113 protein-coding genes and 3 tRNA genes (2 of these 116 running past the window's edge) are annotated in these 113,713 nt (G+C 57.8%); 31 read left to right on the top strand and 85 right to left on the bottom strand.

The genetic code is table 11. The annotated features are described in order from the left end of the window. Window positions 1-1,476, top strand: partial view of a TonB-dependent receptor domain-containing protein gene (locus tag AC0KVQ_RS02270; protein WP_473419482.1) — the 3' portion only. The gene continues 573 nt to the left of window position 1, outside the view; the window shows 1,476 of its 2,049 coding nt (coding positions 574-2,049); the start codon falls outside the window, past its left edge; its stop codon occupies window positions 1,474-1,476. A gap of 369 nt (window positions 1,477-1,845) precedes the next feature. On the opposite strand, the gene AC0KVQ_RS02265 is transcribed toward AC0KVQ_RS02270, so the two are convergent. Next, window positions 1,846-3,048, bottom strand: a complete 1,203-nt coding sequence (locus AC0KVQ_RS02265; RefSeq protein ID WP_473419481.1) for a CmpA/NrtA family ABC transporter substrate-binding protein — start codon at window positions 3,046-3,048, stop codon at window positions 1,846-1,848. 175 nt (window positions 3,049-3,223) lie between these two features. Here AC0KVQ_RS02265 and ercA point away from each other — a divergent pair, with 175 nt between their 5' ends. Both ercA and AC0KVQ_RS02255 read left to right on the top strand, forming a co-directional pair. Further along, window positions 3,224-4,381 (top strand): alcohol dehydrogenase-like regulatory protein ErcA, encoded by a 1,158-nt coding sequence (ercA, locus tag AC0KVQ_RS02260; RefSeq protein ID WP_473419480.1) that lies wholly within the window; start codon window positions 3,224-3,226, stop codon window positions 4,379-4,381. Then, a complete protein-coding gene (locus AC0KVQ_RS02255) occupies window positions 4,365-6,545 on the top strand; it encodes a sensor domain-containing protein (RefSeq protein WP_473419479.1) in 2,181 nt (726 codons plus the stop codon). The genes ercA and AC0KVQ_RS02255 overlap by 17 nt, the downstream gene beginning before the upstream one ends. 131 nt (window positions 6,546-6,676) lie before the next feature. Here AC0KVQ_RS02255 and AC0KVQ_RS02250 read toward each other — a convergent pair whose 3' ends face one another. The 11 genes from AC0KVQ_RS02250 to AC0KVQ_RS02200 all read right to left on the bottom strand — a co-directional run bounded on the left by AC0KVQ_RS02250 (window position 6,677) and on the right by AC0KVQ_RS02200 (window position 15,544). Then, window positions 6,677-7,498: an ABC transporter ATP-binding protein gene (locus tag AC0KVQ_RS02250; RefSeq protein ID WP_473419478.1), complete on the bottom strand. Its 822-nt coding sequence runs from the start codon at window positions 7,496-7,498 to the stop codon at window positions 6,677-6,679. A gap of 10 nt (window positions 7,499-7,508) precedes the next feature. Continuing rightward, complete coding sequence (gene ntrB, locus AC0KVQ_RS02245) at window positions 7,509-8,357, bottom strand: nitrate ABC transporter permease (protein ID WP_473419477.1); 849 nt, start codon at window positions 8,355-8,357, stop codon at window positions 7,509-7,511. 13 nt (window positions 8,358-8,370) lie between these two features. After that, a complete protein-coding gene (locus AC0KVQ_RS02240) occupies window positions 8,371-9,648 on the bottom strand; it encodes a CmpA/NrtA family ABC transporter substrate-binding protein (protein ID WP_473419476.1) in 1,278 nt (425 codons plus the stop codon). Between the two features lie 74 nt (window positions 9,649-9,722). Next, window positions 9,723-9,866 carry a hypothetical protein gene (locus AC0KVQ_RS02235; RefSeq protein ID WP_473419475.1) on the bottom strand — a complete coding sequence of 48 codons (144 nt, stop codon included), beginning with the start codon at window positions 9,864-9,866 and terminating at the stop codon, window positions 9,723-9,725. Window positions 9,867-9,922: 56 nt separating this feature from the next. Further along, on the bottom strand, window positions 9,923-10,504 hold the full coding sequence (locus AC0KVQ_RS02230) for an ANTAR domain-containing response regulator (RefSeq protein WP_473419473.1): 582 nt from the start codon (window positions 10,502-10,504) through the stop codon (window positions 9,923-9,925). 103 nt (window positions 10,505-10,607) lie between these two features. Continuing rightward, the gene (locus AC0KVQ_RS02225; protein WP_473419472.1) at window positions 10,608-11,186 is read right to left on the bottom strand and encodes a 50S ribosomal protein L25/general stress protein Ctc; all 579 of its coding nucleotides are present in this window, start codon (window positions 11,184-11,186) and stop codon (window positions 10,608-10,610) included. A 103-nt stretch (window positions 11,187-11,289) separates the two neighbouring features. Next, on the bottom strand, window positions 11,290-12,240 hold the full coding sequence (locus AC0KVQ_RS02220) for a ribose-phosphate pyrophosphokinase (RefSeq protein WP_473419471.1): 951 nt from the start codon (window positions 12,238-12,240) through the stop codon (window positions 11,290-11,292). 60 nt (window positions 12,241-12,300) lie between these two features. Beyond that, a tRNA-Gln gene (locus tag AC0KVQ_RS02215) sits at window positions 12,301-12,377 on the bottom strand. A 20-nt stretch (window positions 12,378-12,397) separates the two neighbouring features. After that, complete coding sequence (gene ispE, locus AC0KVQ_RS02210; RefSeq protein ID WP_473419470.1) at window positions 12,398-13,264, bottom strand: 4-(cytidine 5'-diphospho)-2-C-methyl-D-erythritol kinase; 867 nt, start codon at window positions 13,262-13,264, stop codon at window positions 12,398-12,400. Next, complete coding sequence (lolB, locus tag AC0KVQ_RS02205) at window positions 13,240-13,803, bottom strand: lipoprotein insertase outer membrane protein LolB (RefSeq protein WP_473419469.1); 564 nt, start codon at window positions 13,801-13,803, stop codon at window positions 13,240-13,242. Before lolB ends, ispE begins: the two co-directional genes overlap by 25 nt. Window position 13,804: 1 nt before the next feature. Further along, window positions 13,805-15,544 carry a tetratricopeptide repeat protein gene (locus tag AC0KVQ_RS02200; protein ID WP_473419468.1) on the bottom strand — a complete coding sequence of 580 codons (1,740 nt, stop codon included), beginning with the start codon at window positions 15,542-15,544 and terminating at the stop codon, window positions 13,805-13,807. Window positions 15,545-15,627: 83 nt separating this feature from the next. Between AC0KVQ_RS02200 and mutM the strand changes: the two genes are divergently transcribed. Then, a complete protein-coding gene (gene mutM / locus AC0KVQ_RS02195; RefSeq protein ID WP_473419467.1) occupies window positions 15,628-16,443 on the top strand; it encodes a bifunctional DNA-formamidopyrimidine glycosylase/DNA-(apurinic or apyrimidinic site) lyase in 816 nt (271 codons plus the stop codon). Window positions 16,444-16,601: 158 nt separating this feature from the next. Beyond that, window positions 16,602-18,602, top strand: a complete 2,001-nt coding sequence (locus AC0KVQ_RS02190) for a dynamin family protein (protein WP_473419466.1) — start codon at window positions 16,602-16,604, stop codon at window positions 18,600-18,602. 6 nt (window positions 18,603-18,608) lie between these two features. On the opposite strand, the gene AC0KVQ_RS02185 is transcribed toward AC0KVQ_RS02190, so the two are convergent. After that, window positions 18,609-19,184: a thioredoxin family protein gene (locus AC0KVQ_RS02185; protein ID WP_473419465.1), complete on the bottom strand. Its 576-nt coding sequence runs from the start codon at window positions 19,182-19,184 to the stop codon at window positions 18,609-18,611. Window positions 19,185-19,271: 87 nt separating this feature from the next. Here AC0KVQ_RS02185 and hemB point away from each other — a divergent pair, with 87 nt between their 5' ends. The 5 genes from hemB to AC0KVQ_RS02160 all read left to right on the top strand — a co-directional run bounded on the left by hemB (window position 19,272) and on the right by AC0KVQ_RS02160 (window position 23,889). Next, window positions 19,272-20,273 (top strand): porphobilinogen synthase, encoded by a 1,002-nt coding sequence (gene hemB, locus AC0KVQ_RS02180; RefSeq protein WP_473419552.1) that lies wholly within the window; start codon window positions 19,272-19,274, stop codon window positions 20,271-20,273. 3 nt (window positions 20,274-20,276) lie between these two features. Beyond that, window positions 20,277-20,741, top strand: coding sequence for a GNAT family N-acetyltransferase (locus AC0KVQ_RS02175; RefSeq protein WP_473419464.1), 465 nt, complete (start codon window positions 20,277-20,279; stop codon window positions 20,739-20,741). 72 nt (window positions 20,742-20,813) lie between these two features. Further along, window positions 20,814-21,299: a 5-(carboxyamino)imidazole ribonucleotide mutase gene (gene purE / locus AC0KVQ_RS02170; protein WP_473419463.1), complete on the top strand. Its 486-nt coding sequence runs from the start codon at window positions 20,814-20,816 to the stop codon at window positions 21,297-21,299. A gap of 296 nt (window positions 21,300-21,595) precedes the next feature. After that, window positions 21,596-22,762, top strand: a complete 1,167-nt coding sequence (locus AC0KVQ_RS02165) for a 5-(carboxyamino)imidazole ribonucleotide synthase (RefSeq protein ID WP_473419551.1) — start codon at window positions 21,596-21,598, stop codon at window positions 22,760-22,762. Window positions 22,763-22,869: 107 nt separating this feature from the next. Further along, complete coding sequence (locus tag AC0KVQ_RS02160) at window positions 22,870-23,889, top strand: sodium:calcium antiporter (protein ID WP_473419462.1); 1,020 nt, start codon at window positions 22,870-22,872, stop codon at window positions 23,887-23,889. A gap of 29 nt (window positions 23,890-23,918) precedes the next feature. Here AC0KVQ_RS02160 and AC0KVQ_RS02155 read toward each other — a convergent pair whose 3' ends face one another. Further along, window positions 23,919-26,654, bottom strand: a complete 2,736-nt coding sequence (locus tag AC0KVQ_RS02155; protein WP_473419461.1) for a cation-transporting P-type ATPase — start codon at window positions 26,652-26,654, stop codon at window positions 23,919-23,921. 121 nt (window positions 26,655-26,775) lie between these two features. Here AC0KVQ_RS02155 and AC0KVQ_RS02150 point away from each other — a divergent pair, with 121 nt between their 5' ends. Continuing rightward, window positions 26,776-27,654 (top strand): phosphoribosylaminoimidazolesuccinocarboxamide synthase, encoded by an 879-nt coding sequence (locus tag AC0KVQ_RS02150; protein WP_473419460.1) that lies wholly within the window; start codon window positions 26,776-26,778, stop codon window positions 27,652-27,654. Between the two features lie 72 nt (window positions 27,655-27,726). Here the strand turns inward: AC0KVQ_RS02150 and AC0KVQ_RS02145 are convergent, their stop codons facing one another. The 19 genes from AC0KVQ_RS02145 to gpmI form a co-directional block, all read right to left on the bottom strand. Next, window positions 27,727-28,089, bottom strand: a complete 363-nt coding sequence (locus tag AC0KVQ_RS02145) for a rhodanese-like domain-containing protein (protein WP_473419459.1) — start codon at window positions 28,087-28,089, stop codon at window positions 27,727-27,729. An 11-nt stretch (window positions 28,090-28,100) separates the two neighbouring features. Continuing rightward, entirely contained in the window at window positions 28,101-28,898 is a 798-nt protein-coding gene (locus AC0KVQ_RS02140; RefSeq protein WP_473419458.1) for a sulfite exporter TauE/SafE family protein, read from the bottom strand. A gap of 40 nt (window positions 28,899-28,938) precedes the next feature. Further along, window positions 28,939-29,703, bottom strand: coding sequence for a sulfite exporter TauE/SafE family protein (locus AC0KVQ_RS02135; protein ID WP_473419457.1), 765 nt, complete (start codon window positions 29,701-29,703; stop codon window positions 28,939-28,941). Next, the gene (hisG, locus tag AC0KVQ_RS02130; RefSeq protein WP_473419456.1) at window positions 29,703-30,350 is read right to left on the bottom strand and encodes an ATP phosphoribosyltransferase; all 648 of its coding nucleotides are present in this window, start codon (window positions 30,348-30,350) and stop codon (window positions 29,703-29,705) included. Before hisG ends, AC0KVQ_RS02135 begins: the two co-directional genes overlap by 1 nt. 11 nt (window positions 30,351-30,361) lie before the next feature. Next, complete coding sequence (gene murA, locus AC0KVQ_RS02125; protein ID WP_473419455.1) at window positions 30,362-31,612, bottom strand: UDP-N-acetylglucosamine 1-carboxyvinyltransferase; 1,251 nt, start codon at window positions 31,610-31,612, stop codon at window positions 30,362-30,364. A 9-nt stretch (window positions 31,613-31,621) separates the two neighbouring features. Further along, window positions 31,622-31,801 carry a hypothetical protein gene (locus AC0KVQ_RS02120; protein ID WP_473419454.1) on the bottom strand — a complete coding sequence of 60 codons (180 nt, stop codon included), beginning with the start codon at window positions 31,799-31,801 and terminating at the stop codon, window positions 31,622-31,624. After that, the gene (locus tag AC0KVQ_RS02115; RefSeq protein WP_473419453.1) at window positions 31,798-32,031 is read right to left on the bottom strand and encodes a BolA family protein; all 234 of its coding nucleotides are present in this window, start codon (window positions 32,029-32,031) and stop codon (window positions 31,798-31,800) included. The genes AC0KVQ_RS02120 and AC0KVQ_RS02115 overlap by 4 nt, the downstream gene beginning before the upstream one ends. An 8-nt stretch (window positions 32,032-32,039) precedes the next feature. Beyond that, window positions 32,040-32,795, bottom strand: a complete 756-nt coding sequence (locus tag AC0KVQ_RS02110) for an ABC transporter permease (RefSeq protein WP_473419451.1) — start codon at window positions 32,793-32,795, stop codon at window positions 32,040-32,042. Between the two features lie 85 nt (window positions 32,796-32,880). Beyond that, complete coding sequence (locus AC0KVQ_RS02105) at window positions 32,881-33,777, bottom strand: ABC transporter ATP-binding protein (RefSeq protein WP_473419450.1); 897 nt, start codon at window positions 33,775-33,777, stop codon at window positions 32,881-32,883. Beyond that, window positions 33,774-34,571: an MlaA family lipoprotein gene (locus tag AC0KVQ_RS02100; RefSeq protein ID WP_473419449.1), complete on the bottom strand. Its 798-nt coding sequence runs from the start codon at window positions 34,569-34,571 to the stop codon at window positions 33,774-33,776. Before AC0KVQ_RS02100 ends, AC0KVQ_RS02105 begins: the two co-directional genes overlap by 4 nt. A 38-nt stretch (window positions 34,572-34,609) precedes the next feature. Further along, window positions 34,610-34,882, bottom strand: a complete 273-nt coding sequence (locus AC0KVQ_RS02095) for an STAS domain-containing protein (protein WP_473419448.1) — start codon at window positions 34,880-34,882, stop codon at window positions 34,610-34,612. Further along, window positions 34,879-35,499 (bottom strand): MlaC/ttg2D family ABC transporter substrate-binding protein, encoded by a 621-nt coding sequence (locus tag AC0KVQ_RS02090; RefSeq protein WP_473419447.1) that lies wholly within the window; start codon window positions 35,497-35,499, stop codon window positions 34,879-34,881. The genes AC0KVQ_RS02095 and AC0KVQ_RS02090 overlap by 4 nt, the downstream gene beginning before the upstream one ends. A 4-nt stretch (window positions 35,500-35,503) precedes the next feature. Beyond that, a complete protein-coding gene (gene mlaD / locus AC0KVQ_RS02085; RefSeq protein ID WP_473419550.1) occupies window positions 35,504-35,992 on the bottom strand; it encodes an outer membrane lipid asymmetry maintenance protein MlaD in 489 nt (162 codons plus the stop codon). Between the two features lie 39 nt (window positions 35,993-36,031). Beyond that, complete coding sequence (mlaE, locus tag AC0KVQ_RS02080; protein ID WP_473419549.1) at window positions 36,032-36,817, bottom strand: lipid asymmetry maintenance ABC transporter permease subunit MlaE; 786 nt, start codon at window positions 36,815-36,817, stop codon at window positions 36,032-36,034. Between the two features lies 1 nt (window position 36,818). Beyond that, window positions 36,819-37,634, bottom strand: coding sequence for an ABC transporter ATP-binding protein (locus AC0KVQ_RS02075; protein WP_473419548.1), 816 nt, complete (start codon window positions 37,632-37,634; stop codon window positions 36,819-36,821). Window positions 37,635-37,827: 193 nt separating this feature from the next. After that, window positions 37,828-38,211, bottom strand: a complete 384-nt coding sequence (locus AC0KVQ_RS02070; RefSeq protein ID WP_473419446.1) for a hypothetical protein — start codon at window positions 38,209-38,211, stop codon at window positions 37,828-37,830. Between the two features lie 218 nt (window positions 38,212-38,429). Next, a complete protein-coding gene (locus AC0KVQ_RS02065; protein ID WP_473419445.1) occupies window positions 38,430-39,857 on the bottom strand; it encodes a S41 family peptidase in 1,428 nt (475 codons plus the stop codon). A gap of 22 nt (window positions 39,858-39,879) precedes the next feature. Next, complete coding sequence (locus AC0KVQ_RS02060) at window positions 39,880-41,166, bottom strand: murein hydrolase activator EnvC family protein (protein WP_473419444.1); 1,287 nt, start codon at window positions 41,164-41,166, stop codon at window positions 39,880-39,882. Between the two features lie 2 nt (window positions 41,167-41,168). Next, window positions 41,169-42,704 carry a 2,3-bisphosphoglycerate-independent phosphoglycerate mutase gene (gpmI, locus tag AC0KVQ_RS02055; protein ID WP_473419443.1) on the bottom strand — a complete coding sequence of 512 codons (1,536 nt, stop codon included), beginning with the start codon at window positions 42,702-42,704 and terminating at the stop codon, window positions 41,169-41,171. A gap of 169 nt (window positions 42,705-42,873) precedes the next feature. Between gpmI and AC0KVQ_RS02050 the strand changes: the two genes are divergently transcribed. Next, window positions 42,874-43,158 carry an ArsR/SmtB family transcription factor gene (locus AC0KVQ_RS02050; protein WP_473419442.1) on the top strand — a complete coding sequence of 95 codons (285 nt, stop codon included), beginning with the start codon at window positions 42,874-42,876 and terminating at the stop codon, window positions 43,156-43,158. 211 nt (window positions 43,159-43,369) lie between these two features. On the opposite strand, the gene dsbD is transcribed toward AC0KVQ_RS02050, so the two are convergent. Further along, the gene (gene dsbD / locus AC0KVQ_RS02045) at window positions 43,370-44,911 is read right to left on the bottom strand and encodes a protein-disulfide reductase DsbD (RefSeq protein WP_473419441.1); all 1,542 of its coding nucleotides are present in this window, start codon (window positions 44,909-44,911) and stop codon (window positions 43,370-43,372) included. Further along, a complete protein-coding gene (cutA, locus tag AC0KVQ_RS02040) occupies window positions 44,908-45,237 on the bottom strand; it encodes a divalent-cation tolerance protein CutA (RefSeq protein WP_473419440.1) in 330 nt (109 codons plus the stop codon). The genes dsbD and cutA overlap by 4 nt, the downstream gene beginning before the upstream one ends. Between cutA and AC0KVQ_RS02035 the strand changes: the two genes are divergently transcribed. Further along, entirely contained in the window at window positions 45,236-45,643 is a 408-nt protein-coding gene (locus AC0KVQ_RS02035; RefSeq protein ID WP_473419439.1) for an FxsA family protein, read from the top strand. The two genes, cutA and AC0KVQ_RS02035, sit on opposite strands and share 2 nt — an antisense overlap. Here the strand turns inward: AC0KVQ_RS02035 and AC0KVQ_RS02030 are convergent. The 4 genes from AC0KVQ_RS02030 to AC0KVQ_RS02015 are packed head-to-tail and all read right to left on the bottom strand — an operon-like array spanning window position 45,633 to window position 48,072. Next, window positions 45,633-45,917 (bottom strand): DUF167 domain-containing protein, encoded by a 285-nt coding sequence (locus AC0KVQ_RS02030; RefSeq protein ID WP_473419438.1) that lies wholly within the window; start codon window positions 45,915-45,917, stop codon window positions 45,633-45,635. The genes AC0KVQ_RS02035 and AC0KVQ_RS02030 overlap by 11 nt on opposite strands. A 28-nt stretch (window positions 45,918-45,945) precedes the next feature. Then, on the bottom strand, window positions 45,946-46,533 hold the full coding sequence (locus tag AC0KVQ_RS02025; RefSeq protein WP_473419437.1) for a YggT family protein: 588 nt from the start codon (window positions 46,531-46,533) through the stop codon (window positions 45,946-45,948). 13 nt (window positions 46,534-46,546) lie between these two features. Further along, window positions 46,547-47,365 carry a pyrroline-5-carboxylate reductase gene (proC, locus tag AC0KVQ_RS02020; protein WP_473419436.1) on the bottom strand — a complete coding sequence of 273 codons (819 nt, stop codon included), beginning with the start codon at window positions 47,363-47,365 and terminating at the stop codon, window positions 46,547-46,549. Then, window positions 47,362-48,072, bottom strand: coding sequence for a YggS family pyridoxal phosphate-dependent enzyme (locus AC0KVQ_RS02015; protein ID WP_473419435.1), 711 nt, complete (start codon window positions 48,070-48,072; stop codon window positions 47,362-47,364). Before AC0KVQ_RS02015 ends, proC begins: the two co-directional genes overlap by 4 nt. 48 nt (window positions 48,073-48,120) lie before the next feature. On the opposite strand from AC0KVQ_RS02015, the gene AC0KVQ_RS02010 reads away from it, so the two are divergent. The 3 genes from AC0KVQ_RS02010 to AC0KVQ_RS02000 are packed head-to-tail and all read left to right on the top strand — an operon-like array spanning window position 48,121 to window position 52,191. Continuing rightward, window positions 48,121-49,164 (top strand): type IV pilus twitching motility protein PilT, encoded by a 1,044-nt coding sequence (locus AC0KVQ_RS02010; protein WP_473419434.1) that lies wholly within the window; start codon window positions 48,121-48,123, stop codon window positions 49,162-49,164. Between the two features lie 3 nt (window positions 49,165-49,167). Then, window positions 49,168-50,304 carry a PilT/PilU family type 4a pilus ATPase gene (locus AC0KVQ_RS02005; RefSeq protein ID WP_473419433.1) on the top strand — a complete coding sequence of 379 codons (1,137 nt, stop codon included), beginning with the start codon at window positions 49,168-49,170 and terminating at the stop codon, window positions 50,302-50,304. A gap of 12 nt (window positions 50,305-50,316) precedes the next feature. Further along, a complete protein-coding gene (locus tag AC0KVQ_RS02000; protein ID WP_473419431.1) occupies window positions 50,317-52,191 on the top strand; it encodes a type IV pilus assembly protein FimV in 1,875 nt (624 codons plus the stop codon). Between the two features lie 151 nt (window positions 52,192-52,342). On the opposite strand, the gene cysK is transcribed toward AC0KVQ_RS02000, so the two are convergent. After that, window positions 52,343-53,275 carry a cysteine synthase A gene (gene cysK / locus AC0KVQ_RS01995; RefSeq protein ID WP_473419430.1) on the bottom strand — a complete coding sequence of 311 codons (933 nt, stop codon included), beginning with the start codon at window positions 53,273-53,275 and terminating at the stop codon, window positions 52,343-52,345. An 89-nt stretch (window positions 53,276-53,364) separates the two neighbouring features. Between cysK and AC0KVQ_RS01990 the strand changes: the two genes are divergently transcribed. Next, the gene (locus AC0KVQ_RS01990; protein ID WP_473419429.1) at window positions 53,365-54,585 is read left to right on the top strand and encodes a multifunctional CCA addition/repair protein; all 1,221 of its coding nucleotides are present in this window, start codon (window positions 53,365-53,367) and stop codon (window positions 54,583-54,585) included. A gap of 70 nt (window positions 54,586-54,655) precedes the next feature. Here AC0KVQ_RS01990 and rpoH read toward each other — a convergent pair whose 3' ends face one another. The 5 genes from rpoH to ftsY form a co-directional block, all read right to left on the bottom strand. Then, window positions 54,656-55,516: an RNA polymerase sigma factor RpoH gene (gene rpoH / locus AC0KVQ_RS01985; protein ID WP_473419428.1), complete on the bottom strand. Its 861-nt coding sequence runs from the start codon at window positions 55,514-55,516 to the stop codon at window positions 54,656-54,658. A 185-nt stretch (window positions 55,517-55,701) separates the two neighbouring features. Then, window positions 55,702-56,604: a permease-like cell division protein FtsX gene (gene ftsX, locus AC0KVQ_RS01980; protein ID WP_473419427.1), complete on the bottom strand. Its 903-nt coding sequence runs from the start codon at window positions 56,602-56,604 to the stop codon at window positions 55,702-55,704. 10 nt (window positions 56,605-56,614) lie between these two features. After that, the gene (gene ftsE / locus AC0KVQ_RS01975) at window positions 56,615-57,268 is read right to left on the bottom strand and encodes a cell division ATP-binding protein FtsE (protein WP_473419426.1); all 654 of its coding nucleotides are present in this window, start codon (window positions 57,266-57,268) and stop codon (window positions 56,615-56,617) included. 13 nt (window positions 57,269-57,281) lie between these two features. Then, window positions 57,282-57,842: a GNAT family N-acetyltransferase gene (locus AC0KVQ_RS01970; protein ID WP_473419425.1), complete on the bottom strand. Its 561-nt coding sequence runs from the start codon at window positions 57,840-57,842 to the stop codon at window positions 57,282-57,284. After that, window positions 57,839-58,846 carry a signal recognition particle-docking protein FtsY gene (ftsY, locus tag AC0KVQ_RS01965; RefSeq protein ID WP_473419424.1) on the bottom strand — a complete coding sequence of 336 codons (1,008 nt, stop codon included), beginning with the start codon at window positions 58,844-58,846 and terminating at the stop codon, window positions 57,839-57,841. The genes AC0KVQ_RS01970 and ftsY overlap by 4 nt, the downstream gene beginning before the upstream one ends. Before the next feature lie 66 nt (window positions 58,847-58,912). Between ftsY and rsmD the strand changes: the two genes are divergently transcribed. Next, window positions 58,913-59,470 carry a 16S rRNA (guanine(966)-N(2))-methyltransferase RsmD gene (gene rsmD, locus AC0KVQ_RS01960; RefSeq protein ID WP_473419423.1) on the top strand — a complete coding sequence of 186 codons (558 nt, stop codon included), beginning with the start codon at window positions 58,913-58,915 and terminating at the stop codon, window positions 59,468-59,470. Window positions 59,471-59,561: 91 nt separating this feature from the next. Beyond that, on the top strand, window positions 59,562-59,813 hold the full coding sequence (locus AC0KVQ_RS01955) for a YfhL family 4Fe-4S dicluster ferredoxin (RefSeq protein WP_473419422.1): 252 nt from the start codon (window positions 59,562-59,564) through the stop codon (window positions 59,811-59,813). A 60-nt stretch (window positions 59,814-59,873) separates the two neighbouring features. Here AC0KVQ_RS01955 and metW read toward each other — a convergent pair whose 3' ends face one another. After that, window positions 59,874-60,461 carry a methionine biosynthesis protein MetW gene (gene metW / locus AC0KVQ_RS01950; RefSeq protein ID WP_473419421.1) on the bottom strand — a complete coding sequence of 196 codons (588 nt, stop codon included), beginning with the start codon at window positions 60,459-60,461 and terminating at the stop codon, window positions 59,874-59,876. Beyond that, window positions 60,458-61,597 carry a homoserine O-succinyltransferase MetX gene (gene metX, locus AC0KVQ_RS01945; RefSeq protein ID WP_473419547.1) on the bottom strand — a complete coding sequence of 380 codons (1,140 nt, stop codon included), beginning with the start codon at window positions 61,595-61,597 and terminating at the stop codon, window positions 60,458-60,460. Before metX ends, metW begins: the two co-directional genes overlap by 4 nt. A gap of 201 nt (window positions 61,598-61,798) precedes the next feature. On the opposite strand from metX, the gene rfaQ reads away from it, so the two are divergent. Both rfaQ and AC0KVQ_RS01935 read left to right on the top strand, forming a co-directional pair. Then, a complete protein-coding gene (gene rfaQ, locus AC0KVQ_RS01940; protein ID WP_473419420.1) occupies window positions 61,799-62,860 on the top strand; it encodes a putative lipopolysaccharide heptosyltransferase III in 1,062 nt (353 codons plus the stop codon). Between the two features lie 87 nt (window positions 62,861-62,947). Then, window positions 62,948-63,949: a glycosyltransferase family 2 protein gene (locus AC0KVQ_RS01935; protein ID WP_473419419.1), complete on the top strand. Its 1,002-nt coding sequence runs from the start codon at window positions 62,948-62,950 to the stop codon at window positions 63,947-63,949. 234 nt (window positions 63,950-64,183) lie between these two features. On the opposite strand, the gene AC0KVQ_RS01930 is transcribed toward AC0KVQ_RS01935, so the two are convergent. The 30 genes from AC0KVQ_RS01930 to gloA all read right to left on the bottom strand — a co-directional run bounded on the left by AC0KVQ_RS01930 (window position 64,184) and on the right by gloA (window position 95,459). After that, complete coding sequence (locus AC0KVQ_RS01930) at window positions 64,184-65,131, bottom strand: glycosyltransferase family 2 protein (RefSeq protein WP_473419418.1); 948 nt, start codon at window positions 65,129-65,131, stop codon at window positions 64,184-64,186. A 39-nt stretch (window positions 65,132-65,170) separates the two neighbouring features. After that, a complete protein-coding gene (locus tag AC0KVQ_RS01925) occupies window positions 65,171-65,998 on the bottom strand; it encodes a glycosyltransferase family 2 protein (RefSeq protein ID WP_473419417.1) in 828 nt (275 codons plus the stop codon). A gap of 59 nt (window positions 65,999-66,057) precedes the next feature. Further along, on the bottom strand, window positions 66,058-66,822 hold the full coding sequence (locus AC0KVQ_RS01920; RefSeq protein WP_473419416.1) for a glycosyltransferase family 2 protein: 765 nt from the start codon (window positions 66,820-66,822) through the stop codon (window positions 66,058-66,060). Further along, on the bottom strand, window positions 66,815-68,560 hold the full coding sequence (gene msbA, locus AC0KVQ_RS01915; protein ID WP_473419415.1) for a lipid A export permease/ATP-binding protein MsbA: 1,746 nt from the start codon (window positions 68,558-68,560) through the stop codon (window positions 66,815-66,817). Before msbA ends, AC0KVQ_RS01920 begins: the two co-directional genes overlap by 8 nt. Before the next feature lie 140 nt (window positions 68,561-68,700). Beyond that, entirely contained in the window at window positions 68,701-69,423 is a 723-nt protein-coding gene (locus AC0KVQ_RS01910) for a 16S rRNA (uracil(1498)-N(3))-methyltransferase (protein WP_473419414.1), read from the bottom strand. A 1-nt stretch (window position 69,424) separates the two neighbouring features. Continuing rightward, a complete protein-coding gene (locus AC0KVQ_RS01905) occupies window positions 69,425-69,610 on the bottom strand; it encodes a hypothetical protein (protein ID WP_473419413.1) in 186 nt (61 codons plus the stop codon). 10 nt (window positions 69,611-69,620) lie between these two features. Beyond that, window positions 69,621-70,535 (bottom strand): UDP-3-O-acyl-N-acetylglucosamine deacetylase, encoded by a 915-nt coding sequence (gene lpxC / locus AC0KVQ_RS01900; protein ID WP_473419412.1) that lies wholly within the window; start codon window positions 70,533-70,535, stop codon window positions 69,621-69,623. Between the two features lie 135 nt (window positions 70,536-70,670). Continuing rightward, window positions 70,671-71,846, bottom strand: coding sequence for a cell division protein FtsZ (gene ftsZ, locus AC0KVQ_RS01895; RefSeq protein ID WP_473419411.1), 1,176 nt, complete (start codon window positions 71,844-71,846; stop codon window positions 70,671-70,673). An 80-nt stretch (window positions 71,847-71,926) separates the two neighbouring features. Further along, window positions 71,927-73,159 carry a cell division protein FtsA gene (ftsA, locus tag AC0KVQ_RS01890; protein ID WP_473419410.1) on the bottom strand — a complete coding sequence of 411 codons (1,233 nt, stop codon included), beginning with the start codon at window positions 73,157-73,159 and terminating at the stop codon, window positions 71,927-71,929. Window positions 73,160-73,206: 47 nt separating this feature from the next. Further along, the gene (locus tag AC0KVQ_RS01885) at window positions 73,207-73,971 is read right to left on the bottom strand and encodes a cell division protein FtsQ/DivIB (protein ID WP_473419409.1); all 765 of its coding nucleotides are present in this window, start codon (window positions 73,969-73,971) and stop codon (window positions 73,207-73,209) included. A gap of 156 nt (window positions 73,972-74,127) precedes the next feature. Then, complete coding sequence (locus tag AC0KVQ_RS01880; protein ID WP_473419408.1) at window positions 74,128-75,048, bottom strand: D-alanine--D-alanine ligase; 921 nt, start codon at window positions 75,046-75,048, stop codon at window positions 74,128-74,130. Beyond that, complete coding sequence (murC, locus tag AC0KVQ_RS01875; RefSeq protein ID WP_473419407.1) at window positions 75,045-76,433, bottom strand: UDP-N-acetylmuramate--L-alanine ligase; 1,389 nt, start codon at window positions 76,431-76,433, stop codon at window positions 75,045-75,047. Before murC ends, AC0KVQ_RS01880 begins: the two co-directional genes overlap by 4 nt. A gap of 82 nt (window positions 76,434-76,515) precedes the next feature. Continuing rightward, window positions 76,516-77,583, bottom strand: a complete 1,068-nt coding sequence (murG, locus tag AC0KVQ_RS01870; protein ID WP_473419406.1) for an undecaprenyldiphospho-muramoylpentapeptide beta-N-acetylglucosaminyltransferase — start codon at window positions 77,581-77,583, stop codon at window positions 76,516-76,518. After that, window positions 77,580-78,767 (bottom strand): putative lipid II flippase FtsW, encoded by a 1,188-nt coding sequence (gene ftsW / locus AC0KVQ_RS01865; RefSeq protein WP_473419405.1) that lies wholly within the window; start codon window positions 78,765-78,767, stop codon window positions 77,580-77,582. Before ftsW ends, murG begins: the two co-directional genes overlap by 4 nt. Further along, window positions 78,764-80,170, bottom strand: a complete 1,407-nt coding sequence (gene murD, locus AC0KVQ_RS01860) for a UDP-N-acetylmuramoyl-L-alanine--D-glutamate ligase (RefSeq protein ID WP_473419404.1) — start codon at window positions 80,168-80,170, stop codon at window positions 78,764-78,766. Before murD ends, ftsW begins: the two co-directional genes overlap by 4 nt. A 7-nt stretch (window positions 80,171-80,177) precedes the next feature. After that, a complete protein-coding gene (gene mraY, locus AC0KVQ_RS01855; RefSeq protein ID WP_473419403.1) occupies window positions 80,178-81,266 on the bottom strand; it encodes a phospho-N-acetylmuramoyl-pentapeptide-transferase in 1,089 nt (362 codons plus the stop codon). Between the two features lies 1 nt (window position 81,267). Next, on the bottom strand, window positions 81,268-82,614 hold the full coding sequence (locus AC0KVQ_RS01850; protein WP_473419402.1) for a UDP-N-acetylmuramoyl-tripeptide--D-alanyl-D-alanine ligase: 1,347 nt from the start codon (window positions 82,612-82,614) through the stop codon (window positions 81,268-81,270). Beyond that, window positions 82,611-84,092, bottom strand: coding sequence for a UDP-N-acetylmuramoyl-L-alanyl-D-glutamate--2,6-diaminopimelate ligase (locus AC0KVQ_RS01845; RefSeq protein WP_473419401.1), 1,482 nt, complete (start codon window positions 84,090-84,092; stop codon window positions 82,611-82,613). The genes AC0KVQ_RS01850 and AC0KVQ_RS01845 overlap by 4 nt, the downstream gene beginning before the upstream one ends. Beyond that, a complete protein-coding gene (locus tag AC0KVQ_RS01840) occupies window positions 84,089-85,936 on the bottom strand; it encodes a peptidoglycan D,D-transpeptidase FtsI family protein (RefSeq protein ID WP_473419400.1) in 1,848 nt (615 codons plus the stop codon). Before AC0KVQ_RS01840 ends, AC0KVQ_RS01845 begins: the two co-directional genes overlap by 4 nt. Then, the gene (ftsL, locus tag AC0KVQ_RS01835; RefSeq protein ID WP_473419399.1) at window positions 85,936-86,238 is read right to left on the bottom strand and encodes a cell division protein FtsL; all 303 of its coding nucleotides are present in this window, start codon (window positions 86,236-86,238) and stop codon (window positions 85,936-85,938) included. The genes AC0KVQ_RS01840 and ftsL overlap by 1 nt, the downstream gene beginning before the upstream one ends. After that, complete coding sequence (rsmH, locus tag AC0KVQ_RS01830; RefSeq protein ID WP_473419398.1) at window positions 86,235-87,167, bottom strand: 16S rRNA (cytosine(1402)-N(4))-methyltransferase RsmH; 933 nt, start codon at window positions 87,165-87,167, stop codon at window positions 86,235-86,237. The genes ftsL and rsmH overlap by 4 nt, the downstream gene beginning before the upstream one ends. Then, a complete protein-coding gene (gene mraZ / locus AC0KVQ_RS01825; protein WP_473419397.1) occupies window positions 87,164-87,601 on the bottom strand; it encodes a division/cell wall cluster transcriptional repressor MraZ in 438 nt (145 codons plus the stop codon). Before mraZ ends, rsmH begins: the two co-directional genes overlap by 4 nt. A 240-nt stretch (window positions 87,602-87,841) precedes the next feature. Next, the gene (locus tag AC0KVQ_RS01820) at window positions 87,842-88,645 is read right to left on the bottom strand and encodes an inositol monophosphatase family protein (RefSeq protein WP_473419546.1); all 804 of its coding nucleotides are present in this window, start codon (window positions 88,643-88,645) and stop codon (window positions 87,842-87,844) included. Between the two features lie 473 nt (window positions 88,646-89,118). Then, window positions 89,119-89,469: a Na+/H+ antiporter subunit G gene (locus AC0KVQ_RS01815; RefSeq protein WP_473419396.1), complete on the bottom strand. Its 351-nt coding sequence runs from the start codon at window positions 89,467-89,469 to the stop codon at window positions 89,119-89,121. After that, entirely contained in the window at window positions 89,466-89,735 is a 270-nt protein-coding gene (locus tag AC0KVQ_RS01810) for a K+/H+ antiporter subunit F (RefSeq protein ID WP_473419395.1), read from the bottom strand. The genes AC0KVQ_RS01815 and AC0KVQ_RS01810 overlap by 4 nt, the downstream gene beginning before the upstream one ends. After that, on the bottom strand, window positions 89,729-90,217 hold the full coding sequence (locus AC0KVQ_RS01805) for a Na+/H+ antiporter subunit E (RefSeq protein ID WP_473419394.1): 489 nt from the start codon (window positions 90,215-90,217) through the stop codon (window positions 89,729-89,731). Before AC0KVQ_RS01805 ends, AC0KVQ_RS01810 begins: the two co-directional genes overlap by 7 nt. After that, a complete protein-coding gene (locus tag AC0KVQ_RS01800) occupies window positions 90,214-91,740 on the bottom strand; it encodes a monovalent cation/H+ antiporter subunit D (RefSeq protein ID WP_473419393.1) in 1,527 nt (508 codons plus the stop codon). Before AC0KVQ_RS01800 ends, AC0KVQ_RS01805 begins: the two co-directional genes overlap by 4 nt. Further along, a complete protein-coding gene (locus tag AC0KVQ_RS01795) occupies window positions 91,737-92,066 on the bottom strand; it encodes a Na+/H+ antiporter subunit C (protein WP_473419392.1) in 330 nt (109 codons plus the stop codon). Before AC0KVQ_RS01795 ends, AC0KVQ_RS01800 begins: the two co-directional genes overlap by 4 nt. Further along, a complete protein-coding gene (locus tag AC0KVQ_RS01790; RefSeq protein WP_473419391.1) occupies window positions 92,066-94,873 on the bottom strand; it encodes a monovalent cation/H+ antiporter subunit A in 2,808 nt (935 codons plus the stop codon). The genes AC0KVQ_RS01795 and AC0KVQ_RS01790 overlap by 1 nt, the downstream gene beginning before the upstream one ends. A gap of 196 nt (window positions 94,874-95,069) precedes the next feature. Then, window positions 95,070-95,459, bottom strand: coding sequence for a lactoylglutathione lyase (gloA, locus tag AC0KVQ_RS01785; RefSeq protein WP_473419390.1), 390 nt, complete (start codon window positions 95,457-95,459; stop codon window positions 95,070-95,072). 208 nt (window positions 95,460-95,667) lie between these two features. Here gloA and AC0KVQ_RS01780 point away from each other — a divergent pair. Then, window positions 95,668-95,743, top strand: a tRNA-Lys gene (locus tag AC0KVQ_RS01780). Window positions 95,744-95,787: 44 nt separating this feature from the next. Then, window positions 95,788-95,863: transfer RNA gene (locus tag AC0KVQ_RS01775), tRNA-Lys, on the top strand. A 26-nt stretch (window positions 95,864-95,889) separates the two neighbouring features. Here the strand turns inward: AC0KVQ_RS01775 and AC0KVQ_RS01770 are convergent. The 6 genes from AC0KVQ_RS01770 to AC0KVQ_RS01745 all read right to left on the bottom strand — a co-directional run bounded on the left by AC0KVQ_RS01770 (window position 95,890) and on the right by AC0KVQ_RS01745 (window position 101,330). Beyond that, window positions 95,890-96,747 carry a tyrosine-type recombinase/integrase gene (locus AC0KVQ_RS01770; protein WP_473419389.1) on the bottom strand — a complete coding sequence of 286 codons (858 nt, stop codon included), beginning with the start codon at window positions 96,745-96,747 and terminating at the stop codon, window positions 95,890-95,892. Between the two features lie 71 nt (window positions 96,748-96,818). Next, window positions 96,819-97,154: a hypothetical protein gene (locus AC0KVQ_RS01765; protein WP_473419388.1), complete on the bottom strand. Its 336-nt coding sequence runs from the start codon at window positions 97,152-97,154 to the stop codon at window positions 96,819-96,821. Between the two features lie 3 nt (window positions 97,155-97,157). Beyond that, window positions 97,158-98,498: a hypothetical protein gene (locus tag AC0KVQ_RS01760; protein ID WP_473419387.1), complete on the bottom strand. Its 1,341-nt coding sequence runs from the start codon at window positions 98,496-98,498 to the stop codon at window positions 97,158-97,160. A 90-nt stretch (window positions 98,499-98,588) separates the two neighbouring features. After that, window positions 98,589-99,386 carry a hypothetical protein gene (locus tag AC0KVQ_RS01755; RefSeq protein WP_473419386.1) on the bottom strand — a complete coding sequence of 266 codons (798 nt, stop codon included), beginning with the start codon at window positions 99,384-99,386 and terminating at the stop codon, window positions 98,589-98,591. A 65-nt stretch (window positions 99,387-99,451) separates the two neighbouring features. Next, the gene (locus AC0KVQ_RS01750) at window positions 99,452-100,192 is read right to left on the bottom strand and encodes a retron Ec48 family effector membrane protein (RefSeq protein ID WP_473419385.1); all 741 of its coding nucleotides are present in this window, start codon (window positions 100,190-100,192) and stop codon (window positions 99,452-99,454) included. Then, window positions 100,137-101,330 (bottom strand): reverse transcriptase family protein, encoded by a 1,194-nt coding sequence (locus tag AC0KVQ_RS01745; protein WP_473419384.1) that lies wholly within the window; start codon window positions 101,328-101,330, stop codon window positions 100,137-100,139. The genes AC0KVQ_RS01750 and AC0KVQ_RS01745 overlap by 56 nt, the downstream gene beginning before the upstream one ends. Window positions 101,331-102,596: 1,266 nt before the next feature. Between AC0KVQ_RS01745 and AC0KVQ_RS01740 the strand changes: the two genes are divergently transcribed. Next, on the top strand, window positions 102,597-102,779 hold the full coding sequence (locus AC0KVQ_RS01740) for a hypothetical protein (protein ID WP_473419383.1): 183 nt from the start codon (window positions 102,597-102,599) through the stop codon (window positions 102,777-102,779). 6 nt (window positions 102,780-102,785) lie between these two features. On the opposite strand, the gene AC0KVQ_RS01735 is transcribed toward AC0KVQ_RS01740, so the two are convergent. Further along, entirely contained in the window at window positions 102,786-103,760 is a 975-nt protein-coding gene (locus tag AC0KVQ_RS01735; RefSeq protein ID WP_473419382.1) for a helix-turn-helix domain-containing protein, read from the bottom strand. Window positions 103,761-103,942: 182 nt separating this feature from the next. Between AC0KVQ_RS01735 and eat the strand changes: the two genes are divergently transcribed. The 4 genes from eat (at window position 103,943) to AC0KVQ_RS01715 (ending at window position 109,562) form a co-directional block, all read left to right on the top strand. Then, window positions 103,943-105,316, top strand: a complete 1,374-nt coding sequence (gene eat / locus AC0KVQ_RS01730) for an ethanolamine permease (RefSeq protein ID WP_473419381.1) — start codon at window positions 103,943-103,945, stop codon at window positions 105,314-105,316. Between the two features lie 11 nt (window positions 105,317-105,327). Continuing rightward, complete coding sequence (locus tag AC0KVQ_RS01725) at window positions 105,328-106,734, top strand: ethanolamine ammonia-lyase subunit EutB (RefSeq protein WP_473419380.1); 1,407 nt, start codon at window positions 105,328-105,330, stop codon at window positions 106,732-106,734. After that, entirely contained in the window at window positions 106,731-107,546 is an 816-nt protein-coding gene (gene eutC, locus AC0KVQ_RS01720) for an ethanolamine ammonia-lyase subunit EutC (RefSeq protein ID WP_473419379.1), read from the top strand. Before AC0KVQ_RS01725 ends, eutC begins: the two co-directional genes overlap by 4 nt. Before the next feature lie 390 nt (window positions 107,547-107,936). Further along, window positions 107,937-109,562, top strand: coding sequence for a methyl-accepting chemotaxis protein (locus tag AC0KVQ_RS01715; protein ID WP_473419378.1), 1,626 nt, complete (start codon window positions 107,937-107,939; stop codon window positions 109,560-109,562). Between the two features lie 30 nt (window positions 109,563-109,592). On the opposite strand, the gene AC0KVQ_RS01710 is transcribed toward AC0KVQ_RS01715, so the two are convergent. Then, a complete protein-coding gene (locus AC0KVQ_RS01710; protein WP_473419377.1) occupies window positions 109,593-110,327 on the bottom strand; it encodes a pteridine reductase in 735 nt (244 codons plus the stop codon). A gap of 212 nt (window positions 110,328-110,539) precedes the next feature. Between AC0KVQ_RS01710 and AC0KVQ_RS01705 the strand changes: the two genes are divergently transcribed. The 3 genes in view from AC0KVQ_RS01705 to AC0KVQ_RS01695 are tightly spaced (each overlapping or abutting the next) and all read left to right on the top strand, a layout consistent with a single transcriptional unit that may run on beyond the window. Then, window positions 110,540-111,883, top strand: a complete 1,344-nt coding sequence (locus AC0KVQ_RS01705; protein WP_473419376.1) for an NAD(P)/FAD-dependent oxidoreductase — start codon at window positions 110,540-110,542, stop codon at window positions 111,881-111,883. Then, entirely contained in the window at window positions 111,822-112,604 is a 783-nt protein-coding gene (locus AC0KVQ_RS01700; protein ID WP_473419375.1) for a DUF1365 domain-containing protein, read from the top strand. The genes AC0KVQ_RS01705 and AC0KVQ_RS01700 overlap by 62 nt, the downstream gene beginning before the upstream one ends. Then, window positions 112,601-113,713: the 5' portion of a class I SAM-dependent methyltransferase gene (locus AC0KVQ_RS01695; protein ID WP_473419374.1), read on the top strand. 102 nt of this gene lie beyond the right edge of the window; only the first 1,113 of its 1,215 coding nucleotides appear in the window; the start codon lies at window positions 112,601-112,603; its stop codon lies beyond the right edge, outside the window. Before AC0KVQ_RS01700 ends, AC0KVQ_RS01695 begins: the two co-directional genes overlap by 4 nt.

Raw genomic sequence — 113,713 nt, 5'->3', positions numbered from 1 at the left:
TCCAGCAACAAGGGCTGGAAAGCCGGTGCCACCGCCTATGCCAAGCCGATGGAAGCCTTCGATTTCCTGGTTTCCGGCAGCCGGCAGGAAAAAGAGAACTACAAGGACGGCAGCGGCCATGAATACACCAACACCGCCAGCACGCAGGATAGCCTGCTGGCCAAGCTGAACTGGCGGTTGCTGGAAGGCCATACGCTCTCGCTGGGTTACAACACCTTGCAGGATGAAGGGGCCCGCTTCCTGCGCAACAACATGACCATTTTTGCCCGCAGCCTGGCACCGATGGAGCAGGAGCTGGGCCAGGACAACTTCACTGCCACCTACCGCTACGATGGCAGCGCCGGCGGCCCCGCGGCCGAAGTGGTCGGCTATCGCAACCAGACCACCAACTGGCGCACCAACAACGGCGCCTTTGCCATGACCGGTTCGCCCGATGGCTGGCGCTGGGGTGAAGAGGTCGAGGGACGCGGAGTGAACGCCAAACTCACCTCAAAAATTGGCGATGCGGAAATCCGCTACGGTCTGAACTACCTGAACCAGGAAGCCCGCACGCTCAACGCCTATAACCTGACCAGCGCCAGCGGCCGGGAAGAATCCGACGTGAAGGGTGTATTCGTCGAGGGCACCGTGCCGCTATGGCAACGTCTGGCCCTGACCGCAGGCACGCGCTTTGATCAATACAGCTACGACGACAGCATGGGCCAAAGCTTCAGCAGCAGCGGCTTCAGCCCGAGCGCCAGGCTGAACTGGCAGGCTACCGATGCGCTCGGTTTCTACACCGGCACATCGCGCACCGTGCGCGGCGTCGGCCTGGTGGAATCGTTCATGCTGCATCTGGGCTCGGCACGCCCCAACGCCAGCGATCTGAAGGAAGAAACCGCACGCAATATCGAGCTGGGCTTCAACTATGCCAGCGGGCCGTTCAGCCTCAAGGGCTCGGTGTTCCACCTGACCATCGATGATTACATCGATATCAATTCATCGAGCGTGCGCGACAATCTGGGCAAGGTCGTCTCCAAGGGCTACGAGTTGAGCGGCGGCTGGCAAAGCGGGCCGTTCCGCATCAGTGCCGGCGTGGCGCACAGCAAGCCCAAGCTCAACGGCCGGGCGTTGTCGGACGGCGACATGAACTTGGGCGTAGCTACCGGGCGTACCTGGAGCGCCGGGCTGTCCTACTCGCCCACGGCGCAGATCGAGCTGGGCTGGAACAGCCGCTTTGTCGAGTCGGTGGCGTACACGGTGGCCAACAGCAACAATGTGCAGGGCACCAAGGCCGGCTATGGCATCCACGACCTGTATGCCAACTGGGATCCGCAAGGCAAGAAAGGCCCGCGCCTGACCCTGAGCATCCGCAATCTGTTCGACAAGTATTACTACGACCAGAGCTCGTTCTACGCCAGCGGCACCACCAGCACGGTGCTGGGTTACGCCGAACCGGGACGGGAACTGCGCCTGCAGGCGAGCTGGAAGTTTTAAGAACCTATTCAACGTTTGTCGCGAGAAGCGTTCAGCGGCGTAATGGCTTCTCGCTACAGATCGTGAAGCTCTAAGCGTTACACATGCTCAAGCCGAGCACCATAAACAGCGAACAAGGCATTGCACGCCGGGATTGGCCGGGAGTTCACCCCGGCAGGTGAGTGACTTTCTTTGTTTCTGCAAAGAAAGTCACCAAAGAAAGCAGCCCCCGGGCGGCCGGCGCTCTGCGCTTTCCTGCGTCGGTCGCGAGCCTGGGTCTCGCTTCCTCCTCGGCGGCCTTGAAGGGGTTAGGGGTGTACCTGCAAACATTCGCCAAGGCTCTGGGCTACCGTCGGATGGACAACATCGCTGCAAGCCAATGGCAGATTCTCAAGCACAGATGGCAAAGCTGGCCGCATAGTCGGCCGGCTGCGTGCCATCCCACACCTTGCCATCGATCAGAACACTCTTGCGCATCGGTTGTTCCGGTACGGCAATTCCGAGTGCGCTGGCTGCCTCGGCATACAGCGCCGTCCGGTTCACCTGCTGCGCCAGTGCCAGATAATCCGGCTCCTGCCGGAGCAGGCCCCAACGGCGCAATTGCGTCAGAAACCACATCGCATCCGAGAGATACGGAAAGTTGACCCTGCCCTCATCATGGAAGCGCATGCGGTGCGGGTCCTGCCAGGCCAGACCCAGACCATTGGTATAGCGCCCGAGAAAACGATCCTCGATTTCAGCGACATCGGCATCCACATACGCCGAGCTCGCGATCAGGTTAGCCACCCGTGAACGATTGGCCAGGGTATCGATATAGCGGCAGGCCTCCAGCAAGACCATGATCAGCGCGCGTGCGGTATTGGGATATCGATCGACAAAGGCTTGCGTCGTGCCGATGACCTTTTCCGGGTGATCCGGCCAGATCTGCTGGCTGGTGGCTGCAGTGAACCCCACTTTTTGCGTGATCGCCCGTGCATTCCACGGCTCACCGGCACAATAGCCCACCATGTGGCCAGCCTGCATGGCCGAGACCATCTGCGGCGGCGGCACCACGATCGATTCAATGTCCTGCAGGGGGTGCACGCCAAAGCTGGCCAGCCAGTAATACAGCCACATGGCATGCGTGCCGGTCGGGAAAGTCTGGGCAAACACCGGGCGCACGGATTGGCGCTTGATATGCGCGGCCAGACTTTCGCCATCGCGCACACCCTGCTGTCGCAGCGCATTGGCCAGCGTGATGCCCTGGCCATTGCGGCTGAGCGTCATCAGCACGGCCATATCCTGCTGCGGCCCGCCTACGCCCAGCTGCAGGCCGTAGACCATACCATACAGCATGTGCGCGGCATCTAGCTCGCCGCTGCCGAGTTTATCGCGGATGCTGGCCCAGGAAGGCTCGCGAGACAGCGTGAAATTCAGCCCGTATTTGCGATCCAGCCCCATCGCCGTGGCAACCACCAGCGGGGCGCAATCGGTCAGCGGGATAAAACCAAGTTTCAGATCGGCTTTTTCCGGCGCATCGCTGCCGGCCGCCCAAGTGACGGGCCGTTCCTGGTCGGGCAACAAGCCCAGCAATTCACGCGTATCCACTGCCATGTCGGTCAACCCCAATCAAACTTTTTGCGCTGCTCACAAGAAACTGCCCGCCATAACTGTCATCGCGGCAACTTTCGGGATTATGCCATCACTACTTCTACCCCTGCCGGCCTGCTACCATGGAAAAGGAAGCCTTCGAAAAAAACATAGGCCGGACACACGGGGGACAATGCAAATGTCACTGTATGAAATGCGCAAATTCGTCGCACCGGAATTCATCTTTGGTGTGGGTTCACGCCATCGCGTCGGTTTTTATGCACAACGTTTTGGCGCGCGCCGCGTCCTGATCGTGACTGACCCCGGCGTGATTGCGGCCGGCTGGCTCACGGATGTCCAGAATGACCTGGCCGAATGCGGCATCAGCTCGGCCGTGTTCAGCGACATCACGCCCAACCCCAAGCGGCAGGAAGTGATGGCGGGCGCTGCGGTGTATGAACGCGAGCGCTGCGATGTCATTGTCGCGCTCGGTGGCGGCAGCCCGATGGACTGCGCCAAGGCGATTGGCATCGTGCATACCAATGGTTGCGACGTAAGCGACTTCGAGGGCGTGGATTGCGTCGAAGTGCCGGGCCCGCCACTGATCTGCATCCCGACCACGGCCGGCACTGCCGCCGATATTTCGCAGTTCTGCATCATCACCAATGAAACCGAGCGCTACAAGATGGCCATCATCAGCAAGACCATGGTGCCCGATGTCGCGCTGGTCGACCCGGAAACCACGCTGACCATGCCGCCCTACCTGACGGCCTGCACCGGGCTGGATGCGCTCACGCACGCGGTGGAAGCCTATGTCTCCACCGCCAGCTCGCCGGTGGTCGATGTGCATGCACTGGCGGCAATCCGCCTGGTCTGGCAAAACCTGGAACAGGCCGTGGCCGACCCGCACTACCTGCCGGCACGCGAAAACATGCTGCTTGCCAGCCTGCAGGCGGGGCTGGCTTTTTCCAACGCCAGCCTGGGTGCCGTGCATGCCATGGCCCACTCGCTGGGCGGCTATCTCAATCTGCCGCATGGCGAATGCAATGCCCTGCTGCTCGAGCATGTGATCCGCTTCAACATGCATGCGGCCATCGATCGCTATCGCCAGATCGGCGATGCCATGGGCCTCTACATGCATGGCATGAATGAGGCGGCCTGCGCCAGGCTCATCACGGAAAAACTGGCCAGTCTGCGTCGCAATATCGGCATTGCCGACAATCTCGGCCGGCGCGGCGTACGCACGGCCGATATTCCGGATCTGGCAGGTCATGCCTATCATGATGCCTGCCTTGTCACCAACCCGCGTCGTACCCGGCGCGAAGATATCGAAATACTTTATGCCGAAGCACTCTGATCCGCATGACGACTGGGATGCACGCAAGGCCAGCATCATCGGCCTGGGCGAGCATTCGCTGCACAAGAGCTATTACCCGCAGCTGCGCCAGAACATGGAGCGGCTGGAGCGTTTCCGCCTGCTGCTGGATCAAACCCCGGATTGCGTGATTCTGGTCGAGCGACCGCATAACCGGATTGCGGACGCCAACGCAGCACTGGGCCGGCTGCTGAACAAACCCGTCGAATCGCTGATCGGGCAACCGTATGCCGTGCTGGGGCTGGGTGATATCGCCCCCGTGTATGAAGAAATGTGTGGATCATCCGGCAACCACAGCGCCTGCGGCACCCGACCCGCACAAGCGCAAATCGTCGAACTGCATTCTGACCAGGCCGACAGCATCTGGCTGGAGCTTTCCTACAGCTGCGCCCTGGTAGGTGAATGCTGCTATGGCGTGATCGTCGGTCGCGATATCTCCGAGCGCAAGCGCAACCACGAAATGCTGGCCAGCCTGCTGGAAGAAAAGGAAGCCTTGCTCGACAACAGCATCGTCGGCATCGCCATGATCCGCCAGCGCCAGATCGTTTCCTGCAACCGCCGCTTTGAAGAAATGCTCGGCTACGCGCCAGGTAGCCTGATCGGCGCATCGACCCGCCAGACGTATTCCTCCGAAGATGCGTTCAATGCCTTTGGCGAGGAAGGCTATCACGCCTTGAGCCAGGGCCGGAATTTCACCGGTAGTGTCTTGCTTGCGCGTGCCGACGGTAGCGATTTCTGGGCCGAGATCACCGGACGCGCTTTCGATCCGCAGCATCCGCACGATGGCAGCATCTGGATCTTTACCGACATTACCGAGCGCCGGCAAGCCGAGGAGCGTGCCAGGTTCCTGGCCTACCACGATGCGCTGACCGGATTGCCCAACCTGCAACTGATGCAGGACAGGCTGGAACGCGCCATTCAGCAGGCCGGCCACAGCGAGGGAAAGATGGCGCTGATGGTGGTGGATCTGGATCGATTCAAGGCCGTCAACGATTCACTCGGGCACGGCCTGGGTGACCAGTTGCTGATCGCTGTCGGCCAGCGTTTGCGGCAATCGGTTGCCGATACCGATACGGTCTGCCGCCAGGGCGGTGATGAATTTCTGATCCTGCTGCCAACGCAGACCGATATGGAAACCTGCATCGGCTTGCTCGGCCAGTTGATGCTCGGATTATCCGCACCCTTCCGGATCGATGGGATCGAGCTGACACTGACCGCCTCGATCGGCATCGCGCTTTGCCCCGACGATGGCATGGATCTGGAAAGCCTGCTCAAGAAAGCAGAAATGGCGATGTACCAGGCCAAGGAGGCCGGGCGCAATACCTATCGCTTTTTCGACGAGGCCATGAACAGCGAAGCCAGTGACCAGCTCAGCCTGCACTTTGGTCTGCGCCAGGCACTCGAACAAAAACAGTTTTTCCTGTGCTTCCAGCCACAAATCGAAATTGCCAGTGGCCAACTGATCGGAGCCGAAGCGCTGCTGCGCTGGCAGCATCCGCAAATGGGGCTGATTTCCCCGGCCCGTTTCATTCCGGTGGCAGAAGAAAGCGGCCTGATCGTGCCCATCGGCGAATGGGTCTTGCAGCAGGCATGCATCGAAGCGGCCAGATGGCAGGCAGCAGGCCACACGCTCGCGGTCGCAGTCAATCTTTCTGTGCTGCAATTCAAGCGCGGCGATATCGAACAATCGGTAATACGCGCACTGGCCGACTCCGGGCTGGAACCCGGCCTGCTGGAGCTCGAAATCACCGAATCGCTGCTGCTGCAGGACACCGAAAAAGTGCTGGCTACCGTGATCCGGCTCAAGCACCTGGGCGTGAAGCTTTCTATCGACGATTTCGGTACCGGTTACTCCAGCCTTGCCTATCTCAAACGGTTCAAGGTAGACAAACTCAAGATCGATCAATCCTTCATTCGTGATCTGGCCAACGATCCGGATGATGCGGCCATCGTGCGCGCGGTGATCCAGATGGCACGCAGCCTGGGCTTGCGTACCATCGCCGAAGGTGTGGAAGATCAGCAGACGCTGGATCATCTGCGCCTGTATCACTGCGACGAGGCACAGGGTTATCACTATGCGCGGCCCATGCCGGCCAGCGACTTTCTCAACTACCTCAGCCCGGAAAAAAGCCGTTGCCCGAAATAGCGGCAACGGCAGGGGGAATCACCAGTTTCTGGCATAACTTGTCCACGATCTGTCGCGAGAAGCCGTCAGCGGGTTGAAGAGCAGCGCATGAGCCACGATCACGGCTTCGCAGCAAGATCGGGGGCAGGTTCTCAGGCAGCCTCAGGCCGCGCGTGCCGCTGGTACAGAAAATCCAACACCGCCTTGCGCGCGGCCAGATAGTCCGGATCTTCGGCGAGCTCCAGCCGGTTGCGCGGGCGCGCAATCGGCACGGACAGGATATCTCCCACGGTAGCGGCCGGGCCGTTGGTCATCATCACGATGCGATCGGACAGCAGCACGGCCTCGTCGACATCGTGCGTAACCATGACCACGGTCGAACCTGTCCGGGCCACGATGCGAATCAGCTCATCCTGCAGGTGCGCACGGGTCAGCGCATCGAGCGCACCGAAGGGCTCATCCATCAGCAGCACCTTCGGTTCCATCGCCAGCGCCCGGGCAATGCCGACCCGCTGCTTCATCCCGCCGGAAATCTCGTTCGGACGTTTTTCAGCAGCATGCGCGAGACCAACCAGTTCCAGCGCAGCCGCAGCGCGTGCCTTGAGCTCGGACTTGCCTTCCCTCTTGCCGAACACCTGTTCGACTGCGAGCAGGATATTGTCGTGGCAGGTTAGCCATGGCAGCAGGCTGTGGTTCTGGAACACCACCGCGCGCTCCGGCCCGGGGCCGGCGATCTCGCGACCATTGCAGATCAGTACGCCGGAACTCGCTTCCAGCAGGCCGGCGATCAGATTGAGCACCGTCGACTTGCCGCAACCGGAGTGGCCGATGATCGAGATGAATTCACCCTTGCGGATGGTCAGGTTCACATCCTGCAGCGCCAGGAATACCCCTTTGCGGGTGGCAAACGCCTTGTTGACGCCGGAAAGCTCGACAAAGCGGGCGTCGTGCAGATCGGTAACGGCTGCGTTCATGATGTGCTCCTCAGTTGTAGCTGAAGCAGTTGGCGAGCTTGATCAGCGCCTGCTCCAGCAAAAGTCCGACAATACCGACCACAAAGATGGCGACGATGATGTGGGCCACGTTGAGGTTGTTCCACTCATCCCATACCCAGAAACCCAGCCCCACTCCACCGGTAAGCATTTCCGCCGCCACGATCACCAGCCAGGCGGTGCCGATCGAGAGGCGGATGCCGGTCAGCAGATGCGGCAACACCGAGGGCAGCAGAATCCGGGTGATGATCTTGCCTTCCGACAAATTCAGCACACGCGCCACGTTCAGGTAATCCTGCGGCACCTGCGCCACGCCGGCGGCGGTATTGAGGATGATCGGCCAGATACTGGAGATGAAAATCACCCAGATCGAAGCCGGATTGGCCGACTTGAACACCAGCAGGCCAATCGGCAGCCAGGCCAGTGGCGAGACCGGGCGCAGCAGGCTGATGATCGGCGAGAGCATCGCGGCGATAAACCGGAAACGCCCGATGATGAAACCGGCCGGGATTCCCACCAGCGCTGCCAGGCCAAAGCCGATGCCCACACGCTGCAGCGAGCTCAGGATATTCCAGCCAATGCCCTGATCATTCGGGCCGTTCTGGTAGAACGGGCTCGAAAACAGCTCGGCGGCAGAATGCCAGGTTTCCAGCGGGCCGGGGATGGTCTTGGTCTGCAGGGTCACGGCCTGCCAGATCGCGCAGAACACGATCAACCCGAGCAGCGGTGGCAGGATCGCCATCACCCACTCGCGCACCCTGACCATGTGTGCTTCACGCAGCAATTCGGCGGGCACGGCACGTACCGCACCGGCCACGTGTTTTTCAGCAATGGGATTCATGCTCATCTCCTTCTCAGGCCTTGATCTTGAAACCGGCGGCATACTTGGCCGGATCCTTGCCATCCCACACCACGCCGTCGATCAGGGTGCTCTTGCGCATCGGATCTTTCGGTACGGCAATCTTGAGCGCGGTCGCTGCCTGGGTGTAGAGATCGATCTTGTTCACCTGCTTGGCAACAGCCAGATAATCCGGATCGGATTTCAGGAGGCCCCAGCGCTTGTGCTGCGTCAGAAACCACATGCCATCCGACAGATACGGGAAGGTGACCTTGCCATCGTTGAAGAACTTCATGTAATTCGGGTCCTGCCACTTCTTGCCCAGACCGTTTTCATAGTGGCCAAGGAAACGGCCGACGATCACTTCTTCCGGCGCGTTCACGTAGGATTTCTGCGCGATCAGTTTGGCCACGTTTTCGCGATTGGCGGTCACATCGATAAAACGACAGGCTTCCAGAACAGCCATGATCAGTGCGCGGCAGGTATTCGGATATTTCTTGGTGAATTCATCGGTGACACCGAGCACCTTTTCCGGATGGTCGACCCAGATGTCCTGCGAGGTGGCGACGGAGAAACCGATCTGGTCTGCAATCGCCCGGGCATTCCATGGCTCGCCCACGCAGTAGCCATCCATATTGTCGATCTTCATGTTGGCCACCATTTGCGGCGGCGGCACCACGATGGTCTTCACATCCTTGAACGGATCAATGCCGTAGGTAGCCAGCCAGTAATACAGCCACATCGCATGCGTGCCGGTCGGGAAAGTCTGCGCAAAGGTATATTCCTTGGGCTCGGCCTTGATCAACTTGGCCAATCCCGGCCCATCGGTGACTTTTTTCTGCTCCTTGAGCTGGTTGGAAAGCGTGATGCCCTGGCCATTGTTGTTCAGCGTCATCAGCACCCCCATGTCTTTCTTGGGCCCGCCCACCCCCATCTGCACGCCATAGATCAGGCCATAGAGCACGTGCGCCGCATCGAGCTCGCCGTTGACCAGTTTGTCGCGCACACCCGCCCAGGAGGCCTCCTTGGAAAGCGTGATATTGAGCCCGTATTTCTTGTCGAAACCCATGGCCACGGCCACCACCAGCGGCGCGCAGTCGGTCAGCGGAATAAAACCAAGCTTGAGATCCTTCTTCTCCGGTGCATCCGTTCCGGCCGCCCAGGCATTGGAACTGGCGCCATCGGGCATGCCCCACAGGAATGAGCCAGCACCGGCCATCAATAATGAGTTGCGCAGGAAATTGCGACGGGCTGGGTCGGTCACGAGGGAAGAACTGTCGGGCAAGTTGTTCATGCTGGATTCTCCTTGGGCAAAATAAAAAGGCGTCCGGGCTTGCATTGCTGCAAACCGGGACGCCTTTGTCCTGATCAGGCTACCGCCATTGGCAGCCCGAATCTTTGATCGATGCCGCCATTGGCATCGTCTTGCCCGATATTGAGCAAGTAGCGTGCCAGTAAGAGAATCCGGGGGAAAACAAGAAAAATAACGAGAATCGCTCCCAATGCCAGCATTTCATGCACCGGCTCAGGGCAAAACAGGGTAATCAGGCACAACCGCAGCGCAAGAATCAACCCAGCAGCTTGCTCGCGTCGATCAGATTGCGCGCAACCTCACCGATGCGCTGGCCGCGCTCCATCGCTGTTGTGCGCAACAATTGATAGGCAGCTTCTTCGGTCATGCCGCGCTTGTCGATCAGGATGCCCTTGGCCTTCTCCACCAATTTGCGTTCAGCCAGCTGCCGCTCCGTGCTTTCCAGCTTGCTGCGCAACTGCTGCTCTTCCTGAAAACGCGCCACCGCCACATCGAGCAAGGGCTGCAGGCGGCTGGGCGAAAGGCCATCGACCACGTATGCCGTCACACCCGCCTGCACCGCAGCGCGGATCATGGCCTGCTCGCGTGCCTCGGTGAACATCACGATAGGGCGCGGTGCACAAGCATTGGTGGCCGCGATCTGCTCCAGCGTATCGCGCGAAGGAGATTCGGCATCGACAATGACCACATCCGGGCGAAATGCCGCAACGGCCTGTGGCAGCTCGATTGCGGAATGCACTTCAGCCACCACCTCAAAACCTTGGGCAGCCAGGGCATCACGCAGCTTGCCGACATGAACCGGCGTGTCATTGACAAGAAGAATGCGGGTCTTGGTCATTGCGCAATCTTACGCATTTTCGCAACAACGATAAATGCAACGGGCAAACAAAAACCCGCGGGCTCGCGCCGGCGGGTTTTGCATGACGACTGCAGCTGATCGATCAGGCCTTGGCGCCATTGAGCATGGCGACGGCCAGGTCGGCACCGCGCAGCAGGGAAACAACTTCCACGCCTTCGGGCAGCTTGAGGTCGGACAAGTGCACGGAAGTATTGCCAGCGTCCAGGCTGCCCAGATCCACTTCGATGAATTCCGGCAGCTTGGTGGCCACGCAACGTACTTGCACTTCGTTCAGCACGTGGCTGATCGCGCCGCCCTGCAGCTTCACACCCAGGCAGTTTTCGCCGTTGGTGAAGTGCAGCGGCACCTTCAGTTCAACGGTGGTGCTGTCATTCACGCGCTGGAAATCCAGATGCAGGATTTGTTGCTTGAACGAGTGGTACTGCACGGCACGCAACAGCACTTGTTCCGCAGCAGCACCATCGATGCTCAGCTTGACCAGCGCGGTGTGGAAAGTCTCATCCTGCAGCGTGTAGTACATGCTGTTGTGATCCAGACAGATGGCTTGCGGTGCCTTGTCGCCACCGTAAACGATAGCCGGCAACAGGCCGCTCTTGCGCAGGCGGCGGCTCGCTCCGGTGCCCTGTGCTGGACGGCTTTGTGCTTGAAGTTCAAAAGTCATTTCAATTGCTCCAGATTGCGCGCATCAGGCGCGCAGTAAAAAAGCATTGCCCGCGACCAGGCAATGCACCTTGGCCCACCACCAGTGGCGACGGGCCGAAAACTCAGTCTACGAACAGGCTGGATACCGATTCTTCGTTGTTGATGCGGCGCATGGTTTCGGCCAGCAGACCGGCAATCGTCACGGCACGGATGCGGCCGCAGTTCTGGGCCGCTTCCGACAGCGGAATCGTATCGGTCACGACGACTTCATCCAGATCGGATTGCATGATCCGCTCGACCGCAGCACCCGAAAGCACCGGGTGCGTGGCATAGGCCAGCACGCGCTTGGCGCCGAATTTCTTGAGCGCTTCAGCCGCCTTGCACAGCGTGTTGGCGGTATCGATCATGTCATCGACGATCAGGCAGGTACGATCCTTCACATCACCGATGATATGCATCACTTCGGAAACGTTGGCCTTGGGACGGCGCTTGTCGATAATGGCCATGTCCACGCCCAGTTGCTTGGCCATGGCGCGCGCGCGCAGCACGCCGCCAACGTCGGGCGAAACAACCATCAGGTCTTCGTACTGTTTGGATTTCAGATCGGCCAGCAGCACCGGGGTTGCGTAGATGTTGTCCACCGGGATATCGAAAAAACCCTGGATCTGATCGGCATGCACATCCACCGTCAGCACGCGGTCAACACCGGCCACCTGCAGCATGTTGGCGACCACCTTGGCCGAAATCGGCACTCGGGCGGAACGCGGGCGGCGATCCTGGCGGGCATAGCCGAAATAGGGAATGGCTGCAGTAATGCGGCTGGCCGAAGCGCGCTTGAGCGCATCGACCATCAGCATGATTTCCATCAGATTGTCGTTGGTCGGTGCGCAAGTGGATTGCAGCACGAATACATCACGACCGCGAACATTTTCCAGCAACTCAACCGTTACCTCGCCATCGGAAAAACGGCCCACCGCAGCGCGGCCCAAGGAGATATCGAGGTGTTTGACCACACTTTCTGCAAGCCGGGGGTTGGCATTGCCAGTGACGATCATTAGGTTGTCGTAAGCCATTTCCCAATCCTGAAAAAACGAAAAGCGTGTAATCGCCATTACACGCTTTTCTTTTGAATTTGGCAGGGGAGGAAGGATTCGAACCTTCGCATGTCGGAATCAAAATCCGATGCCTTAACCAACTTGGCGACTCCCCTATCGAACTTGCTGACCAGTCTTAATCAGCAAACCCATGCAACGGGTGTTGACTCATGGCACACACCGAGAAACCGTGCCAGAAATCAGGAAGCCGGGATATTACACGAGTCGTTTCATCTTGTGAAGCAAAACGTGCAAAAACACAACTTCCGGAACCGGTCATCCTTGCTGGTGCATATTGATTCAACCAATCGATATGCTGTGCAATCAGCGGATGTTGCCGGATCGCCACTGCTTCCAGGTCATTGTGCGTGGTTGCAGCTGCGAGGTCGCGCACTTTAATGGCAGGCGTATTCCGTGTCAAGTCCGGATCGCGGAAAATATCCGGCGTCGGCACATGCACGGCCGGGTGCAGCACCACATACCAGGCATCTTCCGACGGCACCGGCGTCATGATTTCGCCAATGCCTTCAACAAACGCATTGCATCCGAACAGGAAGAAAGGCACATCGGCCCCCAGCCTCAAACCGATCGCCATCAGCTCCTTGCGTGACAGATTCAGGCCCCACAAGCGGTTAAGCGCCAGCAATACGGTTGCGGCATCGGAGCTGCCCCCCCCCATGCCACCGCCCATGGGCAGTAGCTTGTCCAGATCCAGCGTCACACCCATGCTGCAGCCGGTATGCGATTGCAACAGCCTGGCGGCACGCCAGATCAGGTCGGTTTCCGGCGGCACACCGGCCAGCGGATTGCGGCGCACGATATTCCCACTCTCGTCGGGCTTGATCCAGACCGTATCGCACCGATCGACCAGCTGGAACACCGATTGCAGCAGATGATAGCCATCAGCACGCCGGCCAATCACATGCAGGAACAAATTGAGTTTGGCCGGAGCCGGGAAGCCCAGAAAACCGGCATCATTCAGGGCTGGGGAGAAGTCTGCCATTGCCATTCCGAAATCACGATACGCACGGTGACATCATCGCGCGTCAATACAATCTTGCGCGGGCCACGCGGCGCCGGGCTGGTTTCCGAATAATCGCTGGCCAATACCTGCCAGCCATCCTGCTCGATCAAGGTACCTTCAGCCGTGGTGCGCTGACTGGCAGCCCCCGGCGCCGGCAAGCCCTGCAGCCACCAGCGCAAACCGGCAACCGGCAGGCGCATGCCGGTCGACTCGTACAGAAGAGACTCGGGTTCGCCGCTTCGTGCCCGGCCATCACTATCGCGCAGGATGGCATAGTCTGGCAGGCCACGCTGATAGTGGATTTCCAGCTCGGCCAGGGTCTGCCCGAGCGGATTGCCGAACGACAGTCGGTCGGCCTCGCGTTCGGCCTGCCAGCCGAAATTGGCATAATGCGAATCGCTGCCGGCACGGATGCTGACCCGGCCGCTGGCGGAAAAACCGTTCAAAGGCACCGGCGGCGTCTTGAGCCCGGCGCAGCCGGCCAGCAACAGCAGCAAGACCAACAATAATCTGCGCACGTTACCACCCCAGGCGCTTGCGCACTTCCAGCAGAATTTCTTCTTCCGGACTGCCGGCCAAGGCAGCATCAAGCACTCGCTTCGCTTCCTGCTGCTTGCCACTCACCCACAGCACCTCGGCGTAATGCGCGGCAATTTCCGGATCCGGCAGCAGACGATAGGCGCGTTCAAGCCATTCCAGCGCCTCAGACAGGCGCCCCTGCTTGAAGCGCAGCCAGCCGACACTGTCGATGATCACCGGATTATCCGGCTCGACGGCAATGGCCTGCTCCAGCAAAACCTGCGCCTCTTCCAGCTTGTTGGCGCGATTGGTCAGCAGGTAGCCCAGTGCGTTGAGCGCATTCACGTTATCAGGATCCCGCTCCAGCATATAGCGCAGATCGGCTTCGCCCTCGGCATAGCGCTGCAAGAGATCGGCCATGAGCGAACGGTCGTAATACAGATCCAGTGCATCCGGGTATTGGGCAATCCCGCGCGTCAGCACTTCATGCCCCTTGGCCGGCTGTTTCAATTCGCGCCAGACTTGGCCTTCGATCTGGATGTTTTCGATTTTTTCCTGATCCGATTCGGCCGAGAGCGTACTCAGCGCCGCCTGCGCTTGTGCTTCATTTCCCTGCTTTGCCCAGAGACGCGGGATACGCATCTGCGCATGGCGCTGCTCATCCCCCGCCACCTGCCGATACCACTCCAGCGCCTGTCGATACTGATGGCGTTCTTCATCGATCTGCCCGAGGTAGTAGCGCAGCAAATCGGCATTGGAAGCACCACGGCTCAAGGCTGCCGACAGCATGTCATGTGCCACATCGAAATCCCGCGCCTGCAGCGCCAGCAACCCGACACCGACCAGCGCTTCGATCTGGTCGGGCTGGCGTGCCAGGATCGTCTCATACACGGCACGTGCCTCAGCCGTGCGCTGCAGTTCATTGAGCAAGCGCGCCTGCGCCAGCGGATAGGCCTGCTGCATCGGATTCTTGTTGCCTGCCTCACGCAGCAGCGTCAGTGCCGCATCGACATCATTGCGCTGACGCAACAGCTGCACCTTGTACATCACTGCCGGCTCCCACCAGGGCCGCAGCTTCAGGGCAACGTCGAGCTCACCCAGCGCCACATCCAGCCGCGTGCGCGAGGCATGCATGACAGCCAGCGCAAAATGCGCCTCGGGCATGGCATCCTTGCCCGCTGTCAGCAGACCGGTAAGACGTGCCACCTGCGCCTGGTCGGCCTTGCGCTCCCACAGCTGATGCAACTGCATGTAGAAATCCGCGAGTTCACGCTCTGGCAATGCCAGGAACGCCGGCACCTGTTCTTCGAGCACATCCAGCCGATTGGCACGTATCAGCAGCGATACGTACAACTGGCGCGCCAGCACCGATTGCGGCGAACGCTCGACCCAGATCTGGGCGGCATCCAGCGCTGCCGTCAGCTGCCCGGAGCCCAACGCCAGCTCAACCGCCCGCCGGGCAATGCGCGGATCCCGGGTACGCTGGGCCAGATCCAGCCAGCTTTTGGCCGCAAAGGCCGTCTGCCCGCGTTGCGCGGCAATGTCGCCCGCCAGAAAACGCAAGAGAAGATCGGCAGACAACTCGACACCAGGCAGATCTTCCGGCTTCCAGCCCTCATCGCGCGTTTCAGTACCCGGCGATTCCTGTACCGGCTGCGCAGCCATAGGAACCGGCTGCTGCGGCGTCAGGGCGCAGCCAGTCAGGATCAGGAACAGCAAGGGGCAGGAGCGGAGCAACATCGATGTCGTCTACCGGTGAAACAATAAAGGAACCATCTTAGGTAAACTCGGCTATCTTGTCCAAGCCATGCGCGAGAAGCCCCATGCCAGAATTGCCGGAAGTTGAAACCACGCGTCGCGGCATCAGTCCACGCCTGAGCGGCAATCGTGTCACCGAAGTGATCGTGCGCAATGCACGCCTGCGCTGGCCGGTGCCACCCGACCTGCCCCAATTGCTGGCCGGGCAGCGACTGCTGGAAATCCAGCGTCGCGCCAAATATCTGCTGTTCCGGTTCGAACGCGGTACGCTGATCGTGCATCTGGGCATGTCCGGCAGCCTGCGCGTACTGACCGAAGCCTTTCCCGCCGAAAAACACGAGCATATCGACCTGTTGTTCGAGCAGGGCCTGCGCCTGCGCTACCGCGACCCGCGCCGCTTCGGTGCGTTTGTGTGGACGGAAGATCCGCCGGAACAGCATCCGCTGATCAGCAAGCTCGGTCCGGAACCTCTGTCGGACAGATTCACACCCGACTATCTGGCGCACGCACTGGCTGGCCGACAAGCGGCCATCAAGCTCGCCATCATGGATCAGCATCTTGTGGTCGGCGTCGGCAATATCTACGCATGCGAAGCCCTGTTCCAGGCCGGCATTGCACCACAGCGCGCAGCCAGCAGCCTCACACACGGCGAAACCACCCGGCTGGTCGACAGCATCCGCACAGTGCTGGAAGCATCGATCCGGGCCGGAGGCAGCACCCTGCGCGACTATGTCGACAGCGATGGCAAAGCCGGTTATTTCACGCTTGATTGCGCGGCCTACGGGCGCGGCAGCCAGCCATGCCGTCTCTGTGGCAACCCGATCCAGGTTGCCCGACTGGGTCAACGCTCGACATTCTGGTGCATGCAATGCCAGCACTGAGCGACGAGTTCCATCGCCCACCAGCGGCCTGCATGCCGCATTCCGCAACACTCGCACCTGCGTGACACAATCCTTTCGCATTCCTTGACGAAAACTGGTCTAAAATCGAAAACATTTCGCCCATGTCAGTTGCCATCCTGATATTCAAAGGAAAACGCATGATCGCCGACTATCTGCACAACGATGCCATTGCCGCCAACGATCACCTGGCCGCCGAATTCCAGGCCTACAGCAACTGGCGCAGCAATCTCGCCCAATCGATCAGTCGGCTGTCTCGCTGGATCGGTGAACAGGATCTGGAAAACGCCCAGACCACGATGCGTATCCAGAGCCTGCTCGACAAGCTGCGCGAAGACAAACTCAACATCGCCTTCGTGGCCGAGTTCTCGCGTGGCAAATCCGAGCTGATCAATGCGATTTTCTTTGCCCACTTTGGCCAGCGCATCCTGCCCTCCAGTGCGGGCCGCACCACCATGTGTCCGACGGAGTTGCTCTACGACGCGAACCAGCCACCTTCGCTCAAGCTGCTGCCGATCGAAACCCGTGCCAACGACGCCTCGACCCAGGAGTACCGCCGCTTTCAGGATGAATGGCGAGTATTTCCGCTGGACCTGAATAACCCGGAAGCCATCCAGGCCACCTTTCTGGAAATCGGCAAGACGCGCAAGGTTGCCATCGAACTGGCGCGCCAGTACGGATTGTTCGACGAGAACGACCCGGATCAGGCTGCCGCCGCCACATCGGGTGAAATCGAAATTCCGTGCTGGCGCCATGCCGTGATCAATTTTCCCCACCCCTTGCTCGAACAAGGGCTGGTGATCCTGGATACCCCGGGGCTGAATGCCATCGGTACCGAACCCGAACTGACGCTGAACCTGCTGCCCAATGCGCATGCGATCCTGTTCATCCTCGCCGCCGACACCGGCGTCACCAAATCGGATATTGAAGTCTGGCGCAACCATATCGCGCGTGGACAAACCGGTCGACGCGGCCGCCTCGTGGTACTGAACAAGATCGACAGCATGTGGGACGACCTGAAGAGCCCGGCCCAGATCGAGAGCGAAATCCAGAAGCAGATCCGCACCACCGCCGAATTGCTCAATGTACCCACCGAGCATGTCTACCCGGTTTCCGCCCAGAAAGCGCTGGTCGCCAAGGTGCAGCAGGATGATGCCCTGCTCGGGAAATCGCGCCTGAGCGTACTGGAGCGGGCGCTGTCGGAAGAATTGCTGCCCGGCAAGCAGGATATCGTGCGAGATGCCGCGCATGACGAGATCGAAGACATCGTCATGTCGATTCGCAGCATTCTGGCAGCGCGGCGCAAGAATGTGGATGAGCAGCTGAGCGAACTGATGGGATTGCGCGGCAAGAATCAGGATGTCGTGGCGCAGATGATGCAAAAGGTGCAGACCGACAAGCAGCGCTTTGAACAAGGGTTGGTGCGCTTCCAGGCGCTGCGTAGCGTGTTCAGCCAGCAGACCAACAAGCTGTATTCATTGCTCGGACGCGAAGCCCTGAATGAGGAAATCGTGCGCATCCGCAGCGAGATGGATAAAACCCTGTTCTCGTTCGGCGAAAAGGGCTTGCGTGCCATCATGGATCGCTTTTTCCAGGATTCCAGCCAATCCATCAACAAGGCGGCGGAACAGGTTGCAGAAATCCAGGCCATGATGTCGGCGATGTACCAGAAGTTCAGCGAGGAGCATGGATTGGGACGTGTCACCCCGCCCCCCTTCTCCACGCTCAAATACCACAAGGAACTCACCCGGCTGGAAAAGACCTTCCGCGAGCATTTCAACACGGTCGGCAACCTGCTCACCACCAGCCAGGGGCGCCTAACGCGCAAATTCTTTGAAATCGTTGCCAGCCGCGTGGTGTATGTGTTCGATATTGCCAACCGCGATGTGGAAAACTGGCTCAAGGCGGTGATGGCGCCGATGGAAACCCAGGTACGCGAGCACCAGATGCAGCTGCGCCGCCGGCTGGAAAGCATCAAGCGCATCCACAAGGCAACCGATACGCTGGAAGACCGCATCCACGAGCTGGAAGAAATGGAGCGCCAGATGGCCGCGCAAACCACCGAGCTGGATCAGCACCTGCGCGGCATCTACACCACGCTGAATACCGACTTTGAAAAATTCGGCCAGCAGGCGGCCTGATTTTTCTTAGGCTTCAGTACATGAGTTTCCCGGCAACCACTTGATGCTGCAGCCATTGCTGGGCACCTGCTCTGCCAGCGGTGGCCGCCCTGCCAACATATTGGCCACGGCATGCTTGAGATCGTTGCCAGTTGCGATCTGGCCCTGGTTGGGGCGCGTGGCATCCAGCCGGCCCCGATACACCAATTTCAGCTCCGCATCGAACAGATACGGGTCCGGCGTACAGGCAGCACGAAACGCCCTGGCCACTGCTTGATCGGCGTCATACAGATACGGAAAGGTATAACCGTAATCCAGCGCGAACTCGGCCATGCGCGCCGGGGCATCTTCCGGATAGGCCTTGGCATCATTACTGGAAATCGCCACCATGCCGATCCCTTGCTCGGCCAACTCCCGCCCCAAAGCCGCCAGCAAGGGATTGACGTGCAGCACATACGGGCAGTGATTGCAGATGAAAATCACAAAGAGCCCCTTCTGTCCGGCAAGGTTCGACAGGGTATATGCCCGACCCTCGCCATCCTGCAGCGTGAAATCCGGCAGCGTTGTGCCCAACGGCAGCATGCTTGAATAAGCCAGCGTCATGATTCATCCCTCTGGGGAATATTCTCGCTTCAGGTTAGCGCACGCAGCGCTAAAATGGCAGTCATCCGCATCCACATTGATACCGCCATGATCTTCTCGCGTCAGTTTCCCGCCACCCGCCTGCGTCGCATGCGCCGCGATGATTTTTCACGCCGCCTGATGCGTGAAAACATGCTCACCGCCAATGATCTGATCCTGCCGGTTTTCGTTCTGGAAGGCCGTGACCGCTGCGAGGCGGTCGCCTCGATGCCGGGCGTGGTACGCCAGACCCTCGATCACCTCTATGCCACGGCGGAACAGGCCGTCGAACTCGGCATTCCGGCGCTGGCACTGTTTCCTGTCATTGAAACCGCGCTGAAAACCCCTGGCGCCGAAGAAGCCTGGAACCGCATGGGCCTGATTCCGCGCGTGGTACGTGCCTTGAAGGAACGCTTTCCGCAACTGGGCATCATCACCGATGTTGCGCTTGATCCCTACACCAGCCACGGCCAGGATGGTCTGATCGACGAGCATGGCTATGTCATGAACGACGAAACCGTCACGGCCCTGATCCGCCAGGCGCTCAGCCATGCCGAGGCCGGCGCCGATGTCGTGGCGCCCTCGGACATGATGGATGGCCGCATCGGCGCCATCCGCACGGCACTGGATCGCGACAACCACATTCACACCCGCATCCTGGCCTATTCGGCCAAATACGCATCGGCATTCTACGGCCCGTTCCGTGATGCAGTCGGCTCGGCCGCCAATCTGGGCAAGAGCAGCAAGGAAACCTACCAGATGGACCCGGCCAATTCGGACGAGGCCCTGCACGAAGTGGCGCTGGATCTGGAAGAAGGCGCGGACATGGTCATGGTCAAACCAGGACTGCCCTATCTCGACATCGTGCGCCGCGTGAAGGATGAATTCTCCGTGCCGACACTGGTCTACCAGGTCTCCGGCGAATACGCGATGCTTAAGGCCGCCGCGCAAAACGGCTGGCTGGACGAAAAAAAGGTGGTCCTGGAAAGCTTGCTTAGCATCAAGCGTGCCGGCGCCGATGCCATCCTCACCTATTACGCGATCGACGCCGCACGCTGGTTGCAGGAGTAAACGATGTACCGTGTTCTGTGCGCCGATCTCAATCATCCCGATCATGCCCGGGGCATCATTGAGTGCCTGGACGCCTATGCGCGTGATCCGATGGGTGGCGGCACCGGCTTGAGCGATAGCGTGCGTGCACAGGTGATCGATGGGCTCAAGGCGCACCCGGCCAGTGTCACGTTCATTGCCATGGCCGCCGATGAAGTGGTCGGTGTCGCCGTCTGCTTCATGGGCTATTCGACATTCCGTGCCAGACCGCGACTGAATCTGCATGACCTCGTCGTCTTGCCGAGCCACCGTGGCCAGGGCTTGGGCCGCCGGCTGCTGGAAGCCGTGGTTGAGCACGCGCGTTGCCAGAATTGCTGCGCGGTCTCGCTTGAAGTCCGGCAGGACAATCCCGTTGCGCAGGCGCTGTACCGCACACTGGGATTTGGTGCACTGGATGACCCGATGGAATTCTGGATCAAGCCTGTTTGATCCAGGTGACAGGAAACCTGTGCCGAACCAAGGTTTTTCGTTAAAATTCAAACTTTTTGCGAGGGGCGTGCCATGGTTCAGGTTGGCGTGGTAATGGGAAGCAGCAGCGACTGGGAAGTGATGCAGCACGCTGCCCGTCAGCTCAAGGATTTTGGCGTCGAATTCGAGTGCAAGGTGGTTTCCGCGCACCGCACGCCTGATCTCCTGTTTGAATATGCGGAAACCGCGCACGAGCGGGGTTTGCGCTGCATCATCGCCGGCGCAGGCGGTGCTGCCCATCTGCCGGGCATGCTGGCTGCCAAGACCACGGTACCGGTACTGGGGGTGCCTGTGCCCTCCAAATATCTGCGGGGCGAAGACTCGCTACTCTCGATTGTCCAGATGCCCAAGGGCATTCCGGTTGCCACCTTTGCCATCGGTGAAGCCGGTGCGGCCAATGCCGGCCTGTTCGCAGTCGCCATGCTCGCGCATGAATATCCGGAAATCGCTGCCAAACTGGTGGAATTCCGCCAGAAGCAAAAAGATACCGTGCTGGCGATGGAGTTGCCCGAAGTCTGATGCTGCAACCGGCAGAATCCCGCCACCAGCAGGCGATCCGCGCGCGTGGGTGCTGGCACAGCATCCTGCTAGTAGGCGCACTGGGCTGGGGCAGTGCCTTCAGCCTCTTGTTTGCCGGCCTGCAACACGTAACCGGGGAAGTAGCCACCTACTGGCCTGCGGTACTCGATGCCCTGCCGCTGGGCATCCTGGCAGGCGCCGTCTATGGCTGGTCGCGCTGGGGCTATGCCCTCCTGGCCCGTGTACGCGAACGCCACTATGTTGATCCTGATGAAGAAGAACCGAAGAGAAACAAAATGACAGTGAAAACCCAAGCCGGCGCACGTCCGGGTTCTGCCATCCTGCCACCCGCGATGCTGGGCATTCTCGGTGGCGGCCAGTTGGGCCGCATGTTCACCACGGCAGCGAAAACCATGGGCTATCGCGTAACGGTGCTTGATCCGGATCCACAAGCGCCTGCCGCGGACTTTGCCGACGTTCATCTGTGCAAACCCTATACCGACCCGGAAGCGCTGGCCGAACTGGCCCGCACCTGCGCGGCAGTGACCACCGAATTCGAAAACGTCAGCGCCGACTCCATGCGCTGGCTGGCCCGCCAGGGCGTGCCGGTCAGCCCGTCCGGTGATTGCGTTGCGATTGCGCAGGATCGCATCGCGGAAAAGACCTTTATCCGCAATGCAGGCCTCGCTACCGCCCCGTTTCTGGCCGTGAACACGGCTGCCAATCTGACCGATGATCTCGCCCCCTATCTGCCAGGCATCCTGAAAACCGCGCGGCTGGGTTATGACGGCAAAGGCCAGATCCGGGTCAGGACGGTCGAGGATGTGCATCTGGCACTGAGCGAACTCAAGCACCAGCCCTGCGTGCTGGAAAAGATGCTGCCGCTGAAATGCGAGGTTTCCGCGATCGTGACCCGTACCGCAGCCGGTGAAATCGCCAGCTTCCCGGTTGCGGAAAACGAACACCCGACCGGCATTCTCGATGTATCGATCGTGCCGGCGCGCGTGCATGCCGATATCGCCGAGAAAGCCCAGGCAATGGCACAACAGCTGGCTGCCGCCCTCGGTTATGTCGGCGTGCTGGCTGTCGAATTCTTCGTGCTCGATGACGATAGTCTCGTCATCAACGAAATTGCCCCGCGTCCGCACAACTCCGGCCACTACACGCTTGATGCCACGCTCACCAGCCAGTTCGAGCAGCAGGTGCGCGCCATGTGCAACCTCTATCCGGGCAAGCCCGATCTGGTCTGCCCGGTCGTGATGGTCAACCTGCTGGGCGATGTCTGGGGCGAGGATGGCAGCGAACCGAACTGGGAAGTACTCATGACCGCCCCGAACGCCAAACTGCATCTGTACGGCAAGAAAGAGGCCCGACCCGGGCGCAAGATGGGCCACTTTAACGTGCTGGCAGAGACCGCCGACAAGGCACTGCAGCAGGCAAGGGCCATTCAGGAAACGCTCTGATCTGATCGGAAACGCCCGATCAAGCAAACAAGCGGCCGTACTCCATACGGCCGTTTGTTTTTGCACTGCCTATACTGCGGGTAACAGGATTGATCCGGACCCGTGCCATGTCTTCCCTCTTCATGATCTGGCTGCTGTTCGCCCTGTGCGCGGCGACAATCGGCGTGGCCGGTGCAAAACTATCGCGCTATGGCGACATCATTGCCGACAAGACTGGATTATCCGGCAGCTGGATCGGCCTGATCCTGCTGGCCACCGTCACATCCTTACCGGAGCTTTTTTCAGGAATCAGCGCAGTTACGCTCGCCCACGTTCCCAACATTGCCGTGGGCGACGTCATGGGCAGCTGCATATTCAATCTGATGATACTGACGGTACTGGATTTCTGCTCATCCGGTGAATCCGTTTACCGGCGCGCTAGCCAAGGCCATCTGTTGTCAGCCGGGTTCGGCATTGTGCTGATCGGTTTTTCCGGCCTCAACATTTTGCTCGCCGGGCAATCCGTCAGCTTGGCTATCGGGCATATCGGCCTGTACTCGCCGGCAATCGTATTGCTGTATTTCGTGGCCATCCGTGCAGTGTTTTTTTACGAAAAACAGCAAATGCAACTTGCCATGGAACAGGTATCCGACCGCTATCCGCAGATTTCGCTGCGACAAGCTGCACTGGGCTATGCCACTTGTGCGCTTTTCGTGGTCATCGCCGGCATCGCCCTGCCCTTCATCGGCTCAGCCCTGGCCGATGCCATGGGCTGGCACAAAACCTTTGTCGGAACACTCTTCATCGCGGCTGCCACCTCGCTGCCGGAGCTGGCGGTGACTTTCGGCGCCCTGCGCATCGGCGCGCTGGATATGGCAATTGCCAACCTGCTGGGTAGCAATCTTTTCAACATCTTCATTCTGGCCATTGATGACGCGTTCTATCTGACAGGGCCGCTGCTCGCCCATGTTTCGGCCAGCCACGCACTGTCGGCCCTGTCGGCCATCATGATGACAGGCGTGGTCATCGTCGGATTGGTTTACCGCCCCAACAAGCGCCTGTTCCGGGCACTGGAATGGATCAGCCTGGGGCTGTTCTCGCTGTATGCCCTGAATACCACCGTGCTCTATCTGTACGGGGGCGAATAGGCCTACGCCAGGACACGAAAACACAAGCGCTAGCTCATCGCCCGGATCCGGGCGGCCTCACCGCTGACCAGGTGGCGCATCAGCAGTTTTTCCAGTTCGATCAGCAACAGCATGACCAATCCGGCAAGAAAAATATTGCGCCAAGCGATGGCTGAAATCGCCGTGGTGCCAAACAATTGCTGCATCGGCCCCCAGCAGGTAAATGCCAGCTGGAACGGAATGATCAGGCCGATCGAAATCCAGGCAGGCCGGTTGCCCAGCAGCGCCTTCGGAGTAAGGATACTGCGATAGAGATAACGGCTGTTAAGCAGATAAACGATCTCGCCCATCACGATCATGTTGACCGCCCCGGTACGCGCAGCCGCCAGCTCGCCACCGCGCTCCAACTCGCCCCAGAACACCCAGAGCGCCGCCACCACCATCAACACTGAGACCAGCACCACCCGCCAGACCAGGAAGCCGGACAACAGCGGTTCGTGCGGATCACGCGGCGGCTTGGCCATACCCGCATCATCACCGGGCAAAAACGCCAGCGACAGGGATAATGTCACGGCGGTGATCATGTTGATCCACAAGATCTGCACCGGTGTCACAGGCAGCTGAATGCCGAGCAATATCGCAATCAGGATGATGCCTCCCTCGCCACAGCTGGTCGGCAACACATACGCAATGGCCTTCTTGATGTTGTCGTAAACGGTACGCCCTTCCTCGACAGCATGGCTGATCGAGGCAAAGTTGTCGTCGGCCAGCACCATTTCCGCCGCTTCGCGCGCGGCCTCGGTTCCCTTGAGCCCCATTGCCACCCCGACATCGGCGCGCTTGAGCGCCGGCGCATCGTTGACACCATCCCCGGTCATCGCCACCACGGCGCCCTGCGCCTGCAACGCAGTCACGATACGCAATTTGTGCTCCGGGCTGGCACGCGCGAAGACATCGGCCGTCATCACCGCCTGCTGCAGCCGGGTATCATCCATGGCTTCGATCTGAGCTCCAGTCAGCACCAGTCCCAGTTCATCGCCCAATCCGAGTTGACCGGCAATGGCACGGGCTGTGACTGCATGATCACCTGTAATCATCTTCACGCGAATACCGGCCTGCTTGCACAGGGCAACCGCACGAATGGCTTCCTCACGCGGCGGATCAATGATGCCGGCCAGACCCAGCAGCACAAACCCTTGCGCTGCATCATCAAAAAGCAGTTCCAGCTTGTCGACCGGCACTTCTTTCACCGCTATCGCCAATACACGCAAGCCATCACTGGCCATGGCTTCGCTGCGGGCATGCCAGAATCCAGCATCCAGCGCGTTTGTTTCACCCTCCGCATTACGCTGCCGTTCACAACGGACCAACACCGCTTCCGGCGCCCCTTTGAGAAACACCCAGGCATGGCCGGCATGATCATGATGCAAGGTTGCCATGAAGCGGTGTTCGGATTCGAACGGAATCACATCGGTGCGCGACAGGCTATCGCGCTCGAAAGCCGGGTCGAGTCCGGCCTTCAGTGCCAGCGTCACCAACGCTCCCTCGGTCGGATCACCCTGCATCACCCAGCCATCAGCATGCAGCCTGACCTCTGCATCGTTGCACAGCATGGCCGCCCGGTACAGTTCCAGCAAGGCAGGGCATTGCTCGGCTTCAATTTCGCGATCCTCGCAAGCGATGGTGCCATGCGGCGCATAACCAGCCCCCGTTACGGAAAATGACCGGTCTGCCATCACCAGCTGCTGAACCGTCATCTCGTTACGGGTCAGCGTACCGGTCTTGTCGGTACAGATCACGGTGACCGAACCCAGCGTTTCCACCGCCGGCAGGCGGCGGATGATGGCATTGCGCCTAGCCATGCGCTGCACGCCGATCGCCAGAGTAATCGTCACGATGGCTGGCAAGCCCTCCGGAATCGCTGCCACAGCCAATCCGACCGCTGCCAGAAACATCTCGTCGAGCGTGAAATCACGCCAAAGCACGCCCAGAAAAAAGGCCACCCCGGTCAGAATGCCGATTGTAATAGTCAGCCGATTGGCGAATTCCGCCATTTTCCGCAGCAGTGGGGTCTCCAGCGTCCGCACCTCAGCCAGCATTGCGCTGATACGGCCGATCTCGGTGCCGCCGCCGGTGGCAACCACGACACCGCGCCCTTGGCCATAGACAACCAGCGTGCCGGAAAAAGCCAGGCAAAACCTGTCGCCAATCTCTGCTTCGCGCGCTACGGCTTCAATGGCTTTCTCTACTGCAACCGCTTCGCCGGTAAGGATGGATTCTTCAATGCGCAGGTTCTTGGTTTCAAGCAGGCGCAGGTCTGCCGGCACCTTGTCTCCGGCCGTCAGCAGAACAATGTCTCCAGGTACCAGCGCCTCGGTCGGAATCTCGTGCCGTTCGCCATGTCGGATTACTACCGCTACGGAAGTCAGCATGTTGCGGATGGCATCAAGCGCACGCTCAGCCTTGCCTTCCTGGATAAAGCCGATCAAGGCATTCAGGATAACCACGCCGAGTATCACGCCGGCATCCACGTAATGGCCCAGCAGGGTCGTCACACCGGCCGAACCGAGCAAGACATAGATCAGTACATTATGAAACTGCAGGGCAAAACGCATCAGCGTACTGCGCCGCGCCGGAGCCGGCAGTACATTGGGGCCATGCTCGGCCAGACGTCGCTCAACTTCGGCAGCCGACAATCCCTCTAACCGGCTCTGACTCCGGGCCAGCGCTTCATCCGGTTTCAGGGCATGCCAATCGTTCACTTGGGGCGCAGGACCGGAAGCCATCCTGATACTCCTTTTCGATCTGGTAGTTGATTCAGTATAGGCAGCCCCCCATGCTTGGCCATGCAGGTCGCTGCCGAATCAGGCAAAATAGCGGTTTTCCCGAATCACCACGGAAAGTGCCATGAACGGTCTGACTTCGACCAACCTGAAAAGCCTGAAAAAAATCTACGCGGGCAAAGTGCGCGAGCTGTACGAAATCGATGACAAGCGCATGCTGATGATCGCCACTGATCGCTTGTCTGCTTTCGATGTGATCCTGGCAGAACCGATTCCGGACAAGGGCAAAATCCTCACGGCCATTTCAAACTTCTGGTTTGATCGCTTCAAGGATCTGATTCCCAGCCACTTTACCGGCCAGCAAGCGCAGGATGTGGTCAGCGCCGAGGATCTGCCACAGGTGGAAGGTCGCGCCGTGGTGGTCAAGCGCCTCAAGCCGTTGCCGGTCGAGGCCATCGTACGTGGCTATATCGTTGGTTCCGGCTGGAAGGAGTACCAGAAGAACGGCACCATCTGCGGCATTCCATTACCTGGCGGTCTGGTTGAGGCAGACAAGCTGCCCGAACCGATTTTCACCCCGTCCACCAAGGCGGCCATCGGCGATCACGACGAAAACATCTCGTTCGAGCGCTGCAGCGAAATTCTTGGCGCAGAGATGGCCAACAAGGTCCGCGATGCCGCCATCATGCTGTACAAGGCCGCTGCCGAATATGCTGCCACCCGCGGCATCATCATCGCGGATACCAAGTTTGAGTTCGGCCTGGATGAAGACGGTACGCTCTGCCTGATGGACGAAGCCCTGACCCCGGATTCCAGCCGTTTCTGGCCGGCAGACAGTTATGCTCCGGGCAAGAACCCACCTTCGTACGACAAGCAGTTCGTGCGCGACTGGCTTGAATCCACCGGATGGAACAAGACTCCGCCGGCACCCGCGCTGCCGTTGGAAGTCGCGGAAAAAACAGCAGCGAAATATCGCGAAGCGCTCGAGCGCCTGACGCGCTGATCCTACGTTCGCTGCTCATGCAAAAGCTGGCTTTCATGCCGGCTTTTTTTCACGCGCTGGCCCAGCAGTCCATCAACAGATTTGCGGTGTGCAGGTGTTCAGTGTGCGGGCCACATCTCCGATCGCACCACCGTCGAATACTTGCTTGTAGCCTTGCTGTAGCAGCGTATCCTTGGCAATTTCCGAACGGCGGCCCGTACGGCAATACACCAGCACCGGTTGATCCTTGCCCAAGCCCTTGACCGACTTGATACCTTCTCCAATCTGATCAAACGGAATATTGATCGCACCGGCAATATGGCCCGCAGCAAACTCCTGCGGCGTTCGCACATCGATGATGACTGCCGGTTTTACACCCTTGTAGGTCAATTCCTGCGCCATGGAAGTGATACTGACCACAGCCAGAAAAAAAGCCATCCAGAATTTTTTACTCATCACGGCTCTCCTCAGAGCAAGCCTACCAACAGGCGGCTGGCCAGCACGATCAATAACGCGGCAAAAATTTTCTTCAGCACCGGCACCGGCAAGCGATGTGCAGCCGCAGCTCCAACCCTTGCCATCGGGAAGCTGGCCAGCACGATGCCGGCCAGCGCGGGCAGATACACAAAGCCCAATGCACCTGCCGGCAACTCGCGCCCCCAGCCACTGGCTACAAAACCGGTGGCACCAGCCACGGCCAGCGGAAATCCGATCGCTGCCGACGTACCGATCGCCTCACGCACCGGCACATTGCAAAAAGTCATGAACGGCACCGACAGCGATCCGCCACCTATCCCGACCCAGCTCGATATCATGCCGATCACACCACCCGCCAGACCGGTACCCAGCGGACCCGGCACTTCGCGACTGGCTTTGGGTTTCAGATCCAGTAGCATCTGTGCCGCCACAAAATAGGCAAACGCAACAAAAAACCATTTCAAGGCAGTGGATGAGACATAGCCGGCCAGCTGCGCCCCGGCAAAGGTGCCAACGACAATGCCCGGGGCTATTGTTTTGACCAATTGCCAGCGCACCGCACCCATAGAGTGATGCGCACGCAGGCTGGAAATCGCCGTAAAACAAATCACCGCCATCGACGTACCAAGCGCCATATGCTGATGGAATTCAGGCGGCAAAGCCAGTACATGGAAGATATACAGCAGCGCCGGTACGATCACCATGCCACCACCTACGCCAAGCAAACCCGCGAGAAAGCCGGAAACCACCCCGACTATCAGATAGGCCAGCAAGGATCCCAGCAACATTTCACACTCCCTTGATTGGATGCAATCGCCCGCGACAGGTTCAACCGCGCAATAAATCCCATACCAGCTTGCTCAGCAGTATCAGCGCGAGCAACAGGAAAAGGCGGCGCACCCATAGATTGCCGCCCTTGAGCGCCAGCCGCGTGCCAACCTGCGCCCCGGCGATATTGGCCAGCCCCATGGGAATGGCAATGCCGTACAGCACCAGACCGGCCGGCAGAAAAAAGGCCAGCGCAGCCAGATTGGTCGCCAGATTCACGACCTTGGCACAAGCTGAAGCCCGCAGAAAATCGAAATGGAAGAAACGCACAAACAGGAAGATCAGGAAACTGCCGGTACCGGGTCCGAAGAACCCGTCATAGAAGCCGATGCTGGCACCAATCGCCAGACCAGCCCACAGATCCTTGCGGGTCAATGGTCGACCCGCATCAACCTGTCCGAACTGAGGTTTGAACCAGGTATAAACCAGCATGACTGCCAGCAGGATGACGACCAGCGGGCGGATCACATGAACCGGCAGGTAATGCACGGCACGCGCACCGAGGTAGGAACCGCAAAAGGCCGCTGCTGCCGCAAACAGCACCAGACGCCACGGTAGTTCGATGCGCCGTGCATAACGCCAGGTGGCCGAGGCCGTTCCCATGATTGAGGCCAGCTTGTTGGAGCCGAACAAAGCTGCCGGCATTTCGCGCGGCAATACGGCCAGCAAGCCGGGCAACTGGATCAACCCGCCACCACCCACTGCCGCATCGATCAGGCCGGCAGTAAAGGCGATGGGCAACAACAGCCAGAGTTCATGCGACATCAGGCGTGTCTGGCCTCGACTGTGGCGGCAAAGGTATCGATGATGGGTTGCAGGCGTTCATGCTTGAGCTTGAGGGCGGCCTGATTCACCACCAGGCGCGAACTGATCTCGCAGATATGCTCGACAGCAGTCAGATTGTTGGCCTTGAGTGTGCCACCGGTGGAAACCAGATCGACGATGGCATCGGCCAGCCCTACCAAGGGCGCCAGCTCCATCGAACCATACAGCTTGATCAGATCGACGTGCACACCCTTGGAGGCAAAGTGATCGCGCGCGCATTGCGTGTATTTGGTTGCCACGCGCAGGCGAGCGCCCTGCTTCACGGCACCGGCATAATCAAAGCCATTGGGTACGGCCACCATCAGGCGGCACTTGGCAATTTCCAGATCCAGCGGCTGGTAGAGTCCATTGCCGCCGTGCTCCAGCAAGACATCCTTGCCGGCCACCCCCAGATCAGCCGCACCGTATTGCACATAGGTCGGCACATCGGAAGCGCGCACGATAATCAGCCGGACATCCTCGCAATTGGTGCCGATGATCAGCTTGCGTGAAGATTCGGGGTCTTCATTCGGGGTAATCCCGGCCGCCGCCAGCAAGGGCAAGGTTTCTTCAAAAATACGGCCTTTGGAAAGGGCAATGGTAATCATGTCTGTGTGTCTCAGTTGATTCTTTCGATTTGTGCACCGATACCGGCCAGCTTGGTCTCGATATGCTCATAGCCACGGTCGAGATGGTAGATACGGTCGACAATGGTTTCGCCTTCAGCCACCAGCCCGGCAATCACCAGCGAAGCGGATGCGCGCAAATCGGTGGCCATCACTGTGGCACCGGAAAGTTTTTCCACCCCGGTCACCAGTGCACTGTTGCCCTCGACACTGATTTTCGCGCCCATGCGAATCAGCTCCGGCGCATGCATGAAGCGGTTTTCGAAAATGGTTTCAGTGACCAGGCCAGAACCTTCGGCCACGCAGTTCAGCATCATGAACTGAGCCTGCATATCGGTCGGGAAAGCCGGATGCGGCGCCGTACGCACGTTGACCGCCTTGGGGCGACGCGGCATATCGAGCGCAATCCAGTCATCACCGGCCTCGATGATGGCGCCGGTTTCCTGCAGCTTGTCGAGCACGGCATCGAGCAGGCCGGCGCGGGTACGGCGCAGCACGATCTTGCCGCGTGCCGCCGCTGCCGCCACCAGAAAGGTTCCGGTCTCGATCCGGTCGGGCATCACGGCATGCTCGGCGCCATGCAGTTGTGCCACCCCCTCGATGGTGATGGTATCGGTGCCATGGCCGCGAATTTTGGCGCCCATCTTGTTCAGGCATTCAGCCAGATCGATTACTTCCGGTTCGCGTGCCGCGTTTTCGATCGTGGTCACGCCATCGGCCAAAGTGGCCGCCATCATCAAGTTTTCAGTGCCGGTTACCGTGACCATGTCCGTCACGATGCGCGCGCCCTTGAGTTTGCCGCGTGCCTTGACATAACCATGCTCGATCACGATCTCGGCCCCCATCGCCTGCAGGCCCTTGATGTGCTGTTCTACCGGGCGCGCACCAATGGCACAACCGCCGGGCAGGGAAACAGTCGCCTCGCCAAAGCGCGCCAGCGTCGGCCCCAGCACCAGAATCGAGGCGCGCATGGTTTTCACCAGATCATACGGCGCCACCAGATTGTCGACTCCGGCCCCGGTCAGCTCGAACTCGTGCACATTGTCGGTCATCACGCGCATGCCCATGCCTTGCAGCAATTTTTGCGTGGTCAGCACATCCCGCAGTTGCGGCACATTGGTCAAGCGCAGGGTATCTGCCGTCAGCAGGCTCGCGCATAGAATCGGCAGCGCGGCATTTTTGGCGCCGGAAATGGTGATCTCGCCATTCAGTGGCAAACCGCCGGTAATTTTCAGTTTTTCCATGGGGATTGTTTATCCTTTCAACCACCAGATTATGAATGCGACAGCCAGCAGCAGCCAGGGAAGATTGACCAAGGCCTGCCCCAGACGCGAAAAGCTGTCCTGCGGGAGTGGCACCGGTTTTTTGGCTTCTTCCACGATTTGTCGTTGCCGCTCGATCTCGGACAGATCGAAACGTCGCTCCCGTTTCACTGCGCCTCTTCCGGCGTCTGGGTTTTGGTCAGCGAAAGCGCATGCAACTCGCCGGAATCGAGTGCAGCCTTGAGCTTTTCCTTCACCAGGCGGTGGCGCTCAAGCAGCTTCAGACCGGCAAAGGCCGGCGAGACGATACTGGCATAAAAGTGGTGGCCATCGCCCTCCACCTCGACACGCTGGCACGGCAGCGCGGCTTCAATCAGGGATTTGACTTGATCTGGGGTCATGGGGATGCCTAATGTCTTAATTTGTAGCCGGATTTTAGCAAGTGCAGGGTGGCAGCGGCCAGCAGCACGAAGGTTATCCCAACCACCGCCAGGCTTTGCCACGGGCTGACATCACCCACGCCAAAGAATCCATAGCGGAATCCGTCAATCATGTAGAACACGGGGTTGAAACGGGAAAGCATCTGCCAAAAATCCGGCAGGCTGTGGATCGAATAGAAAACGCCGGAAAGAAAAGTCAGCGGCATGATGATGAAGTTCTGGAAACCGGCCAGCTGGTCGAATTTCTCGGCCCAGATGCCGGCGATGATGCCCAGTGCGCCCATCACGCCGCAGCCGAGGAACATGAACACCAGCAGCCACAGCGGGTGCGAAAACGGTGGGATTGCAAAAAACAGGGTCACCACGGTCACGCCCAGCCCTACCACCAGTCCGCGCGCCATCGATGCCAGCAGGTACGCGGCAAAGAATTCCAGATGCGAGAGCGGCGGCAGCAGCAAAAACACGATATTGCCGGTGATTTTCGATTGGATCAGGCTGGATGAGGCATTGGCAAAGCTGTTTTGCAGCATCGACATCATCGCCAGACCAGGGATCAGGAAAGCAGCGTAGCTGACATCCGGATATGGCTGCACATGCTGGCCGATGGCCTGCGCGAAAATCAGCTGGTACAGCAACGCGGTCAACACCGGCGCGGCCACGGTCTGGAACGAAACTTTCCAGAAACGCAGGATTTCTTTCTTGAATAGGGTATAGAAACCGGTCATGGCGGAGTAAACATGTGAAGAAGTGAACAAGTGAACAAGCGCGGGGTCGCACTCGTTCACTTGTTCACGCATTCACCGGGGTTCTTCACTGTTGGTTCATCATATCGACGAAAATTTCTTCGAGATCCGGCTTGGAAATCTCGATATCCTTGATCCCAACCCCTGCGGTACGCAATTCGGCCAGGATGGATTCCAGCTGGTCGCAATCCGAAAGCTTGAGTTCGAATCCGCCGTCACGCTGGCTGGTCACCAGCGGCAACAAGGCAGCCGGCAATTGCCCGCCAGTGCTACGCAGCAACAGCCGGCGCGCACTGCCATGCCCCATCAGGGCATCCTTGTCTTCCAGCGCGATCAGCCGGCCCTGCTTGAGCATGGCGATACGGTTGCACAGCGTTTCGGCTTCTTCGAGATAGTGCGTGGTCAGCACAATGGTATGGCCATCGGCATTCAAGCGGCGGATAAATGCCCACAGCGACTGGCGCAATTCAACATCCACCCCGGCCGTCGGCTCATCGAGCACGATCACCGGCGGACGGTGCACCAGGGCCTGCGCCACCATCACCCGGCGCTTCATGCCACCGGAGAGTTTGCGCATATTGGTATCGGCTTTTTCGGTCAGCCCGATATGGGCCAGGATTTCGTCGATCCAATCGTCATTGTGCTTGATGCCGAAATAACCGGATTGAAAGCGCAGGGTTTCGCGCACGGTAAAAAAAGGATCGAACACCAGTTCCTGCGGGACAATGCCGATCGCGGCACGTGCGGCACGATAATCGTTGACCACGTCATGCCCCATCACGCGTGCACTACCCGAACTGGCCCGGGTAATGCCGCCGAGGATGGATATCAGTGTGGTCTTGCCGGCGCCGTTGGGTCCGAGCAGGGCGAAGAAATCGCCCTGCTCCACGCTGAAACTGACACCATCAAGCGCGGTGAAACTGCCGAAGTGTTTGCAAACGGCATCAAAAACGATTGCGCTCACGGTTGCGGTTCTGCCTGAACCAGTGCCATTTTTTCTTCCTGCACTGATGGTGATGTCACCGCCTCGGCCGCGTCCTGTTTCTGGACATCGGCAGCCATCAGCAACGCATGCGGCGGATTGCCATCATGCACCTTGAACCAACGGCGCTGCAGGTAGGCATCGCGGATATAGGCATATTTGTCGTACTGCTCGGCCAGGGTTTCATCCAACGGCAGCAGTTGTACCCGTGCGTCCACAGCCCGGGTACCGGTGTAGGCAATCGCACCATCCTGGCTAAGCTGGCTGGTCGGCCCGGCTACAACCTGCACGGCCGGGTCAATAATATCCCGAGTCGTATACGGCCCCAGGAAGGGCAACATCAGGTAAGGGCCGGAAGGCACGCCCCAGTACCCAAGCACCTGACCGAAGTCTTCTTCACTCTTCGGAATATCAAAATCGCTCGCCACGTCGATCAGCCCACCAACGCCAGCGGTGGAATTCAGCAATACGCGCTTGAAACTGTTGGTGGCATCGCCACCCTTGCCTTGTAACAGCGCAGCCGGGATAGCGAACAGATCGGCGATATTCCCGAAGAAATTGTGCACACCCCACACCAGAGGCGGCGGAACGATCGTGTTCCAGGTCTTGGCCACCGGGCGCAGCACCACCTTGTCCACGCCATCGTTGAAGGCGTAGATCGGGCGATTGATCGGCTCAAGCGGATCATAGTTGTTATGTGGCGTGGCACAGCCAACAAGCGAGCCCAGTACCAACAAGGACAGTATCAGTCGTTTCATGGCAGGCAGCGATTTCATGAAGGAATCCCGAAAAATAAACGGCTTGCGCCGCAGTTTCATTCACCCAGGGGCAACAATTCCGCCACACCGTATACTGCGATCAGGCTGCGCAAACCATCCGGCACACCCTGTATACGCAGGGGTTGCTGTCTGCTTTGGGCAATACGGCACCATGCCAGCAACAACGCCACCGCACTGGAATCCGCCTCGGTCACCCCGGACAGATCGACCGTGATGGCGGATGCAGACCGCATCGCATCCAGTGCACCGGCATGCGCATTCGCGGTTTCCATGGTCAGCGGACCTTGCGGCCGGATCACTTCGGTCATTTGGCGCTGGCAGCCACGCTGGCACGCGAACCGGCATTGCGCTCGGCCAGTCTACGAATCAGTCCATCGATGCCTTCTTTCTGGATGATGGCATTGAACTGGTTGCGATGATTATTGATAAAGCTGATACCGTCCACAGCGATATCATAGACTTTCCAGCCGTTGTCGCTTTTCTCGAAGCTGAAATCCAGTGCAATCGGCTTTTGGCCCGGCAGGCTGACTTCGCTACGCACATCCATCTCATCGCTGGAATTGCCGGGGCGAGTGCCTTTCACTTCGACACCGGCATTCTTGTAGACAGTGAGCGCTGTAAGATAGGTTCTGACCAGCATGGTACGAAACTCGCGTGCCAGCGCCTGTTGCTGCTCGGGCGTGGCAGAGCGCCAGTGCCGGCCGGCAGCCAGCATGGTCATGCGCTGATAATCGGCCAATGGCGCTACGCGCGCATCCACCAGATCGCGCACCTTGGCCGTATCCTTGTCGTTCTTGCGGATGATTTCAAGGACATCCCGGCTCACGTTGCGCACGATCTGCTCAGGTGATTCACCGCCATTCGCCAGGGTGACACCCGCCACACACGCCAGCATCAGTGCCAGCAACCATTTGATCATCTTCATCGCCTTACTTTCCACTTTCCGTCACGGTATTTTCATCGCCACCTTCAGCCTTGCTGAACAGGAAGCGGCTTATCAACTGCTCCAGCACGATCGCTGAAGACGTGATCTTGAAGGTATCTCCAGCACTGAGCATCTTGCTGTCGGCACCGGGAGTGATGCCGATGTACTGCTCGCCGAGCAGGCCCGAAGTCAGGATCTCGGCCGAACTGTCGCGACTGAACTGGTAACTCGTGCCAATCGCCATGCGGACTTTTGCGACATAACGCTGCGTATCCAGTTCAATGGCCACTACCCGCCCGACCACCACGCCAGCACTCTTGATGGGGGCCCTTACTTTGAGCCCGCCGATATTCTCGAAGTTCGCAATGACTTCGTAACTATGATTTTCCGGCACGGTCGTCTGGCTGCTGACCTTCAGCGCCAGAAACAGCAAAGCCACCGCACCAGCGGCAGCAAACACCCCAACCCAAAAATCGATCATCCCGCGTTTCATCTGTTCATTGTTCCCGTTTGGATGCTCCGGCGATGCCAATCAGGCCCCGCGGAACATGAAAGCCGTCAACACAAAATCCAGCGCCAGCACCACCAGCGCAGAGGTCACCACCGTACGCGTCGTCGCCCCGGAGACACCTTCGGCCGTCGGCGGCGCATCATAGCCTTCGAATACGGCTATCAACGATATCGCCACGCCAAAGAAAATGCTTTTGATCACGCCATTGAGCACATCAAGACGAAAGTCCACCGCATCCTGCATCTGCGACCAGAAACTGCCATCATCCAGCCCGAGCAACTGCACACCAATCAGATAACCACCCAAAATGCCCATTGCGCTGAACATGGCTGCCAGCAAGGGCATGGAAATCACCCCCCCCCAGAAACGGGGCGCCACCACACGGGCAATCGGATTCACCGCCATCAGCTCCATGGCGGCCAGTTGTTCGGTTGCCTTCATCAGGCCGATTTCGGCCGTGATGGCCGAACCTGCCCGGCTGGCAAACAGCAACGCGCCCACCACCGGGCCAAGTTCGCGTACCAGCGACAACGCCACCAACACGCCCAGCGATGACGACGCACCGAAACGCACCAACGTTTCATAACCCTGCAAAGCCAGCACCATGCCGACGAACAGGCCGGATACCACGATGATCAGCACCGACAATACGCCGGCAAACCAGATCTCGCGCATCGTAAGGCTGAAGCGCAAAAACGAAGTGGGCGAATGGCGCAGCAATGCAAGGAAAAAACGGCAGGCAAAGCCCAGCTTGATCAGCCCCTTGCTGAAGGGTGCCCCCAGTCGGGAAAAGAAGCGGAACAAGATCTCAGCCACCTGTCATCTCCAGACCCAGATCCCGCGCATAGGGCGGCGCCGGCTTATGGAAAGGCAGGGGGCCATCGGGCTCGGCATTGATGAATTGGCGTACAAACGGGTGAGTGGATGCACGCACTTCTGCCGGCGTGCCCTGCGCCACGATCACACCTTCCGAGAGGAAATAGATGTAATCGACAATCGCCAGCGATTCCGCCACATCGTGAGTTACCACGATTGATGCGGTATTCAATGCATCATTGAGTTCGCGGATCAGCTTGCCCGTGGTAGCCAGGGAAATCGGATCCAATCCGGTAAAGGGCTCGTCATACAGCATCACGCGCGGATCGAGCGCAATTGCACGCGCCAGTGCAACGCGCCGCGCCATGCCTCCGGACAATTCGGAAGGCATCAGATTGATCACGCCACGCAAACCGACGACCTGCAGCTTCATCAGCACCAGATCGCGGATCATGCTCTCAGACAGGTTGGTTCGCTCACGCAGTGGGAATGCCACATTGTCATACACCGACAAATCGGTAAAGAGCGCGCCGAATTGAAAGAGCATGCCCAGCTTGCGCCGCATGGCGTACAACCGGTCGTCCGAGAGGGTGGCGATATCCTCGCCATCCACCAAAACTGCGCCAGCCCTGGCGCGCACCTGGCCGCCGATCAGTTTGAGCAAGGTCGTCTTGCCCGAACCTGATCCGCCCATGATGGCAACAACTTGGCCGCGTGCAACCGTCAGCGACACGTCCGACAGGACGGGCTGATCTTCGTCATAGGCAAAGCTGACATTGCGAAACTCAACCAAAGGCGCAGGCATCAGGCTACTGGAAAAAATCAGGGAACTGGGCATTTTACAAGCACAGACAGACTGGCAGCCAGTTAATTTGTGGCATTTTGTACGATAAAGATGTGTGCAGAACCACGCTCGACTACAAAAAACGGGCCCCAAAAAGACATGCGACCGCAGATACGGTCACACGGAATAGCCATTTTCAGCAGCAATTTGCGTCACGCTAGATTGGCTGACTGCACGCAATAGTTTCATCACAGTACGGGCAATATACCTGGGCAAAAACACCGGCAAACCGGCAAGTTCTCGCCTCCATCCCCATGTCATCACGCTCGATGGTCTCGTCGCGCTGGATTTCGGCACGCATGGCACAGGCGCACTCCGCACACGACAAGGGCACACCTTGGGACTGCAAGGTTTGCTCCAGCCCGGAATAGGTGTACTCATCAACCCAGTAATCTACGACAACATTGTGGCAATCAGGCGCCATGCTTGCCGCAACACCCGGCAGCGACTTGAGCACATGCACGGCCTGATTCATCTGCTCAATCGAGCTCCCGTCAAGGAAAATGGTACGGTGCTTGAGTTGCTGGATTGAACGTGGCATGGCGAAGATCTCCACAAACGGGTTCTCTCAAAATAGCCATGGGCCATCTGGATTGCCGCTGTTGCATGCCCAAAAAACCGATAACCGGCAAAATAAAATAGCCCGACCGCGCGAGCGGTCAGGCTAGTGATAAATGGGTCTGCGAATGTTTTAAAATCCGGCCAAACCAGCCCCGCCTACTGAAAATATTGCCAGGCAAGACTTCCCTTATTGAGGCCTTATTTTGAGCCGGATGGCGCAGTCCGGCTCATCAGCAACTGCTGCACCTTGAGAATACTGAGCGCCTGCTGCAACTGATAATCCGAACGTGATGCCAGTTCGCGCGGCGCAACCTCGTCAACGCTGCTGCCATTCTGCTTGGTCGGCTTCGACCCGGCAGCAGGCTTGGCATCCGTGCGGCTGGCATCCACCTTACCATTCGGGTTTTCCAGATGCCGCTCCAGATCCGCCTCGCGCAGACGCAGGCCAAAATCCTCGCGACCATTCAGCACGGCTTCTTCAACCTCGACATCCGGCGTAATGCCCTTGGCCTGGATCGAGCGGCCATTCGGTGTGAAATAGCGTGCCGTCGTCAGCTTGACCGCAGTCTTGCTGTCGATTGGCAGCACCGTCTGCACCGAGCCCTTGCCAAAGGTCTGCGTGCCGACCACCAGTGCGCGCTTGTGATCCTGCAAGGCGCCTGCCACGATTTCGGATGCAGAAGCCGAGCCACCATTCACCAGCACCACCAGCGGCACGTTCTTGATTTCCTTCGGAGCGTTCTTGAAATAATCATCGCGATTATCGCGCTGGTAATACTCGCGCGAGGCCGTCAGGCGGATCTTGGCGTCCGGAGTGCGGCCCTCGGTATACACCACCAGGGCACCCTTGGGCAGGAAGGCCGCTGAAACGCCCACCGCGCCATTGAGCAGACCACCCGGATCGTTACGCAGATCCAGCACAATCCCCTTCAGCAGCGATTTATTGTCGCGGTAAAGCGTTTCGATCGCATGGGCCAGGTCTTCCGTCGTGCGTTCCTGGAATTGCGTGATGCGGATATAGCCATAATCCGGCTCTGCCAGCTTGAACTTGACACTCTGCACCTTGATGATGGCTCGCTTGAGCGTGACCACCAGCGGCTTCGACTCGCCCTTGCGGAAAACCGTCAGCACGACATTCGAACCCACTTTGCCGCGCATGCGCGAAACGGCTTCGTTCAGGGTCAGCCCCTGCACCTGGGTTTCATCGATCTTGACGATGAAATCACCGGGCTTGAGGCCGGCACGGTAAGCCGGGGTATCTTCGATGGGCGAGATCACCTTGACAAGGCCATCTTCCATATTGACTTCTATGCCCAGACCGCCAAATTCACCCTGGGTATTGGTTTGCAAATCCTTGAAGTCTTCAGCATCCAGATAGCTTGAATGGGGATCCAGGCCGGACACCATGCCTTTGATCGCTTCGGTAATCAGCTTCTTGTCGTCAACCGGTTCGACATAGGTTTGCTTGATCAAGCCGAATACCGTGGAAAAAGCGCGCAGCTCATCCACCGGCAACGGGGCGTTCGCACCGTCTTTTTCTGCGAAAACATTGTAAGAAATACTGATTGCCACGCCCAGACCGGCGCCAACGCACAGCAGACCAATTTTCTGAAACTTGCTAGCCATGAAGATGCTCGTATCGTGATGCTCAACCGCCGACCCAGCTCATCGGATCAAGCGGCTTGCCGTTTTGTCTGAGCTCAAAGTATACGCCGGATTCCGCCATGCCACCGCTATTGCCGCTGGTAGCAATATTCTCACCCGCCTTGACTGCTTCGCCCGCCTGCTTGAGCAGGCTTTCGTTGGCGCCATAAATACTCAAATAGCCACCGCCATGATCGACAATCATGAGATTGCCAAAACCGCGCAGCCAATCGGCGAAGACCACGCGTCCGCCGGCCACCGCCTTCACCGGCTGCCCCAGCGGGCTGCGGATGAAAACTCCTTTCCAGGTCGCGCCTTCTGCACGCGATGCACCATACCGCCCAACCACTTCCCCGCGTACCGGCAAACGCAATTTGCCTTTCAGGGAATTGAACGGCACCCCGGCATAGGATTCGTCCGGCACAGCGTCATTGACCCGAGGAGCCGTACCAACTGCGGGAGACGCCGGTTTGCCAGAACGCGTAGCCTGCTGTCGCGCCAGCTTTTCCTGCTCGGCTTTCTTGCGCGCCTGCTCCTTCGCCCGCTCAAGCGCCTGCTGGCGAATCAAGGCGTTCAGCCGCTCGACCAGTCCCGTCATGCGTTTTTCATCATCGGCCAGCTTTTGCAGCTGATTACGCTGCGCGCTGATCTGGCTGGAAAGCTTGGCCAGTATTTTTGACTTTTCCTGCCGGTCTTCCAGCAGTTGATTCTTCAGCCGTTGTTTTTCACTCGCAATCCGCTGCAGGATCTCGTTTTTCTGGCGAATCTCGTCCGCAAGCCGATTCAGCTCAAGCAACTGATTTTCCAGTGTATGCGCCAACTCCAGCTGTGCGCGCGAAAGATAACGGTAATAGCTCAGCTCACGACTGAGCTGGTTCGGGTCCTGCTGGTTGAGCAGCAGGCGCCAGGCTTCGATTTGCCCGGCCTTGTAACGATTGCGCAGCAAGCTCGCCAATTGCTCCTGGCTGCGACGAATCTCGGTGCGTGATTTGGCGATATCCTTTTCCAGCGCGGCCAACTCGGTGGCAGTCAGCTGACGCTCCTCGGACAAGCCGGCCAACACCCGGTTCGCCTCGGAAATCGCACGTTCGGAATCTTTTAGGGCATCGGCCGCCTCGGCCTTCTGGCTTTCGTTGGCGGCCAGCCTTTTCTTGAGCTGATCCAGCTGGCTGCGCAGCACTTTCAGTTCTGCCTGCCTGGCTTGGCTTTCCTCGGGCGAAGCCGAAGGAGCGGCTTGTGCACCAAGAGCACAAGCCGCTACCAGCCCTGCAAGCGTTCTGCGCAGTACCACGCTTACTCGAAAGCAATCAGGGAATGGCCAGTCATCTCTGCCGGCTGCGGCAAACCCATCAGGGCCAGCACCGAAGGCGCGATATCCTTCAACGCACCCTCGCCTTGCGCAGCAAGCTTGACCTTGCGCGCACCGACGTAGACGAACGGTACCTGATCAGTCGTATGCTGAGTGTGCGGCTGGTTCGAGTTATGGTCAAACATCAGCTCGCAGTTGCCATGGTCAGCAGTGATCAACACTTCGCCGCCGGCAGCCAGCATGGCCGACACGCACTTGGCCACACATTCGTCGAGCGTTTCCACCGCCTTGACCGCAGCATCGAAGATGCCGGTATGACCCACCATGTCGCCATTGGCAAAATTGCAGAAGATCGCATCGTATTTTTTCGATTCGATTGCTTCGACCACCTTGCTGGCAACTTCCGGTGCAGACATCTCCGGCTGCAGATCGTAGGTCGCCACCTTCGGCGAGGACACGAGAATTCGATCTTCGCCCGGCGCTGGCGTTTCTTCGCCGCCCGAGAAGAAGAAGGTGACGTGCGGATACTTTTCGGTCTCGGCAATACGCAATTGCTTCAGCCCCAGGGAGCCGAGGTATTCACCGATACCGTTCTTGACCTTTTCCTTGGTATAGGCAACCGGGCAGGGATACTGGTCACCATAGCTGGTAGCCGTACAGAAATAGGCCAGCTTGGGCTGACGTGCCTTGAAGCCTTCAAAGGTCGGATCGATCAAAGCGGTAGTGAACTGGCGGCCACGGTCGGCACGGAAATTCATGAATACCACGGCATCGCCATCTTCCATCTTGATCGGCGCGCCAATTACGGTTGCCTTGACGAATTCGTCGTTCTCGTCACGCGCGTAAGCGGCTTTCAGTCCTTCGAGGGCTGTTTCGGCCGAATACAGGCCAACACCGTCCACGACGGCCTGATAGGCTGGCTCCAGACGTTCCCAGCGCTTGTCGCGATCCATAGACCAGTAGCGGCCGGACATGCTGGCAATTTTCGCACCGGTCTTGTCGCATACCGCCTGCAAGCGGGAAAGGTAGATCTCGGCGCTGCGCGGCGGGGTATCGCGACCATCCAGGAAGGCGTGTACAGCAATCTGCTTGGCACCCGCTGCTGCTGCGGCTTCGATCAGTGCGTGGATGTGATTTTCATGGCTGTGCACACCACCATCGGACAGCAAGCCCATGATGTGCAAGGTCTTGTTACCGGCAATGGCAGTATCGATGGCCTGCTTGAGAACGGCATTCTGCCCGATGGTGCCTTCAGCCACATCGACATCAATACGGCTGATATCCTGCAGCACGACACGACCGGCACCGATATTCAGATGGCCCACTTCGGAGTTACCGAACTGGCCTTTAGGCAAGCCGACAAACTTGTCGGATGCATTGATGAGCGTCCACGGATTTTCAGCAAAAATGCGATCCAGATTAGGCTTCTTGGCCGCGGCAATCGCGTTGTCCTTTACTTCGGCACGATAGCCATAGCCATCAAGAATGAGCAGCATAACTGGTTTGACAGGTGTATTCATCGACACTCCCGGTATATCGAGTTGAATGACGCAACACTCGGCTCTATTGACGTTGCGGTCAGAAATTATTCACGGTTACTATTCTATCGCATTAGCGGTGCGGCCTCAGCGCCACACCTGCGATTTCAATCAAACTTCAGGGCAAAACATGCCGGCACACGATGCGGTCTTGGATGACGAACAAATTTCCGATGTCTCAAGAGCCATGAAGGCCATGTCGCACCCCTTGCGCCTGAAAATCCTGTGCGTGCTGGACGAACACGAGGTCAGCGTACAGGACATCGTCGACAAGGTGGGTACCACCCAATCCAATATCTCCCAGCATCTGGCCCTGATGCGCGAAAAAGGCGTATTGCGCACCCGGCGCGATGCCAATCGTGTCTACTATCGCCTGGCCGATATTCGCATGCTGCAGGTCTTGGCCCATGTTCGCGACCTGTTCTCCGGCTTCTGACGCTCTTTTCCGAGCGTATATCGGCCACATATCGATTCCTCAGAACCTGTTCACGACCTGTAGCGAGAAGCCCGTCAGCAGGGTGAAGCGCAGCGCAAAACCGGAATGTACAGGGAGTACATGAGGACGCCCCGAAGGAAGCACCATTTGGGTGTTTTGAGCAGCACATGAGCCCTGATCACGGCTTCGCAGCAAGATCGTGAGCGGGTTCTCAGCGAACACGTTCCAGCAAGGCCACGAAAGTCTCGCGATCTGTTTCCCCCACCATACGCTCAGGCCGCAAAGTACCGTTCTGGTCAAAAAACAGCAGCGCAGGCGGCCCATACAAGCCATAGCGCTTGAGCAGTTCACGCTGGGCTGTTGTGTTTTCGGTGATATCCGCGCGGATCAGGGCGAACCCCGCCAGCTGTTGCTGCACACCCGAATCAGCCAGCACCTTGCGTTCAAACTCGATGCAGCTCACGCACCAATCCGCATAAACATCCAGGAATACCGGCCTGCCACGCGCTGCCAGCAAGGCTTTGTCCAGTTGCACCGCCGTGGATACGGGCTGAAAATCCAGACCCGGCACAGGGGTGCGTGCCAGCCAGAAGGGTCTCGCAACCCAGATTGCCATGCCGAGCAATGCCACGCCAAAGGCAATTCGCACGCTCTGCAGAATCCAGCCTGACAAGCGCGGCAGTGCGGAGGCGCCCGCATAACCGACCAGCAGCAACGGCGCCCCCAGCCCATTGGCCAGTGCATACAATGCCGCACCACCCAGCAACAAATCACCAGTCTGCCCCAGATAAGCCAATGCAGCCACCAGCGGAGGCGCCACGCAGGGGCCGATGATCAGTGCAGAAATCGCCCCCATGACAAACACCGGCAACAGGCGCCCGCCCGGGAAGCGACCAGCCCAGTCATTCAACCGGCTTTGCAGCGCGCCAGGCAATTGCAGGCTGAATACGCCAAACATGGCCAAGGCCATGACGACGAAAAACAGGGAAAATCCGGCGATCACCCAAGGCTGCTGCAAGGTCACCGCCAGATAGGCGCCGCTGGCTGCCGCCAACAAGCCCGCCAGCGTGTACATCAGCGCCATGCCCTGAACATAGGAAAAAGTCAGCACCGCAGCACGCCCACCGGTACATGCACCATGCAACACGATGCCGGACACGATCGGCAGCAGCGGATACATGCATGCCGTAAATGCCAGCCCGATGCCCGCCAGGAAAAACAAACCAAGCGTCGTCATGAAACTGCCGGAAAACAGACGGGGGCGCACCTGAGTCAGTAGTGGCTCATCCGCGGGCATGGCAGCCGGCCCAAACAGCGCCGCCAGGGAAGACGTCTCGACTGCAACGGATTCACCCGGTCGTAGCTTGGCAGTCTGCGGGGGATAGCAGACACCAGAATCGGCGCACCCCTGAAATTTCAGAGTCACGGCCGTATTTTCTGTCAGCGCACGGTCGGCATTCAGCCGAATTGCCACCGTGTGCGAATAGGTCTCCACCCGACCAAAAACCGGATCCTGCTTGATCTGCCCAGGCGGGTATTGCACGTGCAAGGGCAACTCTGGCGCAGCAAAGGCAAAACGGTCGCGGTACAGATAGTAGCCGGGTGCAATGGCGAAACGCGCTTCCAGCGTGCGCTCGTCGATCTGGACCAGGCTGGGACGGAATGCCTGCTCCGGCGCCAGCAGCTCAGGCTGCGCCCACGTCGGCAACACCAAGACGCACCACAGCAGCAAGCAGCGCAGTACCCCTTTCATACCTCGCCCACTTCCTGTGCGATCCAAGCCAGATATGCCGGCAATCCTGCCGCCAGCGGCAGAGCAATGATCTCGGGGATATCGTAGGGATGCTCCGCCTGCAGCCAGGCCTGTACTGCCTCATAACGGCTGGCGGTAGTCTTGATCAGCAAGGGAACTTCTGTCGCAATTTCCATTCTTTCATTCCAGCGATACACCGACTGCACCGGCGCCAAGCGATTGACGCAAGCAGCCAGCCGCGCTTCAATCACCCCTTGCGCCAAGCGATCTGCGCTGGCCTCGTCCGGGCAATTGCACAGAACCACCCATACACTGGAATCTTTCATGCCGTACCTGTTTCTCTTCCTGCTTCTTGGCTACCCACTGGCCGAAATCTATGCGACGTTTCAACTGATTGGAGCCATTGGCGGTCTCATGACGCTGCTGTGGCTGGCGCTGGCATTCGGCCTTGGGATACTCATGCTCAGACATCATAAACTCGCCGTCATGGCCACCCTGTTCAGCGACTTGCGCACGGGTGCCATTACCCCCCGTTCGCTCTTTACCCTGGCGCGCTACTATATCGCGGCCCTGCTGTTCATCATTCCCGGCCCGATCAGCGACGTGGTGGGCATTGTCCTGCTGCTGCCCTGGGGAGGCCAGGGAACACCCCGCCCGCCGCAGGACGACAGCATTCTGGAAGGCGAATACCGCCGGGTTGACCCACACCGGGATGACAAGCTTATCCGCTGAGAAGTTCCTGCGGGCAACGCGCAGATTCACTGATTTCAACGACTTTGCGCCGGGAAGCTTCGCCGGACTTGAGGCACACCTGGCGCAACGGCACCTGGAACCATTCGGCCAATGCCCGCAACAGGCAATCATTGGCCTTGCCATCAACCGGCGGGGCCGCCAGACGTATCTTGAGGCAATCACCATGCAGCCCGGAGACTTCCGTCTTCTTCGCCCCCGGCTGCACATGCAACTGCAGTACCCATACGTTACCTGCTTGGCGATACCAATCCATTGCGGAGCTCGCTCAGTTTCATGGGCAATCAGGCTGCGATCAATACTCGCTGCAGTACCAGCGGCTCAAGTTGTGCCAGGAATACCCCCAACACCAGCTGGATCAGCAGGATCAGGATGAACGGGGTGATGTCCACGCCACCAATCGGCGGAATAAAACGACGCAGCGGGCGCAGAAATGGCATGGTCAACGCGTTGAGCACCGGCATCAGCGGGTTGTAGGGCGATAACCACGACATCAGCGCCTGTCCAATCACCGCGGCAAACAGCAGATACAGCGACATTTTCACCAGTTCCAGAAAACCGGCAATCAGGAGCGCTGCCAGCGAGGCCGGCGACGCCAGGATAAACGGCCACGGCGTCATCATCAGCAGCAAGACGTGCATCAGGAACGCCACCAGCCAGGCCAGAATGAAGCTGGTGCTGTCAAACCGCCCGGCAGCCGGAATCAGGCGCCGTAATGGCAGCACGATCCAGTTGGTCATCGACAGCACGAAATGCGTCAGCGGATGACGGAACGAAACCTTGGAGGCCAGCAGATAGAGACGCGCCAGCAACAGCAGAACGAAGAAATCGGCCAGATTGCGGATCAGAAAGGCCAGTGTCTGGGAAAACATGCGCTGACTCCTTTCAGGGTTCGATATTGCGGCCCAATTCCTCGCCCAACTCTTTCGAGCGAGCCGCCGCTGCCGCTGCTGCCGCAATGATGTTGGCGCGCAGCTGGCTGTTTTCGAATGCGTTGATCGCACGCTCAGTGGTACCGCCTTTGGACGTCACCTTCTGGCGCAGGGTAGCCACGTCATCCGGACTTTCCAGCGCCAGCTTCACCGCTCCGGCAAAGGTCTGGCAGGCAAGCTTCTTTGCGACTTCCGGCGCAAAACCCTGCGCGCGCGCGGCAGCCTGCAGCGCCTCCATGAAGTAGAACACATAGGCCGGCCCGGAGCCTGAAATGGCCGTGATACCATCCATATCGGATTCATCTTCCACCCAGACGAATTCGCCGATGGCGGCCAGCATGCGCTCAGTCAGCTCCCGGTCTGCCTCGGTCACGCCAGAGCCGGCATACACGCCGGACATGCCGGACTGCACCAGTGCCGGGGTATTGGGCATCACCCGGACAACACGCGGATGGCCATCAAGCCAATGCGCCAGGGTATCGGCGCGGATACCGGCGGCAATCGAGATCACCAGCGCATTGCCGATCCGATCCTTCATGGCATCGGCCACGGCATGAAATTGCTGCGGCTTGATCGCGAACACGATCACCTCACTGGCAGGAAAACCCTCTTCCGGGGTCGAGCTGGTCACGCCAAAATCATTCTTGAGATGCTCGCGGCGCGTCACATCCGGTTCAACCACATGCAATTGCGTGTGATCAAAGCCACGCTTGAGCATGCCCCCGATCAGGGCCGTTGCCATATTGCCACCACCGATAAAGGTAATCTTCATATTGCTTGTTCCTTGTTGGAATAATTCCGGGCGCCAAACAGAGCGGTTCCTACACGCACCAGGGTGGCACCGTGCGCCACGGCCAGCTCCAGATCTGCCGACATGCCCATCGACAGTGTATCCAGGGCATGGCCTTGCCGGTTGAGTTCGTCTTTCAGCGTTTGCAGCAAAGCAAACTGCGCTGCCAGCTTTTGCACATCACTGGTTGGTTCCGGGATGGCCATCAATCCGCGCAAGCACAAATGCGGCAATACGCGAACCGCTTCTGCCAGCACCGGCACTTCAGCAGGTTCAAGGCCCGATTTGCTGGCCTCGCCCGATACGTTGACCTGGATGCAGACATTGAGCGGTGGCAGTTGTTCCGGTCGCTGGGCACTGAGACGCTCTGCGATCTTCACCCGATCCAGCGTATGCAACCAATGTGCTCGCTCAGCGACCAGGCGGGTCTTGTTGCTCTGCAACGGACCAATGAAATGCCACACCAGATCGTGACAATCGGCCAGCTCATCACATTTTTGCGCAAACTCCTGCGCATAGTTTTCACCGAAATCCCGCTGCCCCAGCTTATAAAGCTCACGCAGACATGCCGCAGGGTAGGTCTTGCCCACCGCCACCAGCCGAACTTCGCCCAGCTGGCGCCCAGCATGCATTTCTGCCGTTTCAATGCGCTGCAACACGCCTTGCCATGCCGAGAACATCGTTGCCATAATGAATCCGGATTACCTTGTACCCTGCCGCCAAAGGAAAGATTATAGATGGAAATCGCCGAGCTCTTGGCTTTCGCCGTAAAGAACAAAGCCTCCGACTTGCACTTGTCCGCCGGCTTGCCGCCGATGATCCGGGTACATGGCGATGTCCGCCGTATCAACTTGCCGCCAATGGATCACAAGGACGTACACGATATGGTGTACGACATCATGAACGATCATCAGCGCAAGGTGTATGAAGATACGCTGGAGTGCGACTTCTCGTTCGAGATCCCCAATCTGTCGCGTTTCCGGGTTAACGCCTTTGTGCAGCAACGCGGTGCCGGCGCGGTTTTCCGTACCATTCCTTCCAAGGTGTTGACCCTGGAAGAACTGAACGCGCCACGGGTATTCCAGGATATCGCCAAGAATCCGCGCGGCCTGGTGCTGGTGACCGGGCCAACCGGCTCGGGCAAATCCACCACGCTGGCGGCGATGATCAACTTCATCAACGAAAACGATTACGGCCACATTCTCACGGTGGAAGATCCGATCGAATTCGTGCATCAATCCAAGAAATGCCTGATCAACCAGCGTGAAGTCGGCCCGCATACCCTGTCCTTTTCCAACGCCTTGCGCTCGGCACTGCGGGAAGACCCGGATGTGGTACTGGTGGGGGAAATGCGCGATCTGGAAACGATCCGGCTGGCACTTACTGCCGCTGAAACCGGCCACCTGGTCTTTGGCACCCTGCATACCAGCTCTGCCGCCAAGACCATCGACCGCGTGGTCGATGTCTTTCCGGCTGCGGAAAAGGAAATGGTGCGCTCGATGCTGTCCGAATCGTTGCGCGCAGTGATCTCGCAGACTCTGCTGAAGACCAAGGACGGCACCGGACGAGTCGCGGCGCATGAGATCATGATCGGCATTCCCGCAATCCGTAACCTGATCCGGGAAAACAAGATTGCGCAGATGTACTCGGCCATCCAGACCGGGCAGGCTGTCGGCATGCAAACTCTGGACCAGTGCCTGCAAAACCTGGTTCAGCGCAATATCGTTTCGCTCGCCGAGGCGCGCACCCGGGCATCGAACCCGGACAACTTCAAGGGATAAGCCATGGAACGCGACCAGGCCGCCAAGTTCATGCAGGATTTGCTCAAGCACATGCGGGCAAAGAATGCATCCGACCTTTTCATCACCGCCGATTTTCCCCCGGCCATGAAGATCGATGGCAAGGTCACCCCGGTTTCCGGGCAGATCCTGACCACCCAGCACACCAAGGAGCTGGCGCGCGCCATCATGAACGACAGGCAGGCCGAGGAATTCGAGGCCACCAAGGAATGCAATTTCGCCATCAGCCCGGGCAACCTGGGCCGATTTCGGGTCAATGCGTTCTTCCAGCAGGGCCGCATCGGCATGGTATTGCGTACCATCAACTCGAACATCCCGAAGCTGGAAGAGCTCGGTCTGCCACCCATCCTGAAGGACGTGGCAATGGCCAAACGCGGTCTGGTGATCTTTGTTGGCGGCACCGGTTCCGGCAAATCGACATCGCTTGCGGCCATGATTGGCTATCGCAATGAAAACGCCTACGACCACATCGTCACCATCGAAGATCCGATCGAATACGTCCACCAGCACAATAAATCGATTATCACGCAGCGTGAAGTCGGAGTGGACACAGACTCATGGATGAACGCGCTGAAAAACACCTTGCGCCAGGCACCGGACGTCATCCTGATCGGCGAAATCCGGGATCGGGAGACCATGGATTATGCGATCGCCTTTGCCGAGACCGGTCATCTGTGCATGGCCACCCTGCACGCCAACTCAACCAACCAAGCGCTGGACCGCATCGTCAACTTCTTCCCGGAAGAGCGGCGTCAGCAGCTATTAATGGATTTGTCATTAAACCTGAAAGCCTTTGTTTCACAACGCTTAATTCCTCACCGCTCGGGCAAGGGCCGCGTTGCTGCGGTTGAGGTCATGCTAAACTCGCCGCTGATTTCCGAGCTGATCTTCAAGGGAGAGGTACAGGAGATCAAGGATGTCATGAAGCGTTCGCGCGAGATCGGCATGCAGACCTTCGACCAATCGCTGTTCGAACTGTTCGAGCAGGATCGCATCACCTACGAAGATGCCCTGCGCAACGCAGATTCAGTCAATGATTTGCGCCTGCAGATCAAGCTGCAAAGCGCGGAATCAAAAAACCGGGATGTTTTCTCTGGTACCGACCATCTCGATATCATTTGATCGGAGCAGCCCTTGTCGGCCCCTGTTTCAGCATTCCCCGGGCGGAATACCCGGCTTTATCGTTCCCTGACGCAATGGCTGCCATCGGCGGCCAGCTTGCTGCTTTGCTCCGCTGGGGCGGCAGCGGCCACGTTAGGCCCCATCCAGGTAAGTTCGGCACTTGGCGAGCGCTTCGCTGCTACGGTCAGTGTGCAACAAACAGACGGCACAAGTATTTCGCCAGCCTGCCTGCAACTCATCCCCTCCCAGGAAGGCGCCGAGATTCGCAATTTGCGCCGCGCCCGCCTTGATTACCGTGAAACCTCCCAGGGCGGGATCATTGGCATTCATGGCGACGAGATCGAACAGGAGCCGGTGCTGAAAATCGCCATTCGTCTGCGTTGTCCGGAAGAAGGCTCGCGCAGCTTTGTCCGTGAATACAGCGTGTTGCTTGATCCAAAGGATTATGCCGCACCAGCCGGAATACCCGTCGTTACGGCCACCGTGGCAGCTACGCCGGCGGCGCCAACCACGCAAGCTGCGGCTGTACCCAGATCCGTGCGTCGTTCAGGGGTTAGCGGCACAGCTCCGGCCAAGTCAGCACGTCCTGCCAAGCCGCGCAACCCCGCCTCAGCCAAGCCAGCCGTGCCTATAACGGTACCCAGCGATTTCAGCCTGAAACTTTCGACCGCACCGCTTGATGCCCAGCGCACCAGCGTGCAACTGTCCGACAGCGAAAAAACCATGCTTCGCGAACGGCTGCTGCTGATCGAAACCGACGACCAGAGCGCGCAACTGTTGCAATTGAAAGACCGCATCGCCCGCCTGGAAAAGCAATTGCTGGCCATGCAGACGCTGGCAGCATCTCAGGTTGCCGCGCAGGCTGTCAGTGTGCAAAAACAGGCCGTAACGCCAGAGCAGGATATCAACTGGTTATGGCCAGGATTGCTGGGTTTGCTGCTGATCCCTGCCGGTTTGCTGGCGCGTCGATTCAGATCCACCAAAAGCCAGGAGACCTACCTGCTGGATGAGCCCCTCCAGGCCGAACCAGAAGTTGTAACACAGGCGCCCCCGGCGTCACCCGTCATCGTCACATCTCCGTCCGCAGCAGTCGCCGCATCCGCGACTCCTCTGGTACGCAAGGATGAATGGGCGGACGCCAGTATGGATGTCGTCGCCCCGGAAACCGTGCTGGAAGAAGTTCAGCTGTTGCAACTGCACGGACTGACCCGGCAAGCCATCGACCTGCTCAGTCAGGAAGTCGCTACGCGTCCTACGGCATTGGCACTGTGGATGAAGCTATTTGCCATCCATCAGGAAGCTGGCGACAGTAATGGCTTCGAACAGCATGCCCGCACCTTCCGTAAATCATTCGTGAGCGAATCACTCTGGCAACAGGTTCAGGCACAGGGCCGCATCCTTGATCCGGAAAACCCGCTCTATCATGAGGATGCGGGCCAAGCCGATGATGCCCACCCATCTCCGGCACCTCTTTTTTCCAGCCAGCCTTTCTCGGTGGAAAACACCATACCGCCGGGTGAATCGACCCGTACGGCAGATGAAATGCTCGATATCACGCTGGAATTTCGTCTACCGGACGAAACCCATGAAGCAGCTCCGCCCCCCTCACCTGCCGATCCGGCTTTGCCCAAGCGAAGCGAAACACCCATCTTCGACTTTGACATTCCGTCGCTGGAATTGCCTGCCAGCCCGATCAGCAACAGCAAACTGCTCAGCACTGACGACTTCTCCTCGCAAGATCCGCTCCTGCAAAATATTGCTCAAGTGGTCCTGTCCGGGAATCACGAGGAAGCCTGCCGGCAACTGGAAGAATTGCTGTATCGCGGCACACTGGAACAGCGGTTGGTTGCCGCCAAATGGCTGGACAAGCTTTTGCCGGTCAAATAACACCGAATCTGCTTTGTTGTCACGCAAGGAAAAGGCTGCGAATGTTTCATTCGCAGCCTTTCTGCTTTATCCCCCCTGCCATCCCTCATTGAGGGGAAGCTGGCTTAACAAAGAAGGCTTTTCAAAATTCGACAGACTCCGGAGAGAATACTCAGTCCAGCAAACCTTCAAACAACTTGGTAGACAGATAGCGCTCGCCAAAGGAGGGAATGATCACCGCGATCAGCTTGCCGGCATTCTCCGGTCGCTTGGCCAACTCCAGCGCTGCCCAGGTGGCGGCACCGGCAGAAATACCGGACAGAATGCCTTCCTGTGTGGCCAATGCACGCGCCGTGGCAAATGCATCATCCGCTTTGACGCGCACCACTTCGTCATAAATGGCGGTATTGAGCACCCCCGGTACAAAGCCGGCACCAATGCCCTGAATCGGATGCGGGCCCTTGGCGCCGCCGGACAGCACCGGGCTGGCATCCGGCTCCACGGCCACGGCCTTGAACGAGGGCTTGCGCGCCTTGATGACCTCGGCGATACCGGTGATTGTGCCGCCGGTTCCCACCCCCGCGACCAGAATATCGATCTGGCCATCGGTATCGCGCCACAATTCCTCGGCAGTCGTTTTGCGATGGATTTCCGGGTTGGCCGGATTTTCGAACTGTTGCGGCATGAAATAATTGGCATTGGCTTCAACCAGCGCTTTCGCCTTGGCGATCGCACCGCCCATGCCTTCCGGTCCCGGCGTAAGCACCAGCTCGGCACCATAACCACGCAACAGCGCGCGGCGCTCTTTTGACATGGTTTCCGGCATGGTCAATACCAGCTTGTAGCCGCGTGCAGCTGCCACCATGGCGAGGCCAATACCGGTATTACCGGAGGTTGGCTCGACAATCACGGTATCCTTGTTGATCAAGCCAGCTTCCTCTGCCGCATCGATCATGGCTACTGCGATCCGGTCCTTCACGCTGTGGGAAGGATTGAAATACTCCAGCTTGGCGACAATCGTCGCTCCGACCCCTTCGGTAATGCGGTTGAGTCGAACCAGCGGCGTATTACCGATCAATTCGGTAACATCATTGGCAATTTTCATGGCAGCATCCTTGCAGTGAATGGATTGATACGATTCTATCGGTTATAACAAACAGCAAATAAATCATATTTTTTACTATGGAAAGATCAATGCGTATATATCGCGTCGGCGGCGCGGTTCGCGACAAATTGCTGGGACTGCCTGTCCAGGATACGGACTGGGTCGTGGTGGGCGCGCGTGTCGAAGATATGCTTGCCCGGGGCTTCCAGCCAGTCGGCAAGGATTTCCCGGTCTTCCTGCACCCGCAGACGCATGAGGAATATGCACTTGCACGCACCGAGCGCAAATCGGCACCGGGCTACAAAGGCTTTGTAGTGCATGCCAGCCCGGAAGTCACGCTTGAAGAGGATCTTCTGCGGAGAGACCTGACCATCAACGCCATGGCCGAAGATGAAAATGGCCAACTGATCGACCCCTTCAATGGCCGTGCCGATCTGTCTGCCGGCATTTTCCGTCATGTATCGCCCGCCTTTGTCGAAGACCCTGTGCGCATTCTGCGACTGGCGCGATTTGCCGCACGCTTTCCGTTCTCGGTTGCACCGGAAACCCTGAACCTGATGCGGGCCATGGTGGCCAATGGCGAGGTGGATCATCTGGTGCCCGAACGCATGTGGCAGGAAATCAGCCGCGGGCTGATGGAAGCCACCCCGGCGCGCATGTTCGAAGTCTTGCGCGAATGTGGCGCACTGGCACGCATCGCCCCGGAAATCGACGCACTGTTCGGTGTGCCGGAGCGCCTGGATTACCACCCGGAAGGCGACAGTGGCAAGCATACCCTGCTGGTGCTTGATGCCGCAGCACGATTGGATTTGCCGCTGGCGGCACGCTTTGCCGCGCTGTGCCACGATCTTGGCAAGGCGCTCACGCCTGCGGACTTGCTGCCGCGTCATATCGGGCACGACAAGCGCGGACACGAGCCGATTCAGGATCTATGCGAACGACTGCGCGTACCGGTCGACTGCCGCGAACTGGCGCTGATGGCCTGCCGTGAACACATTCTGATTCATCGCTCGCGCGAATTGCGCCCGGATACGCTGGTCGATCTGTTTCTGCGCTGCGATGCCTTGCGCCGGCCGGAGCGTTTTGCCTGGCTGGTCGAGGTCTGTCGCGCGGATGCGCAAGGACGAGAGGGTTATGCCAATGCAGGCTACCCTCAGGCCACCTATCTGCGCGACATGCTTGCCACAGCGGCGAGTATTGATGCCGGCGCCATTGCCCGTGCCTGTCTGGATAAAAGCCGGATTGCCGATGCTGTGCTGGCAGCGAGGGTGGCCGCTGTCAGACAAATGCATTTGTCTGCCAAGGGCTGAAAACAACGCGGCGGGCTCATCGGCCCGCCGTCTTTATGTGCAAGTGAGGCTTGGGTGTATCAAACCAGGATCAGACCATTGCCGGGAGCAATGTCTGCTTCATTTTTTGCAGTGCCTTGACTTCAATCTGGCGAATGCGCTCGGCGGAAACATTGTATTCTGCAGCCAGATCATGCAAGGTCAGGCTTTCGCCCTCCTCGGCCAGCCAACGCGTTTCGACGATACGGCGGCTGCGGTCATCCAGACTATCCAGAGCATCCTGCAAGCCTTCTGATTGCAGCAAATCAAACGCGCGCCGCTGCAAGGTCTGGGTCGGTTCGTTATCGTGATCGGCCAGCCAATCGATCGGTGCCTGATGACCATCCTCATCGTTGTCGTCAGCCATCAACGCCACGTCCTGGCCGGTCATGCGCACTTCCATTTCCAGCACTTCTTCCGGCTTCACACCAAGGTCATCGGCAATCTGCTGGGCTTCCTTGTGGGTCAGCGCGGCAAAGCCGGTTTTCATCGAGCGCAGGTTGAAGAACAGCTTGCGCTGTGCCTTGGTTGTGGCCACGCGCACCAGACGCCAGTTGCGCAGGATGTATTCGTGAATTTCCGCCTTGATCCAGTGCACTGCAAAGGAAAACAGGCGCACACCCCGATTGGGCTCGAACCGCTTAACCGCCTTCATCAGGCCGATATTGCCTTCCTGGATCAGATCAGCCTGCGGCAGGCCATAACCGGAATAACCACGCGCAATAGACACCACCACGCGCAGGTGCGACAACACCAGTTGGCGTGCAGCATCCACATCACCCTGGGCTTGCAAACGCTCGGCCAGTTCGATTTCTTCTTCGGCGGTAAGCATCGGGATGGCATTGACGCGCTGGATATAACTCTCGATGCTGTCACCACCAGACAGTACAGGTAGGGCAAGCGCGGTTCCCATGAATACAGACCTCCTTAGTCATACAGCCCACAATGACGGCTGCGTCATTTTATCACTCGCCACTAGAGAGTGCTAAAAATGGATAAAGTTCACAGGTCCATTGCACCATAGCGCTGAGTGATATGCACGGCAATTATTCCAATACGAACGATAGGCATGCCCTATCAGGACCATGCTACCCGGCACTACAGTAGCTTACGCAGATGCTGGCGCACCGCCAGCCAGGCACCGGCCAGACACAGCGCGGCCACCGCGCCGCAAACCACCAGCAGCTCCAGCCAGCCCGGCAACATCAACTGGAATTGCTGGCCATAGGCTTCGGCCAGATCGCGTACCTCCGGATTCAGACGCCAGAATGCCAACCAGGCAATGCCGCACGCCAAGAGACCACCCAGCAAACCGTGCGCCAGTGCAAAATGCATAAAGGGCCGGCGAATGAATGCATCGGTTGCGCCAATCAGCTTGGATACTTCAATTTCCTCCTGGCGCGTCAGGATCTGCATGCGGATGGTATTGCCGGTGATCAACACCAGCGCCACCGCCAGCAAAGCCACTACTGCCTGGAAGATCGCCAGGCCGAGCGCAACGAGCTTTTCCAGGCGTCGCGCCCAGGCCGAATCAAGCTGGACTTCTTCCACGCCTGCGACAACCGCGAGCTCCTTTTGCAAAGCCTCCAGCGTTTCCGCCCGGTTATCCCTGGCCGTCAGTACGATGGCATCAGGCAAGGGATTTTCCGACAAGCCCGCCAGCAGATCGCCCATGCCGGAAGACTGTTGCAACTGCTTGAGCGCATCGTCTTTCGGAACGTAGCGGTGCGAGGCGATTCTGGCATCCTTGCCAGCCAGATCGCGCAAGGCGGCCAGCTCATCGGGCGTTGCACTGCTGCGCATAAAGACGGTGATTTGCGGCTCGACCGGCAAAGTCGAGACCACGCCAGATAGGCTTGCCACAACCAGCCAGACGCCAAGCGGCGCGGCAGCGGCGATGGCGATCACCAGAAGATTCAGCGCTGAAGTCAAAGGACGCTTCAGCATCCCGGCCAGGGTTCGCTTGAATGACAGCCAGTGCTGGTGGAATCCGTTTTTCATCCTGTTCCTTTCAGGCAGTGAACTGGCCATGTTTCAGGCGCAGGATACGGCGGCCGTAATCGGCCATCAGCGATTCATCATGCGCCGAGATCACCAGCGTCACGCCAACCTGATGGAATGACTTGAACAGCTCAAGGATATCGTGCGCATAGTCGCGGTCCAGATTGGCTGTCGGCTCGTCAGCCAGCAGGAATGCCGGACGGTGCACCACCGCGCGTGCGATGCACAGGCGCTGCTGCTCGCCGCCGGAGAGCGCAATCGGATTGAGCTTTTCCTTGCCGGCCAAGCCAACCTTGTCGAGCGCCGCCAGCACGCGGCGCTTGGCCTCGCGGCTGTCATAGCCAATGATATCGAGCGGCAGACGCACGTTATCGTAGACATTGCGGTCAAACAGGATCTTGTGATCCTGGAAGATCAGGCCGATATTGCGCCGCACGTACGGAATCGAGCCACGGCGCATGCTGCCGATATTCTGGCCATTTACCAGCACCGCCCCTCCGGTCGGGCGCTCGATACCGGCGATCAACTTCAGAATCGTCGACTTGCCAGCCCCGGAATGCCCGGCCAGAAACACCAGCTCACCGGTCTGGATCTCGAACGACAGATTCTTCAGCGCATCAAATCCGCCGCGATAACGCTTGGAAACTTGCTGGAACTGGATCATGGTTTCCCCTGTATCAGGCAAAGCTCTCGCCGTGTGGCTGTGCCACCCAGGCGGCACGCAGCAGCCGATGCTGCAACACTTCCTGTCCGGCCTCGCGGCAGGTATCGCGCTTGAAACCAACGACCTGGAAGCCCAGCTTGGTCAGCACACGTCCGCTGGCCGGGTTGCTGAAAAGATGGCGGGCATTCAGTTCCCACAAAGTACGGGTATTGAATACATGGTCAATGATCGCCCGCGCGGCCTCGGTAACGTACCCTTTGCCCCAATAGGGCTCACCGAGCCAATAGCCGAGTTCACCACCCATTTCATCCTCGAACTGCACGCCAGCGCACCCGATCAGGGTCAAACCGTCTTTCAGGCATATGGCCCAAGTCCATTCCTGGCCCTTGTTAAAGGCCGAACGCTGGTCGGCGATGAACTGGCGCGCCATGTCCTCGGTGTATGGATGTGGAATGCGGCGAGTATTGCGCGCCACCTGGATATTGCCGGCCAGTTGTGCAATCTGTGCAGCATCTTCGCTGCGCAGGGGGCGCAGCACCAGATGTGATGTCAACAGCGTGGGCAAGGTATTCATTCGAAAAGGGCCTCCACATAATCACTGGCTTTGAACGGGCGCAGGTCATCGATGCCTTCGCCAATACCGATAAAGCGCAACGGCACCGGCCGCTGCTTGGCAATCGCGGCGATCACACCGCCCTTGGCCGTTCCATCCAGCTTGGTCAGGATCAATCCAGTCAAGCCCAGCGCATCATCAAAGGCTTTGACCTGCGCCAGTGCGTTCTGGCCGGTATTGGCATCGAGCACCAGCATGATCTCGTGCGGACCGCTCGGATCAGCCTTTTGCACCACGCGTTTCACTTTCCTGATTTCTTCCATCAGGTGCAACTGGGTCGGCAGGCGGCCAGCCGTATCGACAATCACCACATCCACACCGCGTGCCTTGGCAGCATTGACCGCATCGAAGGCAACGGAGGCCGAATCCCCCGATTCCTGCGCAATCACCTGTACGCCGTTGCGCTCGCCCCAGATCACCAGTTGTTCGCGCGCGGCGGCACGGAAAGTATCGCCCGCCGCCAGCAACACACTTTTGCCCTGGCTCTGAAAATATTTGGCCAGTTTGCCGATGCTGGTGGTCTTGCCCGCACCATTGACCCCGGCCACCATCAGGATGAAGGGGCGATGGCTGCCAACTTCCAGCGGCACCTCCAGCGGCTGGATCAGATCATTGAGCGAATCGCGCAAGGCACCGCGCAGCTCGGAAGCATCCTTGAGCCCGCCCAACGATACGCGCTCGCGCACGTCGCCCAACAGATGCAGCGTAGCGTCCACACCCATGTCGGCCGTCAGCAGGACAGTTTCCAGCTCTTCGTACAGATCGTCATCGATCTTGCCGCCCCCGAACAGGCCAGCCAGATTCTTGCCCAGCTTGTCACGTGTTTTGGCTAGGCTGGCTTTGAGGCGTTGCGCCCAGCTTAATCCGGCAGCAGCTTCAGTTGCTGCTTCAGGTACCGGCGCGGTGGTGTCAGCCGCAGTTGTGGATGGGTTTTCTTCGGATTTCTTGCGAAACAGATTGAACATGCTTGAAAGGTTCCAGCGCGCAGAGGCTAAAATGTGGAATTAACGGGATTTTAACGCGGAGCAGGCATGTCGGCACAGCACAAGAATCAGGTTCGCATTATTGGCGGCGAGTGGAAACGCCGATTGTTGCGTTTTCCGCAAATCGACGGCCTGCGCCCCACGCCCGACCGGGTACGGGAAACACTATTCAACTGGCTGGGTCAGGATTGTACCGGCATGACCTGCCTGGATCTGTTCGCCGGCAGCGGAGCACTGGCATTTGAAGCGGCATCGCGCAACGCACGCAAAGTCATGGCCGTGGAAACCGCAAAACCGGCGCTCGAGGCACTACGCGCCAACCAAACCACGTTGCAGGCAAGCAACCTGGAAATCGTCTGGAGCGATGCCATGCGTTTTCTGGCGCAAACGAGTGAACACTTTGATCTGGTTTTTCTTGATCCGCCTTTCGCATCCGATCTGCTGGCCCAGGCGCTGCAGCACATGCCGCGCATATTGAATGCCGATGCGCTGGTCTACGCCGAATGCGCCCATTGGCCGGCGCTGGATGGCTGGGAAATCATCAAGGAAGGCAAGGCTGGCCAGGTTCACTATGGCTTGCTGCGCCGGTCGGAAACCGCACAATAGGTGACATGCTTACGCTTGATATTGTGCGTGCAATCATGGGAAAATCCTCGCCAAACCAAATACCCGAGTTAATTGCTAAGGAATTGCCGCCATGGCCCTGATGATTACCGACGAATGCATCAACTGCGACGTTTGCGAACCGGAATGCCCGAACGGCGCCATTTCGCAAGGCGAAGAAATCTATGAAATCAACCCGGATCTGTGCACCGAATGCGTGGGCCACTACGATGAACCGCAATGCCAGCAGGTCTGCCCGGTAGACTGCATTCCACTCAACCCGGCACACAAGGAAAGCCGCGAAGAGCTGATGGCCAAGTACAAGATCATCTCCGGCAAAGCCTGATTTCCTCGCCACCCAAAACAAAGCCCGCAACTGCGGGCTTTGTTCGTTTTAGCCGGCCAATCAGCGCTGGCCGAATTTCACCAATGCCAGACTGCCGAGCAGGTTCGGCATGAATTCCACTTTCTCCCCCTGATGCATCACTTGCTGCTCCTCGATCTGCATACCGAGCTTGCCCAGCAGGCGATCAAAGTCACCCAGCGTACACAGGTGGATATTCGGCGTGTTGTACCACTCGTACGGAATCGTCTCGGATACCGGCATGCGGCCCAGCAGCAACTGCCAGCGGTTTTCCCAGTAACCGAAATTCGGGAACGTTACGATACCCGTCTTGCCGACGCGCAACATCTCCTTGAGGATGCTTTCGACATTGCGCATGGCCTGCACTGTCAGCGACAACACCACGAAATCGAAACTGTTTGATTCAAAAGTCGCCAAACCGGATTCCAGATCGGACTGAATGACATCAACACCATTGCCAACGCAGGCGATCACCTTGTCGACATCGATCTCGACACCATAACCCTTGACCTGCTTGGCTCGCGCCAGCCACGCCAGCAACTCGCCATCACCACAGCCCAAGTCCAGCACACGAGCACCGGCAGGAATCCAGCTCGCCACACATTGCAAATCGGGACGCAAAGTCTTCATGCGTTCACCTCCTGTGCAACGCGGTTCATGTACGAGCGCATCAGCGCATGATAGGGCGGATCTTCCATCAGGAAAGCATCATGGCCGTGGCGCGATTCGATTTCGCCATAGCTCACCTTCTTGCCGGCATCGAGCAAGGCCTTGACGATCTCGCGCGAACGCGACGGCGAGAAACGCCAGTCCGAGGTAAACGAAACAATCAGGAAACCCGCTTCGGTTCTGGCCAGCGCCTTGGAAAGATCGCCATCAAAATCGCGCGCCGGATCGAAGTAATCCAGCGCCTTGGTCATCAGCAGATAGGTATTGGCATCAAACGCGCCCGAGAACTTGTCCCCCTGATAGCGCAGGTAGGATTCGATTTCGAACTCGACATCGAATCCGTATTTGTATTCGCCAGAGCGCAGAATCCGGCCAAACTTCTCGCCCATGCCGTCATCGGACAGATAAGTGATATGCCCGAGCATGCGCGCCAGGCGCAGTCCCCGGCGCGGCACCACGTCATGCGCGTAATAATCCCCGCCGTGGAATTCCGGGTCGGTCAGAATCGCCTGACGTGCCACATCGTTGAACGCGATATTTTGCGCGGTCAGCTTGGGTGCGGCGGCGATAACCAGTGCATGACGTACCCGATCCGGGTGTGCAACCGTCCAGCGCAGCGCCTGCATCCCACCCAGACTGCCGCCGACAATTGCGGCAAATTTCTCGATACCCAACAAATCGGCCAAACGCGCCTGCGTTTCCACCCAATCACGCACCAGCACCAGCGGGAAAGTGGAGCCGAACGGCTTGCCGGTTTCCGGATTGATGGTGGAAGGCCCGGTAGAACCGTGGCAGCCCCCCAGATTATTCAAGCCGATTACGAAGAAGCGGTTGGTATCGATCGGCTTGCCCGGCCCGATCATGTTGTCCCACCAGCCTGCGGCCTTGTCGGTTTCGCTGTACTTGCCCGCCACATGATGGTGGCCAGACAAGGCATGGCAGATCAAGATGGCATTGGATTTATCGGCATTGAGCGTGCCGTAGGTCTCGTAGACCAGTTCATAGCGCGGCAAGGTCACGCCGCAGGCCAGCGTGATCGGCTGCTCGAAAACGGCTTTTTTGGGGGTGACGATGCCGACACTGTTGGAAGAGGGCAATTCTGACATTTCACTCACTTGTAGGATTCCGGATCAGGCGAGCCAGTCCGCCTGCTTGATCCACAAACAAACCGGGTCATGCGGTCTGAAAAGATACTGGGTTAACCGGCTAGAGAGAATCGATTATACCGCGATAGCGGGCGTGGCCCAGCGCCAGTATCAATAGTACTATTGCGCCTGCAATAACCTTAACGGACAACCATGCAAAAGCCTTCCGCACCACGCCGAGTCTTGATCATTCAACTCCAGCATCATGGCGATGTCTTATTGACCACGCCGATGTTTTCAGCATTGAAAGAACAATTCCCCGGAGTGGAAGTAGACGTACTGGTTTTTGCAGAAACTGCGCCCATGATCAAAGCGCATCCGGATTTAAGCCATATTTGGCACCTCCCGCGCAGCAAAGAAGCGGGACGGGGGCTTGCGCGCCTGATGGCCAACCTGAAACTGTTAAAGCGCATATACCAGCGCCGCTATGATTGGGTGCTGCACTTGAATGAACGCTGGCCCGGTGCCTGGGCGGCACTGGCAAGCCGTGCTCCTGTGCGCGTCAGCTATTCCTATCCGAAACGGGATAATCCGGTCTGGCGCCTAGCCTTCCCAATCAGGCTACCCATTCCCGACAAAGGTCACCGGATCATGCAGAACCTGAGCCAACTGGAAGCACTAGGCGTGCGCGTTTTGCCCGCTGCCGTGCGCTGCCAAATGGCTTTTACGCAGGCGGATCAGGTGCTGGCCATGCGAAAGCTACAGGATGCAGGAGTGGGTGACGACTATATTCTGGTGCATCCGGGATCTCGCTGGTTTTACAAATGCTGGGAGGACGAACGCTTTGCCGAAGTGGTTGCCCACTTGGCCAACCAGGGCCACAAGATTGTTCTGACCGCAGCGCCAGATGAGCGCGAATTGGCCATGGTAAAAAACATCATGCAGCTCGCCAATCACACAAACATCACTTCTTTGGCCGGTCAACTTACCCTGCCGGCACTGGCAGCCGCCATCGCCAAAGCCAAACTGTTCATCGGTGTCGATTCTGTGCCGATGCATATGGCCGCAGCCCTGCAAACGCCCACAGTAGCGCTATTTGGTCCAACGATTATCGAAACCTGGCGGCCGTGGTCAGACAAGGCGATTATTGTAAGTGCTGCAGACTATGGGCCGCTGATTGCGCCGTGGGAAGTGGATGCCACAACCTCCGAAAGATATTTGAAAAACATTGATAGCCAACACGTACTAGATAAGCTAATGCTTTACAAGAAATAAAAACGCGACCCATACAAGTCAAACCATTAAACAAATATAAACCACACATCCATCATGATCAGAAATAAAATTTGCGTTGGCTTTTCAATGGTAAAGAATGAAGAGGATATCATCGAGACATTTATCCGGCACAATTTGAAATTTATTGACCACCTCTACATTACAGACAACAACTCCAGTGACGGGACCAGAGAAATAATCAACCTTCTCATAAAAGAAGGGCTAAAAATTACGCTATGGGAAGACAAAACCCTCGCACACCTGCAATCAGAAATAACCACAAATGCATATCGTAAAATATCCAAATTACAAGAATTTGATTTATTTTTCGCACTAGACGCCGACGAATTAATCGTAATTAACAATACAGAATTTCTAGAGGGAAGCCAACCAGGCGACACTTATCATCTAGAGCGTTATGACTATGCGGTCACCACCAACGAAATAAGCGCAGATATAACATCTTCCATGACCCGACGATTCATAGAAAAAAACGTCGCAGGCAAAGTTTTTTTTCATCACGATAAAAACGACTTCACCAATTACACATTAGAGCAAGGCAACCACCACCTATGGCAGGGGCCTTTTAAGAAAAAAGAAAAACCATCAGACATATGGGTAGCGCACTTCCCATACAGAGGCATCACACACTACCTAAACAAGATAATTATTGGCTCGCAGGCCATGCTTATCAGAAATAAAAACTTCTTAAATGAACCAAGCCCCATGGCAATACACTGGCGCACAGAATATAACCACATAAAGGAAAAAAAAGGAAATATCAACTTTAACGACTACATCAATCGGGCATACTCAGTCAAAAACATCGAAGAATTAACAGAAATAACCACAGAGGACAAACTAAACACGGACATAAAAATAAGATACTTTGACTCAAGAAGTAACGCATCAGTAATTTACAATTTAATTTCTAACTTTGAAACACTATCAATAAATTACTGGAAAACAAAAGACCAAAGCATCACATCACAAGTAATAGAAAGATTTATATCCTTCTATAAAAGGAAAAAATTAAAAACAAGAAACACAATCAATAAAAGATTAGCAAAAATCACAAAAAAAACCTAACAGAATCCACATTCTCTGCTTGCATTTTGCAAGACACAACTTGAATCAAGCACAGAAAAATCAAACAGGGGGCCTGTTGGAAAAACTACGAACAATTATTACACAAGGACTTGAAACACCAAATCAAGCCCCTCGGACTCCATCAAGAACGCCCAGAATAACTTTAGCAGCCGACTGGAAATACCACTTACCTCTATGACCAAAAAAACCGGGACAAAGCCCATCCATCACCAATTAAATCACATTAATTCTCTTCAAGACGGACCTTTTTAAATTATAAAAAGGGCGACACACTCTATACCAAGCCCAACAAAAAAATAGCCACCCAAGAGGTAAATTTTCATCTAAAAAATTTAAATGGAATTTCAACTCAGGATCTGAAGAAATTTTTTTCTTAATATTTTTTCTACGAACAAAAATAGCCATATAAAAACCGAACCTATAACATCCACCACCCCAAGCCAGAGAAAAATAATCCCGAAATATTCTCATACCCTCACCATAGGTTCTTCCGGACTTGTTATTTATAGCAGTCTGCTGATCGGGATGGCACCGAAAACCACATAAAGGTTTATTTATATAAAAAAGGCAACCAATCGAACACAAATAAAACCACATCTCAAGATCGACCAACTGTCGATACGTCTCATCAAAGCCTCGTATAGCCAAGGCCTTTCTAAACATAGAAACAGAAGGCTCTCCAACAAGATTTTGATCTTTAATTAAACATACCCTGACAACATCATCACCAGAAATTACGCCATCACGCCCTATACCATCAAGCACACCAACAGGAATTGAGTTTAAATCAATTGCATATCTTGCTGAGGCCACTATGGACACATGCGGATTTCTATCCAAAGCATCCACGAATTGCGACAGGGCCGTGACATCCAGAAATTTATCATCCGCAAACAAAAAATGGACGTACTCGCCATCCGCCTGCTTTAAAGTCCAGTTCCAGTTTTGCACCATACCAAGATTATTTTCATGCCGAACATACTTGATTCTGGAATCCTTGACCAGGTAAGGCGCAACAACTTCTTGAGTATTATCGGTCGATGCATCATCACTGATAATCACCTCAAAATCTTGATATGTTTGGAGTAATATTGAATCCAGCGCCTCAGAAATAAAGCGCGCATAATTATACGTCGGGATAAGAATACTTACTTTTGGCATAAAACCACTCAAAAACCTAAAAATTCGGGCTGATCCATATCAGCGCCAAATAAAATTACCATCTTTGCGCTGACCCAAGAGTGTCATTCCGCACGCACTTAATTCAGCTCGCCTATCCTGATCTTCGCGTTTTTTTCTGGACAGACGATCCAGCTTCCGTTGCAACCACGAACGTCCCATCAATTGACGGTAAAGCTCTTTGTCTCCCAGCCCCGCTTTGGCAGATAAGCGCTGTTCGGCTTTCATGGCAGACTGGGTAACGGACCCATAATGATGCAGCCACGATGCTCCTGTGGTGGCGGTTGGTACTTGTGCTTCCTTCAACTGCTTGAAGAAAACGGCATCTTCCAGTCCGAATAACCGCGGGATGGCAAGGAAATAGCCGACGTCCATCCAGACAGACTTGTGTATGGCCATGCATACGGCATGTGGGCGGCCTGGCCGCAGTACACTTCCCACTCGCTTCAAGGCATCGACGGTGAATACATCCAGATCATAATCGAGCGGACCTTCTACCATCGCTGGTGATATCACTTTCAAACCATGCTGCTCTGCGGTGTCGATCAGCCCATCCAACCAGCCCTGCGTACACACCACATCATTGTTCATGACAATGGTCCATTCCGCCTGCAGCGCCAGTGCGCCCTGATTCCAGGCAACACCACACCCCAGATTACCCTGATTGAGGATCACTTCTCCCAAGGGCAGGGATTTCAGATAATCCTGGGTCCCGTCAACAGATCCATTATCCACGGCAATGACCCGGGCGAGGTCCACGCCGGTCTTTACCAGGCTATCTATGCATTGCTTGGTATATTCGATCTGGTTATAACAGGCAAAGGTAATGGCGTAGTCATGTTTTGTCATAGAGATGCATTCTGGAAGAACTTTAATTGGTAAATATTTGATTGGCGAAAATCAAGAAATCAATTTCGGCCAAGCATGATTTTCAGATAGCGATAATAGGTCGTTTCTGCATTGTATATCGCCAGCACCAAGCCCATCCGGCCATCCATAAAACCGGCACGCAGAATATAGGTTCGGAAAAATGTCCAGAATCCTTTTGCCAAAGCCTTGGTCAGCCCGCCTTTTTCTCCCCGGTCCAGCCGCATTGCAGCAGCCAGTGAAGAATAGTGGTTGGCCTTGGCCAGGACCTCTTCAAAATCGGTATATGAATAATGCAGCAATTTACCGCTCAGCCGGCCAATGCTGGCTGATGGCACCAGAATGCTTTCATGGACAAGGTGATCGGAAAATCTGGCACGGCCACGGCGGAACAGCCGGACAATCCAGTCAGGCTGCCAGCCGGAATGGTGAATCCACTGGCCACAGAAGGAAGACAGGCGCGAAATTTCCCAGGCATCCTGGTCAGGGTTGCTGATGGCTGCACGGATGGCTGTTGCCAGCTCCGGTGTCACCACTTCATCCGCGTCAATCGATAGCACCCATTCCCCAGTGGCTCTATCCAGTGCACGATTTTTTTGTGGCCCAAAGCCTGGCCAGTCCTCTGTTTTTACAATTTCGGCGCCATGCTTGCTGGCAATTTCGAGCGTGGCATCCGTACTGCCCGAATCGACAACAACAATCTGGCCAGCCCAAGCTACAGACCGCAGACATTCATCCAGATAGCGTGCTGCATTCTTTGTAATAAGAATGACGCTGAGCGATTCAATGCGATCGGGGTTATTCATGACCTGCCTCTGCAAATTGCACGGCATGCATGCGGGTATACAGGCCATTGCGTGCCAGCAATTCTGCATGGCTGCCTGTTTCAACAATTTTCCCGTGCTGCAGCACCACGATCCGGTCGGCATTCTCGATGGTGGAAAGCCGATGCGCGATGACCAATGTAGTGCGTCCTTGCATCAGAACATCCAGGGCCGCCTGCACCTGCCGTTCGGATTCGGTATCCAGCGCACTGGTTGCCTCGTCCAGGATCAGGATCGGCGCATCCTTGTACAGTGCGCGGGCGATGGCCAGACGTTGCCGCTGACCACCGGATAGCCGCACGCCGTTTTCACCCAGCTCTTCTTCGAACCCGTTGGGCATCTGTTCGATAAAGCCGATCGCATGCGCGGCTTCAGCCGCAGCGCGCACTTTTTCCATATCGATCTCGCCGGCACCGTAGGCAATATTGGCGGCAACCGTATCGTTGAACAACACCACGTCCTGGCTGACCAAAGCAATCTGCCGGCGCAGGCATTCCAAGCGATAGGCCGTCAATGGCACACCATCGAGCATGATCTGACCCGCACTGGGTTCATAAAAGCGGGGCAGAAGGTTCACCAGTGTGGATTTTCCACCACCGGAAGGGCCGACCAAGGCGACGGTTTCGCCCGGCGCAATATTCAGATTGATACCATCCAGCGCCTTGCGTTCGCTGTTCTCACCATAGCGGAACAACACATTGCGGTATTCGATCTGCCCATTTACCCGCTTGGTTTCGATGCTGCCAGTTTCATCTTCAATCGGCTGATCCATCATGGCAAACACGGTTTCTGCTGCAGCCAGACCGCGGTGCAGTTGTTCATTGACGCGCGCCAGGCTCTTGACGGGTTGCTGCAACAGCAGCATGGAGCCCATGAAGGAAATAAATGCACCGGCAGTCAGATCGCCCGCCTGCGCGCGCATGCCGGCAAAGTAGACAATCGCGGCAATTGCAATTGCAATCAGAAACAGGGTGACGCCGGAATTGATACTGCTGGAGGCTGCCCGCTTGATCAGCAAGCGACGCACCCGATTGTTGGCGACATCAAAGCGGTTGACTTCATAATTTTGCCCGCCAAAAATCTTGACGATACGCGGTCCGGAAAGGCTTTCATCCAGGATGCGGTTCATTTCTCCCATCGTATCCTGGGTTTCGCGGGCCAGGCGACGCTGGCGTTTGCCAACCAGCTGGATGGAAATCGCCACGCCCGGAATCACACCGATGCAGAACAGGGAAAGCCTCCAGTCGGTCCAGAACATGGTGGCCAGCAAACCGATTGCCAAGCAGCCATCCTTGATCACCGTGGTCAGTACGTTCAGGCCGGCTTCCAGCATCTGGCTGGTATCGAAGGTTATGCGCGAGAGCAATACGCCGGTTGAGGATTGATCATAGAAGCGCACAGGCATGCGCATCAAACGGGAAAATGCATCCAGCCGCACCCGCTGCTGGACGCGGCTGGTCAACCAGGTGCCCAGATAATCACTGCCATAGTTGGTGATCATGCGCACAATGGCCAGCCCGAAGAAAATCGCCGGCATGTAGTAGAGCGGTTGTGCTCCCTGCTGCAGGGCGGCAAAACCATCAACCAGATCCTTGAGCATGCGCACCATCAGGGCATCTACCCCCCCCGCGACAGCCGTACAGACCAAGGCAATCACCGCGATGGTGGCATGTGGGCGGAAGTAACTCAGGACTCGGAAATACAGGGTACGGCTTGTCATGATCTGGCCAGAAAAGATAACTGGCCAAGATTATACGGGAGGCTTATCCATCACGGCGCCCGGCTGCCGATTTTGACGATTTATAACATTTGCCGGGCAGGCGCCCATACAGGCAAGGGCAAGGCAGGTACTACGCCGATCTACCAATCCCCATAGCGGGATTGCAGCAATGCGGCGATCACCGGCGCAACGGTTTCGGTACGGTAGACGCGCGGCCCCAGTATCAAGGGAGTAAAGCCCGCAGCAATGGCAGCCTGCTCCTCCTGCGCCGAGAAGCCGCCTTCCGGGCCGATCAACGCTAAAGCACTGACAGCGATGGCCGGCAGATCATGGTGGCGGATTGCCCCATCCGGAGACAACAGCAGTTTCAGGTCAGCAGCCGGTACATCGGCCATAAAATCTTCAAAGCGCTGAATCGGCTGGATCGTTGGTACGCGGGTGCGGCCACACTGCTCGCATGCACTGATCGCCACGCCGCGCCAGTGTTCCAGCCGCTTTTCTGCCCGTTCGCCGGCATAGCGCTGCTGACAATATTCGGAAATCACCGGCTGAATGGTGGTCACACCCAGCTCGGCACATTTCTGGATGGTGTAATCCATACGCTCGGAAGCCGATACCGCCTGCACGATGGTCAGCTGCAGCGGCGATTCGCGCTCGACCGGATCATGCACGCCAACTTCAACCGCAACATTGCGCTTGCCCATCTGGCGAACGGTAGCGGCATACTCGCCACCGAATCCGTTGAACAGCGTAATGGCATCACCCGGCTGCAGACGCAGTACTTGCACATGGCGTGCAGGTCCTTCCGGCAACTCCAGTTGCGCGCCGCTGTAGAGCGGCAGATCGACATAGAAACGGGGCATGTCAGTTCCAGAAAATTCGCTCGGCAAACAGACCAATCATGATGATCAGCAGAATGATGATGACGATGTTGAACAGCCAGCGCATCACCCGCAACCACCAGGTATCGCGGGTCTTGAGATATTTGTAACCAGCCCAGGCAAAACCCAGCACCAGCAGCACAAACAGGATGCGAATGACGATGAACATCGCCGTTCCCTCAGATAGTCAGCGGTGGCAGATCATGAAACGAGGTCGGCACCGCTGCGCGATCCTCGAAAGTCACATATTCCCATGCGGTCTCGTCAGCCAGCAGGGTACGCAGCAACTTGTTGTTCAGGGCATGGCCGGACTTATAGCCACTGAATGCAGCAATCAGCGGATATCCAAGAATATAGAGGTCGCCGATGGCATCAAGTACCTTGTGCCGAACGAACTCGTCCTCGAAACGCAGCCCGCCGGGGTTGAGTACGCGGTATTCATCGATCACCACGGCATTGTCCATGGTACCGCCGCGCGCCAGGCCGTTGGCGCGCAGGAATTCCACTTCCTGGATAAAGCCGAAGGTACGCGCCCGGGCGATTTCGCTGATGTAATTTTGTCTGGCGAAATCGATTTCGATCAGGCGCGAAGATTTGCGAAAAGCCGGATGCTGGAAATCGATGGTCAAGGCTACCTTGTAGCCTTCGTGCGGCTCCAGCTTCACCCATTTGTCGCCATCCTTGGCTTCAACGGATTTCAGCACGCGCACGAAACGCTTGGGCGCGGATTGGTCAATGATGCCGGCAGATTGCAGCAGATAAATGAACGGTGCGGCCGAGCCATCCATGATCGGCATTTCCGGAGCATCGACCTCGACAATCACATTGTCGAGGCCGAGCCCGGCAAAGGCAGACATCAGATGCTCGATGGTGCCGACACGCACACCATTGTGAACCAGCGTCGAGGAGAGACGCGTATCGTTCACTTGCGAAGGTTCTACCCGGAATGGGGCCGATTCGGGCAAATCGACCCGGTGAAAAACAATTCCGGTATTTTCCGGCGCGGGCTTGAGCACGAGCGTAACCTTCTCGCCCGAGTGCAGCCCGACGCCGGTGGCGCGGATCGTTGATTTCAGCGTGCGTTGCAGATACATGATCGCTATCTCTTTCCGGTGAATGCCATCATTTTACCAGCCACGGGCAAGAGGCTGGATTGATCGTGACAATCCGGATCATAGGCGATGCCAATAAGGCAGCGCCCGCTGATTCAACTCCGCCAGACCGGCCGCTCAGTCAGCCTGACGACGCAGGAATGCCGGAATGTCCATATCGATATTATTCAATACCGGACGGGCTTCGCTGTTGCTGGCCGATGCACTGCGGCGGTTATTGCGCCAGATTGCCGGCTTGTCGTAATCCTCCGGATTCACGCCGGACAGATTATCGGTACCGGTACGCAGTTGCTGGCCTTGCAGCACGGTCAGCTGCGGCTTGGTCGCTTCGCGCGAACCCAGGCCGGTGGCGATCACCGTCACTCGGATCTGGTCGCCCAGATCTTCGTCATACACCACGCCGTACTTGACCATAGCATCTTCGGCCACATGCGATTGCACAAGCTCCAGCGAATGGCGGATTTCGCTCTTGCGCAGCGTTGCTTTACTTGCGCTGATATTGAGCAAAACGCCTCGTGCCCCCTTGAAGTTGATATTGTCGAGCAGCGGGCAGCTGATGGCTTCTTCGGTCGCGCGCAGGGCACGGCCTTCACCGGCAGCATAGGCCGAACCCATCATGGCCATGCCCTTCTCTTCCATCACCTTCTTCACGTCGGCAAAGTCGACGTTAATGAAGCCGGGATACTGGATCACTTCCACGATGGATGCCACAGCGCTGCGCAGTACGTCGTCGGCCGCACGGAAAGCTTCGTCCAGCGTCACATCATCGCCCAGCACTTCTTCCAGCTTCTCGTTGGAAACCACAATCATCGAATCGACATAGCTGGCCAGCTCATCGATGCCGCCTTGTGCCACTTTCTGGCGCGAACCTTCGTCCAGGCCCGGCTTGGTCACCACACCGATGCTGAAAATGCCTTTTTCACGCGCTACCTGCGCGATCACCGGCGCTGCACCGGTACCAGTGCCACCACCCATGCCGGCAGTGATGAACAGCAGGTCAGCACCATCGATCAATTCGGAGATACGTTCACGGTCTTCTTCCGCAGCCTGGCGGCCGATTTGCGGATCGCAGCCAGCACCAAACCCGCGAGTCAGCTCGGATCCCAACTGAATCACATCGCTGGCGCCGGAATGCTTGAGCACCTGCGCATCGGTATTGGCTGCAATGAACTGCACGCCTTGCAGGGTATGCTGGATCATGTTGTTGATGGCATTGCAGCCAGCACCGCCCACGCCAATCACCTTGATGTTCACATGGTGTGCCACTTCATGCAGTTCAATGGAAAGTCCCATTTTCATTTCTCCTCTTTTGCCCGTAAAAACAAGTTGCCCGAATAAACACTATTAAATGAGGAGTGCGCCCAGCGCATTCCTCAGAAATTGTTCTGGAACCAGGATTTAACCTTGCCCAAAATATCGCTCACACCACCCTGCTTGCTGCGGGTCGTCGGATTCTTGATGACCTGCTCGCGTGCCAGCAGCAACAAGCCGACCGCAGACGAGTAACGCGGATTCTTCACCACCTCGGCCAAGCCGCCGACATAGCGGGGCAAGCCAAGGCGCACCGGCTGGTGGAAGATTTCCTCGCCCAGCTCGACCATGCCCGGCATGGTGGCTGCACCACCCGTAATCACCACGCCACTGGACAAACGATCGGCCCAGCCCGAGCGACGCACTTCGGCCAGTGCCAGGTTGTAAAGCTCTTCCACGCGAGGTTCGATCACTTCGGCCAGCGTATGCCGGCTCATGCTGCGAGATCCGCGTTCGCCCACGCCCGGCACTTCGATCATCTGCTGCGGATCGGTCAGATGGCGCAACCCCACACCATGCTGGATCTTGATCGCTTCGGCTTCTGCTGTCGGCGTACGCAGCGCCATGGCGATATCGTTGGTGATCTGGTCGCCTGCGACCGGGATGACGGCGGTATAGCGGATCGAACCACCGGCAAAGATGGCGATGTCAGTGGTGCCGCCACCGATATCGATCAGGCACACGCCGAGTTCCTTTTCGTCCTCGGTCAGCACGGCATTGGCAGATGCCAGTGGCTGCAACACCACCTCGGATATTTCCAGTCCGCAGCGACGCACGCACTTGGTCACGTTCTGCACCGCAGAAACCGCACCGGACACGATATGCACGCGCACTTCCAGACGCACGCCGGACATGCCGAGCGGCTCTTTCACGCCTTCTTGGCCATCGATCACGAACTCCTGCGGAATGACATGCAGCACTTCATGGTCGGCAGGAATCTGCACGGCGCGCGCCGTTTCCAGAACCCGATCGATATCGGCCTGGGTCACTTCGCGGTCCTTGATCGCCACCATGCCGTCCGAGTTCATGCCCTTGACATGACTGCCGGCAATTCCCGCGATCACTTCGTTGATCTTGCAGTCGGCCATCAACTCGGCATCGCCAAGCGCGGTCTGGATGGCCAGCACGGTCTTTTCGATATCGACCACCATGCCGCGCTTGAGACCACGCGATGGTGCGCTCCCCAGCCCGATCACGTTCAGGCTGTCGTCTTCCTGGATTTCGGCCACCACCACCACCACCTTGGAGGTGCCGATATCCAGCCCGACTACGAGGTTTTTGCTGTCCTTGGTCACAGGCTTACCCCTTTCATTTTTTTGATCTCTTGCATCACGTTAATCCGTCAGGCCGGTGCCCTGGCCGTTTTCCCGGCCCCTGCGCCGGGCCGTACTGCCTTGTTATCAGCAGGATTGAATCCTGGAATCCGCACGGCAAAACCGTTCGGATAGCGCAAATCCACATACTCGAATGACTGATCCAGCCGTGCGAGCGAATTCGGGTAGGCCGTCACAAACCGGCGCAAGCGTTCGACCGTATCATCCCGCCCGATTTCAACCGTCAACAGCTTGTCCAGCTCCAGCCGCCACGCGCGACGATCGGACAACCAGACATGGGTCGGTTGCCGCCCCAGCGGTGCCAGCACCTCGCGAAACTGGCGATAACCCTCAACCAGCGTCTTCTCCGTACCCTCCGGGCCTTCCAGTGTCGGCAGGGGTTCGCTGCTGGCCGCATCAAAACGCTCGCCATAACTATTGAGCAGTGCCAAGTTTCCCCAGCGCGCCACGGCAACATGCTCTTCGATATTCACTTCCAGCCGATCCGGCCAGTACCGCCGCACCTCAACCCGCCGGATCCACGGCAGCTTTTCAAAGGCATGGCGCGTCTTGTCCAGATCGAGCGTAAAAAATGTTCCCTTCAGTTCGTTCTTCACCACGTACTGCAACTGCTGCTGGGTGATGTGGCTGAGGTTTCCTTCCACAGCGACTCGCCGGATCGGAAACAGCGGCGAATGAACCGCCAGAAACAGCACTGCATAAAACAACAACAGCAAGGCCAGGCCGGTGAGCAGGTTGGCGAGCCAAGTCAGCAGTTGCGGCTTATCCCACATTTTTTCCTCCCGCCTGCGCTATTGCGCGTCCTGCATGCGGCATCGGGCGCTGCTCGCGATCCTCATGGACTACTTGTCCATTCCGGTCGCTGTGCTGCTGACTCCTTGCCTGCAAGCCGCTCATAACGCGCACCCGAGAGGAAAAAACACTCACGCTTACCCCTCACTACCGAGCGTCGTATCCAGAATCCGCAGCACCAGGTCCTCGTAGCTCATGCCACGCTGGCGGGCGGCCATCGGGAACAGGCTGTGGCTAGTCATGCCTGGAGCGGTATTCACTTCCAGCAGATAGGGCTTGCCGGCGGTATCCATCAGGAAATCCACCCGTCCCCAGCTTCTGCCCCCGATCGCCCAGAACGCTTTTTTCACATAAACGGCAATCTGCGCTTCCAGTTCGGCAGGCAGGCCGCACGGGCAGCGATACACTGTGTCATCGCGGAAATACTTGGCATCGAAGTCGTAGAATTCGGTTGCCGGTTCGATCTTGATAGCCGGCAGCACCACGCCATCAAGCACGGCTGCGGTGTATTCGCCACCACCGATAAACTGTTCGGCCAGCACCACATCGTCGAACTTGCTGGCCTCGGCATAGGCAGCAGCAAGCTCGGCAACCGTCTTGACCTTGATGACACCGACGCTGGAGCCTTCGCACGCCGGCTTGACGAACAAGGGCAGGCCCAGGCGTTCCACCACGGCATTCCAGTTACTGTCTGCATGCAGCAACACAAAATCGGGAATAGGCAGATCCAGTGCCTTCCACACCAGCTTGGTGCGCAGTTTGTCCATGCCGATGGCCGAAGCCATTACGCCGCAGCCGGTATAAGGAATGCCAAGCACCTCCAGTGCACCCTGCACCGTGCCGTCCTCGCCGAACGGGCCATGCAGGATCAGGAACACGCGGTCGAAACCTTCATCCTTGAGTGCCTGCAGCGGTTTTTCTGCCGGATCGAAGCGGTGGGCATCCACCCCGCGCGACGTGAGCGCTTCCAGCACACCAGCACCACTCATCAGCGAAATTTCGCGCTCGGATGACGTGCCACCCATCAGGACTGCAACCTTGCCGTATTGCTTGGTCATGCTTGCACCAACTTTCCCGGAACAGCACCGATCGAGCCTGCTCCCATCGTCAACACCACATCGCCATCCTGCGCCGCAGCCAGAATGGCTTGGGGCATGCTGGCAATATCCTCGACAAATATCGGCTCCACCTTGCCGGTCACACGCACGGCACGCGCCAGCGAACGGCCATCTGCCGCCACGATCGGCGCTTCGCCTGCGGCATAGACTTCCGCCAGCAAGAGGCCATCGACAGTGGAAAGCACTTTCACGAAATCCTCGAAGCAATCGCGCGTGCGGGTATAGCGATGCGGCTGGAATGCCAGCAACAGGCGGCGACCGGGAAACGCTCCCCTGGCAGCAGCGAGCGTAGCCGCCATTTCGACCGGGTGATGGCCATAATCATCCACCAGCGTGAGGCTGCCGCCTGCCGGCAAGGCCACTTCGCCATAGCGCTGGAAGCGGCGACCAACGCCGGCAAATTCGGCCAATGCCTGCTGGATCGCGCTATCGCTGGCGCCGACTTCGAGCCCGACCGCGATGGCAGCCAGGGCATTGAGTACGTTGTGATGCCCGGGGGTATTGAGCGTGATGGCAATGCGTTTTTGCTCACCGTTGTCCCATACGGCATCGAACAGCATGCGCCCGCCTTCGGCCCGGATGTTTTCGGCGCGCAGCATTGCATCCTCGCTCACGCCGTAGGTTGTCACCGGTGATGTCACCTGAGGCAGAATGGCACGCACATGCGGATCGTCGATGCACAGGACCGCCCGGCCATAGAACGGCAGGTGCTGCAGAAACTCGACAAAGGCCCCCTTGAGCCTTTCGAAATCATGGCCATAGGTATCCATGTGATCGGCATCAATATTCGTGACCACGGAAACGATTGGCGACAGCAGCAGAAACGAGGCATCCGATTCGTCAGCTTCAGCCACCAGGAATTCGCCACTGCCCAGACGGGCATTTGAACCAGCGGCATGCAGCTTGCCGCCGATCACGAAGGTTGGATCCAGCCCGGCGGCTTCGAGAATGCTCGCGGTCAGGCTGGTCGTCGTGGTCTTGCCATGCGTACCGGCAATCGCAATACCCTGCTTGAAGCGCATCAGTTCTGCCAGCATCTGGGCGCGTGGCACCACCGGGATTTTCTTCGCGCGCGCGGCCAGCACTTCCGGGTTATCGGCTTTCACAGCGCTCGAAATCACCACCACATCGGCTGCAGCAATATGCTCGGCCGCATGCCCCACTGCGACATGCGCACCAGCCGCGGCCAGTCGCTGGGTCGTCGCATTGCTGCCCAGATCGGAACCGCTGACTTCAAAGCCAAGATTCAGCAGCACCTCGGCAATACCGCTCATGCCGACGCCGCCGATCCCGACAAAATGAATATGTTTGACTTTGTGTTTCATCTTTTTTCCGGTGAAGGCGTGAACAAGTGAACAAGTGAACGTGTCTGGCAGACATTTCTCACTTGTTCACACGTTCACTGGTTCACATTCCCAATTCCTCGATCACCCTGACCACGCTTTCCGTGGCTTGCGGCTTGGCCAGTGCCCGCGCCTTGATAGCCATTTCCAGGCAACGCTCCCGGTTCATGCCTTGCAGCAGCTCGGCCAGTTTTTCCGCATTGAATTCTTTTTGTCCGATCAGAATGCCAGCCCCGGCTTCGGACAAATAACGCGCATTGCCAGTCTGGTGGTCGTCCACTGCATGCGGAAACGGCACCAGTACCGCTGCTGCGCCAACACATGCGAGCTCTGCCACGGTCAACGCGCCAGCACGGCACACCACCAGATCCGCCTCGGCGTAGGCTTGGGCCATGTCAGCGATAAAAGGCGCGCATTCTGCCACAACGCCCGCCTTTTCGTAATTCTCACGCAAGGCTTGAATGTGTTTTTCTCCAGCCTGATGCACCACCGCCGGTCGCAGCTCCGGCGCCAGTTGCGCCAGCGCCTTGGGTACTTCCTCGTTGAACACCTGCGCGCCCAGGCTGCCACCGACAACCAGCAGGCGCAGCGGCCCGGTGCGCGCAGCAAAACGTGCTTGCGGTGCCTCCACCAGCGTGATTTCCTTACGAACCGGGTTCCCCACACAACCTTCACACCCCGGGAAAGCTGACGGAAACGCAAACAGCACGCGGTTGGCGATTTTGGCGAGCACCCGGTTGGTCAATCCAGCCACGGAATTCTGCTCGTGGATCACCAGCGGCAGCCACAGCAGTCGCATAGCCAGTCCACCGGGGAAGCCGGTGAACCCGCCAAAGCCGATCGCCACATCCGGGCGATATTTGAAGATCACACGCAAGGCACCCAGCAGTGCTTTCAGCTGCACCCAGGGTTGTACCAGTTTGGTCAATACACCCTTGCCGCGTACGCCGCTGATCTGCAGGGTTTCCAGCGTAATGCCAGCCTGGGGCACGATGCGGGTTTCCATGCGATCTGCCGCGCCCAGCCACACCACGCTCCAGCCCTTGTCACGCAAGGCATTGGCCACGGCCAGTGCCGGGAAAATGTGGCCGCCGGTACCACCGGCCATGACCAGAAGCGTACGCTGGCTCATCGGCGTACCCCCCGGATCAGCTGACGGTTTTCATAATCGATACGCAACAGCACGCCGATTGCCAGCAAGTTGGCAACAATGCCCGAGCCGCCGAATGACAGCAGCGGCAAGGTCAGTCCCTTGGTCGGCAGCAAGCCCATGTTCACGCCGATATTGATGAACGATTGCACGCCCAGCCAGATCGCAATGCCCTGTGCCACCAGGGCCTGGAACAGGCGCTCGAGCTTGGCGGCCTGAATCCCGACCTGAAAGGCGCGGCTCACCAGGAAGGCAAACAGGGCCACCACCACACTGACACCCATCAGGCCCAGCTCCTCGGCGATGATGGCCATCAGGAAGTCGGTATGCGCTTCGGGCAGGTAGGAGAGTTTCTCGACGCTGGCACCGAGGCCCACACCATTCCACTCGCCACGACCAAACGCGATCAGCGAATGTGAAAGCTGGTAGCCCTTGCCGTACGGGTCTTGCCACGGATCAAGGAAGCCCAGCACGCGTTGCATGCGGTACGGGGAGCTCACCACCAGCCCGACAAAAGCCACGCCCAGGAATACGATCAGGCCGGCAAACAGGCGCCAGTTGAAGCCCCCCAGGAACAGCAAGCCCATGGCAATCGCCGTGATCACGGCAAATGCGCCAAAATCCGGTTCCAGCAGCAGCAAACTACCGACCACCGCCATGACGATGCCCATCGGCAGCAGTACCTTGGTGAAGCTTTCGATAAAACTGGCAGCCATGCTGCCTGCCTTGCGTACGGTGTAGTCCGCGGCATACAGCACGGCAAAGAACTTCATCAGCTCGGAAGGCTGCAGGTTGATCACAACCAGTGACAACCAGCGCCGACTGCCGTTGACTTCGCGGCCAATGCCCGGGATCAGCACCAGCAGCAGCATGACCACGCCAACGATAAAGAGCTTGGGCGCGTATTGCTGCCAGAACGTCGTCGGAATATTGAATACCGCAGCCGCCGCGCTGATGCCGATCAACAGGAAAATAGCATGCCGGACCAGGAAGTAAGTCGAACGGAAACCGGTATCCTTGTCGACTTCCGCCATGGCGATCGAAGCGGAATACACCATCACCAGCCCTACCGAAACCAGCAACAGCACGCACCACAAGAGCGCTTCGTCATAAGCGCTCATGCTGGGGCGGGCCCGTTTCATGGCCTGATAGAGCATCTGTTTCATTGCGGCAGCGCCTTTACGCTATCGATGAATACCTGGGCACGGTGCGCATAATTGCGGAACATGTCCCAGCTGGCGCAGGCGGGCGAGAGCAGCACCACATCGCCAGGCTCGGCAAAGTTCGCCGCCATCATCACGGCCATTTCCAGCGTCGGCACTTGCAACACCGGCAGGAAATTCTCTTCCTCGTCACCTTCGGGCAGGAACGCGGAAGTTGCCTCGTTCAATACCTCGGCGATTTGCGGCGCATCGCGGCCAATCAGGATTACCGCGCGGCAGATGCGCTCGCAGGCAACTTTGAGCGGACCAAAATCCTGACCCTTGCCATCGCCGCCGGCGATCAGGATCACCGGCCGGGTCATGCCCTTGAGCGCCGCCTCGGTAGCGCCAACATTGGTGCCCTTGGAATCGTCGTAGTAGCGCACGCCATTCACCTCGGCGACGAACTCGACCCGGTGCGGCAAGCCCTTGAACGTCTTGAGCGCACTCACCAGTGGTGCGGCACTCAGGCCGATGGCACGGCACAAGGCCAGCGCAGCCAGCGCATTGGCTGCATTGTGCAGGCCAGCCAGTGGCAGCTCGCTGGCACGCATCAGCTCTTCCTCGCCGCAGCGCAAGCTGAAATCGTCGTCGACGGCAACCAGGCCATACTCACCGGCGGCAGATGGCGCATCGATACCAAACCAGACCACATCACGCCCCGCCAGTGCCATGTCGCGGCACCAGGCATCCTCGCGATTGAGCACCTGTACGCCATGGCCGGCAAAAATGCGTGCCTTGGCCGCTGCATACTTCTGCATGCTGCCATCGTAACGATCGAGATGATCCTCGGTCACATTGAGTACTGCGGCGGAATCCGGCATGAGGCTCGACGTGGTTTCAAGCTGGAAGCTGGAAAGCTCCAGCACCCAGACGTCGGGCAGCTCGCCCTTGTCCTGCCAGTTGCCCAGTGCATCCAGTACAGGCAGGCCGATATTGCCGGCAACTTCGGTTTTCAATCCCGCAGCAGCACACATCGCCCCGACCATGGAAGTGACGGTGGATTTGCCATTGGCACCGGTAATGGCAATCATCTTGCAGCCTTTGCCGGCGATGGCTTGCGCCAGCAGCTCGACATCGCCCACTGCCGGGATACCACCGGCAATCGCACCGGCAATTTCCTTCGTTGCCAGCGCCACGCCGGGGCTGACTACCAGCAGATCGGCATCGGCGAATGTGGACGCACTGAAAGCGCCCAGGCGCAATTCGACCTGCGGCAGAGCGGTTTTCAGGGCATCGAGATTCGGCGGTACGGCGCGACTATCGGCAACGGTGACGCACGCACCCTGCCTCGCCAGCCATTTGGCAGCGGAAAACCCGGTGTCACCGAGACCGACGACGATGCAATGTTTGCCTTTGAGTTCCATCTTCTCTTTACCGCAGTTTCAGCGTGGCGAGGCCCGCCAGCACCAGCAACATGGTGATGATCCAGAAACGGACCACCACCTGCGTTTCCTTCCAGCCCTTGAGTTCATAGTGGTGATGCAGCGGCGCCATCCTGAACACGCGCTTGCCGGTCAGCTTGAAGCTCGCGACTTGGATCATCACCGACAGCGCTTCGACCACGAACACGCCACCCATGATGAACAGCACGATTTCCTGGCGAACGATTACCGCCACGGTGCCAAGCCCGGCGCCCAAGGCCAGAGCGCCGACATCGCCCATGAAGACTTCGGCCGGATAGGCGTTGAACCACAAGAATCCCAGACCGGCACCAACCATCGCCGCACAGAACACCACCAGCTCACCCGCGCCCGGCACATAAGGCACACCGAGATAACGCGAGAACACGGCATGGCCGGCAACATAGGCGAAGATGCAAAAAGCGCCGGAAATCAACACGGTGGGCATGATCGCCAGACCATCCAGACCGTCGGTCAGGTTCACGGCGTTGCTGGTACCGACAATGACCAGGTAGGTCAGGATGCAAAAACCGATTGCCCCGAACGGATACAGGATCTGCTTGTAGAACGGAATGATGAAACCGGTATGCTCGGGCAGGTTACCGCCAGTGCTGACCAGAAACAGGCCGGCGCCAATCGCGATAACCGACTGCCCGATCATCTTGGCCTTGGCAGACAATCCCTTCGGATTTTTGAGCGCGACCTTCTTGTAATCGTCGACAAAACCGATCACGCCGGTGGCCATCGTCACGATCAGCACCAGCCAGATGAAACGGTTGCCCAGATCACCCCACAGCAGGGTAGTCAGACCGATAGCCAGCAGGATCAGCGTGCCGCCCATCGTGGGTGTACCGGCCTTGACCAGATGCGTCTGCGGGCCATCATTGCGCACGGCCTGGCCCACCTTCATCTCGGTGAGCTTGCGGATCACCCACGGGCCCAACAGCCAGGAAATCACCAATGCCGTGATCGTCGCCAGTACGGCACGCAGCGACAGATAATTGAATACATTGAAGGCTCGAACCGATTCGCCCAGCCAATTCGTCAGGATCAACAGCATTTCAGTTTCCCTGTTCCTGCAGCGCTTTCACCACACGTTCCATCTGCATGAAACGCGACCCCTTGACCAGCACCGTCATCTCCGGTGCCAGGACTGCCCGCACGGCTGCAACCAGTTCCTCCACGGAATCAAAATGCCGACCGCCCCCGGTTTGTGCGGCATGCTTCATGGCATCACCCAGCACGAAGAGGCTACCTACCCCTTTTTGCTTGGCGTAGGCGCCGATTTCGGCATGGCGCTGCGCGGATTCATTACCAACCTCGCCCATGTCGCCCAGCACCAGAATCGATTTCCCGTCACGCGCCATCAGGACATCAATCGCCGCACGCATCGAATCCGGATTGGCGTTGTAGGTATCATCGATCAGGGTGGCACCATTGAAAGCCTGCTTGATCTCCAGCCTTCCCTTGACGCCCCGATAGGCTTCCAGCCCCAATGCGATCGTTTCCATCGGTACGCGCAATTCCAGCGCAACGGCAGCAGCAGCCAGTGCATTGCGCACGTTATGCACACCGGGCACCTGCAAATCGACCACCGCATCGTCGACCGGCGTATCGAGTACGAAGCGCGTACCCTGCGCAGTCGCCTGCAGGGAGTGCGCGCCGACTTCAGCCGTTTTCAGGCCAAAAGTGCGCTGCCGGAAGCGGCTGGCGAGCTTGGCCCACAATTCGGCATGAACGTCATCGGCATTGATGATGGCGCAGCCTTTGGCCTGCAGCCCCTCAAAAATCTCGCCCTTGGCCCGCGCAACGCCCTCGACCGAACCAAGCATTTCCAGATGCGCGTTGCCGGCATTGGTGATCACGGCCACATCGGGTCTGGCAATGCGCGTGAGCGCGGCAATTTCGCCAAAATGGTTCATGCCCATTTCCGCCACCACATAGCGACAGCCTTCACGCATGCCAAGCAGCGTCAGCGGCAAGCCGATATGGTTGTTCAGATTGCCGCGCGTGGCATGCACCTGCTCGGCGCCAACATGCTGGGCAAGAATCGAAGCGATCATTTCCTTGACGGTGGTCTTGCCATTGCTGCCGGTGACCGCGATCACACGTACGCCGGAAAAGCGGTTACGCCAGGCGGCCGCCAGGGCACCCAGCGCCTGCAAAGTATCGCCCACCAGCACATGCGCGCCGGCAACCGGCTTGCTGGTCACCGCCGCGACAGCACCTGCGGCCAGTACCTGGTCGACAAAATCATGGCCATCGAAACGCTCACCCTGGAGTGCGATGAACAGATCACCGGGACGCACATCCCGGCTATCGGTGGTTACGCGCTCGAATACCAGCTCGCCCTCGGCACCAAGCTTTCCACCGATGGCCTGCGCCAATTCGCGCAAAGTCAGCATCATTCTTTTTTCCTGCTCAATGCGGCACGCGCCACTTCGACATCATCGAAGACATGGCGCACACCTTTGATTTCCTGATAATTTTCGTGGCCTTTTCCTGCAATCAGTACCACATCGCCCGGTCGGGCCAGCGCAACTGCATCCGCGATCGCCGCAGCCCGATCGGATTCGATCGCGTAATTGGCGCGGCCGGTGCCAGGCACTCCCGATACGCCGGCAACGATGTCCTGAATGATGGTTTTCGGCTCTTCATCGCGCGGGTTGTCGCTGGTAATCACCACACTGTCGGCCAGACGGCAGGCAATCTCACCCATCAATGGGCGTTTGCCGCGATCACGGTTACCGCCACAGCCAAAGACACAGTAGAGCCGCCCACCGTGCGCCATGCACTCCCGCACGGCCAGCAAAGCTTTTTCCAGAGCATCGGGCGTATGTGCATAATCCACGATCACCAGCGGCTCGCGCCCACCGCCAAGCCGCTGCATGCGCCCGGCAGCCGGCTTGACCCGGCCAAGCACCTCGGTCGCAGCCTCGAGCGGCACGCCAGCCGCGAGCAGGCTGCCCAGGCAGGCAAGCAGATTGCTGGCATTGAAACGACCGATCATGGGCGAAACGATCACCCCGGCACCAGCCGGCGTCTGGACTTCGAGTCGCAAACCGTCCAGTGAGGCATGCAGCCGTGTAGCGTGAATGTCGCCTTCGTAGAGTCCATATGACCAGGTGGTCTGTGCGCGCGACAGCGCGAGCAGCTCGCGGCCGAAATCGTCATCAGCATTGATCACTGCATGCTGCAAACCATCCCACTCGAACAGCTTGGCCTTGGCTGCGCCATACGCCTGCATGGTTTCGTGGTAGTCCAGATGATCGCGCGTCAGATTGGTGAAGATGGCGCAATCAAAAGCCACGCCATGCGCACGCGCCTGATCCAGACCATGCGATGAAACTTCCAGCGCCACATGGCTGGCCCCGGCATCGCGCAACCGGGCAAACCAGTTCTGCAGATTGACCGGATCCAGTGTCGTATGGGTCGAGCTTTCTAATGCCTCCGGAAAGCCATTGCCTACCGTGCCCAGCACGCCCCCCTTGCCACCCAGCAAGGTAAAGGCCTGTGCCAGCCAGTGCGAAATCGAGGTCTTGCCGTTGGTACCGGTAATTCCGGCTACCCACATCGCTTGCGACGGATTGCCGCGCAGGTGGGCGGCAACAATACCGGCCTGCGCGCGCAGGGCCGGCACTGCATGATTGGGCACCGGCCAGGCAGCATCCCAGACAAAATCTTCTGCTTCCCAGATCACACCAGCGGCACCTGCCGCAATGGCGTCGGCAATATACTTGCGGCCATCGGCATACTCACCCCGAAAGGCCAGGAAGATATCGCCCGGGCGAACCTGACGACTGTCAGCCACGATGGATCGGCCGGCGGCCAGCGCATCGATGGCGGTCCAATCAGGTTGCGGCAATTTCCAGCTTCCGGGTTTCATGTTTCCTCTCTCACGTCTTCGACTTCGCTATCCGGACCTATCGTGTTGCCGGTTGGGGCATCTGGCGGCACACCGAGCATGCGCAAGCTGCCAGCCACAATATTGCTGAATACCGGCGCAGCCACCTGGCCGCCGTAATAGCCGCCTTGCGGCTCATCCACCATGACCGCGACGATCAGGCGCGGATCGGAAACCGGGGCAAAACCGATAAACGAGGCAACGTATTTTTTTACATACATGCCATTTTCCAGTTTGGTCGCCGTGCCGGTCTTGCCCGCCACGCGGTAGCCGACCACTTGCGATTTCACCGCGGTACCACCGGGTTGTGTCACCATTTCCAGCATCTTGCGGACTGCACGCGCGGTATTGGCGCTGATCACCTGCTTGCCTGGCATCGGTGCCACCAGGCGAGTAAACGTCACCGGGCGCATTTCGCCGTCAGTGGCAAACAGCTGATAAGACCTGGCCATTTGCATCAGGCTGACCGAAATGCCATGGCCGTAGGCCATCGTGGCCTGATCGATCGGCACCCAGTTTTTCCACGGCCGCAAGCGTCCGGCGGCTTCACCCGGGAAGCCGGTCCGCGGCAGTTCTCCATACCCCACGCTATGCAAAAAATTCCAGTAATACTCGCGCTCCAGCATCAGGGCGATCTTCGCTGTGCCGACGTTGGAGGATTTCTGGATGATCTGCTCGACCGTGAGCGACCCAGCCGCATGGGCGTCATGGATGGTGTTGGGCCCAATCGTCATGCGGCCACCATCCGTGGAAAACACAGTTGATGGCTTGATCTTGCCGGCCTCCATCGCAGCCGCCACGGTAAACGGCTTCATGGTTGAACCCGGTTCGTAGATATCGGTCAGCGCCCGGTTGCGACGGCGAGCCGGATCAATCCGGGTACGGCTGTTCGGGTTGTAGGAAGGCGCGTTTGCCAATGCCAGCACTTCACCGGTGTGGGCATCCAGCACAACCACCCCGCCGCCAATCGCCCGGGTTGTTTCAACAACATGATTCAATTCGCGATACGCCAGATACTGGATCCGGCGATCGATCGACAGCTCAAGACGCGTTCCATCCCTGGGCGGAACAATGGTCGATACGTCTTCGACGATATAGCCGCGCCGATCACGAATCACGCTACGGCTGCCGGGCTTGCCCGCGAGCATGCTTTCCTTGGTCAGCTCAAACCCTTCCTGGCCTTTGCCGTCGATATCGGTGAAACCGACGATGTGCGCCATGATTTCGCCCGCCGGGTAATAGCGCCGGTATTCCGTCTGCGCATAGATACCGGGGGTGTTCAACCCCAGGATCGCTTCGGCCTGATCCGGCGGCAAATGGCGCTTGAGCCAGACAAAATCACTTTTTTGTTCCTCACCCCTGGCATTGCGGCGCGTATCGTTCAGCTTCTTGACGAGCTCATCCGGCGCTATCTGCAAGGCATTGGCCAGAGCCTTGGCTTCATCCAGCGAGACCGGCGTAGGATCCTTGTCGCTGGCCGGCGACCAATCCTCCGCGCGGCGCTGCCCAGGCGGCAACAGCGTGATGGCGCGCGGGCTGGCCCAGATCGATTTGACCGGGGTCGAAATCGCCAGAGGTTCGCCGTTGCGGTCCGTGATCACGCCGCGGTTGGCCTCCAGCTTCAGGTTGCGCGCGTAACGGGCCTCGCCCTGTTCCTGCAGAAATGCATCGTTGAATACCTGCAGCCAGATTCCGCGCCCGAGCAAGGCCGCAAACAGCACCAGCAATGCGACCAGTACAAACCAGGCACGCCAGCGTTCAAGCCGGGGAGGCGGATTGAAGCGCTGGCGTCGTGGATTGGGACGAGGCGTTGTGCCAACCGACATCAGGGCACCTCGCGCTTATCCGGCTTGGCTACGGACTGCCCATGCGGCAGGATGACCAGGGTGCGGCTCTCGGGTGGCGTCTGCATGCCCAATCGACGCGTTGCTTCGGCTTCGATACGTGAATGCATGGCCCAGGTGCTTTGTTCGAGCTGCAACTGCCCCCACTCCACATTCAGGCGTTTGGTTTCCTGCTCGGCTTTCTGCAATTCGATATAGAGCTTGCGGGCCTTGTGCTGGCTCGTCACCACCAGCAGCGAACAAGCAATCAGCACCAGCAAAAGGAAAAGGTTGAGACGGGTCATAACGCCGCACCTGTTCGCTCCGCAACCCGCAGAATCGCACTGCGCGCACGCGGGTTTTCCGCGACTTCTGCAGCGCTTGCCCGAATTGGCTTACCCAACAGCCTGAGTGGCGCTTCGCCAATCTCTGCTGCACGCACCGGCAGACGCGAAGGCAGTCGATCACTGGTTGCAGCATCCTGCATGAAGCGCTTGACGATGCGGTCTTCCAGCGAATGGAAAGCGATCACCGACAGACGACCATGCGGCACCAGTACCGCCAGCGCCTGCGGCAAGGTCAGCGATAGCTCTTCAAGCTCGCGATTGATGTAAATCCGTACAGCCTGGAAGGTGCGTGTCGCCGGGTCCTGACCCGGCTCGCGGGTGCGGACTGCCGTTGCCACGATCTTGGCAAGCTGTCCTGTGCTGACAATCGGTGCTGTTCTCCGACCCGCAACAATCGCTGCTGCAACCTGTTTAGCAAACCGCTCTTCGCCATAATCTCTCACCACCTCGGCTATTTCTTTTTCCTCTGCCGCATTCAGCCACTCTGCCGCCGTCGGTCCGCGCGTGGTATCCATGCGCATGTCGAGCGGAGCATCGAAGCGGAAACTGAACCCGCGGCTCCCGTCATCCAACTGGGGAGAAGACACCCCCAGATCCATCAAAACACCATCCACGCCAGCAACGCCCCGCGCTGCCAGCGCTTCTTTCAAAGCCACAAAACCGGAATGAACAATCTCGAAACGCGGATCATCGATCCGCTCTGCCTCGGCAATCGCATGCGGATCCTTGTCGAACGCAATCAGGCGGCCTTGCTCACCCAAGCGCGAAAGAATGAGCCGGGAATGACCACCCCGGCCAAAGGTACAGTCGACATAAATGCCGCCCGGCTTGATTGCCAGCGCATCGACTGCTTCCTGAAGCAACACCGTGCGGTGTACGAAACTCACAGCACGATACCTTGCATCTGCTCGGCCAGACTGGCCTTGTCAATCGACATGAGCGCCTGAACCTTCGCGGTCCAGCTTGCGTCATGCCACAGCTCGAACTTGTTGCCCTGCCCGACCAGTGCGACCTCCTTGTCCAGACCAGCCAGTTCACGCAATTTGGTCGGCACCAGGATTCGGCCGGCGGAATCGAGCTCCAGCTCCTCGGCAAATCCGAGAATCACGCGGGCAATGCCTGCCTGCGTGCCGGATAATTTGCGCAGTTGTTCGTACACGGGCAACCACTCGATTTTGGGATAAATAAGCAGGCAACCTTCGGGATTCAGGGTAATCATGACGCGGTTTTCACTCATGACGGACAGCAGTTCGCGATGCTTGGCCGGTATCGCCAAACGCCCCTTGCTATCCAGATTGAGAGTTGAAACACCGCTGAACATTGCTACCCCATTTTTGCGAGAAATTCCCCACAAATACCCACTTAACCCCACTTCGCCCCACTATAGCTAAAAAAAAATGCCGGCACAAGCGCAGGCACTTTGATTTTTCCTTTTGATACAACCACTTACGGCAATTTCATTACAAGCAAAAACACGTAAATAAATAACGATAAAGGCCTTAAAGTTAAAGTGTTACTTTAAGTTAAGAATGCCCGAGCGCCGCCTGATTGGGCAACTTGCTTATTTTGTGACCGACATGACTGACAGGCGGCCATCTCGCAACCATTCCCGCCACGGCGCAAACAGTGCCGGGGTACGCGCGGCCACCACCGAGCGCTGCCACGGATCCGCCAGCCAGAAGTCTGGCTGTTCAAGCGTTGCAACCCGCCCACCCGCTTCCTGCAGGATGAGCGCGCCAGCGGCGAAATCCCACAACTTTTGCGCGCCGTACAACATGACATCGACACGCCCGGCTGCCAGCCAGCACCAATCCAGTGTGGCAGCCCCAAAATTTCGCATCGAACGAAACGGTGGGTCCGTCACAACATATGCCGCCAAACCGGCAGGCAAGCGCTTGGTTTCAATGGAGGCCACCGCGTGCGCCATTGGCACATCCGCCCGGCAAGACAGGCGATCTTCATTCAACCAGGCACCTTCGCCTGCCACCGCGCTATAACATTCATCCAGCATTGGTGCATAGACGACACCGAGGACAGGCCGTCCCTGGCGCACCAAGGCAATCGATACCGAAAAACACGGCAAGCCACGGGCAAAATTGGTCGTGCCATCGATGGGGTCGACCACCCACAAGCCGGAAGCACTGTCACACCAGAGTTTTTCCTGCTCTAGCCGCGACATTTCCTCTCCCAGCACCGGAAAAGCAGCCAGTTGCGGCAAAGCATGGACCAGGGCCTGCTGCGCAGCGAGATCCGCCTCGGTCAGCAAGCTGCCATCCGCCTTGCGCTGTGCCACCACACTGGCGAAACGCGGCATGATTTCCGTACGCGCCACCTTGCGGGCGACCTCCCGCAGAGCCGGCAACAACGCCATATCGCTCAAGCTTTACTCCTGGAACATGTGTCACGTTCATCTGCGCACAAAGGCTGGATTCTGCTGGCGATTGAATCAAACGCCAAGAAACCAGAAGTGTACCCATGAGTCGGCAGGATTTTCGAGCAGGAATGCTGGGGAATATGCAAGTTACCGCAACGATTGCTGGATGGATCACTAGGCTCTGTTGACGTTTGATTGTTTTTTACGCAACCCCGCCAACTTGCTCGGGCGAGAAGCTAAGCACAAGCAAGGCTGTAGCCTTGCGAGCATTGGCGACGAAGCCACCAGCAAGAATGGCGGGCTTGCCCTTCGGGCGGCTAGGTCTTTTGCTCCATTACGGCGTTATTTCCCACTTGCGGTACCCGTACCGCGGCCTGGGAAATGCCTTGTACTGGAGCAAAATACCCCAGCCGCGTAAAAATTAATCAAATGTCAACAGAGCCTAAAACAAGGGGCCGGAAGCATCAATCCTGAATCGTATCGTGCGTTCCGGTTTCCTCTTCTGGCAACTTTGCAATCGATTCAAGCCTGAGATTGAGTGCCACCTTGGCCAGCATATGGGCAGAAACAGGTGCCGTGATAAACAGGAACAGACTTACCAGGATTTCGTGCAGGCTCAGGTTGCCAGTACTGGTGCTGAAAAAGAGGGCGGATGCCAGCAACAGGCAACCCACTCCCAGCGTTGTCGCCTTGGTTGGCCCATGCAGCCGGGTATAAAAATCATGCAGGCGAAACAGGCCAAGCGTGCCGATAAACGTAAACAGCCCACCAGCCACGATCAGGATCGACAACAGGACTTCAAGCAGCGGGTTCATTCGATGATGTCTCCACGCATGAGATATTTGCACAGTGCAACCGTGCCGATGAATCCCATCAGCGCGATCAGCAATGCCGCCTCGAAATAAATCGGGCTGGCCAGATGGATGCCAAGCAAAACCAGCAAGGCAATGGCATTGATATAGAGCGTATCCAGCGCCAGGATGCGATCCGGCGCGCTGGGGCCGCGATACAGGCGGATGAAAGTCATGAGGCAAGCGGCTCCGACCAGACCAAATGCAATGTAGAGTGCCACGGTCAGCATTCGAAAATCTCCTTCAGCCGTTTTTCATAGCGCTGCTTGATCGAAGCCGCCACATGCGCGGCATCGTCGGTATCCAGTGCATGCACCAGCAGGAACCTGCGATCAGGACTCAGCCGCGCAGACAGGGTGCCAGGGGTCAGGCAAATGGTATTGGCCAGCAGGCTGAGCGCCAGTTCATGCCGGAGCGCCAGCGGCACACGCACGAAAGCCGGGCGAAGTCGGGCGGGCGAACCCAGCAGCAGTCGGGCGACGGTGAGATTGGCAAGCAGGATGTCGACCATGACGCAGCCGATAAAGCCAAGCAAGGCCAGCGGACGGTGAATATGCACCGTCTGCGGCCAGAACGGCTGCGAAAAGAAGGGAATCAGCCAGCCAAGCAGCAGGCCCAGCAGCACATGGCCAAGCGCCAGCGTGTTATTGAGCAGCAACCAGACCAGCGCCAGCACCAGTGTCAGCAGGAAATGGGGAAACAGCCGTTTCATGGCAGCACACTCCGCTCAGGCGCCAATACCGCTGCCACATAGCGCTGTGGCGCCAGCAATTGGCTGGCGGCATCTGCCGCTCGATCGTTGAAAAAACCGGCCCAGACCGTCAACCCCAATGTCAGCAGCAACAGACCGGCAATCGGCCATACCTCATGATGGACATGCCGGATCACGGTTGCCTCCTGCCCTTCCTCTGCGGCACCGCGAAGAAACAGCATGCTTCCGGCCCGCGCCAGCACGATCAGGCCGAGCAAGGCGGTCAGCAGGACAACTACCCACACCGGTATCAGCCAGGAATGATCCAGCGCCGATTTCAGCAACAGGAATTTGCCCAGAAAACCGGATAACGGTGGCAAACCGGCCAGGAGAACAGCCAGCGCCAGATACAAGCTCCCCCACAGCCAGGATTGCGGCATGTCGGCCGCAACCGTCAGCTTGTCGGCGTGCAAGCCGCGACGCTTGGCCAGGGCATCGATCAGCAAAAAGAAGGCAGCGGTTACAAAAGTGCTGTGCGGCAGGTAATACAAACCTGCGGCGATCGCATCGCTGGAACCCAGCCCGAATGCAAGCAGGAGCGTTCCCACCGAGGCGATCACGAAATAGGCGGCCATGCGGCCAAGACTGGCCGCAGCCACCGCACCGATCATGCCAAGGATCAGGGTCGCCAGGGCCAGTGGCAACAGCCAGGGTTCGTACAGATTGGCCAGCGGGCCGGCATCCCCTCCAAACACCAGTGTATGCATGCGCAGAATACTGTAGGCCCCTACCTTGGTCATGATGGCAAATAGTGCCGCGACAGGCGCAGAAGTGTTCGCGTAGGCGGCCGGCAACCACAGATAGAGCGGCAGCAAGGCTGCCTTGAGCGCAAAAACACCGAGCAACAGCAGGCCGGCAGCACGAACCAGACCGACATTTTCCATCGGAGTTGCCGCAACACGCACCGCCATATCCGCCAGATTGAGCGTACCGACCACACCGTACAGCAAGCCGGCGGCAATCAGGAACACAATGGAGCCGAGCAGGTTCAGCACCACATAATGCAGGCCAGCCCGCACGCGCTGCGCCCCCCCGCCATGCAAGAGTAAACCGTAAGAGGCCAGCAACAGGACTTCGAAAAAAACGAACAGATTGAACAGATCACCCGTAAGGAAGGCGCCCGCCAGACCAAACAGTTGCATCTGGAACAGCACATGGAAGTGCCGACCCTGGTTATCCGTACCCTGGCCTGCGGCGATTGCCACAAAAAAAGCCAGCAAGGCAGTCACCAGCAGCATGATGGCAGCCAGCCGATCAGCCACCAGCACGATACCCCACGGTGCGGACCAATTGCCCAGCGCATAGACGCCAATACTGCCATCGCCAGTCAACTCAGCCAGCCGCAATGCCAGCCAGACCTGGGCCAATAGCGACAACACGCTGAGATTGCGCTGAACCGCAATCGGCGCCTTGCGCAAAAACAACAGGATCACCCCGGCAACAAACGGCAACAGGACAGGGGCAATTACCCAATGCTGGATCATGCGTCCTCCTTGCCATCGACGTGATCGTTACCCAGTTCGGCCCGGCATTTCAGCGCCAGCACAATCACGAAAGCCGTCATGGCAAAACTGATCACGATGGCCGTCAACACCAGCGCCTGTGGCAAGGGATCGGTATACGCAGCCGCAGTGGCACTGACCACTGGCGGCGCATCCTCAACCAAGCGCCCCATGGCAAACAGAAACAGGTTCACCGCATAAGAAAGCAGGGTCAATCCGAGCACGACCGTGAAACTGTGGGCTTGCAGCACCAGATAGATACCGCCGGCCGATAAAACCCCGATGATCAGCGCAAACAATGCTTCCATCAGCTTGTGCCTCCGTGATCGAGCAAGTGGCGGCGCGGATCGCGCATCAATCCCATATTGATCAGAATCAGCAAGGTTGCGCCCACGACTACCAGATACACGCCCAGATCGAATGCCATGGCCGATGCCAGCTCGAACTCTCCGACCAGCGGCCAATGCAGATGCCCGAACGTGGAAGTCAGGAACGGATGGCCAAATACAAAACTGCCCAGACCGGTCAGCACTGCAATCAGCAGTCCCAGCGCAATCACCGCATGCGTACGCGCTGGCAGACGTGTCTGCGCCCAGGCAACACCATTGGCCAGATACTGCATGATCAGTGCCACTGAAGTGACCAGGCCAGCGATGAAGCCGCCTCCTGGCGCGTTATGCCCGCGCAGAAAAATATAGACCGATACCAGCAATGCCAGCGGCAGCAGCAGGCGGGAAAAGGTTGCGGCGATGATGGGGTGCACATCCGCATCCAGACCGGGCTCGCCCGGCAGACGCGCCTGACCGTTGAGTTTCAAGCCGTCCAGCATGGCGTACACCCCCAATGCCGCGAGACCAAGCACTGTGATTTCGCCAAAAGTATCGTAACCCCGAAAATCAACCAAAATCACATTCACGACATTGGCGCCACCGCCGCCCGGCACGCTGTTGGCCAGAAAATAATCGGCCAGGCCCGCATGCGGGCGAGTCAATACCGCCCAAGCCAATAGCGCCATGCCTGCACCACCCAGCACGGCGATCAGCCCGGCACCAGCGCGATCTGAAGCACGGGGTACCACAACAGATACCTGCGGCAGGAAATAGAGCGCCAGCAGCAGCAGCAAGATGGTGACCACCTCCACCGACAACTGCGTCAACGCCAGATCTGGCGCCGAAAAGCGCACGAATACCAGAGAAACCAGCAAGCCCACGGCACCGGCCATGATCAGGGCGATCAGGCGTTGCCGATGGAACCAGACCACTGCCAGCGTGGCAGTTACGATGGCCAACACTGCAAGCAGGCTGACCAGATCGACGGGCAACAAGGTACGTGTACCGGTAAGCTTGCCCTCTGCCGCCAGCATGCCCCACCCACCCAGTACCAGCATACTGATCAACAACCACCATACCTGCCGCTGCAAGGCCCCGGCATCCAGCCTGGCTGTTATGCGTTGCGCCAGCACGAAAAAGCCATGCAGCCCTTGCTCATAATAGCCACGTGCATCGAACCGTCCGGCCAGACGGTTGCTGAGCGCGAACAGCGGCTTGCGCTGCAGATAAAGAACAATACCTCCCGCCAAGGCCAGAATACTCATAAGCACTGCCGGGTTCCAACCATGCCAGATAGCCAGGTCATGCGCTGGCGGCGGCGCCTGCAACACACTGCCAACAGCAACGGCAAGAATCGGTTCGACTGTGTAGGCCGGCAAAACACCCACCAGCACACACATCAGCACCAGGACTTCTACTGGCACCTTCATCCACTGTACTGGCTCATGCGGCTGTCGCGGCAAATCGACCGCGTCGCCATTGAAAAAGACATCGTGAATGAAACGCAGTGAATAGGCTACGGCAAAGATCCCCGCGATCGTTACCGCAATCGGCAGCAACCAGCCAAATTGCATATGCGAGGCCACATCGACCGTTTCAGCAAAGAACATCTCCTTGGACAGAAAGCCATTGAACAACGGCACACCCGCCATGGCAGCCGAGGCCACCATGGCCAGCGTGGCCGTATGCGGCATGGCACGCCACAACCCGTTCAGCTGACGCATGTCGCGCGTGCCGGCCTCATGGTCGATGATCCCGGCGGCCATGAACAGCGAAGCCTTGAAGGTTGCATGATTGATGATGTGGAAAATACCGGCCACCGCTGCCAGCGGCGTACCGATACCGAACAACAGGGTAATCAGGCCCAGATGGCTGATGGTCGAATAGGCCAGCAAGCCTTTGAGATCATGCTGAAACAGTGCAATCACCGCCCCCACCAGCAAGGTCAGCAAGCCGACTCCGCCAACGATGAAAGCCCACTCAGCCGTGCCGGACAGCACCGGGAACAAGCGTGCCAGCAAGAACACCCCGGCCTTGACCATGGTGGCTGAATGCAGGTAGGCCGACACAGGCGTTGGTGCGGCCATGGCATGCGGCAGCCAGAAATGAAACGGAAATTGCGCCGACTTGGTAAACGCGCCCAGCAAGATCAGGATCAGCGCCGGCAGATAATTGGGATGGCTGCGTATGGTTTCACCGGCAGCCAGAATGACCGACAGATCATAACTGCCCGCCATGTCGGCCAGCAGAATGAATCCGCCCAACAGTGCCAGACCGCCTGCTCCGGTTACCGCCAAGGCCATCCGTGCGCCATTGCGCGCATCCGTTTCCTCCCGCCAGTAGCCGATCAGCAGGAACGAAGACAGGCTGGTCAGCTCCCAGAAAACCAGCAGCAATAGCAGGTTTTCAGACAGCACCAGCCCCAGCATGGCACCCATGAACAGCAGCAGATAGGCATACAACCGGAGCAGGCTATCCCGCGCATCGAGGTAATAGTAGGCATACAGCACCACCAGCAACCCGATCCCCAGAATCATCAGCGCGAACAACATGCCCAGCCCATCCAGCCGGAAATCAAAGCCGATGCCATGTGCCGGCAGCCAATCGATACGCTGGACCAGAATATTGCCCGACATGGGAATGGAGATGCCCGAGGCCAGCATGCCCAGCGCAAACAGCACAACCCCGCCGGCAAACCAGGCCACTGTCTGGCGACTGGCACCCACGACACAGCCCAGCAGCATGGCGCCCAGAAAAGGCAACAATACCAGCAGAAGCAAATTCATCTTCGCACCCAAACCAGATTCTAGATAGACAAAAATGGCACCCTGGCAACATCAAAACCGCCCAGCTCCACTCCTTTTATAGGATGCCCGCCAACCCGATAGTGACAGATCGACCCGCCCGGCAGTTCCATGTTCGCAATCGACAACAAAAAAGCGCAGGACAACCTGCGCTTTTTTGGCGGATCACGATCCGGAATCATTCATTCTTTTTCTCGATCAGCTCGATCTTGTAGCCATCCGGATCACAAGCGAATGCGATCACTGTCGTGCCATGCTTCATCGGCCCGGCCTCGCGGGTAACCACGCCACCGCGGCGCTTGATCTCGGCACAAGCCGCATACGCATCCGGCACGGATACAGCGATGTGACCAAAACCCGTACCCAGCTCGTAGGATTCAACACCGTAGTTGTAAGTGAGTTCGATGACTGCACCATCTTCCTTGCTGCCATATCCCACGAATACATTGGTGAACTTGCCTTCCGGATAATCGGAACGGCTGATCACCTGCATGCCCAGTACTTCAGTGTAAAACTTGATCGAACGATCCAGGTCACCCACCCGGATCATGGTGTGAAGAATTCGCATGTCTTTCTCTCGCGTAGATTTAGTTTGCACAAAAATCGCATCGCGTCAGCGCCAGAATTTCCATCGGCGCGTTGCGCGGATACCATGACTGGAATTTTAGGCCCACTTGCAGCGCACAAGCTTGTATTTTCTCGACGCATGTTTTTTTGGGACCAAACTCTTGACAGAAAAAAACCAATCCTTATAATCACGCCTCTCTGTACAGGGCGGGTCGTTAGCTCAGTTGGTAGAGCAGCGGACTTTTAATCCGTTGGTCGCAGGTTCGAGTCCCGCACGGCCTACCACCCTTGCACAGAACAAAAAAGCGCTATACAATGCGCGGCTCTTTGGGTCGTTAGCTCAGCTGGTAGAGCAGCGGACTCTTAATCCGTAGGTCCACAGTTCGAATCTGTGACGACCCACCAAAGAATTCAAGGGCTTAGTCGAAAGGCTAAGCCCTTTTGCTTTCCTGCCGTGACACAAACGTGACGTAATCCAGCACGTTTTCTCCCCGATGTTGCTCGATCCGTGCCGCTGCCTTGGCTAAATTCTCCGTGGCAAACTTGGCATAGCGATCCACCATGTTGCGGGATTTCCAGCCGCCCAAGTCTTTCAACTCGTCGCAAGTCGTTCCCGCTTGGCGGTGCCATGAGGCCCACGTATGGCGCAGATCATGGAACCGAAAATCTTCGATCCCGGCACGCTTCAAGGCTTCCAGCCACGCGGTATTGCTCAACTGCCAGCGGATGGGTGCACCCCGAAACGTAAAGCAAAATTGCGGATGATTGCCACACTGCTCTTCCAGTACGGCAACCGCATCACGATTCAGCGGAACGCCTCGCGGCGTGCCATTTTTGGTCCGGTTGAGCCATGCGGTGCCCCGACTCAGGTCCACCCGGTTCCACTCCAGTTCGGCAATTTCCCTCGCCCGACAACCTGTGGCCAAGGCAAAACGCACCAGCGCCGCCAGATGGGGCGGACAAGCCAGAACCAGCCTGTCAGCCTCTTCCCGCGTCAACCAGCGGTCCCGCTCGACCTCGCCGGGCAACAGGCGCACCTTGGGGATGCTGTCCAACCACTGCCATTCGTCCCGCGCCATGCGCAACAAACTGCGAATCAGCGCCAGATACCGATTGATGGTGGCCGGCTTGTTACCCTTTTTCATCTCGCCCTGAATCACCTTCCAGATCATGTCGCCATTGATCTGGTCCAGCATCAAGTGACCCAGATAGGGATGCAGCATGCGGCAGATGCGCTGCACGTCTGCATAACTGCGTAGGTTCGCCTTGAGGGCCAAATACCGAACCACGGCCTCCTGCCATGAGCGTTGCGGCTTGATGCCGAAATGCGTTTCCCGGTAAGCATCCAAGACCAGCTTGGCTAACAGGGCTTCCGCCTCTTCTCGACTTTCAGTCCCAGCGCTTTGGCGTAGGCGTTCTCCGTTGGGGAGTGTGGTATCGATCCACCAGAAACGGGAGTCAGGTCTCCGGTAGATACCGCGTTCACGGGCCATAATTGCTCCTTTCTGGCCCGCCCTCGCTGCTTATACTCGTCAAGCCATGCATCCAGGTCAAGCACGTCATACAGGCAACGCTTGCCCAGCTTGATGGACGGTATGTTTAGCTCGGCTAACAGGGTCAGACCGATCCCGAGATAGGCCGCCGCCTGTTCTTTGCTCAGACAGCGGGTTTGCGGCAAGGGCAGGTTGGTTTCCATGACTTACCCCTTGCTCGCTTTACGGTAGGCCTTGGCCTGTTGCTGCTGCGCGATAGCCTGCTGCTCTACTTCCTGATCCGGATTGTTCAAGCGCGTATTGAACTGCCGCGCCTTGGCAGCCACCTTTTCCTCCAGATATTGCCCCAGAGGTACTTCACTCCAGACCGCCTTGTCGCTCAGATGGGTGTAGATGGCCCGTTGGAACGCCGCCTCCCCTTCTCCCAGCTCGACGATGCCACGTCGTGCCATGAACGAAATCAGCGAACTGGATGCCATCGACAGCAAGCGCTCCTCATTCGGTTCGCGGGTGGGCTTAAAATTGCGCAGCAACGGCCCGCCATTGCCGTCCCAATCGACAGAGGACAATTCACCCCACAAGGGATGAACAGGCCAGCGTGCACGCGTCTGATCACCGGGATTGGGCAGCGTGAGCTTGAGCCAATCGGTCATGGCATAGCCCCACAGCCCGTTCAGGTGCTCCATCACCTGAGATAAGGAGGCCAGCCCCAATTGGGTGAGGATTTCGCGCTTGAATTGAAATTCCAGCCGCCAGACCGGCTCGCCCGGATGCCAACCCGCTTCTTTCCACAAATCGAGCAGATAGAACTTGCCGCTCTTCTTGATCTCAACGGTTTTGTTATAGAGCCGCGCCGAAATGGGCCCACCCTGCCCCACCGCCCAACCGGTAAACGCACGATCCTGTGCATAAGCACTGAGCGCCCCCGCCCGTGTGACCCACGCCTCCCGTTTCCATTCCATATCATCCAGCGAAGCGAAATCGACATACAGATCAATCCGGCTGACTTGAGCCGTATCGGTGACATCCCCCAATTGCACCAGCAAAGCCCGTAGCTGCTGCTCAATCTGCACAGGGCTATCGGCAGCTAGACACCCCGAGGAAATCTTCACATAGGCCATCGGAACGGCCTTGCCGGGATTGGACAACTGAATACGGAAAGCCCCATCTTCAAGAATGTAGGGATAACGCGGTGCGCCTTTATCCTTGACCTCGAATACATGCGCATCCAGCGCGTATTGCGCGTCAATCTGTTGATAGGGTTCAGAGGATTGCGCCAGCAGCTTGAGGGCTTTCAGGCGAGATTGCACTTCAGGGAACAGGTCGCCTTGGTAGGACAAATACAGACTATCCACTCCCCAGCGCAGAGGCGTGAAGCTCCCCAAAGGAGGAATGCTGTTATCAGGTACTGTGTTACTAGGCGGCGTACCTGCCGCCCCCTCTGGCACGCGTCCGTCGCCGGTGGGCGCCGCACGCATGCCATCGGCGGCTTCTGTAAAACCAGTAGTAACAAGTGAATCAGCAGACAATGATTTCTTGGAAGACATAACGATTTCCTTTACCGCGCCAAGCATGCCGGTATGGCTTCTTGGTACGGTTGAGAAAGTTATGCTCCAGCAACGAGTCGAGCGACCACCTCAAATTGCGTTTTTAGGTAGTTGCATGCGCTTGGACTCTGTGAATTGCTTACGTAGATTCTTGCGAGCGGATGGCGAGGGCAAATAGACCTTGAGTTGATCGACCAGCAAATTTTCTAACTGCGCATCTGACAGGCGATCAAAACCAAGCTCACGCAATACATACAGGGCATAGCGAAGATCATGATAGTTTTCCCAATGCTTTTTCTGGGGCCCTTTCAGGGCGCTGCGTAAGCTGTCAAAAAAAATCCTGTCATTTTCTAGCTCGGCACGAGCCAGCCGATCAGCAAAGGTGGGACAAGTTAAAACGGAACGGTCTATTCGAACCGCCTTGAAAAACGGCTCTCGCCACTCTTTCAACTCCCGTACCTGCCGAACCAGATCACAGACAGAACGGTGATAAAGCATGATGGACTGAATATTGCGCTGAAGAACCACAAATGCGCCGATGACATGCTTCTTTTCAAACTGCCCTTGAAAGCCACCATTCCACTCTTGAATGCCCTCTTCTTGCGCCCACACTATGGCTGCTTGCTGAGGATCGGGACTTTCTGCAATCTCCCGCAATTTACCTTGCAAATCCATTGCCACAACCAGAAATGCCAAGGATTCTTCGAATGATTTCTCGTAAAGAGAAGACCAGTGGAAATTACTGCCAAGAAGGTCATCAACACGCGCGCAAGGTGCGGATCGCACCATATCAGCAAGCTCTCTTGACTGGCTTCGCAGCTCAGGCAGTGACTTAATCACAGACTGAAACTGGTCGATAGTTAGCTTATTGAATTCTTTCTTAAGCATAAAAGCCGGTTAATACACAGCACAACTATATATTTGTTGCATACAAAACAAATCACCACAACCCACTAGTATTTTCCTTGATGAATTTCATCTATACCACCTCTGCAAAACGCTGAATTCACCACATTAATCAACTCATAAATTTGCCCACCGACAACCTTATAGTCAACACGACTCAAGTGGGCCATTTTTAATCCAATCTTGTTAATTAAACAATTCACCACAACCTGATGCTTATTATGATCAAAAACCCCTCTACCATACTCTTCAGTCGACCTCTCCTCCAATGCAATTATGTCACCCATCAACTCAATATAATCACTGGAAGGATTTATTAATTCACCACTTTGAGATTTTGGAAAAATCTTATTAAACCAAAGTATAGGATCGACATCAACCGGAACTACCTTATCAAGCTTAGCAACCCTAGCCCAAACGTAATCGCAAAAAAGGGTTTGATATTCAATATGGTTTGTATGCCTTGACGTCTCTTTATTCGACTCGTACGTTGACAAAGCAACCGTAATACCCAATACAGTAGCACCAGCAACAAGAAAATCAATACCAGCTTTTAAAAAAGCTAAAGGATTTTCCTGAGCATCGATAAAGTTATCAATGCATTCCGCCTTAAGGCAAAACTCAACGCCACCCCAACCACTAACAGTAATAACTGCATATGCAAGAAATACCACAAATAAAATTATAAAGTACGAAAGAACAATTTTAAAAAACAAACTTGCGTTTATTTTGTCACTTACCAACAGGCCGCAAATCTTTGATTTTATTTCTAAGAATAAACGATTCATTTATAAACTCACCCCCCTTACTCAACAAATTTATTTTTTGTTGCGCAATATAATACCGACGCTTATACGCATAGGAATTATTATTCTTCTCCAAGAAATCCTTTTCAATTCTACATATAAGCTTACTTGTTGAAAGTAGGTCATTACAGCATGGCAACGGTGAAATCCTCATCAAAATTCGGAGCAATTTTGAATGATCTTTGTGACCCACACGCTTTAATTTATTTACCCTACCCAATGTCTTATTGAAAGCTGTTCGATATTCCCTGCCAGATCGAGAATTACTCTCTCGCTGTTGCTGAACAAGACTATGGACGGCCGCCTTAATTCTCTTTACATCCTCAGTCAAAAGTCTCGGCTGTTCAAACCCAATTCTTAGCCCATGCATCACCATAGGCGATGTTGACGTGTATTGTTTTTTTGTTTTATTTTCATTAATGGGAAGCCCCTTCAGCGCAAGGGTCATTTTTACAAGATCATAAGCATAATCAAAATTATAATTTGAAACCTCCGATGATATATTTATATCATCAACAAGCCTCGTGTACCGCAATTTCTTATACCCAAGCTTTCTAACTAATTCACACTCCACATCATGCAATACTAAATTTGCAATATAACTAGATGTCAATGCACCTTGCACCAAATGCCCATCATAGCAACACACATTAGCCAATATCCGAGAAACCTCTTCCGAATACTTAAAAAGCTTTATGAACATATCTACAACAACGCTCTCATGAATATTATCAAAAAAATCCTTAATATCCATTGTCAGAAGACTTTTTGCCTTGCAGTGAACATGTGCGGCCGCAATATAGTCCTTAGATGATCCTTTAACCTCCTTTGGAATAGAACCGTACAGGTAATCCGGCCATTTTATAACGCCTTTGGAATTAAAAATTCGAGAATTTATCCTGCTCTGAATTTTTCTAACCTGCCGACTTGGGTTAAAAACTAACCTAGTGGACCCATCTTTTTTCTTTGGAACGTTGGAGTGTGGTGTAAACCGGCCAGATAAGGGAAGTGATGCAATTGCTTTAAGTTCATACTCATCAACATCCAGAACCTCACACAACTTAGCTACAGTCATGATCGGGCCTGAGAGTATCTTCGGAGGGGATGCAGTGAAAGTCATGTGATGATGCAGAAGGAGCCCACTCATGCGACAGAGTTTAGAAAGTGATGGTGTTTCCTTCATGTGCTACATAGTCGAAAGCTGCCACCATCTTTCTGGGCCCCCCTGCCAGGCGTCTCCTGTAGGAGGCGGGAGAGAGTTGGTAGGCTCCTCCCATGTAGCCTAGATTTAACTAGGCACTCATAGCAATTACTAAGCTACAAGCAAATTCGACATGTATTAAATGCACACTGCAGGAAAGTGAACTGTAAGCTCACGCCGTTTTACATTAGCACTTTATCTTCGTCCGTGCAATTACTCTTTTACCCCCACTTTTGGAAGTTTCCGATCCTATCGTGATTTATGCACGAGCACGTGCGATTGAGGGCGGGCACATGCGTTAACATATTGAATTTAAAACAACTCTTAATCCGTAGGTCCACAGTTCGAATCTGTGACGACCCACCAAAGACAAAATGTAAAAAGCCCAATCTACCCGGTTGGGCTTTTTGCTTTTCTGCCATCACACCCACTTCGACCGCCGAACAGATACCGAAGACACGCGGGTTCGGAAATTTTCGCCAGCCCCCTTTCGTCGGAAATGAAACAGCGATTCAAATTCGCTGATCTATATTCAAATCGGAAGCATGGCAGTGAGTTTCCTGCCTCCCTGATGAAATATCTGGGCGCTTCCTGGCAGCAAGGCGGTGCATGCATCATTGCAGTAAAGCGCAGTTACGACACATGCCATCCTTGCATTCAAATGCGGTAATGAAAAATACGTACTGCAACCCAACAAAGCCCCTCAGTGAAAACCAAGGGGCTTTGTCGCGTTTAGGCATTCACTGAGTAGAAATGCTCAATCCAGCCGCCACCCGCTCCGGTAGGCCAGGTTCGCCACCACATCATCGAAGATGTCCGCTTCACGGGAGCCAGATCAACAAAGACACGAGCCGCTGCATGTCACTGGCGGCCCGGCCGAGCAATTTTGGCACGCGCTTTCACAACTACCTGTATCAGGCCTTGAGCCTCAACTTTATCTATAAAGCCTTTCCCCCACGGATCTTGCCGCCGCGATAGCAGGCATGCACGCCCGATACGACCAACCAAAATTTTTACTTTCACCCATCGACACATCCAATCAACAGCAAACACATACCGGCTCGGAATGGACCGACGGTATAGAAACCCCTGCGATCAGCCCACTACCGCAAATCAGGTAGCACTTGCACCAATGCTGCACTGCAGCATAATAAACTTATGGGCAGATTGGTCGGGAGTTTCCAGATGGATTGCTATTCCGGAACAACACACCGGTCAGAGACGGGAAGCTGGTACTGGGTGATCCTGCAAAACGGGGAAATTCACTCCAGCGGCGGCCACTTTGAGGCCGAGTGGGAGGCTTACGAGGCGATGTGCAAAGCGCTTGCCGCAGTGGAAGCCAATAAAACATGCCAGTCGCGCCAATAAGCACCGCTAATGCACGCAGCGGGCACCCGCTGCGGACAACAGCCCGTCCGTCATGGCGCACTGCAAGGTCTGTGATGGCCGCTCGCCAAAGAATCTTCGATAATCGGCCGAAAACTGGCTCAAATTCCAGAAACCCCAGGCAGCGGCCGCATCCTGCACGCTGGCGTACTGCCGGGTGCGCAGGGATCGACGAACACCGTTGAGGCGAATCGCGCGCAGATAGCTGGCCGGACTGCAGTCCAGCACTTCCTCGAAGGCATATTGCAGGGCACGGCGGCTCAGATGGAATTGTGCACATAATTCCGGAACACTTGGCACCCAATCCGGCCGCTGGCGTGCCAGCTCCATGACCTGAAGCACCACCTGGCGCCGGCGCTGGCTTGCCGAACATTCCACCGATTCGCCATCCGTTGCCAGCAAGAAAGGCAGCAACATTTCCAGCAACGAAAATTCAAGACCGTAGCGGGCCTGCTCATGGCCACCAGCGACAGGATTGCACGCCAGCCCGGCAAAAAGCCCCTGCAGCTGATCGACTGTTTGCTGATACCGACCACTCTCGGCCTGCACCCAGTTCGCCCTTTGCAACCGCGCCCAGTCAACAGCGTACCCTTGCCCGGCGCAGAACTGTTCCAGCGCGGACTGCTGCACCACAATGCCGAAAATCTGGTGCCCTGCTGGCGTCACCAGCTCGAACGGCGAATTTCCGTGACGCACCAGAACAGCACCTTCCGGTGCCTCCTTGCCACCCATTCTGGTGCCATCGTACCGGACCGGGATGCCGAACCACCAGGCATCTGGCCAGACGCAACACTGCTGGCGCACGGCGCTACTGGCATGCTCATAAAACACCTGAGCTTGCGGCGTCCAGAGCTCGCTGACGCCGCCACAGAAGCGCCCGGCCGATATCTGGTCATAGTGCTGCTCCCAGGCACTGAGATTGCTTGCATGCTCATCGACATCAAAAGCGCTTCGCGTTTGCAAACAGCCGTAACTTGGCTGCAATTTCGCGCAAGATAAGCTGTCTTTCATTGCATTTACCCCATTTTTGCCGAATTTCGATAACGCTTTCGCAAATGATCGGCTTAAGCTGCCAGCACGGTATGGCTCATAACCACTCAAGCAACCGCCATGCCAGACGCGAACTCAACAAAGGGGAAACCATCATGAGCAAGAACGGATCGGGGCTGCGCCCCACGCTCGGCACGCTGCAGCTGTGGGGCATTGCAGTAGGGCTGGTCATTTCCGGCGAATATTTCGGCTGGAGCTATGGCTGGGCATCGGCCGGCACGCTGGGCTTTCTGATTACCGCTATTTTCGTGGCGGCGATGTACACCACATTCATTTTCAGTTTTACCGAACTGACCACCTCCATTCCGCATGCTGGCGGGCCATTTGAGTACAGCCGCCGCGCCTTTGGCCCGGTAGGCGGCTATCTGGCCGGCGCCGCCACGCTGATCGAATTCGTGTTTGCACCACCTGCCATTGCACTGGCGATCGGGGCATACCTGAATGTGCAGTACCCCGCGCTTGATCCTAAAATGGCTGCAGTCGGCGCCTATCTGGTGTTCATGACACTCAACATCATCGGCGTGCAGATCGCAGCCACCTTCGAGTTGTTTGTCACGATCCTGGCGATTGTGGAACTGCTGGTCTTCATGGGCGTGGTCGCGCCGGGATTCTCGCTCAGCAACTTCACCCAGGCAGGCTGGGCCGGCATGGATTCATTCAGCCTGGCCGCGATTCCCGGCATCTTTGCGGCGATTCCGTTTGCGATCTGGTTCTTCCTCGCCATTGAAGGCGTAGCCATGGCAGCCGAAGAAGCGAAGGATCCGAAACGCTCGATTCCGATTGCCTACATTGCCGGTATCCTGACACTCGTCGTGCTGGCCATTGGCGTGATGATCTTTGCCGGCGGCACCGGCGACTGGCGCAATCTGGCCAATATCAACGATCCGCTGCCGCAGGCCATGAAAGTAGTAGTGGGCGGGGAAAGCGGCTGGCTGCACATGCTGGTCTGGCTGGGCCTGTTCGGGCTGATCGCCTCGTTCCACGGCATCATTCTGGGCTACTCGCGCCAGATCTTTGCGCTGGCCCGTGCCGGCTACCTTCCCAGCTTCCTGGCTCAAGTTCACCCAAGGTTCGGCACACCGCATCGCGCGATTCTGGCTGGTGGCGTAGTGGGTATTGCTGCAATCTTCAGTGACGAGCTGATCAGCTTCGGCGGTGCCACGCTGACGGCCAATATCGTGACCATGGCCGTATTCGGTGCGATCGTGATGTACATCATGAGCATGGCCGCGCTGTTCCGCCTGCGCCGCACTCATGCCAACCTGCCACGCAGTTTCATGGCACCTTGCTTCCCGTACTTTCCGGCATTTGCCCTGGGTTCGGCCGTGATCTGCCTGATCACCATGACTTACTACAACCCGCTGCTGGCATGCCTGTTTGCCGGCATCTTGCTGGTGGGCTATCTGGGCTTTGTCCGCCTGGGCCAGCCGCATCTGGCAAGCGGCGAAGCCGCCATGGAAACACCATAAGGAAGTGCACCATGGCCTCGTATCACCATGCCGTTGGCGCCAAACGCTATGTCTTTCCCGATCTGCGCACCCTGATGGCGCGCGCCACGCCGCTGCGTTCGGGCGATTGCCTGGCTGGCGTGGCCGCTGCCACGGCCGAAGAACGGGTAGCCGCACAGATGGCGCTGGCAGAACTGCCGTTGCGGACCTTTCTGCAGGAACTGGTGGTGCCCTACGAGGCCGATGAAGTCTCGCGCCTGATCATCGACAGCCATGATCAGGCAGCCTTTTCCCGCATTGCCCACCTCACCGTGGGCGATTTTCGCAACTGGCTGCTATCCGATATGGCCGATTCCGCCACGCTGGCCGCCGTATCGCCCGGCATCACGCCGGAAATGGCCGCAGCGGTCAGCAAGATCATGCGCAATCAGGATCTGGTGCTGGTGGCACGCAAGTGCCGGGTGGTCACCCGGCTGCGCAATACGCTGGGGCTGGCTGGCCGGCTGTCCACGCGCCTGCAGCCCAACCACCCGACCGACGATGCCGCCGGCATTGCCGCCAGCGTGCTCGATGGCCTGCTCTACGCCAATGGCGATGCCGTGATCGGCATCAACCCGGCCACCGACAATGTGCCGCAGGTGGTGCGCCTCTTGGAGATGCTGGGCGCGATCATCGAGCGCTACGAAATCCCGACCCAATCATGCGTGCTGACGCATGTCACCAATACCCTGCAGGCGATGGAGCGCGGTGCGCCGGTTGATCTGGTGTTCCAGTCGATTGGGGGCACCGAGGCCACCAACCGCAGCTTCGGTATCGATCTGGCGATGCTGGACGAGGCCCACCAGGCAGCCTTGTCCTTGCGCCGTGGTGCCAATTTCGACGACCAGATCGGCGACAACGTCATGTATTTCGAAACCGGCCAGGGCAGCGCCCTGTCGGCCAACGGCCATCATGGCTGCGACCAGCAGACCATCGAAGCGCGCGCCTATGCCGTGGCGCGGCGCTTCCGCCCGCTACTGGTCAACACAGTGGTCGGCTTCATCGGCCCGGAATACCTGTTTGACGGCAAGCAGATCATACGTGCCGGGCTGGAGGACCACTTCTGCGCCAAGCTGCTGGGCCTGCCGATGGGCTGTGACGTGTGCTACACCAACCATGCCGAGGCCGACCAGAACGATATGGATATCCTGCTGACCATGCTGGGCGTGGCAGGCTGCAATTTCGTGATGGGCATTCCCGGCTCGGATGACATCATGCTCAATTACCAGACCACCTCGTTCCACGATGCCCTGTATGCCCGCGAGGCGCTGGGCCTGCGGCCGGCACCGGAATTCGAAGCGTGGCTGGCCCGCATGCAGATCGTGCAACAGGGATCGGCATTCCGCCTGTCGGCCCCGATTGCCCCGGCATTCCTGCCCGCGCTGGAGAATATCCAATGAAAAACGACCTGCCGGATTTCAGCATCCAGCCCGATCCCTGGTCCACCCTGCGCCGCTTTACCGATGCCCGCATTGCACTGGGCCGTACCGGGATCAGCCAGCCGACCCAGGCACAGCTTGCCTTCCAGCTGGCGCATGCCAGCGCGCGCGATGCCGTGCATGCCAGCCCGGACTGGCAGACACTGGAACAGGCGGTTCAGTCGCTGGGATGCCAGACCGTGCGCCTGCACAGCCGCGCCAGCGACCGTCCGACCTATCTGCAACGCCCGGACTGGGGCCGCAGACTGGACGAGGCTTCGCGTACCCGCTTGCAGGGTTATCCGTTGCCGGATCACCCCCGGACAGCATTCGATATTGCCTTTGTGATTGCCGACGGTTTGTCCGCCTGCGCGATCGAGCGCCAGGCCATTCCCCTGCTGCAACACACCCTGCCCTTGCTGCTTGCGGCAAACTGGCGCATTGCACCAGTGGCACTCGTCTCACAAGGACGGGTGGCAATTGGCGATGAAGTGGGGGAAATCCTGCACGCCGGCATCGTGGCGGTATTGGTCGGCGAGCGCCCCGGCCTGTCCTCGCCCGACAGCCTGGGCATCTACTTTACCCATTCGCCCAAGGTGGGCTGCCACGATGCCATGCGCAATTGCATCTCCAACGTGCGCCCGGCCGGCCTGCCACATGCAGCCGCTGCGCAGAAGCTCTTCTACCTGCTAAGCGAATCGCAGCGCCGCGGTTTGTCCGGCGTGGAACTCAAAGATGAATCCGCCAGCACGGATGCCTTGCCGGGCGAGCAGCAGAGCTTCCTGATCCGTTGATTTCAATCACCGCGGTGATGAATGTATTGCATCCGGCCGCCGGCAATTCATGCCGGCACCAGTCTGCCGCTGTTGGTTTTTGCCCACACTTGCGGCACATCCACCCTTTCCCCTCACATGTGAATTTCACCTGTTCCGGCTGGAAGAATCGACAAATTTAATCCTGCCGACAATTCAACTTTTGGAATATTTCGCAAAAGTTTTCCCAAACTGGCGCAAATCGCCTGTATTCCACTGCCAATACTTGTTTCAGCCAACTGACCAGCCCATCTTTCTTACAAAAATCTTTTTGCATGCGGATGCCGGAAAGGGAAAATGCGTAGCCTGTCCGCCAGCACTACAAATAAAAATCTCGCTGACGGCACAATAATTTCAGGGGGAGAACTACTCATGCTCAAGCGCTTATCGATCAAGCAAAAAATGCAGGCCGGCTTCGGCCTAGTCTTGCTGTTCCTGCTACTGATCGCAGCCATCAGCATTACCAAGATGGCGCAGATTCAGAGCAACCTGTCGATGTTCCTGGAAGACCGCATGGTCAAGATCGAACTGTGCGATTCGGTCATGCGCAATACGCTGGAAGTATCGATCATTGTGCGTAACGCCATTAGAAGAACCGACCAGGCCGATATTTGGATCAGCCAGATTGATGCGTGGCGCAAGAAAAACAACGAAGCACTGGCCAAGCTGGATTCGATGACGCGTTCTCCAGAGGGCAAGGACCTGATGACCGTCGTGAACGAATCACGCAACGAACTCGCCACCGCCTATGACAGCCTCTATACCCTGCTCCGGAACAATCAGGCAGCAGAGGCCTATGAATACCTGGAAAGCACCTTCACACCCAAGATGAGCTCTTTCCAGACCATGCTGGAAAGCATGGTGCTGTTTCAGCAGGAACAGATGAAAAAAGCCAAGGAAAGCGCGGAAACCAGTTACCGGCAATCCAAGATCCAGATCCTGGTGCTGGTCGCCGTGGCATTCGTGCTAAGCGTGCTGACTTCCTGGCGGCTATCCAGCCGCATTGCCCAGGCACTGTCCCATGCCGTACAGCAGGCCGGTCGCATTGCCAAGGGTGACCTGACCATCTCCGGCAATACCCGGCATGGCCAGGCTCAGGACGAAATGGGGCAGTTGCTGCATGCTCTTGAGGGAATGCGTGAACAACTCGCGCAGACACTGCGGGACATCCAGGCCAATGCCGGCGAAGTGGCACAGTCTTCCTTGCAACTGACCAGCATGGCCGACCAGGTAGCCACCAGCTCGCAGCAGCAGGCTGAATCAACGGCCGCAGCGGCCGCCACCCTGGAAGAGCTGACTGTCAGCATCAATCACGTTTCCGACAATGCCAGCCAAGCCTCGCAACAGGCGCAACACGCGGGCGGGCTGGCCATTCAGAGCGGGAAAAGCGTGCAGGATTCAGCCGCCAGCATGCAATCGGTCAGCCATAACGTGCAGGCCACCGCCAGCCAGATGCAAAAACTGACGCAGGAAGTCCAGGCCATCGGCAAGATCGCCACCGTGATCCGGGAAGTGGCCGATCAAACCAATTTGCTGGCATTGAATGCCGCCATCGAAGCCGCCCGCGCCGGCGAAGCAGGCCGCGGCTTTGCCGTGGTGGCCGATGAAGTGCGCAAGCTGGCCGAACGCACGACCATCTCGGCCCAGGAAATCACGCAGACCATCAACACGATCCAGGACAACGCCGCACGCGTGGTGGTCAGCATGAACCAGAGCCAGGAAAGCGCCAGCAGCGTTGTGACGAGTGCCGAACTGGCCAGCCAGACCATGCTCGAAGTACAAAACGGGGCATCCGGCGTGGTGGAAGCGATCAGCAACATCACGGCCGCGCTGGGCGAACAGCGCGATGCCAGCCAGGATCTGGCCCGCAATATGGAGCGCGTTACCCATATGGCAGAAGAAAACAGCGCGTCAGTGGAAAAACTGGCGTCGACTTCCTCGCAGTTGATGGGCTTGTCCAACAACCTGCGCGGAGTGGTCGCGCGCTTCCAGTTGTAACCCGATCATCCGACAAGGGACGGCTGTTATTTACAGAAACACATTGCGCCCGCCATCCACCGGCAGGATCACGCCGGTGATATAGCTGGCCTCCAGCAGATACAGGATGGCCTGTGCAATATCCTGCGGCTGGCCGGTACGCTTGAGCGGAATGGTTGCCAGGATGCGTTCGCGCTCGGCGATATCGAAATCGGTTTCGTTTTCCGGCCAGAGATTCACCCCGGGCGCAATCGCATTCACGCGCACTGCCGGGGCAAGCTCGCGCGCCAGTACGCGGGTCATCGCGGCCACACCGGCCTTGGCAATCGTGTACACCGGAAAGCCCGCCAGCGGCCGCTCCACATGTATATCGGCGATATTGACGATCGCTCCCTGATTTCTGGCCAGCTCGGGCGCAGCGGCCTGGGCCAGAAACAGCGGGGCTTTCAGATTGGAGCCAATCAGGTCATCCCACGCTGCTTCAGTGATCTGGCCCATGGGCGTCGGGTAAAACGACGACGCATTGTTGATCAGCGCATCCAGCCGGCCAAAGTGAGCCACAGCTGCTTCCACCAGTTCGGGCAGGCGCGCTGTCTGCAGCAGGTCGAGCCCATGCAGAACAACCGAATCCGGTCGGCGGGCATTCAATTCATCCGCCAGCATCTGCGCATCAGTCGCTGAATGACGATAGTGCAGCAGGATTTTCCAGCCTGCCTGGTGCAAGGCGCGTACCGTGCCCGCGCCCACCCGGCGCGCGCCACCCGTGACCAGTGCCACTTTTTCCATGATGCAATCTCCGTGGTTTGTATTTTGCATGCTTGTCTGCCATATCTTGCATGAGGTGGGATCAGTATTGCCAGTATTGCTGCGGCATCCGGGCTCATATTGACACTGTTTCCGACAACCACACCATCCGTCCATCTTTTGTCCTGGACAAATTATTGACAATACCACTCGGGTATTCTAGATTGGATGCATGATCCAATCAGGAGCAAGCCATGGTGCCCAATCAGCAGGTTGCAGTAATAGGTGGTGGCATTGCTGGTCTGGCAACAGCCTGGCTGCTGAGCAAGCATCACCGCGTCACGCTGTATGAAGCCAATGATTATGTCGGCGGCCACACCCATACCGTGGATGTGACACTGGATGGCATCACCCATCCGGTCGATACCGGCTTTCTGGTGTGCAACGATCTGACCTACCCCAATCTGCTGGCGCTTTTCGAAACGCTGGGCGTGGCGCTGCATCCGAGCGAGATGACCTTTGGCGTATCGGTCGACCAGGGCCGCATCGAATGGGCCGGGCATTCGCTGGGTGGCGTATTCGCCCAGAAGCGCAACCTGTTGCGCCCCGCCCACTGGGGCATGCTGCGCGATATCCTGCGCTTCAACCAGGCCGCTGCCGCTTACCTGGACGAAGTGGCACATCGTCAGACCACACTGGGCGAGCTGCTGGCACAACACCGCTATGGCCAGGCGTTTTGCCAGCATTACCTGTTGCCGATGGCCGCCGCCATCTGGTCTTCCTCGCCCGGCGACATCCTGCAGTTTCCGGCCGCGACCTTTCTGCGTTTCTGTCTCAACCACCACCTGCTGCAGATCAACGATCGGCCGCAATGGGGCACGGTGCGGGGTGGCGGGCGCTGCTATGTCGAAAAGATGCTGCCCGCCATTCATCAGGTACGGCATGCCAGCCCGGTACGCCAGGTGGTCCGCCACGAACATGGTGCGCTGGTCAGCACCGACAGCGATACCCAAGCCTTCGATTGCGTTGTGCTGGCCGGCCACGCGCCGGACATGCTCAGGTTGCTGGCCGATGCCGACGAGGCCGAGCGCAAGGTGCTGGGTGCCTTTCGTTATCAGCCCAACAAGGTCTGGCTGCATACCGATTCCGCACTGCTGCCGCGCAACCGGGCTGTCTGGTCGGCCTGGAACTATCTGGCCCAAAGCCATGATGCACAGACCCGCGCCGTGTGCGTCAGCTACCTGATCAACCGCCTGCAGCCGCTGCCCTTTTCGCAACCGGTGGTTGTCACCCTCAACCCGTTTTCGCCGCCTGCTCCGGAGCACACGCTGGCGCAGTTCGATTATGACCATCCGCTGTTCGACAACGCGGCCATTGCGGCGCAAGCCGTTCTGCCGCAACTACAGGGGCACCGGCATACCTGGTTTGCCGGCGCCTGGACCCGCTACGGCTTTCACGAAGACGGGCTGCGTTCTGCCCTGACGGTCGCGGCTGATTTTGCCTGCCTGCCAGCATGGGCAAGGCTGGAGGAAGATCATGGACACACTGCAGCTGTGGCACGGCCACGTGATGCATGCGCGGTTGCGCCCGGTCATTAATCGCTTTGTCTACCGTGTTTTCTGGCTGCGGATCCGGATGGACCAGCCGCCGACAGGCAACTGGCTGTTCGGCATCAACGTCTGGCGCCCGCTGTCGATCAACTGGCGCGATTATGGCCGGCGCAATGGCAGCGATCCGCTGCAATGGGTACGCGAAACACTGGCCAGCCAGGGTATCGATGCCGGTGGCGCCATCTGGCTGCAGACCTTCCCGCGCCAATGGGGCTATGCCTTCAATCCGGTCAGTTTCTGGCTGTGCCACGATGCAGCAGGTGCGCTGCGCGCGGTGCTGGCCGAGGTCAACAACACCTTCGGCGATTGGCATACCTATGTGCTGACCGCGCCCGATGGCGGATCGATTACTGCTGGAACCCAGCCCCGATGCCGCAAGCTGATGCATGTCTCGCCCTTCAACCCGATGACCGGGCATTACACCTTCCGCTTGAACGAGAAAAACGATCAGAGCCGGGTCGCCATCGATTATGACGACGGCCAGGGCTGCCTGCTGAAGACCGCCATCAGCGGCTGGCAGCGCCCGGCCACTACCCGCACGTTGCTGCAGGCCATGGTCAGCCACCCCTTGCTGACGCTGGGCGTGATCGTGCGCATTCATTGGCAGGCCTGGCACCTGTGGCGTGCCCGCTTGCCGTTTTACCGCCAACCGCAGAAACATCAGGGTGGTGTTTCCTGCACGGATCCCGGACTGGAGAATCGACCATGAACCAGAGCGACATCACGTGGCGCCTGCCCGCCACGCTGCCCGCCAGCGCACGTTTGTTCCTGAGCCTGCTCGCACGCATCCGGCACGGCCATCTGCAGCTTGTCACACCGCTGGGAGATCGCATGCTGTTCGGCAACACGCATGAAGGACCTGCGGCCAGCCTGCACCTGCGCGACTGGCGCAGTTGCGGCCTGATCCTGAAAAACGGTGATATCGGTTTTGGCGAAGCCTGGCGCGACGGCTGGTGCGATTCGCCCGATGTCGTCGCGCTGCTGCGGCTGGCACTGGCCAATGAAGAGGTCCTGCAGCCAGCGCTGTTCGGAGGCCGCCTGGGCAAGTTGTGGTATGGATTGCGCCACCTGCTGCGCGTCAACTCGCGAGCCGGCAGCAAACGCAACATCCATGCCCATTATGATCTGGGCAATGATTTCTACCGCTTGTGGCTTGATCACAGCATGACCTACTCCAGCGCCTGGTTTGCCGGCGATTACCACCAGGATCTGGCACAGGCACAACAGGCCAAATACCAGCGCATCATCGACCAGCTGGCCATCCGGCCCGGCAGCCGGGTTCTTGAAATCGGCTGCGGCTGGGGCGGATTCGCCGAGCATGCCGCGCGCCAGGGTATCCGGGTGCACGGCATCACGCTCTCGCCCGCACAACTGGATTACGCCCGGCAGCGCATCGGCCGGGCCGGCCTGCAGGATACGGCAAGCCTGTCCCTGACCGATTATCGCGATCTCACCGGCCAATATGATCACATCGTCTCGATCGAAATGTTCGAGGCAGTGGGCGAGCGCTATTGGCCGGATTATTTCCGCACCCTGCATCAGCACCTGCTACCGGGCGGCAGCGCCCTGGTACAAACCATCACCATCGATGAATCGCGCTTTGCCCGCTATCGCGCTGGTACGGATTTCATCCAGCAGTTCATCTTTCCAGGCGGCATGCTGCCAAGCCCGCAACGTTTTGCCAGCCAGGCGAACCGGGCAGGCTTGACGATCCAGGACAGCTTTGCCTTCGGCGCGGACTATGCCGAAACCCTGCGGCGCTGGCGCACAGTGTTCGAGGCCCGGCGGGAAACCATCCTGCAGCAGGGTTTCGACGAA

The sequence above is a fragment of the Formivibrio sp. oc-25 genome (genome assembly GCF_055810895.1).
Note: the sequence above shows the minus strand (reverse complement) of the source record. Positions and strands in the feature narration are given on the sequence as shown.

Coding starts and splice junctions, on each gene's coding strand:
- AC0KVQ_RS02140 (WP_473419458.1), bottom strand. CDS start 28,898: ATGTTGCTGGGATCCTTGCTGGCCTATCTGATAGTCGGGGTGGTTTCC.
- AC0KVQ_RS01750 (WP_473419385.1), bottom strand. CDS start 100,192: ATGAATCGTTTATTCTTAGAAATAAAATCAAAGATTTGCGGCCTGTTG.
- ftsE (WP_473419426.1), bottom strand. CDS start 57,268: ATGATCCAGTTCCAGCAAGTTTCCAAGCGTTATCGCGGCGGATTTGAT.
- AC0KVQ_RS01725 (WP_473419380.1), top strand. CDS start 105,328: ATGGCCTCGTATCACCATGCCGTTGGCGCCAAACGCTATGTCTTTCCC.
- AC0KVQ_RS01710 (WP_473419377.1), bottom strand. CDS start 110,327: ATGGAAAAAGTGGCACTGGTCACGGGTGGCGCGCGCCGGGTGGGCGCG.
- AC0KVQ_RS02065 (WP_473419445.1), bottom strand. CDS start 39,857: ATGGCTAGCAAGTTTCAGAAAATTGGTCTGCTGTGCGTTGGCGCCGGT.
- AC0KVQ_RS02265 (WP_473419481.1), bottom strand. CDS start 3,048: ATGGCAGTGGATACGCGTGAATTGCTGGGCTTGTTGCCCGACCAGGAA.
- AC0KVQ_RS02110 (WP_473419451.1), bottom strand. CDS start 32,795: ATGACCGGTTTCTATACCCTATTCAAGAAAGAAATCCTGCGTTTCTGG.
- hisG (WP_473419456.1), bottom strand. CDS start 30,350: ATGATTACCATTGCCCTTTCCAAAGGCCGTATTTTTGAAGAAACCTTG.
- AC0KVQ_RS02255 (WP_473419479.1), top strand. CDS start 4,365: ATGCCGAAGCACTCTGATCCGCATGACGACTGGGATGCACGCAAGGCC.
- AC0KVQ_RS02235 (WP_473419475.1), bottom strand. CDS start 9,866: ATGCTGGCATTGGGAGCGATTCTCGTTATTTTTCTTGTTTTCCCCCGG.
- AC0KVQ_RS02090 (WP_473419447.1), bottom strand. CDS start 35,499: ATGAAGATGATCAAATGGTTGCTGGCACTGATGCTGGCGTGTGTGGCG.
- ispE (WP_473419470.1), bottom strand. CDS start 13,264: ATGGCAGACTTCTCCCCAGCCCTGAATGATGCCGGTTTTCTGGGCTTC.
- eat (WP_473419381.1), top strand. CDS start 103,943: ATGAGCAAGAACGGATCGGGGCTGCGCCCCACGCTCGGCACGCTGCAG.
- AC0KVQ_RS02030 (WP_473419438.1), bottom strand. CDS start 45,917: ATGGATTGGTATCGCCAAGCAGGTAACGTATGGGTACTGCAGTTGCAT.
- cutA (WP_473419440.1), bottom strand. CDS start 45,237: ATGAAAGATTCCAGTGTATGGGTGGTTCTGTGCAATTGCCCGGACGAG.
- eutC (WP_473419379.1), top strand. CDS start 106,731: ATGAAAAACGACCTGCCGGATTTCAGCATCCAGCCCGATCCCTGGTCC.
- mraZ (WP_473419397.1), bottom strand. CDS start 87,601: ATGTTCAGCGGTGTTTCAACTCTCAATCTGGATAGCAAGGGGCGTTTG.
- AC0KVQ_RS01935 (WP_473419419.1), top strand. CDS start 62,948: ATGGTAAAGAATGAAGAGGATATCATCGAGACATTTATCCGGCACAAT.
- murG (WP_473419406.1), bottom strand. CDS start 77,583: ATGAGCCAGCGTACGCTTCTGGTCATGGCCGGTGGTACCGGCGGCCAC.
- AC0KVQ_RS02240 (WP_473419476.1), bottom strand. CDS start 9,648: ATGAACAACTTGCCCGACAGTTCTTCCCTCGTGACCGACCCAGCCCGT.
- hemB (WP_473419552.1), top strand. CDS start 19,272: ATGATCTTCTCGCGTCAGTTTCCCGCCACCCGCCTGCGTCGCATGCGC.
- AC0KVQ_RS01715 (WP_473419378.1), top strand. CDS start 107,937: ATGCTCAAGCGCTTATCGATCAAGCAAAAAATGCAGGCCGGCTTCGGC.
- AC0KVQ_RS02190 (WP_473419466.1), top strand. CDS start 16,602: ATGATCGCCGACTATCTGCACAACGATGCCATTGCCGCCAACGATCAC.
- AC0KVQ_RS01970 (WP_473419425.1), bottom strand. CDS start 57,842: ATGAATACCTTGCCCACGCTGTTGACATCACATCTGGTGCTGCGCCCC.
- lpxC (WP_473419412.1), bottom strand. CDS start 70,535: ATGTATCTGCAACGCACGCTGAAATCAACGATCCGCGCCACCGGCGTC.
- AC0KVQ_RS02145 (WP_473419459.1), bottom strand. CDS start 28,089: ATGAGTAAAAAATTCTGGATGGCTTTTTTTCTGGCTGTGGTCAGTATC.
- AC0KVQ_RS02070 (WP_473419446.1), bottom strand. CDS start 38,211: ATGCCACGTTCAATCCAGCAACTCAAGCACCGTACCATTTTCCTTGAC.
- AC0KVQ_RS02010 (WP_473419434.1), top strand. CDS start 48,121: ATGGAAATCGCCGAGCTCTTGGCTTTCGCCGTAAAGAACAAAGCCTCC.
- dsbD (WP_473419441.1), bottom strand. CDS start 44,911: ATGAAAGGGGTACTGCGCTGCTTGCTGCTGTGGTGCGTCTTGGTGTTG.
- mraY (WP_473419403.1), bottom strand. CDS start 81,266: ATGCTGTTGATCCTGACGAATTGGCTGGGCGAATCGGTTCGAGCCTTC.
- AC0KVQ_RS02155 (WP_473419461.1), bottom strand. CDS start 26,654: ATGGCTTCCGGTCCTGCGCCCCAAGTGAACGATTGGCATGCCCTGAAA.
- AC0KVQ_RS02095 (WP_473419448.1), bottom strand. CDS start 34,882: ATGACCGAAGTGATCCGGCCGCAAGGTCCGCTGACCATGGAAACCGCG.
- ftsW (WP_473419405.1), bottom strand. CDS start 78,767: ATGAAACAGATGCTCTATCAGGCCATGAAACGGGCCCGCCCCAGCATG.
- rsmD (WP_473419423.1), top strand. CDS start 58,913: ATGTCGGCACAGCACAAGAATCAGGTTCGCATTATTGGCGGCGAGTGG.
- murD (WP_473419404.1), bottom strand. CDS start 80,170: ATGGAACTCAAAGGCAAACATTGCATCGTCGTCGGTCTCGGTGACACC.
- AC0KVQ_RS02160 (WP_473419462.1), top strand. CDS start 22,870: ATGTCTTCCCTCTTCATGATCTGGCTGCTGTTCGCCCTGTGCGCGGCG.
- AC0KVQ_RS01755 (WP_473419386.1), bottom strand. CDS start 99,386: ATGCTTAAGAAAGAATTCAATAAGCTAACTATCGACCAGTTTCAGTCT.
- AC0KVQ_RS02225 (WP_473419472.1), bottom strand. CDS start 11,186: ATGACTTTTGAACTTCAAGCACAAAGCCGTCCAGCACAGGGCACCGGA.
- AC0KVQ_RS01790 (WP_473419391.1), bottom strand. CDS start 94,873: ATGAATTTGCTTCTGCTGGTATTGTTGCCTTTTCTGGGCGCCATGCTG.
- mlaD (WP_473419550.1), bottom strand. CDS start 35,992: ATGAAACGCGGGATGATCGATTTTTGGGTTGGGGTGTTTGCTGCCGCT.
- AC0KVQ_RS01920 (WP_473419416.1), bottom strand. CDS start 66,822: ATGAATAACCCCGATCGCATTGAATCGCTCAGCGTCATTCTTATTACA.
- AC0KVQ_RS01880 (WP_473419408.1), bottom strand. CDS start 75,048: ATGACCAAGCAATACGGCAAGGTTGCAGTCCTGATGGGTGGCACGTCA.
- AC0KVQ_RS02250 (WP_473419478.1), bottom strand. CDS start 7,498: ATGAACGCAGCCGTTACCGATCTGCACGACGCCCGCTTTGTCGAGCTT.
- AC0KVQ_RS01795 (WP_473419392.1), bottom strand. CDS start 92,066: ATGGAAGCATTGTTTGCGCTGATCATCGGGGTTTTATCGGCCGGCGGT.
- AC0KVQ_RS02220 (WP_473419471.1), bottom strand. CDS start 12,240: ATGGCTTACGACAACCTAATGATCGTCACTGGCAATGCCAACCCCCGG.
- rfaQ (WP_473419420.1), top strand. CDS start 61,799: ATGCAAAAGCCTTCCGCACCACGCCGAGTCTTGATCATTCAACTCCAG.
- AC0KVQ_RS02035 (WP_473419439.1), top strand. CDS start 45,236: ATGCCGTACCTGTTTCTCTTCCTGCTTCTTGGCTACCCACTGGCCGAA.
- AC0KVQ_RS01815 (WP_473419396.1), bottom strand. CDS start 89,469: ATGAACCCGCTGCTTGAAGTCCTGTTGTCGATCCTGATCGTGGCTGGT.
- proC (WP_473419436.1), bottom strand. CDS start 47,365: ATGAAGATTACCTTTATCGGTGGTGGCAATATGGCAACGGCCCTGATC.
- purE (WP_473419463.1), top strand. CDS start 20,814: ATGGTTCAGGTTGGCGTGGTAATGGGAAGCAGCAGCGACTGGGAAGTG.
- ftsY (WP_473419424.1), bottom strand. CDS start 58,846: ATGTTCAATCTGTTTCGCAAGAAATCCGAAGAAAACCCATCCACAACT.
- AC0KVQ_RS01850 (WP_473419402.1), bottom strand. CDS start 82,614: ATGATGCTGACTTTGCGCGAATTGGCGCAGGCCATCGGTGGAAAGCTT.
- AC0KVQ_RS01700 (WP_473419375.1), top strand. CDS start 111,822: ATGGACACACTGCAGCTGTGGCACGGCCACGTGATGCATGCGCGGTTG.
- AC0KVQ_RS01740 (WP_473419383.1), top strand. CDS start 102,597: ATGGATTGCTATTCCGGAACAACACACCGGTCAGAGACGGGAAGCTGG.
- murA (WP_473419455.1), bottom strand. CDS start 31,612: ATGGAAAAACTGAAAATTACCGGCGGTTTGCCACTGAATGGCGAGATC.
- AC0KVQ_RS01930 (WP_473419418.1), bottom strand. CDS start 65,131: ATGCCAAAAGTAAGTATTCTTATCCCGACGTATAATTATGCGCGCTTT.
- AC0KVQ_RS01925 (WP_473419417.1), bottom strand. CDS start 65,998: ATGACAAAACATGACTACGCCATTACCTTTGCCTGTTATAACCAGATC.
- AC0KVQ_RS02005 (WP_473419433.1), top strand. CDS start 49,168: ATGGAACGCGACCAGGCCGCCAAGTTCATGCAGGATTTGCTCAAGCAC.
- metW (WP_473419421.1), bottom strand. CDS start 60,461: ATGAAGACTTTGCGTCCCGATTTGCAATGTGTGGCGAGCTGGATTCCT.
- AC0KVQ_RS02175 (WP_473419464.1), top strand. CDS start 20,277: ATGTACCGTGTTCTGTGCGCCGATCTCAATCATCCCGATCATGCCCGG.
- AC0KVQ_RS01745 (WP_473419384.1), bottom strand. CDS start 101,330: ATGACTTTCACTGCATCCCCTCCGAAGATACTCTCAGGCCCGATCATG.
- AC0KVQ_RS01990 (WP_473419429.1), top strand. CDS start 53,365: ATGCGTATATATCGCGTCGGCGGCGCGGTTCGCGACAAATTGCTGGGA.
- gpmI (WP_473419443.1), bottom strand. CDS start 42,704: ATGAATACACCTGTCAAACCAGTTATGCTGCTCATTCTTGATGGCTAT.
- AC0KVQ_RS02135 (WP_473419457.1), bottom strand. CDS start 29,703: ATGTCGCATGAACTCTGGCTGTTGTTGCCCATCGCCTTTACTGCCGGC.
- AC0KVQ_RS01910 (WP_473419414.1), bottom strand. CDS start 69,423: ATGCCCCGTTTCTATGTCGATCTGCCGCTCTACAGCGGCGCGCAACTG.
- AC0KVQ_RS01805 (WP_473419394.1), bottom strand. CDS start 90,217: ATGAAACGGCTGTTTCCCCATTTCCTGCTGACACTGGTGCTGGCGCTG.
- AC0KVQ_RS02015 (WP_473419435.1), bottom strand. CDS start 48,072: ATGGCAACGATGTTCTCGGCATGGCAAGGCGTGTTGCAGCGCATTGAA.
- ftsZ (WP_473419411.1), bottom strand. CDS start 71,846: ATGGGACTTTCCATTGAACTGCATGAAGTGGCACACCATGTGAACATC.
- rpoH (WP_473419428.1), bottom strand. CDS start 55,516: ATGGGAACCGCGCTTGCCCTACCTGTACTGTCTGGTGGTGACAGCATC.
- AC0KVQ_RS02185 (WP_473419465.1), bottom strand. CDS start 19,184: ATGACGCTGGCTTATTCAAGCATGCTGCCGTTGGGCACAACGCTGCCG.
- AC0KVQ_RS02200 (WP_473419468.1), bottom strand. CDS start 15,544: ATGTTGCTCCGCTCCTGCCCCTTGCTGTTCCTGATCCTGACTGGCTGC.
- cysK (WP_473419430.1), bottom strand. CDS start 53,275: ATGAAAATTGCCAATGATGTTACCGAATTGATCGGTAATACGCCGCTG.
- AC0KVQ_RS01905 (WP_473419413.1), bottom strand. CDS start 69,610: ATGTTCATCGTCATTCGCATCCTGTTTGTGCTGCTGGTGCTGGGTTTT.
- AC0KVQ_RS02230 (WP_473419473.1), bottom strand. CDS start 10,504: ATGACCAAGACCCGCATTCTTCTTGTCAATGACACGCCGGTTCATGTC.
- AC0KVQ_RS01765 (WP_473419388.1), bottom strand. CDS start 97,154: ATGGAAACCAACCTGCCCTTGCCGCAAACCCGCTGTCTGAGCAAAGAA.
- ercA (WP_473419480.1), top strand. CDS start 3,224: ATGTCACTGTATGAAATGCGCAAATTCGTCGCACCGGAATTCATCTTT.
- AC0KVQ_RS02115 (WP_473419453.1), bottom strand. CDS start 32,031: ATGACCCCAGATCAAGTCAAATCCCTGATTGAAGCCGCGCTGCCGTGC.
- AC0KVQ_RS01760 (WP_473419387.1), bottom strand. CDS start 98,498: ATGTCTTCCAAGAAATCATTGTCTGCTGATTCACTTGTTACTACTGGT.
- AC0KVQ_RS01845 (WP_473419401.1), bottom strand. CDS start 84,092: ATGAAACCCGGAAGCTGGAAATTGCCGCAACCTGATTGGACCGCCATC.
- msbA (WP_473419415.1), bottom strand. CDS start 68,560: ATGACAAGCCGTACCCTGTATTTCCGAGTCCTGAGTTACTTCCGCCCA.
- AC0KVQ_RS01955 (WP_473419422.1), top strand. CDS start 59,562: ATGGCCCTGATGATTACCGACGAATGCATCAACTGCGACGTTTGCGAA.
- AC0KVQ_RS02165 (WP_473419551.1), top strand. CDS start 21,596: ATGACAGTGAAAACCCAAGCCGGCGCACGTCCGGGTTCTGCCATCCTG.
- AC0KVQ_RS01800 (WP_473419393.1), bottom strand. CDS start 91,740: ATGATCCAGCATTGGGTAATTGCCCCTGTCCTGTTGCCGTTTGTTGCC.
- AC0KVQ_RS02025 (WP_473419437.1), bottom strand. CDS start 46,533: ATGTTTTCCCAGACACTGGCCTTTCTGATCCGCAATCTGGCCGATTTC.
- AC0KVQ_RS01705 (WP_473419376.1), top strand. CDS start 110,540: ATGGTGCCCAATCAGCAGGTTGCAGTAATAGGTGGTGGCATTGCTGGT.
- mutM (WP_473419467.1), top strand. CDS start 15,628: ATGCCAGAATTGCCGGAAGTTGAAACCACGCGTCGCGGCATCAGTCCA.
- gloA (WP_473419390.1), bottom strand. CDS start 95,459: ATGCGAATTCTTCACACCATGATCCGGGTGGGTGACCTGGATCGTTCG.
- AC0KVQ_RS02150 (WP_473419460.1), top strand. CDS start 26,776: ATGAACGGTCTGACTTCGACCAACCTGAAAAGCCTGAAAAAAATCTAC.
- murC (WP_473419407.1), bottom strand. CDS start 76,433: ATGAAACACAAAGTCAAACATATTCATTTTGTCGGGATCGGCGGCGTC.
- AC0KVQ_RS02100 (WP_473419449.1), bottom strand. CDS start 34,571: ATGAAATCGCTGCCTGCCATGAAACGACTGATACTGTCCTTGTTGGTA.
- AC0KVQ_RS01810 (WP_473419395.1), bottom strand. CDS start 89,735: ATGCTGACCGTGGCACTCTACATTGCATTTGGTCTGGTCGGAGCCGCT.
- ftsX (WP_473419427.1), bottom strand. CDS start 56,604: ATGAAAAACGGATTCCACCAGCACTGGCTGTCATTCAAGCGAACCCTG.
- AC0KVQ_RS01885 (WP_473419409.1), bottom strand. CDS start 73,971: ATGTGGGATAAGCCGCAACTGCTGACTTGGCTCGCCAACCTGCTCACC.
- ftsL (WP_473419399.1), bottom strand. CDS start 86,238: ATGACCCGTCTCAACCTTTTCCTTTTGCTGGTGCTGATTGCTTGTTCG.
- AC0KVQ_RS01840 (WP_473419400.1), bottom strand. CDS start 85,936: ATGTCGGTTGGCACAACGCCTCGTCCCAATCCACGACGCCAGCGCTTC.
- ntrB (WP_473419477.1), bottom strand. CDS start 8,357: ATGAATCCCATTGCTGAAAAACACGTGGCCGGTGCGGTACGTGCCGTG.